A 115343-nucleotide genomic window follows, 5' to 3' on the forward strand; every position below is an offset into this window, starting at 1 on the left:
GCTCGGCGGCCGTGACCCGCTGCGCGGCGAGCGCAGCGCCGACATCGCGCTGCGCCTTAGCGCGCTTCGCGCGCTGGGGCGCGGCAACGCGCCCGCTGGCGGCGTCGACGAAGCCGCCGCCCGGCAAGCGCTCGCGGAAGCGCGCCAATGGCAGCGCGCGCTCGCGCAAACAGGGGCCGGCGATGCAGTCGCCGCCGGCCCAAGCAGCCCCGCCGCGGCGGCGGGGCGCGCGCCCTCGCCAGGGGCGCTGCTGGCCTACGCGTACCCGGATCGCGTAGGCCAAGGGCGCGGCGACGGCCGCTTTCTGCTCGCAAGCGGCAGGGGCGCATCGTTGCCGTCGATGCAGCCATTATCTCTTGCGCCGTACATTGCGGCGGCTGAGGTTGAAGATGCCGATGGCGAGAGCCGCATCGTTCTCGCTGCCGATATCGGCGAGCAAGAGCTGATCGCCTTTCATGGTGAAGCGATCACCGACGAGGTATCCGTCGTCTGGGACCGCACTTCGCAAGCGGTTCGCGCGCGGCGGCGGCTTATGTTCGGCGCGCTGCTGCTGAAGGAAGAGACGGTCGCGAAGCCGGATCCCGAGCGCATCACCGCCGCGTTGTTGGAAGGCATCGCCTTAGAAGGAACGGCTATGCTGCCATGGAGCCGACAAGCGGCACAGCTGAGAGACCGAATTCGCGTGATGCGCCGATTCGATTCTGATTTGCCTGACTTGTCAGAGGAAACGCTGATTGCAACACTTGAGAATTGGCTTGGCCCACATGTATCGGGCATTCGCAGCCGGGACGGCTTGCAAAAGCTTTCGATGATGCATGTGCTGGAAGCGATGCTCACTTGGCAAGACAAGCAGCGGCTTGATGAGCTGATGCCTACGCATATAACGGTGCCTAGCGGATCGCGCATTCCAGTTGACTATACGAACCCTGAACAACCTGTGCTTGCCGTTCGGCTGCAAGAGCTGTTTGGCTTGCAGGAAACGCCTAAGATTGCCAAAGGGCGATTGCCGCTCACGCTTCACTTGCTCTCTCCGGCACAGCGTCCCGTGCAGGTGACACAGGACTTGGCGAGCTTCTGGCGAGGCGCATACTTTGAGGTGAAGAAGGAGCTGAAAGTGCGGTATCCGAAGCATTACTGGCCGGAGGATCCGTTTGCCGCAGTTCCAACAAGCCGTGTGCGCCCGCGGCCATAATGAACGGAATCGATAAGCGCCTCAATCGCAAGAGAGGCGCTTATTCTATTTTGTATACAACGAAAGAACATTGAAGGAGTGGAAGCTATGACGATCATTATCGCGATTTATTATATCGTAATAAATGTCATTTTATGGGGCATGATGAGCCATGATAAGAAGCAGGCGAAACGCCGTGGAAGGCGCATTCCAGAGCGGCGTTTGCTTACATTCGGCATTATTGGCGGCGCGTTCGGCGGAGTGGCGGCGATGCGAACGTTCCGGCACAAAACGAAGCATCCCGCTTTCAGCGTTGGGTTTCCCGCGATGGCTATTCTGCACGTGGCGTTACTTTACTCGATTTATGGAACAGGCTTCTGGACGGCGCTTTCCCAGTAACGGGCGCAATATCGGCATTTCTGTTTCGATACTTCACGCTCTGGACAACCTTCTGGCGAACAAATAGAGTCCCGCGCATCTGTCTCTATTCGGCTAACGGACCTGAGAGCCGCTATTTGGTGAAAAAGAACGGGTTTGAGATTCTAACGGACTCAGGAGCCGTTATTTTCACCAAAACGGTCTCGAAATCGTTGAGTTGGCTAAAATAACGGCGCTGGTGTCCGTTACAGGCAGAATATCGCTGATTTCATAGCAATAACGCCCGTACAGTCCGTTAGCGTAAACCGATGCGGCATGCCCAGACGTGCGACCGAGCACCGCGCGCCGGGAGGTGCGCGCGGTGATGCGAAACGATGAATTTCCTTGATTTCACAACCGATTTCAGCTATGCTATTATTCCTTTTTGTTTAACATTGCATTGGAAACGGATAACAAACTCGGCTCAGGGGAGGTATACAGATGACCGTTCAAAGCGCGCAACAGGAAGAAGAACAACGGCTTGCCCGTTCATTAGAGGAAATCGATAGGCAATTGCGGGGGATTGGACCGCGCTATTTTGGAGACGATTACACGGAGCAATTGCTTGACCGCCAGCGCGAGGAGCGCCAGCAACGGCTGGAAGTTGCAGCGAAGGAGCCTTATTTCGGCCGAATTGACTACCAGTCGGAATCGGAGGCAGCGCCTAAGCCGCTCTATATAGGCAAAGCAGGCGTAGGGGGAGATGATAGCGCGGATCCGCTCGTCATCGATTGGCGCGCGCCCGTGGCGAGCTTATTTTACTCGTTCAGCGGCGGGGAAGCTCCCGTCACCTATGAATCGCCTGACGGTGAAGTAACAGGCGAGATCCATTTGAAGCGCAATCTGCTTGTTCGCCAGCGCGAGCTCGTCCGCGTCGTAGACAGCTACGTTCGGGGCATGGAGAATGTGAGCGCGAATGACGAGTTTCTGTTGTACCGGCTCGGCGAGTCCAAAGATAATAAGCTACGCGACATCGTCTCGACGATCCAAGAGGAACAGGATAACATCATTCGGGCGGAACGTAACCGGGCGCTGTTCATTCAAGGGGTGGCAGGTTCCGGGAAAACGACGGTTGCACTGCATCGCCTTGCGTATTTGCTTTATCGGTACGCAGGAAAGATCGCTGCGAACCGGATGATTATTTTTGCGCCAAATACGATGTTTCTCGATTACATATCGGGCGTATTGCCAGAGCTTGGTGTAGGCGACATCGCCCAAACGACGTTTGCGGACTGGTCGCTTGCGTTGCTCGAACACGAAGTGGCGCTCGTAAGCAGCGCAGACACACTTGAACATTGGTTCGAGCAGGAACGGACGGCAGCCGAACGCGAAGAAGCGCCTGGCCGCTGGAAGGGCCGTGCGGCGTTCCGAGCCTTGTTGGACGAGCGGCTTGAAGAGCTTGAGCGCAGCTTAATTCCAGACATGCCATTCGAGCCTCATCCGGGTTTGAAGTTGTCACCGAACCAAATCCGCGAATGGTTGAACACGGATTATGGCGACGATGAACCGCTCATGAAACGCAGGGAGCGGCTTGCAAGCCGTGTGAAGCGTTGGCTGGAATCGGAATGGAAAGAACGGCGGTTGACGGATAAACAGGCCAAGTCGAAGGCCAATGCGAAGCTAAATGCTTACATTAAGAAAATGCCCTCGTATTCCGCGCCTAAGCTGTATCGCTCCTTATTCGACGGAAAACAAGCCCATCCCGATGTGCCCAAAGCAATCGCGAAGCGAACGCTGCAGCAGTTAAAGCTTGGTGTCGTTGACCCGGAGGACTTGGCGCCGCTCGTATACTTGCATATTCGGATGTATGGGCTAGGCATGCCGTTATTTGACCATATCGTAATCGACGAAGCACAGGACTATTCCCCGATGCAGCTGGAGGCGCTCCGATTATGCCAGCGCATTCCGTCCTTTACGGTTCTCGGCGATTTGCAGCAAGGGATTCATGATTATGCCGGCATTCGGCGGTGGAGCGAACAGATGGATTTGTTTGATCCCGCAAGTGTTGGATACTATGAGCTTGATCGCAGCTACCGGTCTACGATGGAAATTATCGAGTTTGCGAACCGCGTGTTAGCTGGCATGGAGGGTGGCGTAAAACCAGCTACGCCTGTATTCCGTAGCGGTGAACCCGTCGTCGTTACTGCTTGCGATGCTGCCAAATGGGAATCCGAGTTGGCTGCAGCGGTATCCGCGTTAGTTCAGCAGGGCGTTTATCAGACGATTGCAGTCGTTGGGCGTACTGCAATGGAATGCGAAACAATTCATGCCATACTAACGGCCGCAGGCATGGAAGCATCGCTCGTACAAAGCAAACAGCCCGCTTATAAGGGTGGATTAACCGTCGTCCCGGTGTACTTGTCCAAAGGCCTGGAGTTTGACGCCGTTCTCATCGCCGATGCGAGCGCGCAAGCATACCGCGACGGTGACGCCAAACTGCTTTATGTCGGATGCACAAGGGCGCTGCATAAACTGGAGCTGCTCCACCGTGGCCCGTTGACGCCACTTATTAACGAGCCAGCTTAATCATTCTTGCAATCAACTCAAATAACGTGCAGGCGCGGACGGAAAGTCTGCCCTGCACGCTTTTTTATGAAGCGCCGGGCATCTTCCTTACGTATAGGTACACATGCCGATTGCGTACAGGGAACGAATTGAGGAGTGAATAAACCGATGAATAGTCAACATTCGGATCAGCGTGAGCACCTGCTGACAGCACTGCAAGAGATCGAGCGATGGGAACAAGAACAGCGGGATTTATCGTGGTTTGACAAAATCGGGAGGCTCCCGTTCAAGCTGCTGGACCGATTTACACCAAAGATTATTCAGCGCAAAATTGGACAGGCGCTAGATGAATTGGGCAACTATTTTCAAACCGGCGGATCGTATTTGATTTCCGAAGCGGCCATATTGCGTAAGTTAACGGATGCCAGCAAGCAAAATGAGACCGGCCAACGGGTGCATGCCGAGCCGCATGACGCGGTTCCCCTCGAATTAAAGGAGGTGGCAGACGTACAATCGCTGCCGCTTGCCATCATGGATCGAACAGCTAATGAACTTAGCGGTAGCCGGGCGAATATGGCAACTTGGCAAGGCGCGACGACAGGGATTGGCGGATGGATCACCTTATCGATTGACATACCGGCAGTGCTGGGGCTTTCGCTCAAAATCATTCAGGAGATCGCGATTTGTTATGGGTTTGATCCTAAAGATAAAGCAGAGCGCGTATTTGCAGTGAAAGTGTTGCAATTTACATCATCGGATATTATCGGCAAGCAGGCGATCCTCGAACAATTGGCAGGAGGGCAATCTGCTGAAAGTGAACGGCAGCTGGCGAGCGAACTGCAAGGCTGGCGAGAGGTGACGGCTGCATTTCGCGACAATTATGGGTGGAAAAAGCTGTTTCAGATGATTCCGATTGCAGGGATGGTGTTCGGGGCGTTTATGAATCGGGGCATGATGCAGGATGTGGCAGAGGCCGCCCGAATGATGTATCGTAAGAGAAGAATTTTGATGAAATTAAACGGAGGAGCAGCAGAGAAGTAGCTCCTCACGGAACAAGCGATATCCTTCCTTCAGGCATGCAGTGAAGAGCTGGGGTTGAGCGAGCAGGATATTGCGCGAAGAATCGCGCGTGTACGTGATGAAATTGAAACGGCTGGGACGTACACGCACACCGCTTATGAGCTGGCCCATGGCGCCAAGATGGCATGGCGCAATAGCAACCGTTGTATCGGGCGGCTATTCTGGCAATCCTTAACCGTGTTGATGCTCGCCAATCGGTCACGGAAGACGAGATGGCGGAGGCTGTGATGGAACATCTGCGCTTCGCAACGAATGAAGGCAGAATTCGTCCAGCCATTACTGTTTTTCCTCAGCAGCAAGCGGACAAGAAGGAGCTGTCGCTGCGGATATGGAACCATCAGCTCGTGCGTTATGCTGGTCATTCCTACAAGAAAGCTGGCGTTAGTATTGTAGACCATCATACCGCAGCAGAGCAGTTCGGTATATTCGAGAAGCAGGAGAGCGAAGCTGGAAGGAGCATAACAGGACGTTGGTCATGGCTAATTCCGCCAATGTCGCCTTCGACGACGCCGATCTGGCATCGCGGCTTTGACCGAACCGAGAAAAGCCCTTCCTTTAGTTATCAACAGGCGCCATATTAGTTGCAGCCTTTGCAAGCAGGGTCGGATGAATCGTCATTACATAGAGGAGTTGTTTGGGAATGGAGAAGCTATTTTTTATTGAAATCGGCATGGGTGCCGACTTGCATGGCCAAGATGTGACGAAAGCGGCGATCCGTGCAGTGCAAAACGCCATCCATCACAATTCGATGCCGGGACTGCGCTCCGTGCTGCCTGGAGGAAGCTTGGACCAGATGAAAGTGAACGTTAGGCTAGCTATCCCTTGCGACCGCGACAAGCTGGATATTGAACGCGTGAAGGCTGTTCTGCCCTATGGCGAAGTGACTGTAGAGGTCATTGACGGCGGAATGCTAACGACGAGCGGTGTTATTTTGCCGGATAAGCAGGATGTGAACGATCTCATTTATATCGTAAATGCTGCCGTTGAAGTTGGCTATTAAATCACGTCTTGGGTGCCGCATTTGAATCGGTCGTACGATCAAAGGTATACTGGTTCTATATGGATGAGGGAGAGATTGAAATACGATGGTTTTAAAATTGTCGATCGTCGCGTTGTTGATTATACTAACGGCCTTTTTCGTCGCTGCCGAGTTCGCACTCGTGAAGCTGCGGTCCAGCCGCGTAGAGCAGATGGTAGCTGAAGGCTACAAAAACGCGCTTGCGGTTCGAAAGGTCACAACACATCTCGATGATTATTTGTCTGCATGCCAGTTAGGCATTACGATTACCGCGCTCGGGCTTGGTTGGTTAGGTGAACCGACCGTTGAGCAGCTGCTTCACCCGCTGTTCCATGCTATTCATCTATCAGATGCCGTCAGCACGACGTTATCGTTCATCATCGCCTTCGTTGCTGTTACCTATTTGCATGTGGTGCTGGGCGAGCTTGCGCCGAAGTCGATTGCCATTCAGCAAGCGGAACGCATTAGCCAACTCACGTCGCCGATTCTTATTGGATTTCACAAAGCGATGTATCCCTTTATTTGGGTGCTGAATGGCTCGGCTCGGATGCTGATTCAGTTATTCGGCTTCCGGAACGTTTCCGAGCATGAAGAAGCGCATTCGGAAGAAGAAATTCGGCACATCATCTCTGAAAGCTATGAAAGCGGCAAGATTAATAAAACCGAATACGGTTATGTGAATCGGATATTCCGGTTCGATGATCTGCTAGCACGCGAGATTATGGTTCCGCGCACGGATATGATTTGCCTTTATGCGGACAAGTCACGCGAGGAGAATTTGGAGATCATCAAGCGGGAGCAGTATACGCGCTTTCCGGTTGCGCTCGGCAGTAAAGACAATCTAATTGGATTCATGAATACGAAGCAGTTTTTCCTCGCTTACGCTGATAATCCAAAATATGAGTTTAAAAAGCTGCTGCATCCGATCATGACTGTGCCGGAGGCGATGCCGATCAAAATTTTGCTCCGCAAGATGCAGACCGAGGGCGTTCATCTCGCGGCGTTGTTGGATGAATACGGCGGTACGTCGGGCATTATTACGATCGAGGATATTTTGGAGGAAATCGTCGGCGAGATTCGCGACGAATTCGATATGGATGAGCAGAAGGAAATTCAGACGCTGCAATCGAACCGTTATATCGTAGATGGCAAAGTGCTCATTCGTACGATTAACAAAATGCTCGGCACAGACTTATCTAGCGAAGATGTTGATACAATTGGGGGCTGGATGTGGTCGAACAATCCAGAGATTGTCGTTGGCGACCGCATTGCGTTTGAAGCCTATACGTTCACCGTGCTAGAGCAGGAAAACAATCGGATTCGCAAGATCGAAATTATGAAGCAAGAAATGCCCTTGCCAGTAAGCTAAGTGGACATAGTTCTGGCTTTAAAGCTCTGCCATGCAAATTGATTTGCGTGTTGCAGAGCTTTTTTATGCGGTGAATCGTTAGGAATAAGGGACTTCTACAAGACAGAATTGTCCACTTCGGTGTAAAATGGTTGAGTGCTATTCATTGAAGCTTGAAATGAAATATTATATGGGCTGCCGCTTCCTTGAAGCCGGGAGCGGGCTAGGAGGATGTAGAATGGATGATTTAGTAAAAGCGGTCATAATGGGCATCGTGGAAGGCTTAACCGAGTTTTTGCCAATTTCCTCGACGGGACATATGATCGTGACAGGAGAGCTGCTCAACTTCACGGGTGATCGTGCAAAGACGTTTGAGGTCGTCGTTCAGCTTGGAGCAGTATTGGCTGTATTGGTGCTATACTGGAAGCGATTTATGAATTTGCTCTCGTTTAACTTGAAGAAGCCGGGACTCAATATCTTACATATTATTATCGGCATGTTCCCAGCAAGCGTACTTGGATTAGTGTTGCATGGTTTTATCAAGGATTACTTATTTGGTCCAAAGACGGTTGTTGTCAGCCTTATCGTGGGTGGTTTATTGCTTATCGCAGCAGAGAAAATTCGCAGAAAGCCTTCTGCCGAGACTTTGGACGATATTACATATCGACAAGCATTAGGGATTGGCTGCTTCCAAATTCTTTCGTTATGGCCAGGCTTCTCACGCTCTGGCTCGACGATGGCTGGCGGCATGTTCTTCGGCGTTAAGAAAGAAGCGGCAGCAGAGTTTACGTTCTTGATGTCCGTGCCGATCATGCTCGGTGCCAGTGGCGTCGATCTGATCAAAAGCCGTGAGTTTCTTGAATGGAACGACACGGGACTGTTCCTGACAGGCCTGCTTGCATCCTTCGTCGTTGCGATGATTGCCATTGTCACCTTCTTGAACCTGCTTAAGCGGATCAGCTTAACTTGGTTCGCGTATTATCGTTTTGTTTTAGCTGCGGTTGTATTCTGGGTTGTGTTGTAGGTTACAGAAGCACTCCGCACATGCGGAACACCTCTTCATGCTTTGCGTGAAGAGGTGTTTTTTGTTGCGTGGATGTACGGCAACTTTTTCTGGCGCATTCACGTTAGTAGGTTAGGTATTAAATTGACATGAAAAACGAAAACGATGGTTGAAAGTAGGGTGCAAAATGCCAAAATCAATGTTGCGGTGGAATGGAATCGCTATTTTGTTCGTTTTGGGGCTTACGATGCTGTTAGCGCCGATGTTATTGCCGAGCCATGCTTATGCTTGCTCATGCGCTGTGTCACCTTCTGTAGCGTCCGAATTTGCTAAGAAGACAGCTATATTCACAGGCGAAGTGACGGATATCAAGATTCATAATAATAGCATGAAAGTTCAGTCTTCGATTGATCCAGTTGATGTGACGTTCAAGGTGCAACAAGTGTGGAAGGGTGAGAAGATCAGCGAGAAAACGGTAGTGAAGACGGTTCGTTCCGATGAAAGCTGCGGTTATCCATTCAAAGAAGCGCAAGCCTATCTCGTCTACGCATATGGAGATGGATCAAATCTTGAAGTAGGGCTGTGCAGTGGCACGAAGCTGTTGGCCGAGGCGGGCATTGATTTGAAAGAGCTTAATGTGCTACAGAAGCCAGTTGTGCCGATCGCTTCGCCAACAAATATGAAAGTGGATCATGTTACCGCCGATGAAGGGGCGAATGAACCAGCACGATATTTTGAACCAAGCGGGTTATGGGTGATTGCTGTTGTGATTGCTGTTGTGATTGTTGTTTTGTCAGGTGCTTTTGCGGTATGGCATTATCGGCGCCGCCGGTTCTAATCGAATTACATTATCCCCCATAATGTCATATATCTGATATAGTAGTGGTGCATAAAGCGATTAATAGCGTTAAGGAAGGAATAAAACGATGTCTGTATCTGCACAAGTTATACTTCCAAGGACATTGTATCACGGGACTAGCATTAGAAGAGGAAGTACGGAATTAATGCATTTTACAACTAAACTGCTTGATAAAAAATACTGGAAGCATGGCCGCGATTTTGGTTTAGGTTTCTATACGACGCACTTAATCGAGCAGCCTAAGCCATGGGCCATTAAATCATCGCGTAAGCGAGCGAGTGAAGAAGGCGTATCGGCGCATGATTACGTTCCCTGTATTCTTAACATTGCTTGGGATACAGGCGCCCTCAACGAAGCTGCCGTATTGTTGTTCTCAGATGCTTCTAGGGAGTGGGCTAGGTTCATACTCGATCACAGATTACAATCCGATGCTAATAAAGCGGATCCTTGTAACGAGCACCCTGATATTGTTGTAGGTTATATGGCTGACAACGATACGGGAGATTTAGTTTCCCGTTACTTATACGAGTCTGGATTTGAATTTGAACAGTTCTTCGAAGGTATTCAAATATCTGAAGAAGGAAATAAAATGACTATGGACGGATTAGGCAACCAATATGCCTTTTGTAATGAGGCGTTAGATGGTACATTAAAGGTAACAGGTTGTCATATCTTAGAGGGAGGAGAGTGGATATACTATGGAATCGACGATCCGCACCTTTCAGAACTTAAGCTACTTTGAAAAGCATATTGTTCAAATATTAAAAAGCTCGTATCTACACTCAGAAGACCAAGCCATTCATATTCTCAATGAGTATTCAAATATTCTTGCTGCATTAAAGGATGGCCATGAATCTGCAAACGCATTTGCTGAAATGTTCGATCATGCATATCGAAAAGGCACAAGCGGATTCAACTGGATGGATAACATTATTGATAGCCTTATGAGAGAAGTAGATGAAATTCATTCGTTTAAAGCTGACCTAGACAAAGCAGGTTCAAGGTTAATGTTTAGGTACGAGGGCAATGCAACGATTAACAATAAAAATTATTTTAGAATTTATGTAGGCGAGAGCCAGGAGACCCACACCTTACGATGGGGGACTCTATTTATTACGCCAGACCTTAAAGAGATCTTGATCGATGACCTTATCATTGAAGAACCTATGTCGTTAATGGAATGGCGGAAAAGAAAACAGAAACTGAATTGAACGTGAATTCTATTTCGAATGAAGTATCGTTTATAGTGCAAAAAAGGCATGTTAGAGGAGTACAGCTCCTCCTAACATGCCTTTCTATTTCCTATCGCAGCTTCTAATTAAAGCAGGAACATTGCGACAATCGTCGTCACAACTAATCCGATCAGCACGGGCTTCAGATTGCGCCGTGCAAGCTCGAATGGGCTGACGCCGCATATCGCGGCGGCAGGGATAAGTGCCCAAGGTACGAGCGTTCCGCCGCCGACCCAAATCGCTGCGATCTGGCCAAGTGATGTGAGTGTCGCGATACCATGGCCAAGCGCTGTGCCGAAGAGGTGAGCAATGGAGCCAGCGAGCGAAATTCCGGAGAAGCCCGAACCGTCGAGCCCAGTGATAGCGCCTACGGAGGTCAATGTTGCAGAGGCAACGGCTCCATTCATCGGAGCCTGATTCGCAAGCGCAAGGCCAAGATCGTTCACGATGCCTTGTGAGCCCTGCGGCAGCAGGTCGCCGAATACGGCTGTGAAGCCAGAATCCCCTAGGTAGAAAAACGCAGCAATCGGGATGACGGGACCGAATACCTTAAAGCCGAATACGAAGCCGTCGATGAGATAGCTGGTCGTTTTCTCAAGCCCTGCGTTACGATGAGCGAACAAAGACACAAGGATGAGAATAAGGATTGCCGTCCCGCCTACGAGCGCAGTCGCGTCGCCCCCTTGCAAATCCAGCATGAACATGGCAACCACGTCAGCAGCGAAGAGCAGGGGAATAAGAATAGCAAAGACGCGTTGAGCAGCAGCTGACATGTGAACGGAAGCTCCGCTGCTGGCAGATGGTTCAGATTGGAGCGCTGATGTACCGTTGCCGGACGTTGTTGCAACTAGGCCATCTCTCCATTTGCCGTTCCGCATATCCCGTCGCATAAACCAGAACGCGGCGATTGTCGTCACTAGACCCATAATAATAACGAGGGGGATGCTCGCTTCCATGACGTCGGATACGGGGATGCCAGCTGCATCTGCCGTCAGCTTCGGGGCGCCTTGTATAATATAATCGCCCGAAAGTGCGATTCCATGCCCGAACAAGTTCATTGCCATTGCGGCACCTAATGCGGGCAAACCGACCCGAACAGCGACCGGAAGCAGCACGGCACCGATTAATGCAACGGCTGGCGACGGCCAGAAAAACCATGATGTAACGAGCATAATGAGGCCAATGCCCCAATAGGCCAGCGCTGGTGAACGGAGAAACCGGGTAAAGGGAGCGATCATTCGTTCGTTAATGCCTGTCTCTATGAGCACACGGCTCATCGCGACGATAATTGAAATAATGAGGATCGTCCCTAGCAACTCTTTGATCGCATAGATGAAACTGTTAAATATGCCGCTAATGGAACCGCTTAAACTTTCGGTCGCAAGAAGACCGATGGCAAATACGCCAACAATACAGACGAGTGTCGTGTCCCGGTGCATCAGCATAAAGCCAATGATGCCGACGATGAACGCCAAGTAAACCCAGTGAAGCGCGCTTAACTCCATAACCATCCTTTTAGCCCTCCCGTGTTGTTACGGTGCTGTATCGTATGCAGTGCTCGAACTGGGCGTTCGTACCTTGGCCAAGTGAATTTTGACAAGAAAGTGAGCATGGAGCGGGTAGAAGGGCAAGATCGTGGAGTAATTAAAGCGAAATTAATTATTTCATGGTATTATTTATGCGATAACGGAGAAAGGCGAGCAGATAGACATTATGATCTTCATCACTATGCCGCCAGTGCTGCTAGATTTCTTGGCTATGATGCGACATACGAACTGCTTTCTGTGAATATCGATGATAGCGATCAAGATATGGTTTTCAAAATCTTGCAATCTTGGAAATTGCCCACTGTCCAAGCATTATAGCAACTTGTGCTGAATGGCATTGTCACCGACTGGAGGGAACGAAAAGTTTACCTCTTTCGCGGTTTGTGAAGTTTATTATGCCGATGATGATCAGCCCACGAAAAGGAAACTATATAAAGAGGAGTGACGAGCTAGTGGCAATAGAACCATTTATTTTCTTAGCATGTATCATCTGTTTTGTTGCCCCGATTCTATTACGAAGATTAATGCTTCTTATTCAGATAGCAGCTGGAATTATGCTTATTGCAGCCACTATGATAATACATGAAGAAGTGAAATTTAAAGTCATTTATTTGATAGCTTTCGTTTGGGTGTTCGGTTCGATCTGTGCACTGAGCTTAAATGGCCGGAGGACATAGGCATGATCAAACAAGCTGAGCAGTTATGGAAGCAAATAATCGCAAGAGGCTCCAACCAAAACGAAAACTTCATAGAAACATTAAATCTACAGCCAGGTGCAAAAGATGACGATTTCCAGTTACTCGAGAGTATTCTTCATATCACACTTCCTGAAGAGTTGAAAAGCTTTTACAGGGTGTATAATGGACAAATTTGGAATATCGGAACGAATTGTTTTATAAGAAATTTAACGCTTTCCTCAATTTCAGAAATCATAGAAAACTGGACTTTTCTGCAGGAAGAATTTGATCTAGATGATGATTTTGAGGCGGATTTTGGCATTGGAATTAAGCCTTTGCTTTGGAATGCCAAGTGGATTCCAATAGCGGCAAACGGTGGCGGGGATTATCTTTGTCTGGATACTGATCCATCAGAAGATGGAGCTGTCGGGCAAGTGCTTTATTTTTGGCATGATTGGGGCAATCGTACGGTTGAAGCAAAGAGTTTATTTGATTTTATTGAATTTTGTTTGAAAGAAGATTACGAATAAAATGCTATTCATTCATGCGAAGAAGAGTCGAGGATGATGATATGTATCCACTAAGTGAAGACTTTCAATATCACGATAGTTATTTTGTAGTAGGGAACCCTTGGTTCCCTATCATTGTTGGTTTACTGATTGTTGCTGGCGTAATAACGTTCAAACTAATAAGAAAAAAGAAGTAAATTACGAGTTACAGAGAAATGAACTGTCATTAAAGTAATGAGAACTACAGATGGCCAATTCAAAGTGCAGATCATACAACGTGCTAAGGATGGATGGTTTCAACCTGTCTTTTATAAATGGATCGAACATGACAATGAGATCCGTGAGATGTTGAATGAGGAAGGTTGTTGGGGGAGCGTGTATTCAAATGCCTCAATATCTGATACTGAGACGAATTGTTTGAAAGCCGCTCTTGAGCATTTATTTATTCTCTCGGGAGAACGGATTGAAGTGTAGATAACAGAGCAGATGCTATATTTATATGAATGACTAGTTAAGTTGATAAATCTTAGAATTGAAGCGAGGTCGCAAATGATGCAATTTTTATCGATACGAATGGCAATTGCAATCGTTGCTGTGCTTACTCTTATAATAGCAACTTACTACATTTTTCTTCGAGAAAAAGTAGGAAAACTGAATGACGTGAATCCGATTAGTATTGTGGAAAGGTATTCAAAAGCAAAACTGTATGCTGACACAGAGCAAGTGATCGCGTGTATAGTTCCCGAGAAGCGCTCAGAACCAATGTTAAAGCAGTTTGTTGGAGGAGTGTACAAGGACTCTCAATATAATATTAAGATTCTCAACGTGGAGCTTGATGGGGATAAAGGGAAAGTGACCTATCACGCAACTATGGAATGGGGGGAGCCCATAAATACAGCTGAAGAATTAAACGAGACGGTTTCCGTTGTCAAGGTTGATGGAAAATGGTACATCGATAGAGAAGAGGATTGGTTCTGATTATGATTATGTTGAGCTAATCAATCAATAAAAAACAGCGGCAGGATAAGGCTGATTCATTCAGCCCAGACCTGCCGCTCTTTTATTGTTACCTAGCTAATCAATCAATGCTGAGCGTTTCCGCAATGTGTTTGTTCAAACAGCTGTGAATCAAGCTTCGCCATAAACGGAGTCCATTCCTGTCCTGGCGAATAAAGCCGGAGCCGATGCATCGGTCTCGTACAAGCGGTGTAAAATAGTTTGCGCTCAGACTCATGCCCATACGTGCCTGCCGACGCATCATAGATCAGCACAGCATCGAATTCGACGCCTTTTGCGAGATACGCTGGGATGACGAGAAGGCCATGCTCGAATACTGGCGTTTGTTTTGTTACTAGCCGGAGCGGGCCAACATCGCCCAAAATCGGCTGAAGCCGATCATAAGCTATCGCAGCCTCTGCTGCGGATTTCGTAATGATGGCGATGGAGGTGTACCCACCACCAGACAGTACTTTCATATCTTCGGCGATTTGCTGATCGCGATTACTCTCAGAATCACATATAACAGCAACTGGCTTGCCGCCGGAGCGTTCGAATGGGATGATGCGGTCGCCGTCTGCAAGCATTGCGCGTGTAAAGTCGACGATTTCTTTCGTCGAACGGTAGCTGCGGGAGAGATGGAGCCATGCTGTATCGTCTGGCCCATACAACTCCTCAAGTGGCGATCCGCTATGTTCATGAAGATCGCTCGCTTGTGCGAAAATCGCTTGGTTAAAGTCACCGAGCACGGTCATGCGGGCGCGTGGGAACAGCCGTTTGACAAATTCGAACTGGAACGCGGAGTAATCCTGCGCTTCATCCATAAGAACATAACGAATGTTGCCGTTCATTTGGAAGCCTTCAATTAATTCTTTCAAATATAAGTACGGCGTTGCATCTTCACAGGCAAGCTGCCCCTCGTCAAGAAGGCGAACCGTCCGTTCACATACGGCTGGCCAAAATGCTGGCACTTCATCACTAAGCAGGCTAGCCATAATGCCGTTATCTTCGAACAGTTGGCGGTATAAGGCTTTCGTGTCGACGAAACGGAGCGCTTTAATTTTTTTGTAAATCGGCCTAAATGCTTCTCGAACGATCTGCTGCCTGAGCAAGTCCTCCTCCTGCTGGGCATCGTCGAACGCCGGATTTTTCGCCTGCTGGCGTTTGTGCAATCGCGTATATGCGTCCTGATATTGCTCTTGGTCGAGGTAGTCTAGCTCATCCTTGACCCATTCCGCTTTACGTTCAGCCCGTTCAAGCTGCCTGAGCTGGATAATAATCCATTCCTTTAATTCATCGATGCGGTAGGAGAGGGAGGCTGCTGATTTGCTATTATAAAATTGCGCCAAAATCGCTTCGCGCGAAAGCAGCGTACGTCCCCGGAATTTAACGCCACGGAATTTCATGTGATCCTTCAATAACATATCGCGATAGCCGCGCATGACATGCAGGTATCGAGCAGAGGCTTTGAATGTTATGCCGGCCATTCTAGCTTCGTATGCGGGATCATCATGCTGCGTCAGCATGTATTCGATTTGGTCGAAAGGGTCTTCCACATCGAAGGTTTGGGCGAGCCGGCGATTAATATATTCTTGGAATGTCGTTTGTTGAATGTTATCTTCCCCAAGCTCAGGAAGTACCGTTGCGACATAACTGTTGAACATCGGGTTAGGCGAGAACAACACCATTTGCTCAGCGGTTAGCCGTTCGCGATGTTTATAGAGCAAGTATGCTGCACGCTGCAGCGCAGCGGAAGTTTTGCCGCTGCCAGCCGCACCTTGCACGACAAGCAAGCGGGTATTGTCATTGCGAATGATCCGATTCTGTTCTTGCTGGATAGTCGCGACGATCGATTGCATCTGGGAGCCTGCACCTTTGCCAAGCACCTCTTGCAGCAAATCGTCGCCAATTGTCATGCCTGTATCGAACATCGTCTTAATGATAGCGTCGCGAATAACGAACTGGCGCTTAAGGTCAATCTGCCCTGTGATGTCGCCGCCAGGCGTTAGGAAGGAGGCAGGGCCGGGCGGGAAATCATAATACAAGCTGGCAATCGGTGTCCGCCAATCGTAGACGAGGAATGTTTCGCCGTCATCTGCGATGAAGGAGGCGACGCCGATATATAATTTCTCGGTGGAAGGCGTTCCGGTTTCGTGAAAGTCAATTCGCCCGAAGTACGGGGAAGGGAGAAGGCGCTTCATTCGTTTCAATTGATGCTGCATATGGCGATGGCTATGCTCACGCTCGGATAATACTTGTGCTTGCTGCTTCATGCTCATGAACGTTTCGAGAATATCGTCATCGTTGCTTAGGTTGACCGTGACATCGTCCCAGAAGTGGGTGCGAAAGTCGACGACCTCTGATTTTATTTCGCCAACGGCAGGCTCATACTCCGCGATGCGCTTATGCAGCGCTTCCGTTACGCGAGCGACGCGCGCTTGCTCGTTGTTCCATTCACTCGTCCATTCCGGCATCTCGTTACCCCCATTGACAAGACTGTAATTCTGATCTATAATATAGTATAGATCAATCTGTTTACACTTATATTCTTCAAATGTAAAGTCAGTTTTTCCATTGTACCATGCTCGTTATTTGCCCGCAATATTAAGATTACATATGTGATGCCGACAAGTGCTGCTTGTCGGCTTTTTTGCGCCTATTTTGCCCGTTCATATCGGCGAGCGATTCACTGGCAATTAGATGCAATTGTCCAAAAGCGGTTCAAAAATGAAAATGAGCTGTGTTACAATCAAACCCAGCAGCGAGCCGACCGCCGATACGCAACACAAGGAGGGGGAGCTCACAACATGAGAAACCGTATTTTTTCGAAATGGCTGCTCATAGCCGTTTGTTTTACACTTGCATTTACAATCGTCACGCCAGCAAACAAAGCGCATGCCGCGCTACGATATGGTTATAAAAGTGTCGATGTGCCTGATTTGCAATTTCGATTGAAAGTGCTTGGCTACTTCAAGCCAGCACAAGTTACAACCTACTACGGTATGATGACTCAAGATGCTGTAGAGCGATTCCAATCGGATTATGGATTGCCGTCCGATGGAGTCGCAGGTGCAAAAACGTGGTCGCTGCTGAAACGCGTATCGGTCAATAAAACGGAGCTCGATCTGCTCGCTCGCATTATTTATGCAGAAGCACGTGGAGAATCGTATAAAGGACAGGTCGCCGTAGGCGCCGTCGTTATGAACCGGCTTGCATCGTCTTCATTCCCGAATACGATCAAAGAAATTATTGTTCAACCTGGCGCATTCAGCGCGGTTGATGACGGACAATTCAACATGAGCCCAGATCAGGAAGCTTACCAAGCGGCATTGGACGCCGTTAAAGGCTGGGACCCGACAGGCAATGCGATTTATTACTTTAATCCTGTAACTGCAACATCCAAGTGGATTTGGTCACGTCCACAAACCGTTCAAATCGGCCGTCATATTTTCGCCAAATAAGATCAAAAAAAGTCTGGTGCTGTTACCGATTGTCGGTGACGGCGCCAGGCTTTTTTATTTCAACCATTGCGGATAATGCCATTCGCTCCGTTGATAATAAGCGGGATCGCTTGCTCTACATAAGCTTCGGCGGTCATGACGCAGCTGCTGTTGTTCCAGCTGTAGGCTGCACCATAGATCGCCCAGCTGAGCATTGTTGAAGCAGTCATTACCTGATGCGCCTCTAATTGCGGGTATTTGGCCTGCATGATGTCGAAGAAGAGCTGCTGGAGTTTTACTTTGATTTGGGATTCGATAATCGGGCCTAATGATTTGTAGCTTCGTTGGCAAAAGATGTTTAGTTCGCTATGGTATTCGCACAGAGCCAGAAACACTTTCGTCATCGTTTCTTCATTTAACTCTGCTTGCTCAATTAAGTTGCTCGCAATGTTGTTCATAATATGAGCCGTAATTGTAGACTCTAGAATGTCGTACTTATCTGTGAAGTGGGCGTAGAACGTTGCGCGATTTACTTCGGCCCGTACGGTTATGTCAGAAACGGTGATGTTATCGAAATCCCGTTCGCGGATGAGTGATTCAAAAGCGTCTTGGAGCAATTGGCGCGTACGTTTGACACGCGGGTCTTGTTCATTTCGAATCGTTGGCATGGGGGTGGCTCCTTAAGAAGAACAACACTTTTTCGTTTTTGTTGCGTACGCAACAGTTTAACGATATTGATGATTGTTTCATTTTATTTTTTATTATACCTTAATAAAGCAACATTTTTGTTTAAAAATATATTGGTTCACGGAAAAGGAGAGTTTATAACATGGCAACTGTACTTTTAATTAAAGCAAATGACCGTCCCGCAGAGCAAGCAGTCAGCGTACAAATGTATGATGCATTTGTTCAATCCTATAAAGAATCGCACCCAGCAGATACGGTTATCGAGCTTGACCTGTACGCAGAAAACCTGCCGTTCTATGGCAATGACGCCATTACGGGCATGTTCAAATCGGCTCAAGGCTTCGAGCTGACACCTGATGAGAAGCACGCTGCAGACACAGTTAACAAGTACCTGGACCAATTCCTTGCGGCTGATAAAGTCGCAATCGCATTCCCACTCTGGAACTTCACCGCTCCAGCACCACTTATCAACTACATCGGATACATTGCCCAAGCAGGCAAAACGTTCAAATATACAGCGGAAGGCCCTGTAGGCCTTCTCAACAACAAGCCAGTAGTTCTGCTGAGCGCACGCGGCGGCGTATACTCGGAAGGCCCAATGGCTGAGGTTGAAGCGGCAGTTCGTCCGGTTAAAGCAGCGCTTGGCCTGTTCGGCGCTCAAACGCAAGAAGTTATCATCGAAGGCCATAACCAATTCCGTGACCGTTCGGCTGAAATCATCGCTGATGGCCTAAAAAAAGTAGCAGAAACAGCAGCAGCTTTCTAATTTAAATACGTAACAGCACCAAGATTCAATCTAAACCTTCAGTACCGCAGATGTTGCGGAGCTGGAGGTTTTTTGATTACGGTGGAAACGCAATAGGGCGCAGTGGTATGATGGACAGGAGAAAAATGTCGATTTTCAGATGATTGGGGATATAAGACAAATGAACGTGAACGTGTTGGAAGCAGGAATGACCCATTCCCAAGAGGATGGCTACGTCGGCTTTGTTCGTTTTGAGGTTGAAGGGCATGTTCGTAAATACGAGATGGCGCTGCAGAGCAAGAGAGGCAAAGACTGGGGTTACAGCCTGCTGTTCCTCGACGGCTCTGGACCGGAAGAGCAAATCGAGCAAGTCGAAGAGCAGCTAGAGGAAGATGACGATCTTTACTTCCGTTTAATTGGTGTTGCTAGGGACGCACTACAAACGGAGCAGCCGTAACAGCAAGTTGAAATTGGACGCAAGGTAGGTATGAATCGGCCATGACTGAAATAAAGCATTATTTTTTTGATATGGATGATACGCTGTACGATCAATTGGAGCCATTCCGGTTATCACTTGTAAATGAAGGCATTTGGGCCGACAAGGAGCGTGCGGATTTTGAGGCGCTATATAAGCGAGTCCGCTACCATAGCGATGAGCTGTGGGACGATTATTGTGCCGGGAAGCTGACGCTAGAAGCAACGCGCAGGCTTCGGCTTCAGCTAGCGTTCGAGGAGCTGCAAATGCCGATCGACGATGCATATGCGGATGTGCTGCAAGCTGCTTATGAGCATGAGCAGCGGGCGATTCAGCCATATGAAGGCATCCTTCCGTTATTCCATGCGCTTCGCGCAAAGGGCTGCGATATCGGTGTCATTACGAACGGTCCAGTCAAACATCAAACGAACAAAATCAATGCACTCGGCATTGAACCGCATGTGAATGAAGGTTGGCTGTTTGTGTCAGACGCGGTTGGGATCGCAAAGCCGGATCCGCGAATTTTCCATGAGGTTAATCGGATGACGGGGACGCTGCCTGAAAACTGCCTATACATCGGCGACAACTGGCGCAATGACATCGTAGGCGCTTCTGATGCGGGTTGGCGTTGTGTTTGGCTTAACAATCGGGGCAGAGGACCGGAATCGGAACATCAGCCTACGCATGAATGCGCGGACATCGCATCATTAGCAGAGTGGATTCTGCAAGGCGCGCAGCCAGCGGCGGCACGTTAGTTGCGAAAGCGATTAGATCGATCATGAGCAGCTTGAACCTTCTAAAAGGAGGCAGGCTGTTCTTTTTATTTTGCTCAGCCTATTGCCAAAACTAATGCCATTCGTTTATATTTAAACTAACATAATTAGTTTTCGGAAAATAGGAGGTTGTTCAAATGAAAATGACTCGTATTGGCCAACTGGTCCAACTGGCGTTTATGCCTCGATTGTTTCCTGTAAATTGCTACTTGGTGGAAGAAGGAGACGGGTTGACGCTGATCGACGCCGCAATGCCGTTTAGCGCCAAGGGCATATTAGATGCAGCGATGCAATTAGGCAAACCCATTACTCGAATTGCATTGACCCATGCGCATGGCGACCATATTGGTGCATTAGATAAGCTGAAGGAGCAGTTGCCCGATGCAAAAGTCTATATTTCTGCTCGTGACGCACGCTTGCTTCGGGGAGACCGATCACTTGATGCAAATGAGCCTCAGATGGCGATTCGAGGCGGCATACCGAAGCCGAATGCGATTCAGACGAAACCAGACGTTGAGTTGAACGATGGTGATCGTGTTGGTTCATTGCAAGTTATCGCTACCCCAGGTCATACGCCAGGTTCGGTTTCTTACTTCGATACACGAAGCGGTGCGCTTATCGCTGGGGATGCGCTTCAGACGAGAGGCGGGCTTACGGTGTCAGGCAAAGTCCAGCCATTGTTCCCGTTCCCAGCTATGGCGACTTGGAGCAAAGAAAAGTCAGTAGAAAGCGCGCAGCGGATACATGATGTTCAACCGTCATTATTAGCAGTAGGCCATGGCAAAATGGTCAGTCAACCGGCGCAAGCGCTTGCGGATGCGATTAAAGCAGCAGCGCGCGCGTTACAATAAAGGAGTGTTCGCATATGTCTCCTAGAGTGGGGCTCGATCTTCAAACGATTACTCGCGCTGCTGCCGAAATTGCAGACGAAACTGGGCTAGCATCTGTCACTTTAGCTACGTTGGCGCAGCGGTTAAACGTACGTTCGCCATCCCTCTACAATCATGTCGAGGGGCTGCCAGGCGTAATTGAGCAGCTTACGCTAAATGGATTGCAGCAGCTTGGACAGCGATTAGAAGCTGCTGGAGCGGGCTTGTCGGGAGAAGAGGCTGTATTTTCGTTAGCTAAAGCTTATTCGGCGTTCGCACTTGCACATCCGGGATTGTACGAAGCAACGCAGATACCGCAGCGGTTCAAAACAGCAGAGATCGAGCAAGCGGCGGCTCGTGTCGTAACATTCGTTTATGAAGTGGTCAAACAGCTGCTTTCGCCGACAGCCGATCATGCGACGGTTATTCATGCGGTGCGAGGCTTCCGCAGCTTGCTTCATGGTTTCACTTCGCTTGTGAATGAAGGCGGATTAGAGATGCCGATTTCCAAGGAAGATAGCTTTGCTTATATGATTCGAGCTTATATTGCAGGCATTCGCCAATTGTAAGCAGCAGGAGATGAACCAATGTCCAACATGACGCGCATGCGGATGCATATGGCGGTATCTGAAGACCCTAATTTGCCACGCCGGTCTGTGCAAGAGGCAGGCGTAGACGGAGAGAAGCTCACCGTTATGGCTGCTAAGCTCCCCAGCTGGGGGATGAAAAGCATTGTGCTTGTGCAAGCTGGCGCTTTGGTATGGGAATGGCATGACACGGGAGAAGATCGGCCGTTATCGCTCTATTCTTGCACCAAGAGTGTCCTATCCATGCTGATGGGCATCGCGATTGGGCAAGGGCAACTTAAAGGGACAGATGAACGGGTAGCCGACTGGCTGGAGCCATTTGGCCGTAAAGGCGTTGACGAACGGTTGGCCGCAATTGAGCTATCCCACCTGCTAACGATGACCTCGGGCATCGACTGGCCGGATTTTGACAAGCCATACCGGGCGATGCGGACAAGCGCTGATTGGGTACAGTTCGTCGCGGACCGGTCGATTCATCAGCCGCCAGGGCGTGCATTTTGCTACAATAGCGGCGGTTCGCATTTGCTGTCGGCTGTTTTAACCAAAGCGACAGGACAAAGCGCATTAAGTTATGCATCCGAGCATTTGTTTAGCCCATTAGGCATTCAGCGGGCAGCATGGAGCTCGAATAGGGACATTAATGAGGGAGGCACGGGCTTGCATTTGTCCGCTCGGGATATGGCTAAGCTTGGCCTTCTTTATTTGCACGGGGGTACATGGGAAGGGAAAACGATCGTGCCCTCTGAATGGGTGCGGACTTCGACACGTGCCCACCATAAAGCGCTTGTTCACTATGAGCCGCATATTTATGGGCAATACGGCGACCACTGGTGGGTGTCGGACGGCGATGAGGAGAGTGGGCCCTTTTATTTTGCTTTTGGCTATGGCGGGCAATATTTGATCGTCGCGCCAGAGCTGGATGCCGTCGTTGTTATTCGCAAAGCGCCAACAGGCCGAAATCAAGCGATTGTGTCACGTGAGCTGTTTCATCAGTGGATTGTGCCAATCTTGCAGCGGCGAAGGGCAAAGCCCTGAAGACGTAGATTGCATTAAAATGTGGACAGCTTGCCGTGCCGGATCATCTCTCTTTACATATTCTGATAGTAAGCATATCGCTTATAGAATGGGTAGAGGTGATGAGAATGGCAGTAACCATTGATCCGGCTGCAAGAAACCTGATTATGGGCGGCGTTCGCTTCACGAAGGACGAGCTAGTTCAATATGTGCGTAAAGTGAATCCTTCGTTCAAGGAGGAGATTGCGAGCGCTTTTGTAACCGTTGGCGACCGATATGGCGTACGTGGTGATATCGCGTTATGCCAGTCGATCCATGAGACGAACTGGTTCCGATTCGGAGGGGACGTCAAGCCCGAGCAAAACAATTTTGCTGGCATAGGCGCAACTGGCGGTGTGCCTGGGAATACGTTCAAAACCGTTGAAGAAGGCGTAACGGCACAAATTCAACATTTGTACGCGTATGCCTCGACCGCTGCCCTCCCAGTTGGTGAGCAGGTAGTAGATCCGCGATTTACGCTCGTGAAGCGGGGCTCTGCGTTGAATTGGGAGGACTTGGCGGGCAAATGGGCCGTGCCTGGATACAATAAGGCGCAGTACGCTTCGCTTGATGCAGCGCTTAAGGCTGGCGACACCTACGGGCAAAACATTATCAAGCTATATCTTTCATTGATCGAAATGGCAACGTCGCACGGACCGCTCGTCGTACTGGATGCGGGACATGGCGGATCGGATCCGGGAGCGCAGGGCTACGGCATCGTGGAAAAAAATAAAGCGCTCAGCATTGCATTGAAAGTGCGTGACCAGTTGCTCTCACGCTTCAAAGTGCGAGTGAAAATGACGCGAGACACGGACGTATTCATCCCGCTATTGGAGCGGGCATCGCTGGCGAATGATTGGAAAGCGGATTATTTTGTCTCCTTGCACCATAATGCAGCAGGGGGCAAAGGCTTTGAAAGCTATGTGTACAAAGGGTCGAGAACACAAGAATCCGGAAAACGGCAAGATGCCGTACACTCGGCAATAATGACCTATCTGAGTTCAGTTGGCGTAAACGACCGTGGGAAAAAGGAAGCAAACTTTGCAGTGATTCGTGAGACGAAGATGCCAGGCATCCTGATTGAAAATCTGTTTGTCGACAACGCTTCCGACGCTATGCTATTGAACAATGCCGCTGTAATCGATAAGCTGGCCGCAGCGATTGCAACAGGTATCGGACAAGCGATGAGCCTTGTTGCCATGCCAGTTACGGACCCGCCGCCAGTTACCCCTCCAACACCGCCCACAACGCCTCCTAATGCAGGCTATCCTGAAGGAACGCCACAATGGAAAATCGACGCAGTTGAGTGGCTGTATGAACAAGGTCTGCTGACGGATGCTTCATGGAAAAAGAAAATTGACGAGCCGCTGCCACTTTGGGCGGAAGCCGCGATTATTAAGCGCTTGTTTAATCAGCTGAAAGAATAATGCCAGAGATAGAACGGACGGTTGGATTTGATGAAAAAACACAGGGGTGTCCCAAACGCCATGATGGCTGAGGGATACCCCTGTGTTTGCGATTGGCCAGAGCAACGCAAAGCTTCTCAAAGCCAGGCTTTACATGGATTCATTGTCCCAGCGGAGCAGTTCAAACAACCGGAAAAGAAGGCTGAGCACAATTGCCGCTACCGTTGCGAGCACCATGCCTTTCAGCTCAAAATTGCCGAACTTCAGCGTTGTGCCGCTAATGCCAAGGACAAGCACGAGCGTCGTTAGCGCAATGTTGCGGGGGTTGCCGTAGTCGACTTTTGTATCGACTAGCATACGAATGCCTGCAGCAGCGATAACGCCGAACAGCATAAGTGAAACGCCCCCGAGCACGGCATTCGGCACGGCGCCAATAATGGCGGAGAGCTTGCCTAAGAACGATAGAAGAATCGCAAGTACGGCTGCTCCCCCGATGACGAATACCGAATAGACGCGTGTCAAAGTCATGACTCCGATATTTTCGCCATAAGTTGTGTTTGGCGTCGAACCAACGAAGCCGGAAATAATCGTTGATATGCCGTTGCCCAGCAACGACCGATGAAGCCCGGGATCCTTCGTCAGATTACGCTCCACGATCTGCTCCGTCACGATCAAATGCCCGATATGCTCAGCGATGACGACAAATGCTGCCGGCAACAGCGTAACGATTGCTGCACCATCCCCTTCTGGTGCCGTGAAAGTAGGCGCAGCGATGAATGCAGCTTGTTGTACACTTGTGAAATCAGGAAGTCCCAGCGACCATGCAAGCAGGTACCCAACGACGAAGCCGATCAGAATCGGGATGATTTTCATAAACCCCCGGAATACAACAGATCCCAGCATAATAATGAGCAACGTAGAAACCGATACGGTGATCGTATTGGCATCTGGCTTCCAATCAGGGCTTCCGTCTGATATCCAACCAGCCATGCCAGCTGCAACGGGGATGAGCTCCAAGCCAATTATGGCAACGATTGCCCCCATCGCAGCTGGCGGAAACACGATGTCCAGCCAGCCTGTCCCTGTCCACTTAAGGAGCAGTGCGAACAAGGTAAACAGGGCACCCACCACAATAAAGCCGCCAAGCGCTTTCGGGTAGTTCAGCGCAGTGTCGCCGCTCAGCACGGCCATGACAGGGGAAATGAAAGCAAAGCTTGAGCCTAGATAAGCAGGTATTTTTCCTTGGCATATGATGAGATATAGTAAGGTGCCAACCCCATTCATGAATAGAATGGTGGACGGATCGACGCCGAACAACACCGGAACGAGAACAGTCGAGCCGAACATGGCGAACAAATGCTGAAAGCTGAGCGGTATGCTTTGCAGAAGCGGAGGGCGTTCGTTAATTTTTATGGTGTGCTGCATGGATTGGCCTCCTTTTTATATTCAGATTACCCAAAATAGGAATATTCCATCAAAAATCGACAAAGATCATGCGAAATGCACAACATTATGCGAGGTTTCGGCAAAATTATGATCGATATTATTGGAAATTGTTACTATAATGGATAAAAGCCATATATACTAGCGAGGAGAAACGGAAATGGAGAGTTTAACAAAAATCAAACTTAACGCCGATGCCATAACACAAATGGTGAGACGGGCGTTCGGCAGCAACACAGCCATAACCAATTGCCTAGAGCTAGGGGGCGGGTGGTTTAATACAGCTTATTCCATTGATTTGGACGACGGACGGGGAGTCGTATTGAAAGCGTCACCGCCCGAGGATGTTCGAACGCTACGTTATGAGAAGAATTTGATGGAGGCTGAAGTTAAAGCTTTGCGGCTAATTCAGGAAAGTGGAGGCGTACCTGTTCCAGTTGTATATGCTTATGATACTTCCCGGGAGATAGCGGATTGCCAGTTCTTCTTCCAAGAGAGAGTATCAGGCACGACCTACAATCTCGTACGCGAGCTGATGAGCGAGGAAGCGCAGTCTGCGATTGAGAAGCAGCTAGGGCAATATAATGCATGGTTAAACCAAATTGAAGGCCGCGCTTTTGGCTATTTGTCTGTTCCAGGATCCAGCCGTCCGACATGGCGCGATACATTCATTGGCATGGCAGAAGGCGTGCTGCAAGATGGCATCGATGCGAATGTGCAGCTGCCCGAGGGGCTTGCATACGATTCGATTCTCCAAGCTCTATACGAATGTTCTCAGCCTCTGCTTGCGGTGACGAAGCCTCAGCTCGTATTTTGGGATCTATGGGAAGGAAATGTCCTCGTGAACGAAGGGCAAATTACAGGCATTATCGATGCAGAACGCGCATTGTGGGGAGACCCATTAATGGAATATTATTTCGGCCATTTTTCCAAGAGTACAGCTTTTCTTGAAGGATATGGCGTACCTGCGCCATCGGCGGAACCGAATACACATATGCGAAGGCTGTTGTATGATCTATATCTGGCACTTGTGATGCGTGTGGAATGCGATTATCGCAATTATGATGATGATCATAAGAGCTGGATGGATATGAATCTGATAGAACGATTCCAAGCGCTGCAAGTGGGCAGAGGATAAAGGAGAGCAATGTCATGCCCAAATTAAATGCAAGCATTACCAACAAGCGCTATGGGAATGCGCAAACGATCGATGAAGTGCTGGAACAATTGGACGAAATCATCCGTGCCTCAATCGCAGGATCGTCCCGAATTGGCTATTTTGCAGCGTTATACCGAATGGTAACCGCTCAGGTGAAGATAGGAATCGCCGAAGGGCAGTTTGATGATGGGCCGCGGATGGAGCGATTGGATGTCCGGTTCGCGAACCGTTACTTGCAAGCGTACAGCGATTATTGCAATGGGCTGCCTTGCAGCGGCTGGTGGCGCGTCGCTTTCGAAGCAGCGGAGCGAAGCGATGCGATTGTCATGCAGCATTTGTTAGTTGGCATGAATGCACATATTAATTATGATCTCGGCATAACGGCTGCTCAGACTTGCACGGCGGAGCCGCTTGAGCGCTTGCATCATGATTTTAATACGATTAATAGCATTCTTGCCTCATTAACAAATGAAGTAAAGCGCGATATCGACACGATTTCCCCTTGGATTGGTTGGCTGGATCGGCTCGGCGGCCGAACAACAGATGCCATAATCCGATTTAGTATGGATAAGGCACGAAGCTATGCATGGGCATTTGCCACGGAGCTTTCTCATGTGGAGGGAGAGGCACAGGAGGAGTTGCTGCGCCACAAGGATTTGTTCATTACAAAGCTGGCGCTAGAGGTGTTGAAGCCTCCGGGCTGGCTGCTTCGTACGGTTCTGTGGCTCATTCGGTTGCGGGAAAGCAAGGATGTGGCTAGCAATATTCGGTTATTAAACGAAACGAAAGCAGCGGGCGCTGTTAAGCTAGTGCCACCAGCAGACGGTTCATTATCAATCTAAATGAAAGGGTTGTTTCAAAGTATGTTTGCCTGCCTGACGAGACTGCTCGTAGGATTCAGGAATGGCGAAACATATAGCGGTGCTAGGGATAAGGTTATCCCTGCACCGCTTTTTCTGTTTTTTGGTTTGTTTATTGTTGGCTCTTTAGGAGTTCCTTAAGGGCGGCGCCGCCATGGCCTTTGCTTTGTTGCTGCCGTGATTGCAAAATCTACAATGAGCTAGCGCCTTTCTCGCGCCAAAAGCGGCGGTCATTGCAGTCCGTGCAATGGAAACCGGCGATTATGGCTCAATTCCAGCTCATTATGCGACAAAGTAGGTTATCTAATTGTATAGAATGCAATGGCAGACCAGGATTACAATACCCGAGGCGTTGCCATTGTATGAAATGCTATGGCATGCGTTTGCGTACAGCATGTTATGTACACAGCAGGGGCATACGCCTGCCTTTTGAGCGAATAAAGGTGACGCGGCCAGGCTGCAGTTCCTTTATCTGCTGTGCATGTGGGAAAGGAAGGATTGCAGCAGAGCGATTTGTACAAAATAGATGAGGTGTGTATCGATTTGCCCAACAAGGGTTGCATTATCAACAAAGTAGTGTTACATTAATAAAGTAAGTTCCTTAATAGAAATGGAGGCTCTAACTAATATGGCTAACACTTTCCTTTCTGCAGTGAAAAAACGCCGTTCGTATTATGGCATCAGCAAAGAGCAAGTGATTTCCGAGCAACAAATTCAAGAGATTGTAGAAGAAGCGGTGAAGTACTCGCCATCTTCCTTTAACTCCCAAAGCGCTCGCGTAGTACTGTTATTTAATGAGCAGTCGGATAAATTTTGGGATTTGACAACAGAAGTGCTCCGCGGCATCGTTGGGGATGGGGACCAATTTGAATCGACTGCCCAGAAGATGGCTAGCTTCCGTAACGGTTCTGGTACTGTTTTATTTTTCGAGGATTCGGCTGTTGTAGAGGGGCTGCAGAAGCAATTTCCTTCTTATGCTGACAATTTCCCGATTTGGTCGGGCCATTCCTCTGGCATGCTGCAATTCGTCGTATGGACAGCATTAGAGCAAGAGGGTCTTGGCGCTTCGCTGCAGCACTATAATCCAATTGTAGACGCTGATGTGAAGAAAGAATGGAACGTACCTGATAACTGGAAGCTTGTTGCCCAAATGCCATTCGGCAAACCGGCGGCAGAACCTGGCGAGAAGCAGTTCCAACCGATCGAAGAGCGCGTGAAAGTGTTCAAATAATCGCCTGTCCTTGAATGGATGGCATAATCCTGGCTTGCCTTTACAGGGGGCCGGGATTATTTTTGCTGGCGAGAAATTTTTTTGTAAAAAGTGAAACAACTAAAAGCTCTCAATCGTTAATATGTATAGAACAGCGAGAACAACGCTAGCATATGATGAAGGAGCTAATCCCTATGAGAAAAATCGCAGTTAGTGTAGCGCTTATCGCGACTCTCATCTATTTGACCTCGAGCACCCATGTTCCTTCCCATGAAGTGAAGGCGCAGCCTGTGGTCTCGAATCCCGTGGATGCCGTGAAGCAGCAGACGGCTTATGTTGAACGTATGGACAAGCATGATGGGCAATGGACGTTGGCAATTGACCCAATTGACTGGTATGAAGGGGATGCGGCGACGAAGATTTTCCGCGAACGTGAGCCCGATCCTGAAGTAACGGAACCTCCAGACGGGTATTACATTGTTAACGATGATCGAACACAGCAAACGATTACGCTGGCGGATGACGCCACTGTACTGATGCAAATATATGATCATGGGAATACCGCTGATGAAGGTGCGACAATTGTGCCTAATGAACCGATTACGATTGAGAAGTATGCAGAGTTGGTCGGGTCGAATAATGAAGATGGCATCAACATCAAAGATTTCCCTTATCACCTAACGATTGAGAATGGGAAAGTTGTGAAGATCGTTCAGCAGTATGTGCCATAATATATAGGGAAATAAAAATCACGCTTATCATGTGCCTTTGACTGTATTTTTCAACTGATGAGGGTTATAATAGTCGGGTTAACGAACACATGAGGAGCATGAACGATGACTGAACCAGAAGAAAAACCCGACCTTATTCCGACTAAAATCTACAAATGTAAAAATCCGGAATGCAAAGCATGGGTTCGTGAAGAATTCGGCAGTGAAGGACAAGCTTGTCCGATGTGCAAAGGCCCAATGATGAGAAGCATGAGGCACTTGCCGAAAGTACAAAACAAGGTAAAACGCCAACCAAAAAAGAAAGACCCATACGCGTAAAATCAACAGTAGAAGCGACCCGATTCGGGTCGCTTCTGTTATTTTGCAGTCATGCCAACCATCTTCCCTATGCGGGGAGGCTATGCTATATTTAAATCATATTATATGGAGTTATCGATAACTCTGCTTCTATGTCATGACTACTATCGAGAGGATTAATCTACTATGAATAATGCGATCTTAATGTATAGCAAGCCCGCACAGGAATGGGTGGAAGCGTTTCCAATAGGGAATGGCAAGTTAGGCGCTATGGTATTCGGACGCCCATTGGACGAGCGTGTCCAATTGAATGAGGAGTCTATATGGCATGGCGGACCGCAGCAGCGCGACAACCTAGATGCCCTTCCTAATTTGCCGGAAATACGCCGTTTGCTTTTTGCAGGGCAACCAGATGAAGCAGAAAAGCTGGCTTTTCAGTCGATGGCTTCTAAGCCAGAGGACCTCGGGCCTTACCAAACGCTTGGTGAACTTGCCATCCATTTAGACGAGAGAGGCATGAGTGAGATAATCGGGTACTGGCGTGAGTTGGATCTTCAAACTGGCATTGTCTCTGTTCGATATGAGGCAGGTGGCGTAAAATGCTGTCGGGAGTCGTTTGTCAGCGGGCCCGATGGCGTCATTGTCTACCGAATGTCTGCTGATCGGCGGGGTGCGTTGTCGTTCACTGTTACGTTAAGCCGGGAGGAGGGCGAAGTATCGCCACTTGGTTCTGATACGCTTGTGCTGCAGGGGCAATGCGGACCCAATGGCGTTCATTATGGAGCGGTTCTCCGAATCGAATGTGAAGGTGGCGAACTTCATACAGCAGGCAATACGATTATTGTGTCGGAGGCTAATGTCGCAACAATCTATATCGCTGCTGCGACAACTTATCGTGAGGCAGATCCGATAACTGCTTCCCATGAAAAGCTAAATTCAGCAATAACTAAAGGCTATGAGGCCGTGCGCCAAGCCCATGTTGCGGAGCATGATAGCTTGTTTAGCCGTGTTTCGCTTGAACTGCGGAAAGCTGCCGATCAAGCGGCTGATCAGGGAAAGCTGCCAACTGATGAACGGCTGGAACGTTTCCGGAATGGCGAGCAAGATCCAGGCTTGATCGAGCTGTTTTTCCACTATGGCCGATATTTGCTGTTGTCGAGCTCAAGGCGTGGCAGTTTGCCAGCTAATTTGCAGGGGATCTGGAACGAGTCCATGACGCCGCCATGGGAATCGGATTACCATACGAATATTAACATCCAGATGAACTACTGGCCAGCCGAAGTAACCAATCTAGCCGAATGCCACGAGCCGCTATTCGATTTTATCGATCAGCTGCGGGTGAATGGGCGCCGTACGGCGCAAGTGATGTATGGCGCCCGAGGCTTTTGCGTCCATCATACGAGCAATTTGTGGGCAGATACGGCGATTACGTCCAGATGGCTGCCCGCTATGTTTTGGCCGATGGGCGGCGCTTGGCTAGTCTTGCATATGTGGGAACATTATTTATACGGGGGCGACCTCGTGTTCTTGCGTGATCGTGCATATCCTGCCATGCGGGAATCCGCTTTGTTCTTCTTGGATTTTATGGTACAAGATCCGCTAGGCAGGTGGGTAACAGCACCTTCGGTGTCGCCTGAGAACAGCTACCGGTTGCCTAATGGCAACGAAGGTGCGTTGTGCGCAGGGCCGTCGATGGACACGCAAATGATTCGGATGCTGTTCGAGGCTTGCTTGACATCAGTAGAGCACTTGGGTCTAGAGGATGAGATCGCGCCCGAGCTGCGCGAACGCTTGGCAGGCATGCCAGAACAAGGGATTGCGTCGAATGGCACGTTGATGGAATGGGCAGACGAGTATGAAGAGCCGGAGCCGGGGCATCGGCATATTTCACATTTGTTCGCGCTGCACCCCGCTGACCAGATCACGTTGGATGGCACGCCTGCGTTGGCTGTAGCGGCTCGTAAGACGTTGGAACGCCGGCTTGCACATGGCGGTGGGCATACAGGATGGAGCAGGGCGTGGATCATTCATTTCTGGGCACGTCTGCAAGACGGGGAAGAAGCATATGCTAACTTAGCAGGGCTATTAGAAAAGTCCGTCCATCCGAATTTATTCGGCGACCATCCGCCATTCCAAATCGATGCGAATTTTGGCGGAACTTCTGCCATCGCCGAAATGCTGCTGCAATCGCATGCTGGTCTCATACAGCTGCTTCCAGCTCTTCCGTCGGCATGGCCGGCAGGCCGCGTTACGGGACTGCGCGTACGAGGCTGTGCAGAGGTGGACATCGTTTGGGCTGAGGGGAAACTGGCTTCCGCAGAGATGCGGGTCAAGCGTGATGGTGTACTTCGTATTCGTAAGGATGCCGATTGGACGTTTAGCTGCAATCAGAATCCTGTTGCTAGCAACGATCGTTTCGTACAAATAATCGCCCATCCAGGCGATCGGATTCACATTGCCGCTACGAAATAAAAAAGTTACGTAAACTTGAAGATGAGGAACAGGGCGGCCGATGATTCGGGCCGTTTTGTTCGTTTTAAACCGAAATGCTCTGTATTTCATAACTTCCTGTTAGTTGAGATTGGCTTACAATTCCATTATAATCAATCGGAATTAAACGATCATTTGCCGAAGGGCTAGGGGAGGGATTAGGCGTGTCTTTATTCCGTAAATATCGGAGCCAATACGGCCGTTCGTTCTCGATTGCTGTCGTTTTTCTCATGTTTGAGGCGCTCGCTGACCTGCTGCAGCCAGCGATTCTTGCGATTATTATCGATAAAGGTGTACAAGCAGGCGACATGCATACCGTATATTGGTGCGGTGGCTTGATGCTTCTCGTAACTGCATTTGGCGCTGTATGCGCATTGTTGCGCAATCTGTTGTCGAGCCGAGTGTCACAGCGATTTGGCGCGGAGCTGCGATCGGACCTTTATCAGAAAGTGCAAAGCCTTCCCTATAACGAGATTGATAAGCTTGACCGCGCATCCCTCATTACAAGGCTGACGAATGATGTCACACAAATCCAAAATTTCGTAAACGGCCTGATGCGAATATTCGTGAAAGCGCCTCTCCTTGGCATTGGGGCTGTTATTATGGCAGTACGCCTTAACCCGCCATTGTCGGTCATCTTGATCGCTGTCGTTCCGATTGTGGCATTGCTCATCGCAATGAATCTTCGCATTGGATTTCCTCGTTTTGCACGCGTACAGCAAGTGTTGGACCGCATGAATGGGTATACACGGGATTTTCTTTCGGGCATTCGGGTAGTTAAAGCATTCAATCGCTATGACGATGAAGCGTTAAAATTCGAGCATTCCAACGAGGCGTACCGACAGGCAAATGAACAAGCGATGCGCGGGATGGCAATTTTCAATCCACTCATCGCGTTAACTGTTAATATCGGCATTATTCTGATCTTGTGGGTGGGCGGGCTTCGTATCGATCACGGCCAAATGCAAGCAGGGCATGTCGTTGCGTTTATCAATTATATGCAGCAAATTTTATTTTCCTTAATGACGATCTCCATGGTTTTCAACATGTTTGTGCGGGCGAAGTCATCTGCTGGCCGAGTAGCGGAAGTGCTGTCGAAGCCTGGCAGTCCGACTGGTGAGCAATTGCCCATGCCGGATCCATCGGGTAAAGTCTGCATTTCGTTTCAAAAAGTGTCCTTTTCCTATGAAGGATCAACGGGAGAGCCCGTTTTACATAACCTAACGTTCTCGGTGGCACGTGGGGAGACGGTTGGCATTATCGGTTCGACTGGTTCTGGCAAAAGCACGTTGGTTAGCTTGATTCCACGGTTCTATGATCCGACAAGTGGTACTGTATTCGTGCATGGCATGGATACGAAGCAAGCCGATCCGGCTTCGCTGCGTTGTCGAATGGCTACAGTTCCACAACAAGCGGTGTTGTTCTCCGGAACGATTAAGGACAATATTCGATGGGGCAATGAAGAGGCGACACCGGAGCAGATTAAGGAAGCAGCGGCTATTGCAGCAGCGCATGATTTTATAGCGGCTACGCCGCACGGGTATGACACCATTGTTGGCCAAGGCGGTGTCAATTTTTCAGGTGGGCAGAAGCAGCGGCTTTCGATTGCGCGAGCGCTGGTGCGGCAGCCGGAGATTTTAATCTTAGACGATTGTACAAGTGCACTCGACGTCGTGACAGAAGCGAAGATTAAAGCTGCTTTGAAAAAGCGTGCAGGCCATGTAACTTGCCTGTTAATTGCACAGCGAATGAGCTCTGTCATGGATGCCGACCGCATTATCGTTATGGATGAGGGGCGCATTGCGGGAATCGGAAAGCATGAAGAGCTGCTAAATAACTGCAGGGTATACCAGGAGATTTACCGCTCGCAATGGGGAAAGGAGAGCGATCAGCATGCCGCAGCAGCACAGCTCTAACCCGCAACGGCCGGACATTAATGTGCCTATAGGGCCACGGCCAGGAGGGGGCGGTTTCGCTAGCCGCCATCGTGGGCCAGGCTCCAAGCCGAAGCATTTGCTCGGTGCGCTTAAGCGGTTATGGGGTTTCATTGGAACGGAGCGCCGGAGGCTGTCCATTATTTTTGGGCTAGTTGTCGCCTCGGCAGGCATCGGGCTTGTCGCACCTTATTGGATCGGGCAAGCTGTGGATGCGATAGAAGGCGGAACGGGAAACGTTTCATTCTCCTTGCTTCGTATCGTGCTCCTTTCCCTTCTTGTCGCATACGTGGCAGATGCAGCGATTGGTTTCATTCAAGGCCGTTGGATGGCAGGCATAGCCCAGCGTATCGTGCTTCGTCTCCGAAGGGAGCTGTACCGGAAGCTGCAGACGCTGCCGCTCAGCTATTTTGACAGCCGCCGGCATGGCGATGTCATGAGCAGGCTGTCGAATGATATCGACAACGTAAGCAATACGATCTCACAATCGACGGTTCAGTTGATGTCAGGCGTATTGGGGATCATCGGTGCGCTAACCATGATGCTTGTACTAAGCCCGATTTTGACAGCAGCAAGCCTTATCACAGTACCGCTTGTGTATGGCCTGACTCGGATGATTGCAAGACGGACAAGCGAATTGTTTAAGGCACAGCAAGCACAGCTGGGGGCATTGAACGGCCATATTGAAGAAACGATTACGGGTGTACAGGTTGTTCAAGCATTTAACCAGGAACAACGGGCAATCGAAGAATTTAATGACATGAATAATAAACTATGTGAAATAAGTACAAATGCACAGGTTTGGTCAGGGTTGCTGATGCCGTTACTTAGTGTCATTAACAATGTCGGTTTTGCTGCTGTTGCGATAGTAGGGGGCATCTTAGGCGTCAAAGGCCACATATCCGTTGGCGTTATTGCTAGCTTCTTAACCTATTCCCGACAATTCGTGCGCCCGTTGAACGATATGGCAGCAACGTATAACACCCTGCAATCGGGCATTGCTGGTGCGGAGCGCGTTTTCGAGACGTTGGATGAGGATGGAGAAGCGCCGGATGAGCGCACTGCTGTGCCAATGGTTGCCCCTTTGGGGCGGATTGAATTCCAAAATGTCAGCTTCGGCTATAAGCCGGATGAGCTGATTCTGAAGCAGTTAAGCTTCGTGTCGGAGGCAGGCACCTCTACGGCGATCATCGGTCCAACAGGTGCGGGGAAAACGACGATTATCCAGTTATTGACGCGATTCTACGAGCCAACGGAAGGAACGATTACGATCGACGGAAAGCCGATTGCACACTATACGCGCGATAGCCTGCGCCGAAGTTTCGGCGTAGTGTTGCAGGATACGTATTTGTTTTCGGGGTCGATTCGAGACAATCTGAAGTACGGCCAACCGGATGCGACAGATGAGGAAATGGTACAGGCAGCAAAGTTAGCAAATGCGGATACATTCATTCAACGGCTGCCGAATCGATATGATACGATGTTATCTGAAAATGGCGGAAGCTTAAGCCAAGGCCAGCGCCAATTGCTTGCGATTGCACGGGCGATGCTTGCGAAGCCGAAATTGTTAATATTGGACGAGGCGACGAGCAACATTGATACACGGACGGAGCTGCATATTCAAGAAGCTTTGTCGAAGCTTATGCAAGGGCGAACTAGCTTCATTATTGCGCATCGGCTCAATACGATCAGGGACGCGGATTCGATTATGGTCATTGATCAAGGGAGCATCGTCGAGCGGGGCAGCCATGATGAGCTTATGTCGGCGCGAGGGGCATATTATGAGATGATGGCAAGCGTAAAGGCTACATCGATAGCAGGCAATAGTGAGGGGAATAGGGAGTAATCACTTGAAAGGTATGTTCGTAAAGCAAGTATAAGTAGACAACAAAGCCTGTTGGAGAACTCTCCAATAGGCTTTGTTGTCGCTATTCCAAAATCCCGCTATTGAGAATTTTAACTTTTACTGCTGGCTTAATCTGAAGCTGTGGATATTGCTCGCGCCAGTTGATTCCCTTATACAGGTTGGGATGAAACGCTGCAGTCTCATGCCCAAGCTGCAAGTAATCACAATTCACCTTCTGCAAGGTTGCAATGACGGCGGCTGTTTTCACCGCAATATCTGCTGCGATTTTAGTCTCAAGCTTCGCAAGTTTCTTGTTCGTGCGCTTTTGAACCGTAAGCCCTTCTTCGACTAATTTAACTTCAAGCTTTAATGAGATGCCAATCTTGCGAAGTTTGCTTCCATCATGGATGATATCGTAGTTCCGCTTGGCGTTTTGTACAAGAACTGAATAGTTTTTGCCGTCGGCCTTTCCGATGATCAGCTGCATTTTCCCAGGAGCTCCATCCATCAGATTAGCCAGCATCGTGTCTTCATCATTCAGATTGACACCGGTATACTTCCCGTCCCTAAATAAAGCAGTGCCTGCTAGGCGGGCGCCGCCTTCAAATGGCTCAAACCGGTTGAGCGCAAAGTCATTAATGAACTCCGTTCCTCCGAGTAGGTAATGGAGCATTTTTTTGGATGGGATTCTTCCCCGATCCTGTTCATCATCGATTAAGCTGACTAGAAAATTCGATACGGTCTGGTCTTTAATTTTCTTCTTGGCCAGCAGTTCCGATAGATTGCCGTCATACACCGCTAAGTAAGCGTACAAGGGATTAGAAATAAATTGGCTCGTAATATTTAGATAGTTTAACGGCTGGTCTTTGGCGAATTTGGGGCTTATTAGATATAGCCTGGTCTCCAGCACGGAAAGAATGCCGGGCAATTCCTTGTTCGCATTTGCAGAGGCGTCATATAAGTTAGCGCCCGTAGATAAAGGCCAGATGGGTCACCGCCCCCTTGTTGGGCATTCCGAAGCGACGAGATGACATAGTTGACGTTGAGCAGATTGCTGTCTCCTTCATAATCGATCCCGACCACATCGACAAAAAGCAGCTTCTTCAGCTGAAGTTGGTCCCAGCATCCACTTAGCAAAAAGCTGATGGCAAGCATCACAAACACTTTTTTCATGTTCCGCTCCTCACCGCACCTCGAATGCCGGAAATCATGAGCAGAATAGCCGGCAGAACGACGACCATAATGATGGAGGTGTAGTCCTGAAGCAAGGCAAATTGCAAGATGTAGTTACGTTTCGTTAAGAAAAAACTCCCGATGAAACAAACGCATACAATCGCCCATACCCATACATGCTGTTTGCCCAATCCCTGATTGCGCAGATGCAGGAATGCTTTTGCCGCTAAGAAGAAATAAACAAAGATCGTTGTCGAAACGATGCACACATAATAGATGAGAAATAGGATGTCAATGCTCTGCAAGATTTCAACCCGATAGTTCTTTAAGATGAATACGATCGGTTCCGGAATCACTTTGAGCTGTTCCAAGCCGAACTTCATCGTACAAATTAGGCAGACGGCAACATAGAACAAGATTGTGAAAACGTTAGCTAGCGTCATCGCAAGAAGCAGCTTCTTTTTGCTTTGCGCCTTTACAAAGGGATAGGCATAAAGCAACAGATCGTAGCCGACATATGCGCTAAATGCAGGAAAAACGCCTTTCATAACCGGAAGCCAGCCGTTAGGCAAAATCGGCAGCAGATTTCTCGCATCCAGGCCGTAAATTCCGCTGAAAATAATCAGCAAGAAACTGATGTAAACAAAGAACATGAACGATTGTGCAATGTATGACAGCTTTTTCAGCGTTGATGTTGCGGCATAGCCACACACGATTAGCAGCATAAGGATGATCACCCAGGTTAGCGTAAGCACAAATATCCATCTTTTTAAAATATCCGTATATAGCAAAATCAACAGAAGGCCAGAGAGGGCGTAATAGCATCCATATATCAAAATGACGGATGCGCCGGCCGGCCTGCCAGCAAGAAGCGGAAGGTAGGCGTAAAAATTCCGTAGCGAATATCGGCTGCCGAGCCACCAAATCAGCATGATCCCTGCTTGTGCAGCCAGCCCGCTAAGCAGAACAGACAGCCAAGTATCGTGGCCAGCGATACCTGCTTCCGCATGAGGCAGGGAAAGCACTTCGGTTCCGAGCTGCGTCATAACCACGAGCGACATTAGCTGCCTGGCGGTGATGTTTTCTTCCTTCTTCAACGTTTCCAGCTCCTTGGATTCCATAATCTTGTACGATTGCTCGGCGCTGTTTCTCTTGGCCGCGTACGCAGGCTCCAAATCGGCGCGCGAAATAACGTATCTTTCGCATCGCTCAAGGAGAACGGCGGCGAAAAGTAAGGGATACCCATTGTGTTCATTTGGCACAGATGGATACAAATTAACATAAAGAAGAAGACGAGTCCAAGCAGGCCGAACAAAGAAGATAAAATGAGCGCCGGATAGCAAAGCAAGCGGACAGCGCTGCTCATCTCGTACGATGGCATAATAAAGGAAGCCAGGCCCGTAAGTGCGGCTACGATAACCATTGTGTTGGAAACCAGATTTGACTGAACAACCACTGTTCCGATGACAATGCCGCCTACTACGCCGATCGTTTGGCCGACGGGACTCGCCAGCCGAATCGTCGCTTCTCTCAAAATCTCCAGCAGGAGTATCATCGAAAGCGCCTCGACGAATGGGGGAAACGTAACATTTTTCAGCGAGCTTTGCAGTGTGTTGACAAAATTAATCGGCAGCAGTTGTGGGTTGAAGGCATTGACCGATACATAAAAAGCAGGGAGGCCAATCGTAATAAAAAAGCAGCAAATACGTAAAAACCGAAAGACCGTGCCTAACAGCCAACTTGAATGGTAATCATCCGGGCTCTGGAAAAACGACCAGAACGTGACCGGCAAAATAATGACGTCTGGAGATCCGGCAGTGCTGATGATCGTCTTTCCCTCCATCAAATAAGCGCGCGCACGGTCCGGCCGTTCGGTAATAAGCAGTTGAGGAAATAAGCTGTATTTCTTTTCCCGAATTAGCTCTTCGATAAAGCCAGGTGCTTCGACATAATCGATGTCAATGCTTCCAAGCCTGTTGTGCAGCTTATCGATAATCGTTGGATTTGCGATCGATTTTATGTACATGACAGCTACTTTGGTTTGGGAGAGCCGCCCAATGGTATATGTTTTTACAACGAAATCAGTCGTGTTGATCAGTTTGCGCATGAGGTTTATATTGGTATCTACATTTTCAATGAACGCTTCGTTCGCGCCACGTAAAACTCGCTCATTGATCGGTATATTGATTGAGCGTTCTTTCTTTAGATCTACACCGAGAAGGCAAAGTTTGCTCTCTCCACGGCGGAACAGGACAGCTTTTCCGTACATGATTGCTTGTCCAGCTTCATCGAATTGATCGGTTTCGGCAAAGTCGAGTATGGATACGACCTCCCGAACCTCGTCCTTCGGGCGGAGAACCAATGGCCGCAGAATACATTCTTGAACGAGGGTGGAGTCAATTAACGTATCGAAATAAAACAACCGGAATTCCGTTTCTCCGATGTTAAGCGATTTGGATATAAAGTCGCTTTGTTCGGAGAAAAGCTGGTTAAAATATTGCTCTGTCGCTTCAATAGATAGGCATGGCTTCATTCGTTTCCCCTCCTGCAGTCCGATTTCCTTACTTTAACCTCAGAAATACATAAATATGTAAAGGGATTGGGAATGCCTGAAGGAGCGCTTCATAAAAAAAACAGCGGTGTACCAGGACCCTAAATAGGTTCTAGTATATCGCTGTTCCCATACATATGATCACTTAACCATCATCAATTAGACACTCGGCATCGGAGTAGGCGTCGGCTTGGCATAGCCTGTTTTATACTCGGCGTCGATGGTTGTACGAATTTCTTTCAACGATTTGCCCTCTTGCTTCATGAGCGTAACCTTGAGTGCAATCTCCATACATACGCCACAACGCGTGCCATGATCGTCCCAGACGACGGAACCATCCTCTTTTATTTCAGCGATAAAGCAGTTCAGGTTGCTTTTATGCCCAGCGCTATCACCGCAGCCGCAGTAGCAAGGAATCCAGCCTAACGTATCTGTGATGGTAGATGCCGCTTTATAGGCGAGATAGATTTGGTTCGGTTGGGAGGACAAGAAGGAAGGCAGCTCGCTCAGGGATGCTGTTGTTTCTTGCAAATCACCATTTGCCGTATGCGAGAGGTGGTCGTGGGCCTCACTTGCCGTTGCCGAATTGGCGGGTGAATGCGAGCTGCTGCTTCCGCAGCCTGCGAGAATGGAGCTGCATAAAGCACCGGCAATGATGATCGTTTTGGCTGATTTGGCCATGGGGAACTTGTACATATTGTTAGATCACTTCCTTAGTGATTAAGATAGTGGTTTAAGTACGAAGCATGCCATTCAAAAGCGGAACGACGGATTCAATCCAAACACTATCAGGGTCAGCCCATAACGTGCTCCAGCCAAGCTTATGGGCTTGAGCAAGGTTTGCACGTGAATCATCCACGAATAGAATCGGGCCAGGTCCAGCTAGTTGAGCAGCAGCTTTTTCATAGATTGGCATATTCGGCTTAAAGCTGCCGCTTTCGCTGGATACGGTCCAGCTAGTTATCGATTGCCGAATGTCCGCCAGCTTTGGCGATAGCCATTCCTCACGATGGTTGCTCAAAATATGAATATCCGCCATGCGGCTCCATGCCTGTAGCTGCTCTACAGCAGGGAGGCGTATGAGATGTTTCAGGATCAACTGGCGGCCATCCTCGGGAGTTAATTCGGGAATATGTTTAGCTGCCCATTGCCAGAATTGCAGCTCTGTAATCGCGCCGGACCATAAGCCATCACGGACTTCTTGTTTATAACTGGCCCGAAGCGTCTCATAGGGTACAATGCTAGTTTCCGCTAGCTCTGTCCAGAAGCCTGGCGATAAATTCGTGAGCAATACGCCGCCGACATCTAGTATGAGCTGCGGTTTGGGAAGGGTAGTTTTAGTTTCAGTCATGCGAGGCCTCCAACTGCGTTTGAATGTTCTGTTTTGGCAATTATATCATGGGTGGATAGAACGCTGTAGCCTTACATAGCTTTATCTTGCGGTTACCCCAACACTGCCATTTATGCCTTGAATCTTAGTTCTCATTTTCCACATCCTCCTAATGGGCTAATTTTACACAAACTAGATAATTTCCGGAACAATATTCTAGTAAAGTGGTCCCCTATGATGTAATTTCATAATTGGGTTTGTTTTTGGTGGGACAGACCTTATATAATCAGAGATGGCAATGTTTTTATCTAGAACCGTTTAGGAGGGCCTGACCAATTATGACACAATCCAATGATCACAAGCTTCTCGTCTTCGCCGGCTCATATGCAGAATCATCCGCTAGCGGCGTATATGTTTACCAATTCGACGAACAGCAAGAGCAGCTCACGCTGCTTAACGAATATGGCGGTTTGCAAAATCCGACATTCCTGAACATCGATGCTGCGAACAAGCGGCTATATGCGATTACGGAAGGGAAGTCGGCAGAAGGGGCAAAAACTGGCGAGGCTGCGGCATTCGCTATTAACCCAGTGGACGGAACGCTTTCGCTGCTGAATCGCGGCTTGACGGTTAATGGGCCGACCTGCCACATCCAACGTGATGCAAGCAGCGATTATTTAATCGTAACAAGCTATCATGGCGGAAAAGTAGGGCTGACAGCGCTAACGCCAGACGGCCAAATCGGGGAACAGCTCGATACGCAGCAGCATGAAGGTCGCGGGCAGCATCCAGAACGCCAAGACCGTCCGCATCCGCACTCGTCGATGTTTAGCCCAGATGGACGGTTCTTGTATGTTCAAGATCTTGGACTCGATCGGATCAAAATATATGAGATCGACCGCACTGCAAACGAATTGTCGCTGCTAGATGAGACCCAGTTGCATCCAGGCGCTGGACCGCGCCATTTGGCGTTCCATCCATCGATCCCGTATGCTTATGTCATTAACGAAGTCGATTCGTCGGTAACAGTGCTTGCATATGAGCCGGCATCCGGCGATTTGGCGCCAATCCAGACGATCTCGACTTTGCCGCCAGAAGGGTTCGATGGCGAAAATACGACAGCTGAAATTACGGTGTCCCCTGACGGGCGATTTGTATACGGCTCAAACCGCGGCCATGACAGCATCGTAGTTTATTCGGTTGATCAGGCGACCGGCAAATTGAGCGTAGTTGAAATTGTTTCAGTCGAAGGCGGCCATCCGCGCCACTTTGCATTGACGCCGAGCGGTTCGCATCTCATTGCTGCGAATCGTGATTCGAACAACTTGGTTATTTTCCGCATTAATCGCGATAACGGCCGCATCACGTATACAGGCAATAGCGCAACGGTTTCTAAGCCAGTATTCGTTCAGCCGGTCGCTTTCTAATCGTATGAGAAAAAAGGTTGGGCAGTGCGCTGGCGCATGCTCAACCTTTTTTTTGAAAATTATCGCACTATTACTTCGCCCGCTTAAAGCCTTCCTCTGTCAAATACTCCACCGATTCCTCCAGCGTCTCGAATGCACAATCAAGCGCATCGAGCGCCCAAATATACCACAGGTCAGCATCGTCTTCATAACGAAGCAACAGTACGTTGCCGTTCTTGTCTTTCCAGACTTGATCCTCAGCCTTATGCTCCGATGGATGCGCATTGCTCGCTTGGTTGTCCTCATCATTAGCAGGCTCACCCGTGCCTGTTAGCGAAGCAATCGATTGCTCCAGCAGGGAACGAAGCGAATGCTCGTCCAGATCCCGAATGTTGACGAGCCCTTTGGCATCTTTCTCTACACCCGCAAGCATGCCCGCATAAACATAGCCATTCCCGTTCGGATGCAGGTGATAAACGACATTTTTACGTTCAAAGGCGCTTTCCTCGTATTGAAAATTAATCCGTCCAAGGGAGACGTCCTTGCGCTCTAGCTGGGGAAACGATTGTATGATCTCAAGCTTCTGTTCGAACGTTAGCATGTTTAATCCTCCGCCAATCGGTATTAGAATTGCGAGTCATTATAGCATAGGGAGCACGGTTTCGTCCAAAAAAAGGAGTTGCGAACGCCCAGATGTCGAAATATGCTAGAAGCATACGGTATACTGGTTACGAACCGAAGAATAGGATGGAACCCCATGTTATATTACATGTTTGCCCTTATGACGGGCGCTATAGTCGCTTTGCTGCATAATTGGCGCAGCGCTTCGAACCGTTGGGCTGCTTGTTTTTTATTCGTCGCTGCGATTGGCGGAGGAACGGAGCTATTGAAGCAAATAGCCGGGAAGTGGCTTGCTGACGGGGTAGATTTCGTGAACCAAACCGTCACGCCATTTGCGCTGCTCGTTTTTTGCCTTGTGTTTACGGGCCGATTGGATCGCATGCGTGCACGTGGCCGAACGGCAACAAAGCTTATTTTGTTCGTGCCTGTCATTGTCATGGCAGCAATTACGCCGTTCTCGCCTGAACTTCAGATGAACTACTGGCTGATGCTCATTTGGACAGCACCGTATTATGTGGCTGCATGCTGGCTGCTGCTTCGATCCTATAGGAGAGAGCGTGAAGCTGCGCGTAGGCGAACGATGTTCATTACTGTCATTGTGATGGTTCCAACGGTGCTGGCTGTTCTGCTATTTATCGTAATAGGGCGTGCGCTCTATCCGCATATTGATTATTTCCAGTATGTATCGGTATTTTTCGCATACTCGATCATCGTCGCACTGCCCGGCGTTTTCTTCTACGGCGTCGTTGGCGTAAAGCTTCGATTCGAGCGGGATTCGATGGAATCGACGATGCAGGCGATTGGGTCTGGCGCAGCGCTGCTGCAGCATACGGTGAAGAACGAGATCGGCAAGATCGCCATTGGAGCGGAAAATTTAAAATCGCTCATGCCGGAAGCAAACGATGAAGCTGTGCACCAACTGGCGATGATCGAGCGGGCATCGGGCCAAATTATTGCGATGGCGGAGCGCTTGCATGAACGTATGCGCGTCATCACGCTCGTGCAACAGCCTTGCCACTGGGACGCGCTGTTGGATTCACTCGCAGCGGAGCTGAGTATGCAATGTGAAGCACAAGGCATTCAATTGCAAGTCCAATATGCGATTCGACCAATCGTAATATGCGATCCCGTTCATTTGCGCGAAGCAGTAGGCAATTTATTAACGAATGCAGTGGAAGCGATGCCGGATGGCGGGCGATTGGCACTGAAAGTTGAGTTGAACCGCCGCTATGTGCAGTTATCGATTCAGGATACGGGGAATGGCATTCCGATGGAGCAGCAGCGGCATGTCTTTGAACCGTTCTATAGCACGAAGAAACGCGGCAGCAATTATGGTCTAGGGCTGTCCTATGTGTATATGTTCATGCAACGCAGCGGCGGATCGGTCCAGCTTTTGAGCCATATAGGTGAAGGGACGACGGTAACGCTCCGATACCCTCGCACCGCACTCGTTCGTACAACTTAGCAGAGAGGGGGGCAGCTATGGCAGCGGAGGAAGCAACGAATCCCATTAAAATATTAGTCGTTGAGGATGATCCCGACTGGGTCCGATCGATTACGGTACTGCTTCACCAGCAGTCCGATATGTTAGTCGTAGGCGCTGCGTTAAGCGGAGAAGAAGCGGTTCAGCTTGCAGCAACGTTATCGTATGACATTGCGCTAATCGATTTTCATTTATCCGCTGAAGGGCTTAACGGAGTCCAGACGGCGATGGAGCTTAGCGACGCAAGCTCAGCGAAGTGCATTATGCTGACGTCCGAACGCGATGAGCGAAGGATGACGGATGCTTTTACAGCAGGGGCGTATGAATATGTAGATAAAACGAGATTCCGCGATCTGGCGCAGGTGATCCGTAATGTGCATCATCATCCGGAAGCGATGGACGCGCTGCATAAGGAGCTCAATCGGCTAAAGCGCGAAGAGCAGCTCAAGAGCTTAACGGCTGCGGAACGGGAAATTTTCGAGCGAATCGAGCAGGGCCAGACGCATGCAGAAATGGAGCAACAACTGGTCAAGGCAGAGAGCACGATTAAAAACCAGATTAACAAGTTGCTCAAAAAGCTTGGCGTAAAAAGCGGGCGTGAAGCGGTGGAGAAGGTGCGCCGCAATGGGATTGAGAAGCCGCGGCAATGAGCGATAAGGTGAACGGGGTACTACGTTACGTAGTACCTTTCTTGATTCCTGTACTATAGAAGTTCCACCTGCCTAATCGCCTGTTATTGCGTTACACTACCACTAATGAGGAAGAGGGGCGAGCAGCATGGCAAACGTCGTTGGAAAGCTAGTGGGCAAACGGATTTTGTTAGTCGATGGGGAATGTGCACTTTGCCACGGCATGACGAGATTCGCGGTGCGCCGGGATAAGCAGGCTAAATTTCGGTTTGCAGCCCTTCAATCGGAGGTTGGGCAGCTTCTCGCTGCACAAGCAGGGCTAGATCCCCATTCAATGGATTCGATGGTGCTGCTGGAAAACGGGCATGCCTATACGCGTTCAACGGCAGCCTTGCGTACTCTGCGCGGGCTGGATGGCGGGTGGCCGTTGGTTTATGCATTTATGATCGTGCCATCGCCTATCCGTAATTTTGTCTATAAAAGAATCGCAAGCTGGCGTTATCGGCTATTTGGGCGCGCTGAAGCATGCATGCTGCCGGGCATTGCGGGCAAGAACCGATTTATTGATGATATCGAATCACTGCATGAGTTTCAGCAAGCAGCAAGAGATTAAAATGTGCTGATTTGTGTCAAGCCCAGCTTTCTATTATGATGGAGTCTCTAACGCTATCATATTGGGAAGAGGGGATGACGTTTGCTATTAGCACTAGTTCTTCTCATTATTCTTGTCGTATTCTATGCTGCATTGATCTTGCCCACGCAGTGGCTCAAAATCGAGCACGTGCACTATTCCTCCGAGCTAGGCATTCGTATGCTTCAGATCAGCGATATTCATGTGGAGAAAGCGCGCATTACATCTGCGAAGCTACGGCGGGTGATCGATCAGCTGAAGCCAGATTATATCGTCGTGACAGGGGATTTTACACAGAAAGCAAAGCATTTGCCGAAAGTGAAACGTTATGCAGAGGCGATCGGCGGAGCAGGAATTCCCGTTTTTGCCGTACTTGGCAACCATGATCACCGGTTAGATCGCGACAATTTGAAAAGGCTGGTCGATTTGCTCAACGCCTCCGGCATTCAAGTGCTGCAAAACCGGTCCGTTCTTATCGATAACAAGTTCCGTTTGGTCGGAATTGATGATTATGGCTCGAAGAAGAGTAAAATTAAAGCGGCTTTTCAGAAGGTCGAGCCCCACATGCCGGCGGTCGTGTTGACGCATGATCCGAATGTGGTGCTCGAACTGCCTTACGCTTATCATTATTTGGTTGCCGGCCACTTCCACGGGATGCAGTTTAATGTGCCGTTCTTATTCCGTTATATTAACAAGGGGAGGCTCGCGGCGGCTGGCATTTACAAGGGCCTTCATCGATCGAAGCAAGGCCCCTATTATATTTCCAAAGGGGTCGGCCAAGCTGGTCCAAACGCTCGTTTTCTCGTTAGAAGTGAAGTGACGCTGCACGAGCTATAAAAGTTGTGTTTACGATGGCTGTGCGGCTTCATAAGCAGCTGCGATCGCTGCGATTCGCCCGTTCACATCCTCGCCTGTGTAGTGACCGCCATGATGGCATACCACATGCGCGATAGGGAACGCAGCGAACTCGCCGAGCGAGCGCATCGCTTGCCCATAATCTGTCGCCAGAAGCGGGTCAGATGCGCATAATTGCCCATTTTCAACGATTAGCGCATCGCCTGCGATCAAGGTTCGGCTTGCTTCGTGATAGAGGCTTATATGTCCTGGCGTGTGGCCCGGCGTATCGATGACGATGATTCCACCGCATAGCGGGAGGCGGTCGCCGCCTTTGATCAAGCGGTCCACAGGTGCGCTTGGCGGGTTTTCGAGCATCGCCTTAAACGCTTGTCGCCATTGCTCCGGCACTTCCGGCGGAATCATGGCATCTACGTTTGCCAGAGCATCATCCGTTATTTTGATCAGCCGCCGATCGCCTTGAATATAGGGCTTTTCTAATCCATGCGCCAGCACATCGACGGACCGATTCAAATGAGCCAAGAAAGCAGGCAATCCTCCGATATGATCGATATCCTGATGGGTAATGATAATGGCCTGGAGCTGCTGCTCATCAATGCCAGCTTCAGCGAACCCTTTAACTAAATCTTCTAATCGCCCCGGATACCCCGCATCGACAAGTACAGCTTCATGACCATTCCCAATCAATACCGGATGCACCGTGCTGGGCTGCCCCATAGCCATTGCCGTAACACTTAACAAATAGATATCCTCTGCAATTTTCAAAATTTTCAGCCTCCTAATCCCACATTGGTTGATATAAGCGTTCCTATCTTACTTCCAACATGAGTTCAGGTCAACACGAAAATATTATATTATACCACATAAAAATATTTTTGTCAATATACAATATTGCGACATTTCGCCGTTAAAATCGGGCTTTTTCTGTCGTCCATAAAGATAGTAATCGAATGAAAACGCTATTAAAATAGAAGAAGCAAGCGATGGTGCATGATAGCAGCGCAGTTATTGATCCAAGAAAGAAAAATTGGTATTGGAGGAGCAAACAAATGCCAGTATTGAAACCACTTCCGCGCACAACGCCTGAGAGCGTAGGCCTCCCTAACGAATCGGTTCATGCTTTCTTAGATGAGCTAGAGCAGAAAGCGTTAGCTATTCATAGCTTTATGATTATCCGTGACGGCAAAGTAGCGGCAGAGGGATGGTGGGAGCCATTCGGAGCGGATATTCCGCATTTTATATTCTCTATTACGAAAAGCTTCACGTCGACAGCTGTTGGCCTTGCTGTACAAGAGGGCTTGTTAACCGTAGAAGACAAGGTAGCTTCGTACTTCCCAGAAGAGATGCCGGAACAGCCATCTGAACGATTGCTCGCGATGCGCGTCCGAGATTTGCTCGCAATGGCGAGCGGACATAGCGGTGATCCGACGGAAGCCGCAATTCAAGAAGGGCGGGACTGGATAAGGGCATTTCTGCATGCGCCGCTTGATTATGCGCCAGGCGAACATTTTACATATAGCAGCGGCGCTACGCATATGCTTGGCCTCATCGTTGAGAAGGCAAGCGGGGAGCGTCTGGAGCAATATTTGGCGCCACGCATTTTTGAACCGTTGGGCATTCAAGTTGATTATTGGATGACGCTGCCTGAAGGGAATGTTGCTGGCGGCTGGGGGCTTTGCCTAAGGCTTGAAGATGTTGCTAAACTCGGGCTGCTCTATCTTCAAAGAGGAATTTGGGAAGGCGAACGATTGCTTGATGAGAACTGGATAGAAGCTTCGGCTGCTTTGCAAGTTCCAAACGGTACGGAGGAAAACTCCGATTGGTCGACCGGCTATGGTTATCAGCTGTGGCGTTGCCGTTTTGGCGCATACCGGTTTGCAGGCTTATTCACGCAGAAATGTGTCATTATTCCGCAATGCAACACGATTGTCGCACTGAATTGTGCGGAGTGGCGGGAGCAGGATGTGCTGAACGCGATATGGAACCATTTGCTGCCGGTGCTGTCTAACCCGGATCATCCTTTACTTCAGCAGCAGGAGAACGTTAGCCGTGCCTTGCAAGCCCGGTTATCTGGACTGAAGCTCGGTGAACCGCACAACTTATCTCACCAATCGCCAGCAGGGATTGAATGGCATGGACGTACGTTCCAGCTTTCGGCGAATTCGGCAAGGTGGGAATCTATCGCGCTTCACGAACAGCAAGGAAAGCTCATAGTTACGGTTGAACAAGAGGGGAGTCGCCTCCAACATGAATATGGATTAGGCGAGTGGGCGCATCAAGGTGATGGAATGGCGCATTTGGCGGGGCTTGCCGGATGGACCGACGAGGGAGTCCTCTCTTTGCTGCAATATGAAGTGCAAACGCCATTTAATCGCCAAGTGATGATCAAGTTTACTGGGGCACAAATTGAGCTGCGTATGAAGCGGAACCTTGCGTGGCCGACGGGAAATTGGTTTGATGAGGACGTAACGGTCGAGGGGCAAGCAAGATAATTCGGCAGCGCGTTATCGCTATCCACGGTTATGGCCAGCAAGGTAATGCCACAATAACGAGTGAGAAGGAAGGGGTGAACGATGACTATGATTACACAATTGTCTCCAAAGCTCGACCGCGCGTATATGCTCGATTGGTTGAATAAATTGCTGTTAACGCCGAGCCCGAGCGGATTTTGTATGGCGATCATGCAGTTGATTGAACAGGAGGCTGTGCGGTTAGGTTATCCTTTTGAACGTACGCCCAAAGGGAATGGCATCATTACGATACCGGGCAAAACGAGCAGCAATGCGATTGCGCTTACGGCTCATGTCGACACATTAGGCGCAATGGTCCGATCGATCAAAGGGGACGGTTCCATTCGGTTTTCGCCAATTGGCGGTTATGCGATGCAAACGGTTGAAGGCGAGTATTGCGTCATTCATACGCGGGATGGCCGCCAGTACGAAGGAACCGTTTTGTCGACTAAGCCTTCGGTTCACGTCCATGCAGATGCTCGTGAGTGGAAGCGTGAAGAAGCGAATATGGCCATTCGGATTGACGAAATCGTCGAATCGAAAGCGGACACGGAGAGGCTCGGAATCGCATCTGGCGATTTTATTTCGTGGGACCCGCGCGTTCGGATGCTTCCCAATGGCTGGGTTAAATCACGGCATTTGGACGACAAGGCAAGTGTGGCTGCCTTGCTCGGCATGCTCGAATGGCTGAAGAGGGAACAGCGAACACCTGAGCGAACGGTGCATATGATCCTATCGACTTATGAGGAAGTTGGCCATGGCAACGCTTATGTGCCGCCTAATATTACGGAGTTGATTGCGGTAGATATGGGGGCTATCGGCGATGACCTGTCAACGACGGAGCATGACGTATCGATCTGCGCCAAAGATTCCTCTGGGCCATATGATTATGGGATGACGACGAAGCTGATCGAATTGGCGAAGCGGGAAGCAATCCCGTACGCCGTCGACATTTATCCGTTCTACGGCTCGGATGCATCGGCAGCGCTGCGTGGCGGCAGCAACATTCGAGCAGCGCTTATCGGTCCGGGCGTACATGCCTCGCATGGCATGGAGAGGACGCATGCGGATGCAATTGTCAATACAGCGGCGCTGTTGCTCGCGTATATTTTGGAGGTGGGCGAATGAATGAACGATTGAAGCAGCTGATGGAAGAAACGGAGCGGCAGGGCTGGGAAGCTGCACTCGTAACGAATCCGAAGCATGTCTATTACTTGAGCGGCTTTCGCTGCGAGCCGCACGAACGGCTGCTTGCGTTGATTGTAACGGCTGACGGACGGACAGCGTTGCTAGTGCCAGAGCTTGACCGTGCTGGTGCAGAAGCCGCGCTCGCTGTAGATACCGTTCATTCGCATCGCGATACGGACAATGCTTATGCGGTTTTAGCGGAAGTGCTGGGCACGAATGCTACAGGGTTAATTGGCATCGAGAAGGAAAGCATGACAGTTACGCGATATGAACATCTGCTCGCTGCGCTCCCTTCGGCAAGCTTGACGGGGATGGATGCCTTCTTGACAGCGATACGCGCGGTCAAAAGCGAGGATGAGATTGCCCGTATCCGCCATGCCGTGAAGTTGATTGAGCAAGTGCTGAGCGATACGCTTCCGCTTGTTAAGCCCGGCGTGACCGAGCTGGAGCTGGCAGCCGATATTGATTTTCGGATGAGAAAGCTGGGAGCGGAGGGGCCCTCATTCGACACGACTGTATTAGCGGGCGAGAAATCGGCATTGCCGCATGGCACACCAGGGCTGCGCAAAGTGCAAGCCGGTGAACTGCTGCTATTCGACATGGGCGTGTACGCCGAAGGATATGTTTCGGATATTACACGAACATTTGCGGTAGGGGACATTTCCGACGAGCTTCATCGCATTTATAACACGGTACTTGAAGCGAACCGGCTTGGCATTGAAGCGCTTATTCCGGGTAAAGCGATGTCATCAGCGGATTGGGCAGCAAGGCAGCATATCGAGGGCCAAGGCTACGGCGAGCTGTTCACGCATCGGCTGGGGCATGGAATTGGATTAGATATTCATGAATACCCATCGTTGCATGGGGCAAATGAGGACTCGCTGCGCACGGGCATGGTCGTGACGGTGGAGCCGGGCATTTATTTGCCGGGTGTTGGCGGTGTCCGAATCGAGGATGATGTGTTAGTTACAGCGAAGGGACCGGAGTCGTTGACCACATTCCCGAAGTCGCTTACTGTCATCGGATAGACGAATTATAGATATATGATATAGAGATAAAGGGATGACCAGCAGCCACGACGGCTGTTGGTCATCCCTGTTTTTGTGCTGCGGCGGGTTGGCATCGTTTTTGATTTAGAGCGAATAACCTTATTTGCCAGCTTTACTTATGCTCTGCCAGCCAGCTGCTAAGAGCCGTGATCTCGGTATCAGACAGCTTGTCCTTGAACGCTGGCATGCCACCGCGCCCGTTTGCAATTGTCGTTTTGATTTCGTCCGATGACAGCTTGCCGCCAACTTTCTGCAGGTTTGGCCCTACGCCCCCAGCAAGGTCTGTTGCATGGCAGCCGATGCAGTTCGCTTGATAAACCTTTTCGGCATCTGCCGCAGTTGTTTCTCCGCCGCCGTTTTGCGTTGTATCTGGCGTACTGGGCGTCTCATCTTTATCGCTTTTCCCACATGCCGCCACTACAGCAAACATCAGCACAATAAGCGCTGTGATCGCCAGCTTTTTCGTCGTCATACTAGACCCTCCTAGAGATCAGCCTATGGAATGGCTTGAATGGATGCTTTTCTTTCGTAGGTTGTCCTGAAAAACATTCCTTATTCGGATGAATCCTTCATATTACGCATAAGGGAAAAGCGGCTGGATATCCTATACTCAACTGGCAAAACGCCGGTATTCCAGCAAGAGCAGGTGAGGGAGGCAATGATCAGTCACGACCACCGGCAAGAGGATTTAATTAAGCATCTGGCAGAACTTCGGCGCAGATTAATTTTGGTATTTAGCGTATTCGTGGTGACGCTTAGCGCCGGCTTATATTTGTCTCCGGGCATTTTGCGCTACTTGAAAGGCCAGCCAGCGGCAACAGGCGTGGAATGGAACGTTTTCTCGTACACGGATGGCTTATTCGTCTACTTGCGCTGTGCCTTTCTATTCGCAGTGCTCCTTACATTGCCGCTTGTTCTCTACCAAGCATGGGCATTCGCGAGGCCTGGCCTTACGGATACCGAAGCAAAAGGAACGCTCGCGTACATTCCTGCGTCATTCGCGCTGTTTCTGGGCGGCGTCTCGTTTAGTTACTTTGTCGTGTTTCCGATGATGCTTCGGTTCATGCAGCATATGAATCAAAGTGTAGGTGCGGTAGAGACGTATGGGATCGACAAATATTTTGCGTTTATGTTTAATGTGATTTTCCCGCTCGGCGTTGCTTTTGAGATGCCGTTAGTAATCTTGTTTTTAACACGACTTGGCTTGCTGACGCCAGAGAAACTGCGGGAATCGCGTAAATATGCGTATGTGGCACTTGCCGTTATTGGCTCCTGCATTTCGCCGCCAGACTTTGTGTCCCATCTGTCGGTGACGATTCCGCTCATCCTGCTTTATGAATCAGGCGTATTCGTATCGTCACGGGCATACGGCAAACGCAAACGCCAGCAAGCATTGATTCCAAACCCACAATAGCTGTTCCAACAGAAAGGAGATGTGCTCACATGTTCAACAATATTGGCGTATCTGGGCTCATTATTATATTTGCGATTGCGTTAATCGTGTTCGGTCCAGCCAAGCTGCCGCAGCTTGGGCGGGCGTTCGGCGATACGTTGCGCGAATTCCGCAATTCAACCAAAGGGATTGCAGATGACGACGTGATTGAGGTTAAAAAGGAAGAATCCAAGCTCCTGCCATAGCAAGCAAAAAGAGATTCTCCGCTCAACCTGCTCGGTTGGGAGGGGAATCTCTTTTTTTTGGGCGTTAGACAAGCAATCCGCCTTTGCTTCGGTACGTCATGATGCCTTCTGCTGTTCGATAAGCAAGTGCACCGACCGTTCCAGTTGGGTTGTATCCGGAATTATGCGGGAATGCGCTTGCGCCGACGACGAACACGTTGTCCATGTCCCACATCTGGCAATAGGAGTTAACAGCTGATGTGTCAGGCGATGCTCCGAGAATAACGCCACCGGTGTTATGCGTCGATTGATAAGTCGTAATCTCGTAAGGGCCAAGCTCTTTCAGCTGGCTAATCGATTTTGCGCCCATTTGCTTCACGATTTCTGCACTTTTGTTAGCTAAGAACACAGCAAGCTCGCGATCCTGCTCTTCGAAATCGAAGGTGATGCGGATGAGTGGGTCGCCGAAGGCATCCTTGAAGGTCGGGTCCAAATCGAGAAAATGATGCTTAAACGACATGGATGAGCCTTGTCCGCCGACAGCTAGCACGCGATTGGCGTAATTTAATGAGTTTTTCTTGAAATCCGCACCCCAAGATGGGGTTTCGGGCGGTACAGGATTGTTAGCAATTGGCCGTTGCCCGGTCTGTGATAGCGAGATCGTTCCGCCATGAATAAATTTGAGATCCGAGTGGTCAAAGTTATCGCCGTTATAATCATCAAGATTGACGCCAAGCGACCCCGCACCCGCGAAGTTGTTGAATTGCTCCTCATCGAAGAAGCCTGCGGCATTCCCTTTGATCACTTGATAAGCATAGTTTTTGCCGATAACGCCAGTTCCCGTAGCGGGGTTATACGGTTTTCCAATGCCCGACTGAAGGAGCAGCCGAACGTTATTAAACACATAGCTAGTTACGACTACAATGTCGGCGGGCTGTTCAATTTCTTCACCAGTCGTAACATCCGTGTAGAGGACGCCTGTTGCTTTGCCGCCTTTATGTAAAATGCGCCGAACATTCGAGTGCGTCCGAATTTCGAACTTGCCTGTTTTGTTGGCGACGGGAATGACCGTGACGACAGGATCTGCTTTGGCGCCATATTCGCAGCCGAACCGTTCGCAATATCCACAATATTGGCAAGCAGCACGGCTTACGCCATCAGGATTCGTATACGTCTGCGAAAGATTGGCAGATGGCATCATGTAAGGATGGAGACTGAGCTTGTTTGCCGCTTCGATAAATTTGTTAATTGCAGGAGTCTTGAGCATTGGCGGCGTTGGATAATCAGCGGAACGTTTGCCTCCCAGCGGATTAGGCTCACCTGAAATACCGGCTGTTTTCTCAAATTTGTCATAATACGGCTCAAGCTGGTCATACGTGATGCCCCAGTCTTGAATTGACATTTCGGCAGGAATCTTGTTTTTGCCATACCGTTCAATCGTTTTGCTGCGAATTTCAAAATCATAAGGGAGAAAACGGAACGTCTGGCCGTTCCAATGGACGCCAGAGCCGCCGAGGCCTTCGCCGAGGAGGAAGGAACCATATTGCCGCATCGGCAACGCACGTATTTTCTCGGTGCTGCGGAATGTGATCGTTTCTTTGGACAAGTCTTGCATGAGATCGTAGCGGGAACCATAGCGCAGTTCGTCGTGAACCATATAATAATCTTCCGTTTTCCGCTCGCGGCCCCTCTCAAGACCGACAACATTTAAGCCGCCTTTCGTTAGCTCAGCTGCAATGATACCGCCTGCCCAGCCAACGCCGACGATGACAACATCGGTTTTTGGCAATGTTTTGGCCATCGTGCTCGCTTACCTCCTTTATTAGTGGGATGACATATGCTCTTGCAGGCTTACAGGCTCCATCGCGACGAAAGGTTTCTCAATAATGGCTGCATAGCTGATCTGGTTGCCGGGGTAATTGCGCATGCGCCAGCCTTCCATGTTCGCATTGCCGCCATATAGCGGATCACTGTATGCGCCTTCCAGCGTATTCGCACGCAGCATTTTGAAGAAACCGCTCGGTGAAATCGTCGTAATCTGCGGCTCATCCGCTTCGAATGCTTTTAGCACGGTGTCCTGTTCCTCGGGCGCCAGCTCGACGAATTTTTTTTGCAGCTTGGTTTGGCTGTAGTTGTTCAGTTCCCGAATGCCAATCTCATAAATTTCCCGGCGCTTCAATCGGCCTTGGTAGCCCTGTACCTTTTCTCCTTGGAAGAAGGGAGGCGACATATATTCCCGGGAGTTAAAGCCATAATCGCCTGCAAGCTGATGATCGATGAAGAACGCAACCCCTAGCGCGCTTGCGCCTGCACCATTGTCGTCTGCTGGGTAGATCCGTTCCGTTGCAGCGTTTACAATTGCAAATTGCTCCGGCGTGAAGAACATGAGCGCCCGGTTAAAATTGCCTGGTGTCGCCGGTTTTGGCTCTGTTGTGCCAGTATCGGTGTTCTTCTCCGGTTCATTCGTATCTTTACGCCCAATCAGTGCGCCAATCGCGCCGCCAACTACGGCGCCGCCAAGTGCAAAGCCCGAATTGACGAGAAATTGGCGCCGGGAGGGCTCTTTGACTTCAGATGGCCGGCGTTTTCCATTATTGTCATTCATAACAGTCCACCTCCAGTAATTCTTATTCCGTGATAGTATTTTCCTCTGTGTTTCATTTATACATTAGCCCGCGCAGTGCCACTCTAGTCTTAAGACCCTATATTCTGTACACCAATGATCGGAGGAATTTAGCATGGCACATAGGTTTAAAATCGCTGCAAAAGCAACGGCAGCAGGATTAACGGCGGCTGTTGCATTAGCTGGATGTGGCGGGCATTATGAACGTGATGAGCTGCCGCAGCTAACGGCGAAGTCCGCTATCCCGCATGATCATGAGTTGCAACGCAACGTTCAGATGCAGCAGCATGATTCTTATCTCATCCCAAGCGCTGACCGAGACAAGCAGCTAACGACGAACAGTATCGGTAACACAACGTACGGACTAGGCACAAATGTGTACAGCAGAATCGGCAGTTCAGGCTTACACAGCGGCGGGTTTTCCTCGCATCTGGAGTCACGATTAAGCAGTGAGGGGGTTCAAGGGGTTAAAGTGTTCGTTGTTGATGATCTGGTCATCCTTGCTACGGACAAGTCAGTTTCCTCAGGCTCACATTATGATCCGCTTCAGCAGAAGGTATTAAGTGGAGGCGTCGGGCAAGGAAATGAACACAATAGCCGAGTCAGTTCGGTCGGTGAACCTACCGTGCGGTTAGCTTCGGCCTCTAACTTAGCGCAGGCTTCCACGGCTATCCAATCCATTCTTGGCGTGAAAACGAAAGTGTTGACGGTCGAGTCGGCCGAAGCTGTGAAGGTTATTAGCAAGCTTCATCGCGATACAACCGAAGGGGCAGCTCCAAGGGAGATTGCGAAGGGGATACGAACGCTGTTCGAATTGGCGGGCAAATAAGGAGCAGAGTGATGAGTTATTGTTAAAGAGCTTCCACTACCCATTTGTGGAGGCTTTTTATTGCAAGTATGTTAGTGGAGAATGCAACAAGTTTTACAGCACAACCATACGGATAAAAGTTGGAAGTTGACATGAAACCTTTAGGTGTCATATACTCCAATGTGAAACCAAAAGGTTTCCTAATTCATCTTGATAGGAGAACTTATCCATGGACCACAACCACACTGCAAATCAATTGCCTGATATCGTACAAACACTCGTATTGAAAGCGCCGATCGAGAAGGTATGGAACGCGGTAGCTACAGCTGAAGGGATCGGGGCATGGTTTATGCCGAACAATTTTGAGCCGATTCTCGGCTATGAATTTGAAATCAATGCGGGGCCATGGGGCAATTCCCCATGCAAGGTGACGGAGATCGATCCGCCAAATGGGCTTGCTTTTATGTGGGGCAAGGACTGGACGCTCCGCTTTGAGCTTGTGGCGCAAGGCGAACACACCCAGTTTACATTGACGCATAGCGGCTGGGGAACGGAAGGCGCTACCGAGTTTGGCGAGCCGCATTCTGTCGTGCGTGACCGCATGAATGGCGGCTGGGTCGGCATCGTACAGAAGCTTGCCAGCTACGTGCGAGAGTAATATGCCCCAAGGATCATCCTCAGCAAAGCCAGATGTTTTCCAAGCAATCGCGGACCCGACTAGGCGCCATTTGCTGCAGCTTCTCGGAGAGGAGGAATTGCCTGTCACGACGATCGCGGGACAATTTCCGATGACGAGGACGGCCGTTTCGAAGCATTTACGCATTTTGACGGATGCGGGGCTTCTGAAGGAACGTAAAGTCGGGCGCGAAACACGGTACAAGCTTGAGCCAGAGCCGTTGCTCGAATTAAAACGATGGTTAGCTTATTATGAGCGGTTCTGGGAAAACAAACTGCTGGCCCTTAAGCGATTTGTGGAACAAGACGACGAAGAAGGGCAATGACTGGCTCATAGGATTAGTTTTAACACCAGGATTATTGCGTCTAATCAGTTGCCTAATCATCCCTTCCCGTATTATGCTGTTGGTTACGAAGCAGCGAGTAGGGGAGAGATTGAATCATGAGCAACAGCGAAATGCAGTCCTATGAAGTGTCCATCAATTTGTATAAGGATTGGCTGGATACAGTCAAGGAAGTATTCCGCGGATCAGGCATGCTTGAAACGTTAACTTTGCCTGATGATGAAATTGCATTAGCTTATTTCCTTCAGACGGCTTCCGATGAAGCTGAAGCTGAGCAGCAAAGAATTGCGAATGAAGAGCGCCTGAACACGATCGAGCAGACGATTCGCACGCATCTGGGCGATGTAATCGTTCCGGATATACGCAAGCGCACAGGTTATGAAGGTCATACATTTGAATTTAATTGGGTGTTTAACCAAGGTGAACATATCGTCGAGCACCGCTCGTCTTATCGGATCCCGCTTGAAGGATAATGTAATGGTTTGCTGTAGGCGCGCCGAAGCTGCGTACACCTTACACCGTTGCCTAATTCCGCCGCTGCCGTTGCATTCTATACAATGGCAGCGGTTCAAGCAACACAATTACGTGAAGTCATTGCAGTTTATACAATGAGTTAGTCTACTTTATTGCATAATTAGGTCTATTGCGCCATATTACTTGGTTGTCATTGCACAGACTGCAATGGCGGCCTTTTTTGCGAGAACATCGGCATTTCTCGTTGTATGTTTTGCAATGAAGGCAGCATGCATAGCCGTAAATGTGTGTAATGCGAGCTATTGTGCTCGTATTGTGACGTGTGCGTCATGCTCACCTGTGAGCAAGCAATGTGTAGTTTGGTGCGCAGTTGTGCGTATGCTGTGCATGGTTGTCGCATGCACGCATTGGACTAAAAGCCAAAAATGGCGGTGCAGGGATAACCTCCCTGGCACCGCCATTTCTTGTTTTTTGCCGATTGCTCAAGATTGCCATTCGCCTATCCCTTCGGATTGCGAAGCTTAGCGTTGCCAATCGTCTGCGGGATTGCCATGTGGAGCAGACGGGATTTGATTCCGCCGATCCGCTGGGAGGCGTATATGCCGGTATGCAATGAACAAATCCATGCCACCATACAGCCAATGAACAGGTAGAGTGCACCTTCAGTGCCGAATAGCTCCAAGCCCATAACAAAGCATGCAAGCGGTGTGTTTGCAGCGCCGCTAAATACGCTTATTAGCCCAATCGCTGCCAGCAGCGGTACGGACACATGCATGAAACCAGCCAATGCGCTGCCTAGCAAAGATCCGATCGCGAATAATGGCGTAACCTCTCCGCCTTGGAAGCCTGCACCTAGTGTGACGGAGGTAAACAAGGTTTTCCAAGCAAACGCAATTGGAGACACTGCTTCATGAAACGATTGCGTGATCAACGGCAAGCCAAGCCCGATATAATCGCGGGTTCCAACGAGATAGACGAGTGCAATGACTGTTATCCCGCCTACGAAGCTTTTGGCAGGCGCGTAAGGAAGGAAACGAGCAAACCAAGCTTTTAAGAAATGTGTCAACTCGCTGAACACTAGGGCAGCAAGCCCAAACAAGACAGAAGCGCCAATCACTTTCGCCAGCAATGCAACGGATAAGGAGGGGACGATGCCAATCGAATAGTGGGCATGTGCCGTACCCCAAGCTCTCGTCACCTGATCAGCAACAATGCTTGTGATCAGGCAGGGGACAAGCGCTGAATACCGCCACCGGCGGCCGCGGACAATAAGCTCAATGCCGAATACAGCTCCTGCAAGCGGCGTTCCGAACACCGACCCGAACCCACTGCTGATTCCGCATAACAGAATAACACGGCGTTGTTGCGAGCTTAGCTTAAACCAACGCCCTGCCTGATCGGCTAAGCTTCCGCCAATTTGCACGGCTGTCCCTTCACGCCCAGCGGATCCCCCAAACAAATGTGTCATCCATGTTCCCAATAGTACGAGTGGCCCCATCCGCAGCGGGACACGCACCTCGGACTCTTCATAAGACTGCTCTAGAAGCAGGTTGTTCCCCTTAGCGGCAGCACCGCCATACTTCAAATATAGCCAACTGATAAGAGCGCCTCCAGCAGGCAACAGCCATAGCAGCCAAGGATGGCTTAGGCGCGCGTCCGTGACATGATCTAGGCCATATAGAAATAAGGAAGATGCTGACCCAACCATTCCGCCTGTAAGCAAACAGAGCAGTAGCCATTTCATGCCGATCCCGAGCTTGTTCACCGAAAAGTACTGACTCAATCTGAATCCCTCATCCCACATCAATAAGTGCGTTCGTATCAAATGGTCTCATTGTAATGGACGGCCTGCTTTTACGTCAATTCCATAAGCCTCCTGACATGAAGGCTGAAACAATGTAACAAAATAAATTGACGAACCAGATCGTTAGGAGTAATATAATTCGCATACCAACTATTCATGTAATAACTATTCGTGTAAGAACAATTAAGGGAGGAGGAGGTCCCATTATGGGGGAATTTCAGCGTGTGCATGATGTGTTTGCATCGTTTCGCGAAGTGAACAAAGCTTTTTACCATACGTTATCCAGTGCAGCACATGAATATGGCGTCACGCCCGTCCAATATTTAGTGTTGAAAACGTTGGATCAATGCCCTGATATCGGTTTATCCGAGCTTGCTGAATTAATTTACTCAACGAACAGCACATCGAGCGGGGTCATTGAGCGAATGGTGAAGGCGGGATGGGTTTCTCGTGAACGCTCAGAGACGGACCGAAGGTCTGTGAAGCTGTCGTTGACGGAAGAAGGGAAGGAGCTTTGGTCGAAAATGTATGAGACAAGGCTGAAGCGCCTTCTCCCACTGCAGCAGACCTCAGAAGAGGATCATGCAACGTTATTGCGGATTCATAAAGAAATTGTATCTATTCTAAATAAAGCAAAAGAGGGACAGAGCCATGAGTAATTCAGCAGGAGCAGCCTTTCGGAGAGGGCCAATCGTCGCCTCTCTGCTTATCGCGGCATTCGTTGCCATTCTAAGCCAAACGTTGTTAAACGTTGCGCTTCCAAGCATTATGGATGATTTAAACGTCAAAGCAAATACAGCGCAGTGGCTCTCGACAGGCTACATGCTTGTAAACGGCGTACTCATTCCAATTAGCGCGTATTTAATCGAACGGTTTTCCACTCGTAAGTTGTTTATAACCGCTGTCAGTTTGTTTACCGTCGGCACTTTAATAAGCGCATTAGCGACCTCATTTGAGATATTGTTGACCGGCCGTATTGTCCAAGCAGCAGGTGCAGGCATTCTGATGCCGCTCATGTCTATCGTATTCTTAACGATCTTCCCAATTGAGCAGCGGGGCAAAGCGATGGGCATGATGGGGCTTGCGATGATCTTCGCTCCAGCAGTTGGCCCGACGTTATCGGGTTGGGTCGTAGAGCATCATTCGTGGCGCGTCCTGTTCTACATCGTGCTTCCGATTTCGTTGTTTGGTTTGATTTATGGCGCGATTTCGATGAAAAATGTAACACGTAACGCAAAGTCAAACTTGGATATTCTCGGGGTTGTTCTTTCAACATTAGGCTTTGGCGGTTTGCTCTATGGCTTTAGCGACGCCGGCACGGATGGCTGGAACAGCACTACTGTTATTACAAGCTTGATCGTGGGCGGCTTATCGCTGATCTTGTTCGTATGGCGGGAATTGACGGTCGAAAAGCCTATTCTCGAGATGCGCGTTTTCAAATACAGCATGTATTCCTTAACGACAGTCATTAATGTCATCGTTACGATGGCCATGTTTTCTGGCATGATCTTGCTTCCGATTTACTTGCAGCAAATTCAAGGCTTCTCGCCATTGAAATCAGGGCTGCTTCTGTTGCCTGGCGCCATTCTGATGGGGATTATGTCGCCGATTACCGGCATTATTTTCGATAAAGTAGGCGCCCGGTGGCTGTCGGTTGTGGGCCTTATTATCACGGTGTTCACGACATATGAATTTAGCCAACTGACTTCGGATACGACATATAATCACATGCTCATCATGTATTCGCTTCGCATGTTCGGGATGTCGATGCTCATGATGCCTATCCAAACAGCCGGCATGAACCAGTTGCCGCAACGATTGAATGCGCATGGTTCCGGCATGTCGCAAACGCTGCGTAACGTCGCTGGCGCACTTGGCACAGCGTTCCTCGTTACGATCATGTCCAATAAGACGGCATCCCAAGTGAAGCATTTGGTTGCGGCGAATGGCATTGATCCTTCGGATAAAGAAAAAATGGCTGGTGTCGTGCACGAAGCAACAATTTATGGCATCAACCACTCGTTCGTCGTTGCAACGTGGATGTCAGTCGCTGCGCTCGTGCTTGCATTCTTCATTCGTAAAGTGAAGCCACATGAAGAACCGGCCAAGGATCCGCAGCCAACAGCGCAGAGCTAAGGCTAACGTTCTTTTCGCTTATTCATCCAACCTCCAATGCCGCCGTTAAAGGTATTGGAGGTTTTTGCGTTTCCCACAAGTACTGCCGCGTTGTCATATGCTATACTTTAGCTAATAAATGGGACAGGTGACTGGCAGAGAGAGCAGGTGGGGAAATTGATATTAGCGGTAGAAGAACGTGATCGGCTTGTTCAGTTGTTGAATGAGCAGCAAAAGAAATACATTTCGGAATCGTTAATTCGCGGGCGCAGAACGGTGTTTGCTAATGAGATGGCAAAGCAAAAGGGCTTTCACATCCCAGAGGATACGGATGCTGCGCAGATCGAGCTGCTGCTTAACGATTGGATATATACAGGGTATGTTGACGCTGGAATGGTTTCGCCTGATTTGCGCTGCGAATGCGGCAGGCCGCTTCGTTACCAGCACCGGGTTGAGCATAAGGAAACGGGCGAAGTGAAGCATTTTGGCATTGAGCATTTGAAAGAGCATCTGGCGATTGACAGTTCGGTTGTATCAGCGATTAAGAAAGGCTTTGAAGCGATTGATTATGAGCTGGACGAACTGTTAATCAAGCTAAATGGCGGGTGGAATCAAGATCCTGAGCTAGTGGTAACGGATCGATTGCCTGATGATGTTGCAGCACATCTTAGGCTAGGCCTTCCTCTATTGGAAAGGCAAGTGAATCGCCTGCGCCAAATTCGTACAGCCTCCCAGCCGAGCCGCCCTAAGCCTGCAATTGAACAGTCCCCGGCCGCTGCCAAAGTTACAATCTTCGATGAACCGTTGGATTTGTTTGCATGGCAGGAGCAAGTGGAGCAAGCAGAGGAACAGAAGGAATCACCTGCATGGGAGCTGCAATACGGTTTACAGGCGCCAACACGCCGTTATTTGCAAAGCGGGATGAAGAGCGCCCGAGTCATTTGCGAGCTGCTCATCACGGAACACGGTGCGAGCGATCTTAGGTTTCTAACAGGAAAACCTAGGCTTTATTTGAGCGTTTGCTCGTTTATCGAGTCGCTGGACGGCGTACAGCCGGAATATGTTGGCCAAGAGGACCGTTGCTATATTTTCCAGAAACCGCTAGACAATTGAATCTATTTGGAGGGCAAACCATGATCGAATCGATTCCATCTTTTATTTCCGATGCACATGTGACAGAAGATATTTTTGCAATTCAAGCAAAAGAAGATGATACGGCAGAGGTCATGGCGCTGCTCATCCAGACGGCCGAATGGTTTAAGCGCAATGGTTCAACACAGTGGAGCGGATTGCTGCAAGGCGAGGATTCGCATAACACGAAGGATGCTATCGTCCGGGGGCAAGTATATGGGTTTAGAAGCGGAAGCCGTGCGAACGCGCTTGCCGGCATTGTAATGTTGCTGCAGCAGCCAAGCGCATGGGACCGCGAGCTATGGGGCGAAGAGGGACACGAAGGAGCGGCCTATTTGCATCGGCTTGCGATCTCACGTGATTTTGGCGGCATGCGCCTAGGTGAGCATATCATGCAATGGGCGGAGCGCGGGGTTCGTTTCCCCGGACAAGATCGGATTCGGTTGGATTGCATTAATTCGAACCCTTTCTTGAACAGCTTTTATCGTAAAGCAGGCTATAGCTACATGGGAGAAGCGTTCATCGCCGTTACCTCACTAGGCTTCAGCAAATTCGAGAAAGTGGTATCACGATAATAGAAGAATGTAAATCATTTGTTCATATAAAGGTTGCGATTCATCGCGGCCTTTTTTGCATGCGCATATATTCCGATATTGTAAAATGTAGTATAATTCCAAATAGTTAGATCGCTATGGTATTTCGTGATTGCATTTACAACATTAGGTTAGGAGCGAATCACTTGGCCAATCGTGCGATTGCTTGTTTAACTATTGTTCGTCAAATGAATAGCGGGGACATACTTACGATACATGAAGCGTTGGGCCAAATCGGCAGGCAATTATCTGTGGAGGATGTTGCGTGCTGCTGGCGGGAAAACTTGTCCGGCGATCGGATCACGTTGCTCGCCTACCAAGGAGACCAGCTAGCCGGATGGTCGCATCTTCTTGCCACGTCAGCCTATCCAAGCTTTGCGGTGCAAGGCATTCCAGAAATTCAGGACCTCATTGTGTGGCCAACCATGCGGAGGCAGGGCATAGCGAAAGCGCTGATGGCTGAGATCGAATCGATCGCTTTTCGCAAATTTGGCATCGTCGGCCTAGGGGTTGGATTGTACGCGGATTATGGCATTGCGCAACGTTTATACGCAAAACGCGGTTATTTGCCTGATGGTCATGGGATTATGCACCGTAATGTTTCAGTAAAACCAGGGTTTGAATTGCAGGTAGATGATGATCTATTGCTTTACTTGACCAAGGAAATGCTGTAAACGAAAGGTACGGTGGTGAAGCGGCAGTCGTGGGATGCGAAAGCGCCCAAAGCTGCCGTTTCACGTAATAAGCTCAGCCAAACTTGGTTTGACAGGCTTAGTTGTCTGATATATAGTTGTTATAACAATTATTTTGGGTTGCAAAAAGGATGTGTGTTGATGTGCCAATAGATCACAAAGGCCTAGAACGGTCGATCGGTTTCATGACTGGCATGACGTATCGCAAGCTCTCGGCACTGCTGCAAAATCGGCTAAAGCCATTCGAGATTACACCGGAGCAATGGTCGATTTTATACCAGATTGACCGTGCAGATGGCTTAATACAGAAAGAGATTGCGGAACGGGCTGGCAAGGACAAGCCGACGACAACGAGAATATTGGACTTGCTTGAGGAGAAAGGGTTGATTTTCAAAAAAGCAGGCACGAAGGACCGGCGTTCCTTCCTCGTATACATCACGGATAAGGGCAGGCAGATGATGCAAGAAACGCTGCCTATTGAGAAGCAGGTAGTAGCAGAAGTGAGATCATGCATGACACCTGAAGAATATGACACCTTAATTCGATTAATCAGCAAAATATCCGACCAAATTGACAGCATGATTGAAGACAACTAGGAGAGATGAAGATGTCACATCAAGAATCCGCAACTAGATTATGGACGGTATCTTTTATCGCGCTTTCCGTAAGTTCATTTTTATTGTTTTTCAATTTACAAATGTTATTATCCTCGTTCCCAACCTACGTTAAATCGGAGTTCGGCGCTGGCGATCTCGGGGTGAGCCTCGTTACAAGCGTGTTCGCAGCATCAGCTATCATAACCCGTTTTGGAACAGCCGTGCTTATGCGTAAGCTTCCTCGTGCAATGATTTTGTACATCGGTGTCGCACTCGCCACCTTAACGACAGCATTATATGTCGCAGCTGGCTCTATTGGCTCTTTGCTTGCCATGCGGGCTGGCTACGGCGTCGGTTTCGGCATGGCGAGCACGATCATTCCTACGCTTGTATCGCAAATTATTCCAGCCGCTAGAATTGGAGAGGGCATTGGCTATTTCGGCTTGTCTTCAAGCCTTGCCATGTCGATGGGGCCGGCTATCGGGATGAACGTGATGAAGCACGCAGGTTTTGGCACGCTCGTTGCAGCAGGTGCTGCGACACTCCTGTTCATCGTGCCGTTGCTGCTCATCACACGAGCGATACCGCCACAACCCAAACTTCAGAACGCTGCTCCTGCGATCATCGCCCATCATGCAAAGCCTAGAAGCATTCCCATACCGCTCCTGTTTCCTGCACTGCTCAATACGTTGCTTTCCATCACGTATAGCGGCTTGTTGAGCTTTATTGCTTTGTTCGGGCAATCGGTTCATCTGGAGCAAGTTGGGCTGTTTTTCTTGTTCAACGTCATTACGATCCTAATTGTAAGGCCGATATCAGGCAAATTGTTCGATAGCCGCGGCCCCGCAACTGTCCTTATTCCTGCTGCAATTAGCGTTATTGCTAGCATGCTTGTGCTTGCCCATACAGTGTCCATGCCGATGCTTGTCCTATCTGCGTTGTTATATGGCCTTGGATTTGGCGCCATTCAGCCGACACTGCAAGCATGGATGATCCGTGTTATGCCGAAGGAGAAGCATGCAGCTGCGAATAGCATGTTCTATAACTCCACCGATTTTGGCGTTGCGATTGGGGCTCTTTTGCTTGGGGCGATTTCATCTGCAACCTCCTATAGTGTGATGTACCAATACGCTGGTGGCTTTATGGCGTTATTCCTCATTTTATTCGTTACCTATTTGCGGTATAATGGAGTGATGGAGTTTACGAACGATGTGGAGGCATAGCCCGATTGACAACTTATCCGTTTGAATTTGATCCCGGTACACCTTTCATGCAACAAGCAAGCGATTGGATTGCTGACGTATTTTATGAATTGCTTCCGGAAGCTGGCTTTGAGGTACGGGATGAGCAAATCTACATGGCATTCCAGCTCGAACGTGCGTATAACGAGAAAGCGACTATTTTCGCTGAAGCCGGTGTTGGGACAGGCAAAACGCTCGTCTATTTGCTCTATGCAATTACTTATGCACGATACACCCGCAAGCCGGCCATTATCGCCTGTGCGGACGAATCCTTAATCGAGCAGCTCGTGAAGCCGGAAGGCGACATTGCGAAGCTGGCACGGCATTTGAACTTAACGATCGATGCGCGCCTTGGCAAGTCACCCGATCAATATATCTGTTTGAATAAGCTAGATGAAGCTCGCGTTAATGCGGAGGAAGCAGTAGTATTCCGCGATATTTATGATAGCTTGCCTTCATTCGTTCATCGGCCGGACACGATGCAAGCTTTTCATCCTTATGGCAATCGCAAAGATTATCCTGAGTTGGCAGACGCGGAGTGGAACGAAATTGGCTGGGACGTATTCCAGGATTGCTTAGTATGCCATCAGCGCCATCGGTGCGGCCAAACGCTCTCGCGCGAGCATTATCGCAAGTCGGCGGACCTCATTATTTGTTCGCATGATTTCTATATGGAGCATGTATGGACGTATGATGCGAGAAAGCGCGAAGGGCAATTGCCTTTGCTGCCGGAGCATAGCTCGGTCGTCTTTGACGAAGGGCATTTGCTCGAAACTGCTGCACAACAAGCGTTGACGTACAAGCTGAAGCATTCCTTGTTCGAGAGCATCGTCACCCGATTGCTCGATGGTGAGGTGCGAGAGACGCTTGCGCTTGCTATCGAAGAAGCGATCTATGCGAGCGAATCGATGTTTAAACTGCTGGAGCAGCATAGTGTTGCCGTTCCGGCGTCGAATCGCAAAGAAATTGTTTTAAACGATTCGCTGATTCGCGAAATCAACCGTTTTAGCAGCCAGCTTGCGGTGATTGAAGAGGAGCTGGTATTTGAGAGCGGCTTATATACGATTGACGACTATCAGCTCAAAATCGTAGAAGAGCATCTCGAGATGATCCAGCTTGCGCTTTCTCTGTTCAAACAGCCGGAGATGCTCATTTCGTGGGTCATGGAGGACCAGGACGGCATTACGCTGGTCATCATGCCGCGTAAGGTGAAAGAGATTTTGCAAGAACGCGTATTTGCCCGGAAAATGCCCGTCATTTTCTCATCGGCGACGCTATCGGTTGATGGTTCATTCGATTATATTGCGCACAGCTTAGGCATTAAGGATTATCTGTCGTTTACTGTCGCGTCACCATATGATTATGCCGAGCAAATGAAAACGGCGCTTCATGCCGAATCCGAGAGCCATTCTGCTCAAAAGATGCAATCAGTGCTAGCCGGATTGCAGAAATCGGAGGGCGGTTCCCTTATTTTATTCCCATCCTTCGAGGAGCTAGAGCAATTCCGGCGCGATCTGGCGCAATATCCAGAGGCGAAGGAGATTCGGTTCTTGTTCGAGGGCTCTGCGGAAATTAGCCACCTGATCTCTACGTTCCAAAACGATGAACGAAGCGTTTTATGCGCGGTTACGCTATGGGAAGGTTTGGACATCCCAGGGCCGTCGCTTGCACATGTCATCATATGGGCGCTGCCATTCCCGCCAAACGACCCGGTCTTCGCTGCGAAGCGGAAGGATGCGTCTGATCCATTCCATGAGGTTGACATGCCGTATATGCTGCTGCGATTAAAGCAAGGTGTAGGCCGGTTAATTCGTACGCGAGAGGATCGTGGCGATGTGGCTATATATGGCGAGCAGCTTAATCGTCACGATGTACTGGAGCAAGTAGAGAAATTCCTGCCGCCTGGCGCAGAGAGGATGTCAGCATGCTAACGATTACGGAATATAGCGTAGAGTTTATTAAAGATCCGTTCGGCATTCTTGCCGGCAAACGATATGAGTTTATTCTCGATCTAGACGTGCCCGATGACGATGAGCTTTATCAAGAGCTAGGCGTGTACGCGCGTGTAATCTATAGCTTAGAAGAGAGTGCTTCCCGCATCGTTCGGTATGAGCTGCGCGAGCGTTCGACGGACCGTTATCTCGAGATCGAACTCGAGGATGAGGAGCTTGCGGTCCTTGCAGATTTTTGCCGAGAGCAGTTGGCATCCGGAGAGATTAACTAAGATAGCGTTAAATTAAACGAAATAAGTTGCCGTGGACGGCAGCAGTTCGATATAATAAAGGAACAAAAGCATACGCAAGAACTGGAGGAGCCTGTCATTTACGGGATACCTCTGTTCATGGAAGGGGAGACTGTATCTTACAGTCTCCCTTTTTGCGTTATACAGCATTCATTTATTTATAAGAAAGGCGTGATGGGATTGGCTATTTTCTTAACCCTCGTATTAGTTATTGCAGCAACTAAGCTGGCCGGAGACTTGGCTGTACGCATCGGGCAGCCTTCTGTGCTTGGCAAGCTGCTCGCAGGCATTCTGCTTGGCCCAGCAGTGCTTAATTGGATCGAACCTAGCGCATTGATCCATGATTTCTCAGAGATAGGCGTCGTATTGCTGATGTTCATAGCGGGGCTTGAGACGGATTTAGATCAACTCAAACGAAATTGGAAAGCCTCTTTCGCCGTTGCGATAGGCGGAATCGTACTGCCTTTCATCGGTGGCTATGGGGGCGCACAAGCAATGGGGCTGGCAAATGCCCATTCCATCTTTATTGGCTTGTTATTATGTGCTACATCCGTAAGCATTTCGGTCCAGACGTTGAAGGAAATGAACCAGCTTCATTCGCGGGAAGGCACAACGGTACTCGGTGCTGCAGTCGTTGATGATGTCATTGTCGTGCTGCTGCTGGCCATTATGATGAGCATGTTAGGCGGAGAGTCAGACGTCTCGTTGTCTATGGTGTTTATCAAAAAAGCTGTTTTCTTCATCGCCATCCTGCTGGCCGGTTGGTTTGCCGTTCCGTATGTGATGAAACGTTTGTCTGCAATCCATGTAACAGAAGCTGTCATGAGCCTTGCGCTTGTGTTCTGTTTGTTGTTCGCGTACTTCGCTGAGAAGATGGGCGTGGCAGGCATTATTGGCGCTTTCGCAGCAGGCATCAGCATAGCACAAACCCCTTTCAAGCATGAAGTTGAACAAAAGGTTGAGCCGATTGCCTATACGTTGTTCGTCCCCGTTTTTTTCGTTAGCATCGGCTTAAATATTACGTTTGCGGGCCTAGGCAGCCAGATTGTATTTCTCGTCCTCATCGCTCTGATCGCCATCGCTAGCAAATGGTTAGGAGGCGCGCTGGGCGCACGCATGACCGGATTTGGCAATCGGTCTTCGCTTGCCATCGGAGCAGGCATGATTTCCCGTGGAGAGGTGGCGCTTATTATTGCAACGACCGGGCTTGAAGCGAGCTTGCTTCCAGAGCAGTATTTTACATCGATCGTACTGGTAGTTATCATAACGACGCTTGTTACGCCACCGTTACTCAAAATGATGTTTCGTTCACAACCTAAACTCAAAAAAATAACAAATTAATACAAATTCACATCATATTGTATTGTTTTTTCCAAAAGAGGTTATTTTAAATACAGCTTAGCGATAAGCAAGTTCCTAACACGAAGGGAGATGTTTTAAATGGCAAATACTACTTATATGGTGGTTTGGCCTTAAAACTGAATAGCAGGCATATGTGAAAAATGCGGGGAAATTCCGTGTTATTTGGTATGCCATCCTAAGTAACCTTTCGTGAATATTGCTGTTTGCAGATACGATGAAGGTCGTATCTTTTTTGCGTCCTAATGCCGCGACAGCAGCTTCTTTTGAGGCTGCTTGACCGTGGCATTTTTGCGTCCAAAAAACAACATGAAGGAGCTAACAAAAAAGCATGATGGATCTGAAAAAAAATAGGTCGTCGCAACGAACTACGCTCCAAAAAATCTATGAAATGAAGAGCAGCTTTGTGTAGGTAATTTAAATTTCCATATGTATGCAACATATTGGCTTCAAATCCAGTCTATTACGTTCGAGTGCGAAGATGGAACGCTAGAGTGGGAGGTTATACATTGAAAAATCATTTTAAAAGAACTGCCCTTTATGCAGTAGCAATTAGCGCAGCAGTAATGTTGAACGGAATCGGAGAGGTTAAAGCACAGGCTGGGAGCGATCTCAATACGAGCTACACTGATGGTGCATGGTTTGGCACAGAGAATACCGTGCCACAAGCTAAGCCCAAATGGTCTGTTGATATTAGCTTGCCTACGAATGTCTCACAAGAGCGAGCAACTGCGGTAATCGCAAGCGGCAATGTCGTGTTCGTGAAGGAAGGAGCTCTAAAGGCTAAAAATGTAAAGACGGGGAAGGATGTTTGGACATTTGGCAAAGACCTTAACATTGGAGGGCTTCTAACTGATGGTCGCGTGATCTACGCTTACGGGGACAATGGGAAGCTCTATTGGGTTGACGGCGCAACCGGGAAAAACGGCAGATCCTATCAAGTATTTGATTCGAAGACCAAGAAGGTGGGACAAGAGATTTTTGGCATTAGCGTTGTGAACGGTTCATTATATGCTGCTTACGGCGAAGGCGTTGTATCCGTGAGCACTTTAACCGGCAAGGAAAATTGGCGCAATGAAACCATCCCTGCCTTTAGAGCACCTTATATAGTGAATGGTACGCTCTTGATAGATACCATCGAATCGGGAGCCATTATGTATGGCACTTCCTATGCGGTTGATCCTAATACGGGCAAGACCAAATGGAGCTTGCCAGGCAGCCACTCTGCACTGATACATGCAGACGGTGATAAGTTATATTACGAGGATCAATGGCCGAATATCGATGATCCACAAAAACGTATCGATGTATTCTCACTTCGTACTGGAGAAAAGCTGCAAACGTTAGAATACATGCCGATTCAGGAAGATGGATATTCTGGCACTCAGTCTTTTGGCAGTGTAAGGGCAGATGGCCAGGATCTTTATATTACATCCCCAAAAAAGGGTGTATACCGCTACAACTTGAACGCTGATCCCAAAGTTGTAAAGCCTGCTTTCATTCAAGATAATGGAACATTTATTGCTGGCCCATACAATGGCAAGCTGTTTTTCGTTGACCCTGACAATAGGGGGCTACATGCCCGCAAAACCGTCGATCAATCCTCTGTTTCCATTGAAGGTGTCAACAACCCGATTAGCCAGCTTAATCTGATTAATTCAGGCATCTATGTCGGCCAAACTGATGGAACGGTCTATGCGATAAACGTGACGACGGGCAAAGCTTTATTCCGCTACCAAACAACCGCTCGGGCATACGGCGCTTTCCAGACGGTTGGAGATACGCTGCTTGTACAAGCAGAAAACAAGCTTTATGTATTCGCTTTGCCTGCTGAATTAACGAAACCGCTCAAAGCTTCTGCGGAGCAAGCGAGCGGCTACAGTAAAGCACAAGCGAAGCTAACAATTGATGGCGTCGAGAAAACGTTCGAGCCAAGCATGATGACGGCTGCTAACCGGATGCTCGTACCATTCCGATTTCTAACGGAAGCTGTGGGAGCTAAGTTGACATTTAATAATGCAACGAAGCAAGCAACCGTTACGTACGGGGATCGTGTGTTCACCATCGCGGATGGCTCCCCTTATGCAGTTGTGGGAGGCGAACAAACGGCGCTTTCGTTAGCCCCTGTTACGTTGAATGGGAGCTTATATGTACCAGTCAAAGACATCGGCACGCTGTTAGGCATATCTGTAAGTTGGAATGCCAGTACGCGAACGGTTGAGGTCAAAACGAAAGCATAATGCATTTTAAGCGAGCAGGCATTGGCGGACAACGTCCCGAAAATTACAGTTGCAATTTGTGCTGACGGGTGTATAATTACGAGTAATTTCATATCGGAACTTTAAATTCGATGAAGAGAAAGAGTACGTGTTCGACTGATCCGACAGAGAGTTGGGATTGCTGAAAACCAACGTTCAGGCGATAACGGAAAGCCATCTCCGAGAAGCGGGCTGAATTACAGTAGGCTTAGCCGCTATTCCAGCGTTAACCGGAACACATATTGATGGATATGTGAGCAAAGTGCTGTTTGCCTATGGCGACGGAACTAGGGTGGTAACACGGGTGAAGACTCGTCCCTTTACAGGGACGGGTCTTTTTTGTTTTTTTACAAGAGGAGGAACGTAATGATGATTCAATCAATCACGCAGCCAACCAATCGCATGCTTACGGTGGAGGAGCGCCTGTCCACGCTCGTAAGGGAAATGAAGCCTTCGGGCATCCGCAAATTTTTTGATCTTGCTAACGGACAGAAGGATATGATTTCGCTTGGCATAGGGGAACCGGATTTCGTTACGCCCAAAGCTGTCCGTGAAGCTTGTATCGTCGCTCTGGAGAAAGGGCAGACGTCCTATACATCCAACGCGGGGATGCCGGAGCTACGCGAGGCCATAGCGGAATACGTTGCGACTAGCTGGAACGTGAAATACGATCCGGCGGATGAAGTGCTCGTCACGGTCGGGAGCAGTGAAGCCATTGATCTGGCGCTGCGTGCATTGATCGAAGCAGATGATGAAATTCTAATACCGGTTCCTTGTTACATCTCTTATTCGCCCATTACAGCAATCGGCTGCGGGAAGCCGGTACAGATTGAGACGTACGCAGAGCAGCAGTTCAAGCTGATGCCCGATGCGCTGCGTGCTGCGATTACTCCGAAGACGAAAGTGTTAATCGTGTCTTATCCAAACAATCCGACGGGCGGCATCATGACGTACGAGGATTGGCTGCCAATCGCCCAGATTGTAGAGGAGCATAATCTGATCGTCATTTCGGATGAAATCTATGCAGAGCTAACGTATGATAGCAAGCACACTAGCTTCGCATCGTTGCCGGGCATGAAGGAACGGACATTGCTTATTAACGGCTTCTCCAAAGCTTTCGCGATGACAGGATGGCGCGTAGGCTATGCTTGCGGGCCAGAACCATTGATCGCAGCAATGCTCAAAATCCACCAGTATACGGTCATGTGCGCACCGATTCTGGGCCAGATTGCAGCATTGGAGTCGCTACGAATCGGGATGGATGAGAAAGATAAGATGGTGGAGAGCTATGATGCGCGGAGAAAGCTAATTGTCGATGGTTTCCGCCAGATCGGGCTGCCCTGCCATGAACCGTTTGGATCGTTTTATGCGTTCCCATCGATTGCCCGTACCGGGCTAAGCTCTGAGCAGTTTGCCGAGCGGCTTCTGCTGGAAGGCAAGGTTGTGACGGTGCCGGGGCACATATTCGGCAAGGGAGGGGAAGGCTTTATTCGCTGCGCTTATGCGACTTCTGTTGCGCATATCGATGAAGCTTTAACCCGGATGGAGCGTTTCCTGAAGACGATCTAGCTGATGCGCTCAGATCGCATAGATGCTGTGCAAAAGGAGGCAAAAAGATGAGCCGAAGCCGAGATAATATAAGCGTTCCGTATGGTTATGAGCCGCCTGTGGATGCAAGCAAAGGGACGATCATTTACTACGATGCATTCGAAGATTCGACGGATGGGGAATTGGATGCTGCCGCAGATCTGGCGCAGCAAATGGCATTCCGCAAGCTTGTGCTATATCCGCTTCATGAAGCGACAGGCAAGCGCATGTTTGATGAGCCGCTTTCGCCATACTATAAACGGGTGGATCGGCTGCATGAATGGCGCCGCGAGCGTGATGATTCCTCAATCATTGTTGAGGGGCTGGAGGGCAAGCGCAAAAAATATACGCCTTTCGAAAGTGCTATGCGGCATATAGCTGAAACATACCCATCCCCGCACTTTGTGTATGTGACGCCAAAAATGGCGAATTTACTCGCTTCCTACGCGACATTCGAGGAATGGATTGTAAAAATCCGGCTCGTCTTGTCGGAAGAGCCATCGGCCGCAACGCTGCATCCGCGTTTGCAGAAATACGCCCACCGCTGGCGCGTTGCGGAAAATGGCGAAAAATGAAAGAACATTAAGATTCTCTCCTTATTTTGACTTTTCATAACCATAGAGCGTACAATGAGTTTACGCTTAATTATCGACGGCATGTCGATAAGCGGGGGAACCAGTCAATTGGGGCGAATCGGCGGCAATGCCGCGAAGGGTACCATCTTAACCCGAGCCCGTCAGCTAACCTCGTCAGCAGTGGATGGGTCTATGAACCGACATTAGATGACGCTCAGACCCTAACTTGTTAGGGTCTTTTTGTGCTCTTTTCGGGCCCTTCCGCATGAACAGCTTCCTCAGCAAAGGAATCCATTCAATAAGGGAGAGTGAACCGTATGGTGACGGAGATTTTGGAATTTAACGAAAAGTTCGTACAAGACAAGAAGTACCAGTCGTACGTGACGGACAAATACCCCGATAAAAAAGTCGCAATTCTCACTTGTATGGATACAAGGCTTGTCGAATTGTTGCCCAAAGCGTTAAACCTGCGCAATGGTGATGCCAAAATTATTAAAAACGCCGGCGCTGTGCTGACACAGCCGTTTGGAAGCGCCATGCGAAGCATACTGATCGCCATTCATGAGATGGATGTGCAAGAAGTGCTCGTCATTGGCCATCACGGCTGCGGCATGACAAATTTGAATACGGATGAGATGATCAAGAAGTTTCTCAGCAACGGCATCTCGCAAGAGGTGTTGGTCACGTTGGAAAACTCAGGCATTAAGATGGAGCGTTTCTTGAAAGGGTTCGAAACAGCCGAGGAGGGGGTCATGCATAGCGTGGATATGATCCGCCGCCATCCGCTTGTCCCTTCGCATATACCGGTTCATGGTTTTATAATGGATCCTACGACGGGCCGTTTGGAGCTTATTCATGAAGGCTACGCAGATCGGGGCATCAAGCAGGTACAAGCGAAAAACTACCCGGCTGTCCCATTTGACTAATAAGAGCAAGAGCTTGTTGCACGGCAAAAAAAGCAGTCTTAGAGAGGGGGTATCCCTTTCTGAGACTGCTTTTTCATATGTGAATGATTAGTACGGGCTAGGGGATAGTACGCATATGGAACATACAACTACACTATCTTCAGCCTCGATATGGCGAGATGCTTCCCAGCGCCGGTTGTTATTTAGTGCGGGATTAAGCTGGCTGTTCGACGCTATGGATGTTGGCATGCTGTCGTTCATTGTCGCTGCTCTCCGTGAAGAATGGCAGCTTGGCCCCCAGCAGATTGGCTTGCTTACTGCAACGAATTCCATCGGAATGGCGGCCGGGGCAGCTATAGCAGGGACACTTGCTGACCGCTATGGGCGCAGGGCGATCCTGTTATGGACACTCGTCATCTTTTCATTGGCAAGCGGCTTGTCTGCTTTAGCGGGTAGCTTCACGGTATTGCTTATTCTGCGTTTCGTTACGGGCTTCGGTCTAGGAGGTGAATTGCCTGTAGCCTCAACGCTTGTGTCTGAATCCGTACCCTTGCAATGGCGCGGCCGCGCCGTCGTGCTGCTGGAGAGCTTCTGGGCTGGCGGCTGGATTATCGCGGCGGTGATTGCTTACTTCGTATTGCCGGCATACGGCTGGCGGATCGGATTTCTCATAGGAAGCGTCCCGGTGCTTTATGCGCTTTATCTCCGCAGGACAATTCGTGAACCAGCGCGTTTCACTGAACATAACGCAAAATCGTTCACGTATCGAGCGCGCATCGCATCCGTGTGGTCCAAGCAGCATCGCCGTTCGACCGTCACGTTGTGGATACTTTGGTTCACAGTCGTTTTATCTTATTATGGCATGTTTCTTTGGCTGCCGACGGTAATGGTTTTGAAGGGCTTCAGTCTCGTCAAAAGCTTCGAATATGTGCTGATCATGACGTTAGCGCAATTGCCTGGCTATTTTACAGCGGCTTACTTGATTGAGAAGTTTGGCCGCAAGTTCGTGCTTGTCGCCTATTTGCTGCTTACGGCTGGTTGCGCTATTTGGTTCGGCCAAGCGGAGTCGACTGCTATGCTGCTTGCCGCAGGCATTGGTCTCTCGTTCTTCAACCTTGGCGCATGGGGCGCAATGTACGCCTACACGCCTGAGCTATATCCAACTGCGATACGCTCGACTGGCGTCGGCCTTGCCGCATCGTTCGGACGGATAGGCGGCGTGATCGGTCCCTATTTAGTCGGCATGCTAGTGGAGCAGCATACGAGCGTGCGAGCGATTTTCACCTTATTCTTCGTTACGATTGTTATTGGTGCGCTTGCTGTACTCGTGCTTGGTCAAGAGACGAAAGGGACTGATCCGGACGCGGACTTGATTTCTACTTAGGCGGTTCCAGGTCCAAGTCAGCTTCTGGCCCATACAGCCCAGAACGAACCATAAACCAACGGAAAATATGGGTACTAATGACTTTCAGTACGGCATAGCCGGGCACTGCTAAGATAATGCCGAGTACGCCGAACAGATTGCCTGCCGTCAAGATGACGAAGATAATCGTGACGGGATGGATGCGAAGCGTTTTGCCCATAATTTGCGGTGAAATAAACTTTCCTTCAATCAATTGGACAATCGTCCATACTGCGATCATTTTGAGCAGCATCGTCGGAGAAGTGACCGTTGCCACAATAAGTGCTGGCGTAATCGCAATAACAGGGCCCAAGTAAGGAACGACACTGGTACATGCTGCAGCAATGGCGAGAACGAGCGAATACTCCAGGCCAATGATCAAGTAACCGATGTAGAGCAGCGCCCCGATACAGATGCTAATGATGATTTGCCCGCGAATGTAGGAGCTAATTTGACGATTGGACTCATGCAATACGCGCCGTGTCTCGGGACGCAATGCAGTTGGGATGAACCACAAGATCACTTCCGAGAGCTTATGGCCATCCTTGAGCAAATAAAACAGGACGAAGGGCACAGTAACGATTGCCAAAATAAGTTCGGTAACTGCACCTAGCCATCCGCCAAGATGTTGCCATGTATTCGTCAGTACAGACGTAACACGGCGGGTCAGTTCATCGGTAAGATCCATTTGGTTAAGGCCAGTTGCCTGCTCCAGTTGGTTAAAGAAATCGCTGCCGATCCATTCGCGAAACTGCACTTCCATTTGATCGCTGTAGGATGGGAAGTTTGTAACCAAGCTCGTAATTTGCTGGCGAATGAGCGGGATGACGGCCAATATGACCAGCGCGATGACCGCGATAATTACAATATACACTAGCAGGATGGCATACACGCGCTTAAGCCGCAGCTTCACGAGCCAATCGACAATCGGCTTTAACAAGTAATAGACGACCCCTGTGAGCAGCAGCGGGAGCAGGACGGTTTTGGCTAACACGATGAACGGCGTAAAAATAAATGAAATGCGGCTAAGGACGAGTATATTGATGCCGATTAGGAGCAATACAAGCAAGCTAAGAACAAATCGATTGTTCAAGAACAAAAATCGGAATCGATTCGACCATGAACGGGTAGGCAAACTAATGTCCTCCTTCTTAATGATGAGTGATGAGCGTTGGATACAGGAATATACTAGTAGCTTATCCTTATGACGGATGTTTGAATCTCATGAAATAGAATGAACCATTCATGGACACGTTATAGGCAAGAGGAGGGATGCCAGATGGCGCGCAATAAAGAAAAGTCGTTTCAAGGCAAACAGCAAGCGATGAAGGTTAATGCCCGGGAAGCTGAGAACAATACGGCTGCATCAACAGCAGACAATCGCAACCAAAAAGGCCACATACCGAACAGCCCGTCTACCGGTTAGCAAAATGCAGAAAAGGACATTCCCGCTACGATGCCGGAATGTCCTTTTTGTATTCAAGATCGGCCGTGCGCGAAAGCGCCATCCGCTGCTCGCAATTAACCTGCCGTGACATGCTCTTCGCATTCGCTGGAGCAGAAGCCGTGATGTTCTTCAAGGCAGTCGTCGCATACGATGTGCTGCTTGTGGCAGCTATCGTCTACACAGTTAATGAACGTTTCAGCAGGGCTGTCGCAATGGTGGCAACGGCCTACGACGACTTGCTCATCAGTCCGGTTGATCGGAACCGATATCCGTTCGTCGAATACATAACATTTGCCATCGAACAGCCGGCCCTGTACTTCTGGATCTTTGCCGTAGGTGACGATGCCGCCGTCAAGCTGGTACACGTTTTTGAAGCCTTCGTCCATAAGCACGCCCGTAAGTTTCTCACAGCGAATGCCGCCGGTGCAATAGGTCAAAATCGGGCGGTCCTTAAACTCGCTCATGTTCTGGCGAATCCATTCCGGGAATTCCTTGAACGTTTCAACGTCCGGCTTAATCGCACCGCGGAAGTGCCCGAGGTCGAACTCGTAGTCGTTGCGTCCATCGAGTACGATAACATCGTCACGCTGCAAATATTCATGGAATTCCACAGGGGAGAGATGCTGGCCCGTGTACGTATTCGGGTCAAGCTCTTTCTCATAACGGAGCGTTACGAGCTCTTTTTTATAGCGAACGAACATTTTGCCAAATACATGCCCCTCCACTTCATCGATCTTAAACACCATCGTTGCGAATAGCGGATTTGCATGCATGTGCTTCATATATTGCTCAGTCTGTTCCACAGTACCGGAAACCGTGCCGTTAATTCCTTCCGATGCAATGAGAATGCGGCCTTTGAGGCCCAGTTCCTTACAGTAGGCGAGATGTTCAGCGGCGTAGAGCTCTGGCTCAGGAATGGTGACGTATTGGTAGTAGAGCAGAACTTGATAAGCAGACTTGTCAGACATGTTGTATCGTTCCTTTCCTATTTCCTGTATAAATGGAAGCGGCAGAGCGCTTAAAACTGTCTCTACCGCTTTATCTGTCATTTCAAACCTAATAGTATATCTTAATTGCTCGGCCGTCATCTGTCAAATACACCCGAATGGTTGGCCCATAGCAGCTTCATCCGGTACACTTGGTTTAGAAACTATTGGACGGGAGCTTATTATGAAAAGCCTTCTTGTCACGGGATACCGTGCTCACGAATTAAGCATATATGACCAGAAACATAAGGGCATCCCTTATATCAAAAAAGCGCTGGAATCTAAGCTCATTCCTTTAGTAGAGGAAGGCTTGGAATGGGTCATTACGTCGGGCCAATACGGCGTCGATTTATGGGCATGCGAGGTTGTGATCGAACTCAAGCGTACTTATCCGGGCCTGAAGCTGTCGATACTCGCGGCCTATCTCAACCCTGAGGAGAAGTGGAAGGAAGAGAAGCAAAACTATTATCGCGATATTTTGCGCGGGGTAGATTACTACGGGATCGTCAGCCAAAAGCCTTATGATGGCGTATGGCAGCTAACGGCACGCGATGATTTGTTGTTGCGCAAATCGGACGGCATTTTGTTGTTCTATGATGAGGACGCGGGGGAAGCAAGCCCCAAATTCATCAAGCAGCGTGCGTGGAAACGGCATGAGGATGACGGATACCGATTTATAACAATAACGGCTGAGGATGTTCAGTCGATTGCGGACGAGGAGAGCCGCGACCAGTTTGATTGACGGGTTGGGGCTAGTGGAATAGGAGGTTGGATAGATGAATACACATCATGAAATCGCATGGGCGACAGACTGGAAAGCTTATGCTGAAGTACATGCGGCGGCTTATCGGGAAGCTTATCGCGGCATCATGGATAGTGGCTACTTAGCTGCATATACGGCTGTTAATCGCGAGTCAGCGTATAAAGCGATGATTGAAGCTGGCGGCGAGAAGTCCGCGAGAGCGGCGATTTTGTCTGTGAATGGCCAGCCTGCGGGCTGCTTATTGATTGGCCCTTCGCATGATCCTGATTTAGGTGATTCGTATGGCGAGATTGAAGCAATCTATTTGCTCTCCGCCTGCAAAGGCCAAGGTTATGGAAAGCTGCTGCTCCGTTGGGGCATTGATCGGCTTATTGAGCAAGGCCATTCATTCCTATCGCTATGGGTATTAGAGGAAAACGAAGCTGCGCGTCGATTTTACGAGCGTGTTGGGTTCCAAGCAGATGGCGCAAGCCGAACGATCGAGCGAGGAAGAAAGCTGACACAGCTGCGATACATTCGTTCTAAATAAAACAAATTGACAGGCCTGTCGACGATCTGTTATCTTATTTGAAATTATAAAACGAAGAGGAGAGGGTAGAATTGGCACATTATTATATGGAACCATCCCGCACATTTAGCGAATTCCTTCTTATTCCTAACTTGACGCTGAAAAGCAGCACGCCTGCGAACGTATCGCTTAAGACCCCGATCACGAAGTTCAAAAAAGGCGAAGAGCCGGCTATCTCTCTGAATATACCGTTCTCATCGGCGGTCATGCAGTCTGTCTCGGACCATAACATGGCGACTGCACTGGCTAGATGCGGCGGTATTTCTTTTATTTTCGGTTCCCAATCGATCGAAGACCAAGCAGCGATGGTGCGCAAAGTAAAAGAATATAAAGCGGGCTTCGTCGTAAGCCGCTCGAACCTTAAACCTGAACAGACGCTGCAGGACGTGCTTGACCTCAAAGAAGAGAATGGCCATTCGACCGTTGCAATTACCGAGGACGGTACGTCGACAGGCAAGCTGCTCGGCATCGTCACTAGCCGCGACTATCGCCTTAGCCGGGATGGGCTGGACAAGCCTATTCATGAGTTTATGACACCTTTTGCATCGCTTATCTATGGCAAAGCGGGCATGTCACTTCCAGAGGCAAACAATCTGATTTGGGATAACAAGCTGAATTGTTTGCCGATCGTAGATGAGCAGCAGTATCTTCAACACCTCGTATTCCGTAAGGACTACGATTCGGATAAAGAAAATCCCCTTGGGCTGCTCGATGGGAACAAAAGTTATATCGTAGGCGCGGGCATTAATACGAAAGACTATTTGGAGCGCGTGCCAGCGCTGGTTGCAGCGGGCGTGGACGTTCTCGTTATCGACTCGTCGGACGGCTACAGCGAGTGGCAGTATGATACGGTTAAATGGGTGAAACAAAACTTCGACGTAAAAATCGGCGCAGGCAATGTTGTTGACCGTGAAGGTTTCTTATACTTGGTCGAATCCGGCGCAGACTTCGTGAAAGTTGGCATCGGCGGCGGCTCAATCTGTATTACACGTGAGCAAAAAGGGATCGGCAGGGGCCAAGCCTCTGCGATTATCGAGGTGGCGGAAGCGCGCCAGCAATATTTTGAGGAGACGGGCATTTATGTGCCAATTTGCTCCGATGGCGGCATCGTACATGATTACCACATCACGCTGGCGCTAGCAATGGGTGCGGACTTCGTCATGATGGGCCGTTATTTCGCACGGTTTGATGAGAGCCCGACGAAGAAGCTCAAGGTCGGCAATAATTTCGTAAAAGAGTTCTGGGGCGAAGGCTCCAACCGCGCTCGGAACTGGCAACGTTATGACACGGGCGGCAAGTCTGGCCTCGTATTCGAGGAAGGTGTCGATTCGTACGTGCCGTATGCAGGAACCTTGAAGGAAAACATGGACAAAACGATTAGCAAAATCAAATCTACGATGTGTAACTGCGGCTCGTTATCGATTGAAGAGCTGCAACGTACGGCACGGATCACGCTTGTCTCGGCGACAAGCTTGGTTGAAGGCGGAGCCCATGACGTTATGCTGAAGGACAGCACAATGTCTGGCGAATAAGCAATATTTTATGGCAAGCTGCCCATGTTGCGTTCATTTTAGAACCTCATGGGCGGCTTTTATTTGGTTATCGGCGTTACCGTATGGTATCATTATTGAAAACGCTCAAAGAAAGTGAACGTGAAGTACATATTTGGAGGGGTTTGTCATTACTAACGTCGTATCGAATGATGCTATGGCTATGCTGGAGAAAACAAGCCGGACCTTTTATATTCCGATCAGCCGGCTGGTGCCTGGCCTTAAGGAGGCAGTAACGTCGGGTTATCTCTGTATGCGAGCGATTGATGAGATCGAGGATCATGAAGAGATGGATGAGGCGCTCAAGAGCGAGTTGCTAAGCGGCATTCAGTATGCGCTGGAATCGGACAATCCGCTTGAGCAGACGGATAAGCTGCTAGCTCCTCACATGGATGTGCTGCCTGCTGTTACGATGCAATTGACTGATTGGCTCAAGCTTTGCCCTCCTACAGCTACTCCGATTGTGTACCGCTACACAGCGATGATGTCACAGCAGATGGCGGAGTGGGTGCATACGGGATGGAGCATTAAGACAGAAGAGGACCTCGACCGCTACACGTATAGCGTTGCTGGCATGGTAGGGGAGATGCTGTCGGAGATGTGGCAGTGGTTTGACGGAACGAATTCGGATATGAAGAAAGCGGTCGCGTTCGGCAGAGGGCTGCAAGCGGTTAATATTATGCGTAACCGGGATGAGGACCTTAAGCGTGGCGTTGATTTCTTCCCTGAAGGCTGGAGCTTCAAGGACATGCTGCAATATACGAAGCGTAACCTGAAGGTAGCGGACGACTATATCGCGGAGCTGAAGGATGGCCCGGCTACAACCTTCTGCAAAATCCCATTGGCGCTTGCACATGCAACGACGAAGCTGCTCTCGGCAGGCGGCAACAAGCTCACTCGCGCAGCTGTGTTGAAAATTGTAGGCCAATTTAACTAGTGTCGGCGGAATAGGGCATGTATTTGTGCCCTATATGCCTACCGGTGCGTTATCTGGCCGAATAGGGCATATTTTGGCATGCCATCGAGATTTCTTCGACTGCAAGAAGGCTGCAACAATGCAGCCTTCTTTTTTATTTCATCAAATCCATTTACATTTCTATAAATATAGATATAATAACGTTATGGATATTTTATCGATCATTAAGGCTTTATCCAACGAGAGCCGGTATAGCATCCTTCAGTATTTGAAACAGCCAGAAAAGCATTTCCCACTTCAAATTCATCTGCAAGAAGAAGATGATTTTGCTGGGGGAGTATGTGTAGGAGCGATTGCTGAGAAGGCAGGCTTAGCACAGTCCGTCGTATCGGGGTATCTTGTGAAGCTCCAACAGGCGGGGCTGCTGGAATGCCGCCGAATCGGGCAATGGACGTACTACAGGCGGAATGAAGCGGGCATTTTATCGTTTATCGAGCAATTTAAGGATGAACTATAACCGAGAGGACCTCTAATCAGGCAATGCCAACAGGAGCTTAGGCTCCCTTTCTTTACGGATTTACATCTATTTTTATATATATCTAGATAAATAGAAGAGTGGAGGAATTCTAATGACTAACCAACAACCATCCAATGCTGTATATGCTACGCAAGTCGCACCTTTATTCAAGCCGTTCTCGTTGGGCAAGCTTGAGTTGCGCAACCGTGTCGTGATGGCGCCTATGACACGATCATTCTCGCCTAATGGCGTGCCTGGATCTGACGTTGCAGCCTACTATCGCCGCCGTGCAGAGAATGGGGTTGGACTAATCGTCACAGAGGGTACGCTGATTGGGCATCCCGCAGCGACGGATGACCCGAACGTGCCGAATTTCCACGGCGAAGCGGCATTGAACGGCTGGGCAGAAGTTGTCAAGCAGGTGCATGAGGCTGGCGGCCGCATCATCCCGCAAATTTGGCATGTCGGAATGGTGCGTAAGGTCGGCAGCCAGCCGAACCCTGAAGCGCTTCCAATTGGCCCATCGGGGCTGGATTTACAAGGGAATAAGGTCACTGAACCGATGGCGAAAGATGAGATCGCGAAGGTCGTAGCTGCTTACGCACAAGCTGCTGCAGATGCAAAACGCATTGGCTTTGACGGTGTCGAGATTCATGGTGCGCATGGGTACCTCATTGACCAGTTTCTGTGGGAGGAGACAAACCAGCGCGATGACGAGTATGGCGGCAGCTTGGAGAAACGTGCTCGTTTTGCAGTAGAGGTTGTTGCTGCTGTCCGCGAAGCAGTCGGACCTGAATTCCCAATCGTGCTGCGCCTTTCCCAGTGGAAATCTTCGTCGTATACAGCTAAGCTTGCCAATACGCCAGAAGAGCTTGAGATCCTGCTGACGCTGCTTGTTAAAGCCGGAGTAGATATTTTCCACAGCTCGACTCGGCGCTTCTGGGAACCGGAATTTGAAGGTTCTGAGCTTAATTTTGCCGGCTGGGCGAAAAAACTGACAGGCAAACCAGTAATAACCGTCGGCTCGGTTGGCCTCGACGGCGATTTTACAAGCCTGTTCACAGAAGGAAAAGGGGCAGGAAATGCTAGCCTGGATGGACTGATTGACCGTCTAGAACGTGAAGAATTTGATCTTGTGGCTGTTGGCCGTGCATTGCTCGTTGATCCTGCGTGGGCAAACAAAATTCAAGCGGGACGCTTTGATGAGCTTATTCCATTCACACCGAAAGCGCTGAGCAGCCTCAGTTAATCGTTCGCACTCTTTACTATCACCTGTATGGGTTGCCTCTAGCCGCTAAGGCTTAGGGGCAACCTTTTTTTGATTAAGCCTTACCCAAACGCATTTTTTGGATTTCAGATTTCGCTGGAAATAAGTGAAAAGGCCAATATTGCGCATATGGTCGAGAAAATCGAAGATACTAAGAGAGAATGAGTTATGTAAGCGTTTCTTTCATGCTTTTCCTTGGACACAACCCTGATTTTTAAACCGAATTGTCGCTTTACAGTGTCTCCTCAGCAGGAGTATGATTCAATTCGTAGATTCCTGTATCGCTGAATTCTGCTAGAACAGAAACGGGGGAACCATCGAGACTAACGTTATCAGCTGATTGATTGCTGAATGAGTCTCAGGGGTGAATTGCTCGCAATATGAGCATAGGGCTACTTCAAAGCCCGAATCCGACAGCTAACCTCGTAAGCGTACTGAAGAGGAACTTAACGCTGCCTTCATTTTATTTGAGGAGCCGTGGGAAAGTTCTGCTTTCCTGCGGCTTCTTTGTTGTGTTCATTTTACTGGAGAGGTCTTGATGAAACGATGTACAGCAGGTTCAAACGGCTAGTCATTGGTCGCCCGATGAAAAGTTCAGAAATTGAAGGGGAAAAGCTTGGGAAGCTGAAGGCGCTGGCCGTCTTGTCGTCGGATGCCTTATCATCCGTCGCGTACGGTACCGAGCAAATTCTTATCGTATTAATGGCAGCGGGGTTTGCGGCGCTGTGGTACTCGATTCCGATCTCACTTGCAGTATTGGGTTTGCTGCTCATTTTGATTTTGTCCTATCGGCAAACGATTTTCGCCTATCCATCCGGGGGCGGCGCTTATATCGTCGCCAAAAACAACTTAGGCGTATCAACGGGCTTGCTTGCAGGGGGATCGCTGTTAGTCGATTACATTCTTACGGTAGCGGTTAGCTCGTCAGCAGGAACGGATGCTATAACATCGGCGTTTCCTTCGCTCCATGACCATCGGGTGCTCATTGCCATCACGATGATCTTGTTCCTTACGATTATGAACTTGCGCGGGGTAGGGGAATCTGCTTCTGTGTTAGCAATACCGGTGTATGTGTTTGTTGGCGCGATTTTCGTGCTAATCATCTCTGGGATCATTAAATATGCAACAGGCGGTGCGCATGCGCAAATCCCAGAGATGGGCTCCGCAGTATCGAATATTAGTTTGTTCCTGCTTCTCAAAGCGTTCAGTTCCGGCTGTTCGGCGCTTACCGGTGTGGAAGCAGTATCTAATGCCATTCCGAACTTTAAGAAGCCAGCGGAACGTAATGCTGCCGCAACGCTTATGTTGATGGGCGGAATACTTGGCGCGATGTTTATTGGAATTAGCTTGCTCGCTTATTGGTATGGCATTAAACCAAATCCGAAAGAAACGGTCGTCTCCCAAATTGCAGATGCGACATTCGGACGAGGCATCTTGTATTACGTGATTCAAGGCATTACCGCATTAATCTTATTCCTTGCAGCGAACACTGCATATTCGGCTTTCCCGCTTCTTGCATTTATGCTCGCGAAGGACAAATATATGCCGCATGCATTCAAAGTGCGCGGTGACCGCTTAGGCTTCTCGAACGGCATTATTTTCTTGGGCGTGTTGTCAGCTATCCTCGTAATTGTGTTTCATGGGGATACGGAAAGCTTAATTCCACTGTATGCAGTAGGCGTGTTCATCCCGTTCACGTTGTCCCAGCTTGGGATGATGGTACGATGGGTGAAGCTGAAGCCTAGCGGCTGGGTATTGAAATTTATCATCAATACAATTGGCATGCTGACGACGCTTTCCATTACGCTCATCTTTATTTTTACGAAGTTCAGCCAGGTGTGGATGGTGTTCATCTTCCTTCCGATCGTGATGTACCTGTTCTATAGCATTTATCGGCATTACATGAATACGGCGGAGCAGCTGCGCATTAACCCGCAAGAAGAGCGCCCGGTGCTCAAGGGAAGCACAATCGTCGTTCCTGTCGCTGGCATAACGCGAGTCGTGAATAATTCACTAAGCTACGCCAAGTCGCTCACCGATAACGTCGTTGCTGTTTACGTAGGATTTGATGATGAAGAGATCGAACGGATGGAGAAGAAGTGGGAAGAATGGAATCCTGGCGTTCGGCTGATTGTCCTGCGTTCAAGCTATAGAAGCATTATTCGTCCGATCGTTCGGTTCATTGAGACCGTCGAGTGGCGGGCTTCCGAAACCGACCATATTACTGTTCTAATCCCGCAATTTATTACGAAGCATTGGTGGCATTATATCCTTCATAACCAATCGGGGCTCATGCTTCGCGCTTACTTGATTAACCAGAAGAACGTCGTTATTACGACCGTGCCTTATCACCTCAAAAAATAACATGAAGAGGCCTTCTCATTCGCCATCTCGTATTGGTTGAAGGGATGGCCTCTTATCATTTGTTCATATCAATATGCTCATATCAATCGGCTGAGTATTGCTTCGATGGCCGCCGTAGCGCGAAACGGATGGCCTATGGCGCGCAACACATAAAGCGTTACACCAAGCACAGACAATGAAACGAAGACTGCCATTTCTTTCTTGGATGGCGATTGTCCAGCGTAATAAATGAAAGATATGGCGAGCAGCACTATACTAAATCCAAGCGCCAGCATTAGGTGCGCCTCTTGGGCGTAAGCAAGTATACGAGAATCAGCAGAAACGGAAGCATTACGCCAAAGATCGAATTATGAAGGAGCGTATAGTGTGTAATCCATTCGATATTTTCGATAAAATTCGGATGCATGTCGAGTGCCATAGCTGAGACGATCACGGAAAGCGGTATTGCGATTTTGCCGCGATCCGCCATTTTGAACAGGTGGGACATACCCAGTACGGCGCAATAAAAGTTCAAAGCAAGTTTAATGAACACGAATACAAGCCAACCGATGGAGATCACTGCTTCCAAGTGTTCAAGGAAGGGACTAATCTCGAGTTCCTGTGCCATTTTATATAGCGGATATGTATTATGGGAAGCACGCGACACGCCGAGTACGCCAATGATGATAAATGTAATAAACGACAAGAGGATAGCAGCTAGGATGGATCCATTCAAATAAGCGGATACTGCCTTCTGCTTCACAAACGGAAAGAGCATCATTAAGGTAAAGCCGTCCATGTAGGGAAATGCGATCATGGAACTTGACTTGAAAAATAACCCGTTCCAGTCGATCGGCATGACGGGTGTGAAATGGGACCAATCCCATGTCTTGATGGATAATAAAAAGAAGATGACAAAGGAAATGAGCAAAATCGGCATAAAAAATTCCGTCGTTCTGGCAATCGACGCGATTCCTTTAATCGTGGCATACACAGCTACCACGAGAAAGCACGCTCCGAATACTAACTCATTCGTATGCGTGAGCAATGTAATGCTCATGAAATCATTCAGATTATTAATGACCCACGCGCTGATGAGCAGCGATTGTAAAATGATTAATGATCCGGCAATTGTCCCCATGAATTTGCCTAGTAGGCTATGGCAGATTTGAATGAGATTCTGTTTGGGGAACTTAACTGTCAAATAGACCCATAGCAGGGAGCTTCCTATTCCGACAATGCCTGTCCAAAGAGGGATTAACCACCCATACTGCTTTGCGTTGCCGATCAGGGCGGGAGGAAGCAGGAAGAAGGAAGTGCTCATCGTGGAGAACAGGACGAGCAAATAAAACTGGCGAGTTGAAATAGTTGCTTGCTCCACGATTACTTTCCTCCCTTATACGGTGTCAGCAAAGTGCCTGTTTTGATGATAGACGAGTGAACCGTTACGGAGACGTCTGTTTCCATCCACGCGACGGGATTCGATTTCAATGTTGCCCATTTTGGGTTTATCCGCTTCGCAATTCGGTCTTGGATGCCTAGCAGATCCCACTGTTTCTCATTAGCGAGTTTAATCAATTTAATGGACTGGTCTTCCATTTTTTTATCGAACATCGCTTCTAACCGACGCAAGGTTTTGGAATCAAGCTTTTCCTCTTGGTCAATCGTGACGAGTTCTAAACTCGGCTTAATTCGAATGTCCAACTTGGGTTGCCCATGCTGCAGGAATAATTGATAATCCGTTTTTGGTTTGCCTATCATTTGAATCTGTGCAGATTCGCTTTCGTTCCATTTGAGATCTTGGAGTAGTGATTTGTTCGTTCCCAATAGAAAAAATAGCGTCGACAGTTGAGGTGCTTTCAGTTCGCCAATCGCATGCGCTTGTTTTATAATGGACGCCCCGACGTATTGGAAGTTTCCGCGATTCCCTTCGATTGTCTGAAACCTTTTGGTTGTCATGAAAGGCTCTTGGTCTGTTAGTTTAATCATGGAAATATAGGCAAGTTGTTCATTTTCGAAGTTTTCTAATAACGTTTTCAAATTGGACTTGTTATCAGATTGCCCCGTTACTTCATATTGCAGCTTTTGAATGCTCCTTAATTCCTTGCCCGGATTCGTCTCCATCGGTACATATGTGTTCATAATGTCCTTTATTGGGCTTTTTGTCACATAGATGGAAGTTGCCATGCGCCGCCTCGGATCGCTTTCTAAAAAATTCAACAAATCACCAATTCCATGCTTCGCAAGCCGTTCTGAAACGATGTAAGCTTGAAAGTGGTTAATAAACAGCTTTCGCGACAACGTCTGTGTCGCCAAGCGCGTAAACTCTGGCCATGACTTTCCTCTGAACTCAAACGTAAACAGTGGAGAACGAAAACTGCCGGTTTTCGATCCGGCAACGCCATTCGGATTTAACACCTGATAATAAGCTTGATAGGTTCCATCCTCATTCAAATCAACGCCAACCATATCAACAAGCGCTAAATCATTAAGCTCGTTATAATCTTTGCAGCCCTGCAGGGAGCAGATTGCAAAGAGCGTAAACATCAGCAGTAAACCGCGTGCCATTCGAGCCATTCGATTCATGAGTAATTACCTCTCATTTTTTCATTTTATACCATGGCGCTCGGAACAACGTGTCTTTGAATCGAGCCGGAATGACTGGGGCGATAGGGGAGAGGTAAGGCTCGCCTGTCGTTTTGATTGAAACAAGATGTACAACTAATAGCAGGGTGCCGCAGAATACGCCGAACAGCCCGAGGCAAACCGCCAAAAACATGTAAATAAACTGGACGATGCGTTGGCCCATTCCAAAACTAAAAGATGGGGAAACAAAATTAGCGATGGCTGTGATGCCGACAACAATCACCATTGCGGCCGACACTAATCCTGCTTCGACCGCAGCTTGGCCTAGCACGACAGCCCCTACGATGGAGATTGCTTGTCCCGTCACTGTGGGCATTCGAATCCCCGCTTCCCGCAGAAGTTCGAACATTACGAGCATAATTAACGCTTCGACCAAGGATGGAAAAGGAACGCCTTCCCGCTGTGCAGAGAGGTTAATTAACAGGGAGGAAGGAATGATTTCTTGCCTATAATTGGTCAAAGCGATATAGAGGCAAGGGGTGTACACCGAGATCAAAAACGATATAAAACGCAACCAACGAAAAATCGTCGCATACATGGATCGCTGATAGTAATCTTCTGCACTGACGAAAAACTGAAAAAATGTCACTGGTGCAATGAGGCAATAAGGCGTACCGTTGGTTAATATTGCAATTTTGCCTTCTGCCAAATGCGCGCTAACGACATCAGGGCGTTCGGTGTTAAGAAGGCGTGGAAAAGGGGTGATCTCGCGTTCCTCTATCCATTCTTCGATATTCGTACTTTCGAAAATCGCATCGGTTTGGATAGAAAGGAGCCGATCCCGGTACGTTTGAATTCTCGCTTCAGATGCTTTGCCTTTCATGTATATGAGAAATACTTTAGTTCTGGTAAGTTGTCCAATCTCAAAACTTTCGAATGTAAGTTCGGGCGATTTCACTCGATTCCTAATAAGGGACACGTTCGTTAAAATATCTTCATTAAAGCCTTCTGCAGGGCCCCTGACTGTCTTCTCAGACTTGGGTTCTCCAATTGTCCGATGCTTAAACTTGGCCACATCACAAATATAGGCTTCGTGATGGGATGCAAGAAGAATAATGCACTGGCCATCTGTTAGGCTAACAATAAGCTTTTCAGGCGTTGATTCCACGGTAAAGGGGACACCTGATAGCCGGTCACGCACTTTTGCTATTTTGTAATCAGAGCTCCAGTCATGTTCAAAATGAAGGTCCAGCAGTGGAAGCAACATGAATTTCTGTATTTGGTCTTTATCCGCTAACGTATCCAAGTAAGCACATACGACCATGACGTCGGCATCGATGTGAAACTGATGGCATTTGTAGTCAGGCTGCAATGCCATGTTTTGTTGTGATGCAAGCTGATACTTTTCAAGTAATGTCATTGCAGTCCCCCCTCGCCAATTGTTCTTAACATTCCCATTCATTTCCTCGTTATGCGTTGTGATGATGAAGAAACCCGCTGTCCTTGTAGGAAGCGGGATTCAATACAAGCGAGATGCCACATTAGTCTCGGCCTGCCAAATATAGCAATTTGGCAATGTGATGGGGCTCAGTCTTAGCTGTCGTCATATGGTCGCCGTGGCCTTTAATTAATCGGAACAGCCCTAAGCGGCTGGACATTCTCGGATGCCAGCTATAATCGGGGCCATATTGCGGCAAAACCGCATCTTCCGTCAAGTAAACATAGCTGCGCGGCATCGTCAGCGTATAGAACTTCGATAGATCAAGCTTCTCATATAAGGGACCTGCTGGTTCAGGTGAAATCCGGTCATACAAGTATTTTGCCTGCTCGAATGATGCGAGATTTACGAAAGTATCCCGAAAAAGCGGGAATGGCAGCATAATCGTATTATTGCCAGAGTTTTTTCGAATCTGGTCGAATGCCTGCTGGGCAGCTGGCGGCACTTCCTCGAAAGCACTTTCGCCATTGTTTAAGACAAAAGCGTTCCAGAACACAAGCCGTTTGATCCGGTCAGGGACGAGCTCAGCGGCCTTCTGCACGACTGTACCGCCAAAGCTGTGAGCGACCAGGACGACATCCCGCAATTGATGCTGGATGATATAGTCAGCGATCGCTTGGCTTTGCATAGCATGCGTCACGTTCTTGTTCAGGTCGCTGCCATGGCCAGGGTATTCCGGCGCATGGACGATATGTCCCATACGCTGCAAGTGCGCTGCTATTCCATCCCAGAAGCTCGCATCTGCCCATGCGCCATGCACAAGGACGAACGTGAGAGGATGAATATTGAAATGATGGAGATTCATCGTGTTAAAATCCTTTCCATTCGTGATAAGCTACCATATGCCTAATGCAGCCAAATGGGAAATAAAAGTTGCAGCTAAGGCTGTCCTTGTTGTAGGATGAGGGACAAGGAATAGGGTGAGGAGAGAATTGAGATGAAAATCAATGTGGAACCCGCTGTGGCACAGTGGTATATAGACGAAATGGGGCTCAAGCACGGCGATCAGCTGCATATTTTCGTCCGGCTAGGCGGTTGTGGCAGCGTGCAGCCTGGCATGTCGCTTGGCATAACAAAGGAGCCATCGGAGGCGCCCCGCTTGAAGCAGGTGAGCGAAGGCATCGAATTTTATATGCTGGAGGACCAGCTCTGGTATTTGGAAAATAAGAGCCTGTCTCTGCAGTTTAATGAGAAGGAAGAAGGCGTCGGATTTTACGTTTCTTAGTATAATAAGCACTCATTAGAGGCATGTAGGGGATATTTCCGTATATGCCTATTTTTATTGGGGAAAATAAATAGTTTACATAATATAAGTTATGTAAATAATTGAAGTTCGAGGCGCATGATGAAGTTATACGGACACGTCTTGCAATCATATAGATTGGGTAAGCGCGGGTATCGTCGAACCTTGTCCTATTGCATGAAGCAGCATGACTTACGACGGGCTTGAGGGGGGAGGAGGTTGCGATTCCAACTAGCCGAAGAAGTGGAGATGACGCGTTCGGTTCTACGGGAGTTTGCACGGGAGAAGGTTGCTTTAGGTGCGATTGCACGGGATGAGGCGCAGGCTTTGGATTTTACTATTTTTCGTCAAATGGGGGAGCTCGGCCTAACGGGGATCTTATTCCCTGAACGGTACGGAGGCGCAGGCGGTGACACGATTACCTATACGGCAGTACTGGAAGAGCTAGCTAAAGTATGTGCGTCAACTGCTGCAATTTTGGCGATGCATACGGCATATGCAGCGTGGCCGATTTATCAATTCGGGAATAGCCGTTTACGCGAGGAAATGCTCGTGCCTTTAGCACAAGGAACGCAGCTTGGCGGTGCAGGCTTAGCGAACGTATCCCAAAGAATGGAGGATGGGGCATTAGCTAAGCCGCTACTTGCAGATGAACGTGAGGGGCATATTCGATTGCAAGGCACGCATCCTTTGGTTTTGTTCGGCGGCCATGCTGATGTCTATGTTTTAGCTGCCCGTCTGGCTAGCACTGGAAAGACGAATGTGTTTGTGCTGCTTAATGGAACAGCTGGCCTGCAAGTCAATCCACCGATGTCGAAATTAGGCTTGCGGTCCATGCCGATGTCGGCTGTGGTATTGCAGGGCTGCGAGATTCCAATCGAGCAACGCTTAGGGAAATCAAGCCGTGGTCCAACTGGCGCAACCTCGAAGATGGCCTTGCTAGGGCAGTTAAGTGCCGCTGCCATATCAGTTGGCATCGCCCAAGGCGCATTAGAGGAAGCAGCCGCGTATGCGAAGGCTCGCAAACAGTTTGGCGTTACGATAAGCCGCCAGCAAGGGATCTTATTTAAGCTGGCTGATATGTCGGTTCGTACCGACGCTGCACGGCTGCTCGTTTATGACGCCGCATGGCGCTTGGATACGGGGTTAGAGGCAGTTCGAGCTTGCGCTATCGCTCGCCGTTATGCAGCGGAAGCCGCTGTAGCGGTTACGACAGAAGCGGTGCAGGTGCTGGGCGGTTATGGATACATGAGGGAATATCAGTTGGAACGGTACATGAGGGACGCTAAATGTATGGAATCAGAATTAGGGCTTGGTGGCATGGTTGTGAATGAGGATGCACGTATCTTGTCACAGTAGGAGGCGGCGCCATGCGGCGTTCAGTCATTGTTGGCGGTGCGCGGACAGCATTCGGCAAATTCGGCGGTGTGTTTGCGCAGGTAAGCGCAGCTGAATTAGGCGCTGCTGCTATACGTGGCGCGATAGCGAATAGCGGCGCAGATGCGGCGCGGATCGAGCATGCCATAATGGGCATGGTGCTCCAAGGGGGAGCTGGCCAGATCCCATCGCGGCAAGCAGCTAGGTTGGCCGGGCTTGGATGGAATGTCCCAACGGAAACGGTGAACAAAGTATGCGCTTCGGGCCTGAGAGCCATATCGCTTGCGGATTCCATGATTCGAAGCGGTGACGTCGGCATCGTAGCCGCTGGCGGAATGGAAAGCATGAGCAGCGCGCCTTTTGCAGTGCCAACCGCTCGCTGGGGAGCTCGAATGGGCAACGTGGCTTTAACGGATCTCATGCTGCATGACGGGCTCTTGTGCGCATTTGATCATGTACCTATGGCTGAGCATGGGAACCGAGCTGCGATCAAGCATGGGATCAGCCGAGAGGAACAGGATGATTGGGCACTCCGGAGCCATTCGTTGGCTGTTGCAGCTGGTTGGCAGGGCAAGTTCGCCGATGAGATCACCGCGTTCGAATCGGTTAAGGGAAAGGTTGTCTCCGATGAATGCCCGCGGCCAGACACTAGCAAACTTAAGCTGGCAAAGCTGCTCCCCATTCATGATGCGAACGGTACAGGCACGATTACAGCAGGCAATGCACCGGGCGTGAATGATGGAGCAGCAGCGGTTATCGTCATGTCACGGGAAGCTGCGATGCAGGAAGGGCTTGCTCCGCTAGCTGAGATTGTCGGCCACGCGGCGATTGGCGCAAAGCCGCATGAACTTGCTGAAGCGCCTGGCTTTGCCATTCGAAAGCTGCTGCAGCAGACTGGAATTGACTTAACTTCGATCGAGCTGTTTGAAGTGAATGAAGCTTTCGCAGCCGTCGTGCTGACCTGTGGGAGAATGCTTCAGTGGGATGAAGAACGGGTCAATGTCAAGGGCGGGGCAATCGCATTAGGCCATCCGATTGGCGCGAGCGGCGCCCGAATCGTATTGACGCTCATCCATGAGCTTAAGCGAAGGGGCGGGGGCTTGGGCATTGCCGCAATATGCAGCGGAGGCGGGCAAGGGGATGCAATGTTGCTTCGCGTGGATGGATGAATGCCACGAGATGAGGTGAACACAATGCCGGTTCAAGCCGTGTCGGTTATAGGCGCTGGACAGATGGGCAGCGGGATTGCCCAGACGCTGCTGCAGCACGGATTTGCCGTGACGCTGTATGACATTCAACAAGCTGCGGTGATGCGCGGATGCGCAACGATTGAAGCGGCATTCAACCGACAAGTGGAGAAAAGCCGTGTCACGCAGGCGCAGCGAGAGGAGTGGCTGGCGCGATTGGCCGCCGCCACGCGACTGGAAGATGTTGCTGGCAGCGATGTAGTAATCGAAGCTGCGCCTGAGCATTTGGAGACGAAAACCTCGTTGTTCCAGTCGCTTGATCGAATCTGCCAGCCGCAAACAATCCTTGCTTCTAACACTTCCTCCATCTCAATCACAACGATTGCATCTGTGACACAGCGGCCTAGCCAGGTGATCGGCATGCATTTTATGAATCCGGTACCGGTCATGCCGTTGGTTGAAATTATTCGTGGATTAGGAACGTCGGATGTGACTTGTGCAACGATTGCGGACCTAACACAGCAGCTCGGCAAAACGCCAGTCGAGGTGCGCGATTTCCCCGGCTTCGTATCGAATCGCCTGTTGATGCCGATGATCAACGAAGCGGTTTATGCCGTATATGAGGGCATCGCTTCCCCTGAGGCGGTCGATCAAGTGATGAAGCTGGGGATGAACCATCCGATGGGGCCATTAGCGCTAGCCGACCTGATCGGGCTAGATACATGCTTGGCAATCATGGAGACGCTTCATGCAGGCTTCGGCGATAGCAAGTACCGTCCTTGCCCGCTGCTTCGCCAATATGTGTCGGCTGGCTGGCATGGGCGCAAGAGCGGCAAAGGTTTCTATGTTTACAAAGGACGGAGGTAGGCCGCTCATAAGAAAGTGAGGTGCGGCAATGGAGCTCCGGTTCACAGATGGGCAAGAGGCGATTCGGCAAAAGGCGCGGCAGTTCGCCGTTGAGGAAATTACACCTCTCATTCCTCATATGGAGGAGGATGGCGACTCATCATTCCCGGCAGAGCTGGCCAAACGAATGGCGGAATTGGATTTAATGGGCATTCCAATTCCGAAGCAATGGGGCGGCGCGGGCAATGATTTTATCTCCTATATAGCAGCCATCAATGAAATATCGCGTGTGAGCGCGGCAGTCGGCGTTATTTTGTCCGTGCATACATCGGTTGGAACGCTCCCGATTTTATATTACGGCACAGAACAGCAGCGTATCGGCTATGTCAGCAAGCTTGCAAGCGGCCAATGGCTAGGCGCATTTGCGCTCACAGAGCCGCAAGCCGGTTCAGACGCTGCATCCATTCGTACGCGGGCGGTTAAATCTGGCAGCCAATACGTGCTGAATGGGACCAAAATGTTCATTACGAATGCAGGCGCAGCAGATCTGTACATCACGTTCGCCGTAACTGATCCTGCGCAAGGCCCGGGCGGCATTACTGCGTTTTTGCTAGAACGCGGGGCACAGGGGCTAACCATTGGCAAGAAGGAGAAAAAAATGGGGCTGCATGGCTCCAATACATGCGAGTTAACGTTCGAGGATGTGCACATTCCTGCTTCCCAGCGGCTAGGCGAAGAAGGGCAAGGGTTCGCGATTGCAAAAGGCTCGCTCGACGGCGGCCGGATCGGCATTGCTGCGCAGTCGCTTGGCATTGCAGAAGCAGCGCTGCAGCTGCTTCATTCCGGGCTGGCAATCCCGCCGCGCAACAAACAGGCGAATTCGCCGATTCGGGGACGCATTCGATCCAGCGCCGATGCCGTGAGAGTGGCAGCGCTCACCGCACAAGTTGAAGCGGCGCGGCTATTGGTTTATCGGGCTGCCTATATGCGCCAAGAAGGGCAGCCCTGTACGCGAGAGTCGTCGGCTGCGAAATTATTCGCGTCGGATACGGCGGTCGAAGTGGCTGGAGCAGCAGTACGATGGCTTGGGCGTGCAGGATATTCGAAGCTTGAGCCAGCGGAGCGCTTGTTCCGCGATGCGAAGGTGACGCAAATTTATGAGGGAACGAATGAAATTCATCGCATCGTTATCGGCAATCAACTGCTGAAGTAGGACGCCCGATGCGTTTGGGGTGGAGGGGAACGAATGCGACAAAGTGCTGGACAACGGCTGCGCCAAGCAGTCGAGGAGGAACGCCCGCTTCAAGTCGTTGGCGCGATTAATGCATATGCAGCAATTATTGCTGAGCATGCCGGATTTCGTGCGTTGTATATATCGGGAGCAGGCGTAGCGAATGCATCGTTTGGATTGCCGGATCTGGGCATTACGACTTTGAACGATTGTGTGGAAGAAGTGCGGAGATTAAGCAGTGTAACGGAGCTGCCTATTCTCGTGGATGCGGATACGGGGTTTGGCAGCTCATTTCAAATCGCCCGAACGATTCAGCAGATGGAACGTGCAGGCGCGGCGGGCGTTCATATCGAAGATCAAGTTGCGGCTAAGCGTTGTGGCCATCGCCCGAATAAAGCGATTGTCAGCCAAGCCGAGATGGTTGACCGTATCCGGTCAGCAGCCGACGCACGGCAGGATAGCCAATTTGTCATCATGGCCCGAACGGATGCACTCGCTGTAGAAGGGATCGATCATGCGATCGAACGGGCGTTAGCTTGCATCGAAGCAGGCGCCGATATGATTTTTCCTGAAGCGGTTACGAAGTTGGAGGATTATCGGGCATTCGTGGATGCCGTACAGGTTCCAGTGCTTGCGAACATTACGGAGTTCGGCTTAACGCCGCTGTTTACGGCAGAGGAGCTTGCTTCTGCAGGCGTTGGCTTAGCGCTTTATCCCTTATCTGCTTTTCGTGCGATGTCGGCTGCAGCTCTGCATGTTTATAAGGCGATTCGCGAAGAGGGGACCCAGCAGTCCGTTGTCGGCCAGATGCAGACAAGGTCCGAATTGTACGCATTCCTTCATTATCTCGATTATGAGCAGCGGCTCGATCGTTTGTTCGGCATGGAGAAGGGAGAGGAATAGATGGCGATCAAGAAGGCTGGAGGGTTGTCCGAAGTTGTAGCAGGCAAGACGGAGATTGCGACGGTTGGCAAAAAAGGGCGAAGCTTAACGTACCGTGGGTATACGATCGAGGATTTGGCTCAGTTTGCGTCCTTCGAAGAGACTGCATATTTGTTGCTGTATGGCAAGCTGCCTTGTGAGGCGGAGCTTGAAACCTATAAGGCAAAACTCACCAAGCTTCGGGGGTTGCCAGTTGGGTTACGCACTGTGCTTGAGCAGCTCCCGGCGCAAACGCATCCGATGGATGTGCTTCGAACCGGCGTTTCGGTGCTAGGCGCGTTCGAGCCCGAACGGGACCGGCAAGAAGTGCGTGACATTGCCGACCGGTTAATTGCCAGCGGCGCTTCCATGCTGCTGTACTGGAGCCATTATCATACGAAAGGCGTTCGAATCTCGACGGAGACGGACAACACGGGCATCGCAGGGCATTTTTTGCAGCTGCTGCACGGCCATAAGCCCAATGAGTTGCATGAAGAGGCGCTAGATATTTCCCTTACCTTGTATGCGGAGCATGAATTTAACGCATCTACTTTCGCCGCAAGGGTAACGGCTTCCACGATGTCAGATATTTACTCCGCTGTGACGACAGGGATAGGAACGTTGCGCGGGCCGCTGCACGGCGGAGCCAATGAGGCTGCAATGGAGCTTATTGATGCGTTCTCTAACCCCGATGAAGCTGAGATGGGCGTTCAGCAAATGCTGGTGCAAAAGAGGCTTATCATGGGCTTCGGCCATCGCGTCTACACGATATCCGACCCTCGCTCGGATATTATGAAAAGCATTTCCCGATCCTTGTCCCAGCAAGCGGACGATTGGAAGCTCTACCAAATCTCTGAGCGAATTGAGCAAGTGATGCAGCGCAAGAAAAAGCTGTTCCCGAATCTCGATTTCTATAGTGCGTCTGCTTACCGGCTGATGGGCATTCCGACCGCATTGTTTACGCCGATCTTCGTTATCGCTCGCATGAGCGGATGGATTGCCCATGTTATCGAGCAACGCGATAATAATCGGATTATCCGGCCGATCGCCGAGTATACGGGACCTGAGCAGCTGCCATGGGTTGCGATTGAAGGGCGCTCCTAATGTCTGGCGCGATCCCGAACATCCGGCCAGAACCGGATAAGCTGCTAATGGACATCGCAACTTATGTGGCGGAAGCTGCCATCGATAGCGATGAGGCATATTCTACAGCTCGGCATTGTTTAATGGATACGTTGGGCTGTGGATTGCTTGCGCTTCGGTATCCGGCTTGCACGAAACTATTAGGTCCCATTGTGCCAGGCACATTCGTGCCCAATGGCGCAAGGGTTCCTGGGACGCCGTATGAGCTGGATCCTGTTGCTGCAGCTTTCAATATTGGCTGCATGGTCCGCTGGCTGGACTACAATGACACGTGGCTGGCTGCGGAATGGGGGCATCCGTCGGATAATTTGGGCGGAATATTGGCAGCGGCTGATTATGCAAGCAGGCGGAATTTGGCTAGTGGCGGGCAACCGCTTACGATGCGTGACGTACTGGCTGCAATGATTCAAGCGCATGAGATTCAAGGGGTTCTTGCCCTTGAGAATAGCTTCAATCGTGTCGGCTTGGATCATGTCATTCTTGTGAAAGTCGCATCGGCTGCTGTCGTTACGCGGCTGTTAGGAGGCACGAAGGATGAGGTTGCGCAGGCCGTCTCCCATGCGTGGGTTGATGGCCATCCGCTGCGGACGTATCGCCATTCGCCGAATACGGGAACGCGCAAATCATGGGCGGCAGGCGATGCGACGAGCCGTGCTGTGAGGTTGGCACTTATGGTGCTTAAGGGAGAAATGGGGTATCCATCCGTCCTGACAGCACCAACCTGGGGGTTGAATGATGTGCTGCTGAAAGGCAAGCCGATTGTCTTAAATCAACCATTTGGCAGCTACGTCATGGAGCATATACTATTTAAAATCTCGTATCCTGCTGAATTTCATGGCCAAACGGCCGTCGAATGCGCCATTCGCCTTCACAAGGAAGCGGTCGCCAGGCTTGATGACATTGATCGCATTGAGATAACGACGCATGAGTCGGCACTGCGTATTATCGATAAGACAGGCCCGCTTCATAATCCGGCAGATCGGGATCATTGTTTACAGTACATGGTAGCCATCGGGTTGCTGCATGGAACGCTGGAAGCGGACCATTACGAGGATGCGGCTGCCGCTGATCCCCGAATTGATGAGCTGCGGAGTAAAATGGCTACAATAGAAGAAAGCCGTTTTTCACGTGATTATTTGGATGGCAACAAACGTTCGATTGCGAATGCGATTCAGATTTTGTTCAACGATGGCACTGCGACTGAGCGCGTCGAGATTGAATATCCAATCGGGCACCGGCGGAGGAGAGAGGAAGGCATTCCGCTGCTGGAACAAAAATTCGAATCGAACGTACGAACGCGGTTTGCCGATAAGCAGGCGAGGGCAATTTTGGAACTATGCAGCGATCAAGCGGCATTGGAGCGGTTGCCGGTGCCCCAGTTCATGGAGTTGTTTATTGTGTAGATCGAAAATAATACGGGCGTGCAAGCAAACTTCTGGAGTGCAATTGGGCACTCTTATTTTTTTGCCTAAAAAGTCCGTTGCTTATCTGAATTTATATAGCCATATTAGCGGGTTTTACCGATTGCTTAGTGCACAAGATGTAAAGGTAACATTGTTAGGCAAGTTTTTGATCCGTTATGAAATAACGAATATGGTGGACCTATGGTTCAATTTAATAAATGGAAAACTAGTGAAAATAACAGCGCTGCGAAACTATGCCGGCATGTTATTTGATAAAATTCGAATCGGGGTGCCGATCGATGACGTTTTAGAAATTGAACCGAGCCTTGTGTATGATGAATTCGAGGAAGTTTATTGCAGCCCTAAAGGCATTTACATCGAAACGGACCCTATAACTGATCGTGTTCTATGGATTTCGGTATTTGTAAAGGAGCTGGAGTGCCATGGCTTTGAGAACGGAAAATGGTAGATGACAGAGCAGAATGAACATATTCGATCATGCTATGAGCCTTGCGAGGCTCTTTTTTTTGTGACATGATAGGTTTTATTGGCAGGATGGAAGAAAGAGAGAATGGCCAGAAGAGGGGGAAGAAAGATGTCGATTAACTATTGTGTGACATGCGGAAGCCCGATGGCGACACGGATGTTAGATGGTGTAGAACGCCGGGTGTGCACGTCGGAAGCGTGCGGTGCCGTTCACTGGGGAAATTATAGCATTGGCGTAGGCGCTCTCGTCATTCGCGATGGGAAAATCCTGCTCGTTCGCCGTGCACAGGAGCCGGGCAAAGGCAATTGGACGAATCCGGGCGGTTATATTGAGCAGCTTGAGGATATCGGGACTACCGTTGTGCGGGAAGTGTTGGAGGAAACGGGCGTTACGTCGAGAGTGAAGAGCATTATCGCCCTTCGCGACCAGCCGCGCAGCATCCATAATGTGTACATCGGATTCGAGATGGAATATGTAGGAGGCGAGCCAACGCCTGATGGCGTTGAAGTGGATGCTGCGGCATTTTTTGCGTTGGATGAGCTGGAGCATATGCCTGTCGCAAGCTTTACGCAATGGCTTATAGATGTTGCTATACATAAGCAAGGTGCGGGGTTGCAGGAGGACATTTGGGTTGCCGGCGCTGCACAGGGCAATCAATATTACCGTTTGTAAACAGGCTGGCAGAGAGGGATGGAACACAGTTGGAGACTCGCAAAAATCGTCAAGCAGTACAAGGGAAGCAGCGGAAGCTTAATCTCATTGTTCTCGGAGGTGCAGCTGCAGTTGCGGCAATGATCTATCTCATTTGGGCCAATTTGGGTGGAAATGATCCAAGCGCCGATAAGCAGGCAGATACGAACCGTTCAAACGTCCAAACCACAGCATATGCAGGGGCATCGCCAAATAAGAAAGACTTTGCACTTCGTAATTATATTATTCCTGGCAGCGATACAGAAGCCATTAAAGATGAACAGATTAGCAATTTGGACGCAAGGCTTTTGGAGCTTGCCCGCAATGAGATTTATGCCCGCCATGGTTATGTGTTCAAGCGGGAAGATCTGAATGCGTACTTCCATACGAAGTCTTGGTACAAAGAGGATAGTGAGTATCGCCAAGAGGTTTCTGCCGTTGAAAAAGAAAATTTGGCGCAAATTCAACGTTATGAAGGCCTTGTGAAGGGTAATGGGTTGAAGCATGAGGCCGATTTCGACAGGCATATTCGCTCTTACCGGAGTCTAGATGAAGATAACGATGATTTTAAACAATTACGTTCATTAGTAGATCTAGACGGGGATGGAAACTTGGACCGCATGGAACTATTGATTCAAGAATCTCCAGTGGACGCGGACATTACCGAGTGGACGTTAAAAGTAAACGAGGCCACCCTGCAAGGGGATACTCCCGGAATGCTGCCGTATGTGCAAATCGTCGATTTGGATACGCGTGATCCTTATTTAGAATTCGCGTTTCAAGATTACGGCATGGCCGGCGATTACAGCACTCACTTCTATTATTACGATGGCCATACGATCCAACCGATGAGCGAATACGGTTTAGCTGGCTTTATGGCTGATGCTTCATTGATCGATGGGAAAGGGCATGTGAAGGGAGCCGAAGAAATTCGCACATTCCAAACTTGGTTCCGGGAAACTGCTTATGCACTGGATAAAAATCATCAGCTGCAACAGGTGAAGCAAGATTTTTACCCGATGGAGCCTGCCACTAAGCTCGTCTTGAAGCAGAATTTATCTTTGTTGGCTTCGCCCGATGACACCGTTTCTTCTGTTAAGCTTAAGAAGGGCGAAACGGTTTATTTCGCGGGTATCGATGATAATGACCGGGTTCGGCTGGATGATGCCCAAGGTGTTGTGGGGTGGTTGCGGTTAGACGAAAAACAAAATCAGTTGTACGGCACTAAAACTGATATTACTGACGTATTTGATGGAACGCTGCAGTACGATTAATCCGCATGGATACGGATAAAAAATAAGCGAGCGCAGGGACTCCCCCTACGCTCGCTTATTTTGTTATGCCTGCTTGTTACATGCGAACAATAACAGACCCGCTGCCGCTTGTTACGACGCGGTTTTGCTGTTGTTCGATCGATCGGAGCAATTGATTGTTTTCTTCCATAAGGCGAATGATCTGGTCCAATCGACTCTCAAGGCTGGCGAACATGTGCACCAACGGCTGCATATCCGGCGCCGAAGGAGCACGGTGGCCCAGTTCAGTGGGATGGTCATATCCGCTTGGATAAGCATTCGCCGGATAAGGCCTCCAATGTGGGTGCATCGGCAATACACCTCCTTGCACGTAAACGTGTCTGCTATATAGTACGCCGGGGCGGCATATGCGTACGCCTATTTTACTGGCCTCATTAGGGCAAAATAATACGTTTTGGACCATCCAATGAAGGGAAAGTTACCGCTTTATTTTCGTCCCAAATGGCCTTCGCGGCGCCTAGCACAACTAGACCACTTTCGGAAGTCCTGTGCATGATGTACATGTCTTGCCCCTCCAACCTCCGCAATAATAACCCACCAAATATAACTTCATTAAATTGATAGAAACAATTGCTCTCTCCGAGCGTAGCCACGCGATGCTCAATTATGATGGTCCGTGACCCGTCAGGTGACCGCAGCTCATCGTAATGCCAGTCCAATGCCATTGATCCGAAGTGGAGGATGCCAAGCGCTATGGCGATGAATGGGGATAATAGTAGCGTAGCAAGAAACGCTCTTCGGCTGACGAATGCGCCAACAATGGCGAGAATAGAAAAAGTAATAATCACTGGATAAAGCAAGCCCGTCTGCTTAAACACGGCTATATCATACCCGTTCAATCGGAGGATAAGCCAAGCGAAATCCACTGCTAACAACGCTAGAAATAGGGGGAGCATGAATGCTTTCCATCGTTTCATTCGAATCGGTTTCACCACCTAATGTTAGTTAACTCCGCTTACTTAGACGAACGGTTCATCCAATTGGTTTCTGTTAAGGGAAATTCCCCCACCTATTTGCCGTCCCTAATCGTTCTCCTGCCGAAAAAAGTTGCAACAAATTGAACTTTTTTTTGGCTTGCGCCGACGCGAAGCGACATTCGACATAGGCTTATTGTCTAGGTGCTTGATGACACCATCTGCCTATGTGACAGAACCTAACAGGACAATATAATCAACCATCTTGATTACAAATATCGATTCAATAGTCCGCTTGCGAAATCCCACACCTGCATTTCGGCCTCAGGATGGCCCTGATAAATCGTTTTCAACTCCCGCACAGTGCCCAGACCTATCATAAGTCGCAGTACGAACGATTGATGGATCTAGTTATATTTTACTACATTTACAATATATTAAAGATTCCATAAAGTGCATTGTTTTCGATTCCGGCTGTGTGATATACCTTTACTATCAATATTTGGGAGGTATGTAAAATGGAGTTGAGAATTGGCGCGGAGCTTATCGAATCGACGGTGTTCGCCAGCATCCGAAAAACGTTAAGCATGAAAGAGGGAACAGTTATCGATCCAAACGGGCTGCTAGAGCGTGATCTTGGCATGGACTCGATCGATATGCTGGATGTGTTGCACAGCATCGAGAAATCGTTGAAAATTTCGATCGAATTGCTTGATTTTGCTGCTTATTTTCGAGGCTCGCTCAGTGAAGAAGCTTTCCGGGATGAGAACGGGTTGTTAACGGAGGAAGGCCGAATGCAAGTACAGGCTGTGTTACCGCATGCCGCAGTGGAGGCTGGCATGCATATCCGTCATCTGTTTAAGGTGCTTCGTGTCACTGACTTCCTCACTTTTGTTCTTGTGAAAGCCGAGCAGCATGTTCATTCCGCAATCTCTTAATTTGCGTATTACGGGAATTGGGATTGATCTCGTATCGTGTGAGCGGATGGAGCGGTTTATTAAGGAGCATGAAGAGAGCTTAGAGACGTTTTTCTCAAATGAGGAGATTGCCTATTGCCGCAGCCATCGGAACGAAACGCCTTACTTCGCTGCCCGGTTTGCAGCGAAGGAGGCAGTGATGAAAGCAATAGGGATAGGCATTCTCGAGATCGGATCTATGCGTGATATCGAGATTGTTCACGAGCCTTCCGGCCAGCCAAGGCCTGTGCTTCGAGGAGGTGCATTACGGCGGCAGGAACAAGCCAAGATTGCACAAGTGCATGTAAGCATTAGCCATTGTGAACTTTATTCAATTGCACAAGCGATTGCGGTGGGCGAGTAAGGGCAGTTATAGCTTGCAATTAAGCAGCAACTTATTACATTTCGTTGGAGGATGGACATGTATGTCGAAGCAGCAGGTCGCCGTGACTGGTATGGGCATCGTCTCAGCAGTGGGGCAGGAGGTTGAATCGTTCTGGGAGTCGATTTCGGCTGGCGTAAGCGGGATTACAGCAGTGGACCATTTGTCCCTCGCGCATTGCAAGAGCAAGCTAGGCGCCCCGATTTATGACTTTGTGGATTCAGGCTTGCTCCTTGAGCACGGATATGATGATCGGGGCATTCGCTTAACGCTCGCCGCTCTGGAACAAGCCGTGGAACAGGCCCGCTATCACAATAGCGATATTGCACTGGATCGTGTCGGCGTCGTAATCGGTACTTGTGCGGGCGGATTACTAAGCGGCCAGAGATGGTTACGGGAGCAAGCTGATGGTAATGGGCAATTTAGCGATCCGAAGCTGCTTTCGATGTATTACTACAACACGGCTGCAGAGCTTGTCAGCCATGTGTTGGGCTCAGGTGGGCCGGTGATGACGATTTCGACTGCTTGCGCATCGAGCAATAATGCAATCGGAGTAGGCTGGGATTGGATTAGCGAAGGAAAAGCAGACATCGTGTTCGTTGGCGGCTACGATAGCCTTGTCGAAGCCGTATATAGCGGGTTTAATTCCGTTGATGCGTTGGACACGTGCCCATGCCGGCCCTATAGCGCGGATCGCGCGGGGCTTTCGCTTGGAGAAGGAGCAGGCTTTCTCGTACTGGAGAGCATGAGCAGTGCAGAGCGAAGAGGCGTTTCCATCCATGCAAATGTCGTGGGCTATGGCTTGGCAGCGGACGGCTATCATCCGACAGCCCCGCATCCAGAAGGCGCTGGTGCAGCACGGGCAATCGAGACGGCCTTGCAACACGCGGGCCTTGCGCCGCATCAGATTGATTACATTAACGGGCATGGAACGGGAACGCTGCAAAATGATGAGTCCGAAACGAATGCGATTCGGCGAATATTCAAGGACTACGCATCGCAAGTTCCGATCAGCAGCACGAAAGCGGCGACAGGGCATACACTCGGCGCTTCCGGCGTCATTGAAGGAATTGCGACCATATGTGCAATTCAACATGGTTTTATACCGCCGACGGTCGGCTTGTCGAATCCGGATGTGAAGCTGCCGCTTGATTTTGTGGGAGGCAGTGGGCGAAAGGCTGACATTCGATATGCGTTATCGCATTCGTTTGCTTTCGGTGGAAACAATGCCGTCGTAGCATTTAGCCATCCTGAAGAGTCAATGAATCGTTCGAAGAAGGCGCCACAGCCTGTCGTTATCTCGGGGATCGGCATGGTGACACATGCTGGCATTGGCAAGTCGAGCTACTTGGATGTTTTGCAAAATCGAAAAGCAGAACAAGCCATAGCGGAGAAGCATCTGCGCATCTCGGAAGAGGTTGAGCAGCTAGTCTCTCAATCGTTCGACCGCAAGGATATTCGGCGCATGGATCGCAATGCTTTATTTGCTCTATACAGCGTGCATGATGCGTTAACGGATGCAGGAATTGAACCTGCTGCATCCAACGATTCACGAATTGGCATCATGACGGGGCATGCCCATTCGGTTTTCGAGCATTTTGCTGAGCTGTACTCGCCCGTTCTTGAACCGGGCACGCGTGTTCGCCCGTCGGTGTTCCCGAATTCCGTCTATAATGGCGCGGCGGGATATATCGCAGCCCATTACCAGCTGCTAGGCCCAACGAGCACTGTGAACGGGGGTGAGGCTTCCGCTGCACTGGCGATTAGCCATGCGTATGATCGCTTGCGAAACGGGGATTGCGATATGATCGTCGTCGTTGGCTCTGACATTATTGGCGATGAGGCGCTGGATGCGTTCCGCAGCATCGGCCAACTTGCCGGTTTCACGAGTGAGGCGGCGGCAGCGATTGTGCTAGAAACAGAGAGCCATGCCAAGCAGCGTGGGGCGAGGACCTATGCCAGTCTGAACGGTTATGCGATTAAGTCAGACGCTGCCTTGCCAGGAGATAACCGGGCAGCTGGGGATGCGCAGCTGCGCGCGATGATCGAAGTGTTGGGAGCGGATCAACGTTTGCCTGATGCAATCTGGGGAGCGTCATCCGAGGAAGAATGGCAAGGCAAAGCCAGCGCAGGGCGGTTCAGCGATGGCAATATTTCGCCAGCCTATTCGACAATCGCCAGTGCGTTTGGCGAAACTTATGGCGCAGCAGCAGCGCTGAACCTTGCTGGCGCATTGCTGAATATGGAATTAAAAGCGGATTTCGATTCGAATGAAGCACACCGGAATGCGTCACGCGTTATCGTGAATGCCCGCAATAGCGGAGGAACGGCTGTAGCTATTTTGCTGGAAAAATCATAGAAAAAAGGGGATTCGGCATGAACGTTACACAAATTGTTGGAACTGGCGCCTATTTACCTGGTGAACCAGTTCAAGTGGAGCAGCTCGTAGGGGTTGTCGGCCATGTGGCCAAAGATTTGACAGAGGCGTTAGGCGCGCGAACGCGCTATTGGGCGGTTGATCCCATAACGGGAATCGCGAACGAATCGAACACGGATATGGCGGCGAAAGCTGCACGGCTTGCGATTCAGGATGCAGGAATAGCTGCGGATGACATTGATCTCATCATCAGTGTGACTGCAACGCCCGATTATTCGCTTCCTGCTAACGCACCCATTATTCAAGATAAACTAGGCATCGAGCATTGTGCCGTTATTGAACTGCGCGCTGGCTGCAATGGTGTCGTACAAGCGATTACGATTGCGAATCAATTTCTGTCTACGGGCTACTATCGCACCGTTCTCGTAATTGGCAGCGAGCTTACTTCTTCTTACTCAGTTCCTTCGTATGTGGAAGGGGATGAGAGCCTGACGAAAAACGATCTGCTCAATTTGGTCATGTTCGGTGACGGAGCAGGGGCGGTCGTGCTCCAGAGCAATCCGAATCAAGCTGCTCCTGGCATTATCGATACGTATCTCGCTTCTATTGGTGTTGGCATCGAGCCTGGATTCGTCCATCCAGCAGGAGGGTCGAAGCAGCCGATGAATGCACAGTCAGTAAGTGAAGGGTCACATCGCTGGTATCACGACTATAAAGCTGTATCGCGAATGGACGTGAAGATGGCGGTCGATGCGATGAACGGGATTTTAAACAAAACGGAAACAGCGGCAGAAGATGTGCAAATGATCATCGTGCCGCAAGCGAATTTCCGGCGCATACAAGAAGGAGCGCAGGTGGAGGATAACCCGTTATCGGCTTATTCCGAACGGTTCTTCATTAACGTAGATACGGTGGGCAATACGTCGGCAGCAGGCGTATTAATCGCACTAGACGAGGTAAACCGCAAGCAGTTATTGAAGCCAAATGACTTGTTTATGATCGTTGGCGCAGAGTCGTCCAAATGGCTGTGTGGGTCGATCTTACTGCGGTGGTCGCGGGGCGCATGATGAATGGCAACCCATCTCTTGTGCCTAGTGCCCGATCAGGCGCGAGGTTAACAGCGTCAACTTCGGTAATTATTGCAATGGCAATTGGCATCACGCTTGTCGGTGCGCTTGAATCGCTGTCCTGGTGGCCATTCGCGCCTTTCTTGTGGGTGCACTCAGTGCTTTGCATCGTGCTTGCACTTGCTGTTCGACCTTCGCCTAATGCTTGGCCCCATCAGCAGCCCTTGTGGAAGCCCAAACGTGCATTCTTCATTGGATTAGCTGTAGGCGTCAGTTGCATCGTGGGCTTCATAGCGATCTATTATGCCATCTTCCAAGGGCTGAATATCGCCTCGGCAAGCGATGCGAATCTATGGCATGTCATGCGCAATATATTCCAAGAGAGCGCGCTTCGGCATGGCAAGATAATGACACTCATTTGCGCCTTCTTGTTGCTTGGCGTGTGGGCGCCAATTGGCGAAGAGCTGTTCTATCGCAGGCTGCTCTATAATGGCTTACGGCAACGCTGGACATTTGGCTTATCTGCGGCCTGCTCCGCTTCATTTTTCGGGATACGACATGCCCTGCAGCTATTGTTCATCATGCCGGAGCATTCGTATCCGTGGTGGGCTGGCGTTGCCTATTTCATCTGGGCTGGCATGTTTGGATTATTATTTAGCTGGCTGTACGAGAAGACACGTCATCTAGCCGTGCCGGCAGCGCTGCATGCGCTTAATGTGCTTTGGTCGCCGATTGTCATTTATGTGATGCTCTATAAGTAGCTTGAAGTGCTTTGTTTGGAGAAAGGATGACTAACATGTCGGTTAAACCGAATCGATACCGCGTCACCGACCATCAGATCGAGCAGGACCTTGCTTGGTGCGAGTCTGCCTGGAAACCAAGAACCGTTGGGAGCAAGGTGGTGCAGGTCATCGATGTGGGAGCCGGAGAGCCGCTCGTTTTTATTCCGGTGTTCACAGGCTCTGAATTTATGTATGGCCCGCTAATTCGCCATCTGTCCCGCCGTTTCCGTACGCTGCTATACCGGCGTCGTGAAAGCATTACGGCACCGATCTCGCTTGCGGACAGGGTCGAGGAGCTGCGCGATCTGCTGGATGCGCACCAGCTTCGGTCGGTTCACTTGAGCGCCCACTCGGACGGAGCGATGGTCGCGATTGCTTTTGCCGCTCAATATCCGGATCGCGTACGTTCACTTTCGCTGTATTGTGTAGCGGATGTGTACCGTATTCCTCCACAGCCTTTCATGCAAGCGTACTTGAAACTGATGGAGAGATACCCGCTTGATAAGCTGGTGCCTGATTCGGTATTGAAACGGTTGCTTGCCTACTATGGCAGTTCCGATAGCGGATTTACTTGGAAGCAGATTGGGGCGCAAACGAGCAAAATTACGTCATTTGCTAAGTTTTTTAAATATTCGATGCTGCCGCTGCTGCTAGACTATGACGGGCAAAAATTAGCTCCGCGAGTAACCTGTCCCGTTACGCTCATTCATCATGGAAGCAAAGACCGCATCCTGCGTATGGAGCAGATGGAGGCGTTAGCGGAGCGGTTTCCGAATTGCGGAGAATTGCAGGTTATACCTGGCGGGGGGCATATGTTCCCTTATTGTGCGCCGGAAGAGGTGCTGCCTCTGTTGGATGGCTTTTATGACGGGTACTATCGCGTACGGGATGCCGTTCCCGCTATCGTGACGTTAAGTGATCCCCACATATGGGATTACGAGCATGTGGGGCGAAAAGCGGCAAATCTTGCCCATTTGGCCAAACAGCAATTGCCTGTTCCTCCAGCGTTTTGTATCACAGCGGCTGCCTTGGCAGGCGAATGGTCCGCTTCCTTCGAGCAGCAGCTTCGGTTCCATTATGATCAATTGCTCTCGCAAACGAGTGGAGCTGCAGTCGCAGTGCGCTCCTCCTCGGCATTGGAGGATATGGGGGAAGCAAGTTTTGCCGGCCAATATGAGACGGTGCTTAATGTAACGGGATGGGAACAGCTGCTTGAAGCGGTTCGCCATTGCTTAGCCTCGTATTGGACCGATAGGGCTGTCGCGTATCGCAAGCGTGCACAGGTTGAGAACGGACAGGTGCATATGGGCATTCTGGTCCAAACGATGGTGCAGCCCGTTGCGTCAGGCATTTTGTTTACGCGAGATCCAAGAGCAGCTTCGCATGTCCGGCATATGGTCGTGAACGCTGTTTGGGGGCTTGGAGAGGCGGGGGTGTCAGGCACGATTACCCCAGATGAGTACACACTAGATTCGGCATCGCACCGGGTCGTAGCTGCATCAATTGCAGAGAAATCGTTCAAGCTGGTTAGCGTCTTTGGCGGGGGAGTGGCGGAACAGCAGCTCCTCCCTGATGAAGCGAAGGCCCCTGTGCTTCAGCCCATGCAGTTAGCCCAATTAGCGAAAATCGGGCAGCAGTTGGAAGGCTACTGGAGTTGTCCACAAGACATCGAATGGGCGTATGATGGCAAGCAGATTTTGCTGCTGCAGGCCCGCCCGATTACAACTATGCAGAACAAATGGTCTTATGACCATAGGATCGATGGCTACCATATTCGCTGGGGGGCGGTTATGGAGTGGGGGAAGACGCCGATTAGCAGCATGACTGCATCGATTTTGCAAGGGATATCGTTCAACAAGGGGCTTGATCCAATCGGGGTATACCTGTCACCTCAGCTTTATCGGCTGTATGATGGCTACCTGTATTCGCCGGTACGGGTCAAACGGACTTGGCGTTGGATAAACACGCCGTTTCGGCTGTGGAAGTCATATCGCCAGCTCCACCAGTCATTTGGCCAGCAGGTGGACGCTTATCTCGCAAAGTTAAAGCCGATGCAGGTGCTGGACTTGCGCAAATGTTCAACGGAACAGCTTGTACATGCCATTCGGTCATTGTCGCGAACGGTCGGCGATGCTTTTGCAACCATTGTCATCCCTTACTTAGGCATATGCATGGTGAGTGAACTGTTGTTGGCCCGCTATTACCGTTGGCTGGCGAATGGCCGGGAGCCTGCTGGGCATATTGGCCTGCTGCAAGGGTTTATGAACAAATCGCTCGAAGCCGACTACGCGTATTGGCAGCTTGCAACCACAATCACACAGAGCGAATCGTTAATGGAAATCTTAGAGCATTCGGATGAACCGATAGAGAGGCTTGGCACGACGCCAGAAGGGCAGAAGTTTCTTGCATCGCTTACACAAGTGCTTCAAGAGCACGGGCATCGGCTTCAAGATCTCGACATTACATGTGCGACAGCTAAGGATGATCCTGCCGGTGTGGTGCAGTTATTAAGGACGCTTGCTAAGGCGTCCACATCGAATCCGATCGCCGAAATAGCTAAGCGAGCGGAGGAACGTGAACAGCTTCTCAACCATATGCGATTGGTTGCCCGCAATCATCCAATCAAAGGGCGATGGTTCGAAACAGCCTATCAGCTTGCTGCGAAATATACGGTTATTCGGGAGAATCGGCCGTTCTACCTGGGCCTTGGCTGGCAGCGGTTGCGTGAGCTGCTGATCGAGCTAGGCGAACGCTGCAAGCGGGAAGGGCGATTGCGCGAGGCAGAGCATATCTTCTCGGTTACGCTTGAAGAGCTATCAACGGCAGTCGCGTCTAGCGCTCTGTCTGATATCGCACAATCGAGAAGCGAGCAGTGGAATTTGCGCAGAACGATGGCGATAGCGGATGAAATTAATCCGCCGGGATGGCGCCGGTATGCTGCGGCAGCCGCTGCCCGCGCTCGGCAACGCAGTGTATCGGCCAATACGCATCATGCTGATTTAGTCGGAACGCCAGGCAGCCCCGGCATTACAACGGGCAAAGTACGCATCGTGAAAGAGCTTGCTGATTTCTCTGCCGTCCATGCCGGCGATGTGATCGTCACTACCTCTACGACGCCTGCTTGGACCGTGCTATTCGGGGTGGCATCGGCCATCATAACGGATGTCGGAGGCGCGTTGTCCCATGCAGCGATTGTCGCACGCGAATACCGGATTCCAGCGGTGCTTGGCACAGGCAATGCCACGTCAGTGCTCAAGAATGGGCAGCAGGTGCGAATTGACGGCTCGACTGGCCATATCTTTGTTTTGGCGGAGGAACGCGCACTGTGAACAAAATGCTTGTAACCGCGCTGCTGCTTGGCAGCATATTAAGTGCGCTGGAATTTACGGTAATCGCCTCCGTTGCGCCTGTTATCGTAGCAGATTTAGGCGAACCCGATTTGTTTGCCTGGGCAACGACAGGTTATATGATCGCTTCTACCGTATTCACGCTAATTTCTGGGAAGCTGTGCGATCGGCTGGGACGGAAACGGACCTTTCTCGCCGGTGTTGTTTTGTTTGGGCTTGGATCGATCGCTTGCGGCTTCGCAACGAACATGCCGATCTTTATCGTTTCTCGAATTGTGCAAGGATTAGGCGGGGGCTTGCTTGTACCGGCAAGCTCAACGATTGTAGGCGATGTGTACGAAGGCGAGAAGCGGGTCAAAATGCAGAGCGTGTTCGCGGCAGCTTGGGGTTTAAGCGCGATTGCAGGGCCATCACTAGGCAGCTATGTTGCTTTCCATTGGCAGTGGCGATGGCTCTTCTTCCTTAATGTGCCGATTGTGCTTCTCATCGTGTTGATCACCGCAGTTGCATTGCAAGAAAAGCAGTCCTCTGCGATCCATGGCCGTTTCGATTTCCGTGGCATGCTGCTCATGTGTGGCAGCCTAGCGGCATTCCTGCTCGTTTTTGAAACGGAAGGCTTCGTCCAAGTGATTAGCATCGTGTGTACGCTGCTGTTCGGGACAGCGCTATTCTTGTCTTTGCGCGCAGCACAGGACCCAATTGTCGATCTGAAGCTCATGGGAAGAAGGGACATTCGCAGAATCTATATGATTGCGGCGGTGATGGGCGCGAATACGTTCGTAGCGATAACGTTCTTGCCGTTCGTGGCCTTATGGGGCTTAGGCTTTCAAGCAAAGGAAGCAGGACAAGTTCTGCTTCCCTTAACGCTGGGGGCAGTTATTGCAACCATTAGTTGCGGGTATTTGCTAAGGGCATTATCTAGCCGCGCAATCATGTTCGCTGGTTTATTGGGCATGCTCATCGGTGATGCTTTAGTTGCGATGATGGCTAATTCCTGGCCAGATGGAGCATTGTATCTCGCTGCGGGCCTGATCGGGCTCGGTACCGGCTTTCTTATGCCTTTATTATCCGCTTATGTTCAGCACGGGGCAGAGTGGTCGGAGAAAGGCATGCTGACGGCATTTCTATCGTTTTTTCGGTCGATGGGCGGTTCGTTAGGCGTTATCATTGCTGCATTTTTGTTCAAACGATCACTTCCAGCATCTTTCCATTGGGATGGCGAGTTTACAGGCTTAACCCCAGAAGAAACTTTAACGGAGCAAGCCTCTCAATATTCGTTTGTGATGAACGGCGTGCACGATGTTTTTTGGTTATGTGGGCTTCTAGCGCTAGTTGGAGTAAGCTGTTTGCTTCAAGGAACGAAAGCGGCAATTTGGAAGCATCAGAAAGAGCAAGGAGCGTGAACAGAGGACAATGGACAAGATTGAATGTGATGTTCTAATCGTTGGGGGAGGCATTGCCGGAGCGACGTTAGCGCTAATGCTGGGCAGGCAAGGATATGCCGTTACAATTATTGAACGGCAGCGGGCGTTTCCTCGCATCTATAAAGGGGAGTTTCTGCAGCCGGTGTCCATCGAGATTTTGCACCAGATTGGCGTACTGCCGCAGGTGGAACAGCATTGTATGCAAGTGACGAAGATGAGCTACGGGATTGGAACGGATAAATGCATTACAGCCAACTACACTGAGCTCGACATTCCTTATCGATATGGGCTAAATGGCGACCATTACCTTATTCACGAGGAAGTGCTGCGAGCTGCAACAGAGTTGCCGAATGTGACATTCGTAACAGGTGTGAATGGCACGAAGCTCATCCGAGAGGGAGAACGCGTCGTTGGGCTAGAAGGGACACTTAATAAAGAACCGGCCATATTCCGCAGTAAAATACTTGTCGGAGCAGACGGCATCCGTTCCATCGTGCGAGAGCAGCTAGGCGTTCCATTCGAGCTTTATCCGTATGAGGACAAAAAGGCGAAAATTTGCGCGTTCACACTCACGCTGCCCTCCGCTCCGCCAGGAGAGGTCGAATTTCTGTTCGGCGATGGGATGGGCTGCGGCATTTTCCCGCTGCCTCAGCAGCGCGTTCGCATGTATCTGGCGTTGACGAAGGAGAAGTGGCGAGCCAATCAAGAGCGAGGGGCCGAAGGCATTCGAGCAATGGCCGCCGCATTTTATCCAAGATTCGAGGAACAGATTGGGCAGATTACAGACATGAAACAGGTCCAAATTATACCATCGTTTCACTTGCATACGAAGAAGTGGGCGACAGATGGGGCGGTGCTGCTCGGGGATGCATGCCATGCGGTAAGTCCTGCGCTAGGGCAAGGGATGAATCTAGCGATTCAAGGTGCAGAAGCATTAAGCCGCACACTCGTCCAGGCGCTGCAAGCAGGATCCGCGGA

General features: G+C 49.7%; 110 protein-coding genes, 1 pseudogene, 2 riboswitches and 1 other annotated feature (1 of these 114 running past the window's edge). Of the genes and pseudogenes, 86 read left to right on the forward strand and 25 right to left on the reverse strand.

Annotated features, from left to right (window positions below):
• The 11 genes and pseudogenes from GON22_RS07405 to GON22_RS07455 all read left to right on the forward strand — a co-directional run.
• The coding region (locus GON22_RS07405) for an ATP-dependent helicase C-terminal domain-containing protein (RefSeq protein ID WP_272898776.1) at window positions 1-1192 on the forward strand (1192 nt) is incomplete at its 5' end.
• 87 nt (window positions 1193-1279) lie between these two features.
• On the forward strand, window positions 1280-1570 hold the full coding sequence (locus tag GON22_RS07410; protein WP_160395479.1) for a DUF1294 domain-containing protein: 291 nt from the start codon (window positions 1280-1282) through the stop codon (window positions 1568-1570).
• A gap of 459 nt (window positions 1571-2029) precedes the next feature.
• On the forward strand, window positions 2030-4114 hold the full coding sequence (locus tag GON22_RS07415) for a HelD family protein (protein WP_160395480.1): 2085 nt from the start codon (window positions 2030-2032) through the stop codon (window positions 4112-4114).
• Between the two features lie 147 nt (window positions 4115-4261).
• Window positions 4262-5134, forward strand: coding sequence for an EcsC family protein (locus tag GON22_RS07420; protein ID WP_160395481.1), 873 nt, complete (start codon window positions 4262-4264; stop codon window positions 5132-5134).
• Between the two features lie 18 nt (window positions 5135-5152).
• Window positions 5153-5754 (forward strand): annotated as a pseudogene (locus GON22_RS07425) (nitric oxide synthase oxygenase).
• A gap of 59 nt (window positions 5755-5813) precedes the next feature.
• The gene (locus GON22_RS07430; RefSeq protein WP_160395482.1) at window positions 5814-6173 is read left to right on the forward strand and encodes a Lin0512 family protein; all 360 of its coding nucleotides are present in this window, start codon (window positions 5814-5816) and stop codon (window positions 6171-6173) included.
• Between the two features lie 85 nt (window positions 6174-6258).
• On the forward strand, window positions 6259-7560 hold the full coding sequence (locus tag GON22_RS07435; protein ID WP_160395483.1) for a hemolysin family protein: 1302 nt from the start codon (window positions 6259-6261) through the stop codon (window positions 7558-7560).
• Between the two features lie 217 nt (window positions 7561-7777).
• Window positions 7778-8563: an undecaprenyl-diphosphate phosphatase gene (gene bacA / locus GON22_RS07440; RefSeq protein ID WP_160395484.1), complete on the forward strand. Its 786-nt coding sequence runs from the start codon at window positions 7778-7780 to the stop codon at window positions 8561-8563.
• 166 nt (window positions 8564-8729) lie between these two features.
• Complete coding sequence (locus tag GON22_RS07445; protein ID WP_160395485.1) at window positions 8730-9380, forward strand: hypothetical protein; 651 nt, start codon at window positions 8730-8732, stop codon at window positions 9378-9380.
• A 166-nt stretch (window positions 9381-9546) separates the two neighbouring features.
• Complete coding sequence (locus GON22_RS07450; RefSeq protein ID WP_237179063.1) at window positions 9547-10143, forward strand: DUF3990 domain-containing protein; 597 nt, start codon at window positions 9547-9549, stop codon at window positions 10141-10143.
• Window positions 10100-10612, forward strand: a complete 513-nt coding sequence (locus GON22_RS07455) for a hypothetical protein (protein ID WP_160395487.1) — start codon at window positions 10100-10102, stop codon at window positions 10610-10612. Before GON22_RS07450 ends, GON22_RS07455 begins: the two co-directional genes overlap by 44 nt.
• 107 nt (window positions 10613-10719) lie before the next feature.
• On the opposite strand, the gene GON22_RS07460 is transcribed toward GON22_RS07455, so the two are convergent.
• The gene (locus tag GON22_RS07460; RefSeq protein ID WP_160395488.1) at window positions 10720-12144 is read right to left on the reverse strand and encodes a hypothetical protein; all 1425 of its coding nucleotides are present in this window, start codon (window positions 12142-12144) and stop codon (window positions 10720-10722) included.
• Window positions 12145-12243: 99 nt separating this feature from the next.
• Between GON22_RS07460 and GON22_RS07465 the strand changes: the two genes are divergently transcribed.
• The 3 genes from GON22_RS07465 (at window position 12244) to GON22_RS07475 (ending at window position 14344) form a co-directional block, all read left to right on the forward strand.
• Window positions 12244-12498 carry a hypothetical protein gene (locus GON22_RS07465; protein WP_160395489.1) on the forward strand — a complete coding sequence of 85 codons (255 nt, stop codon included), beginning with the start codon at window positions 12244-12246 and terminating at the stop codon, window positions 12496-12498.
• A gap of 361 nt (window positions 12499-12859) precedes the next feature.
• Complete coding sequence (locus GON22_RS07470) at window positions 12860-13387, forward strand: SMI1/KNR4 family protein (protein ID WP_160395490.1); 528 nt, start codon at window positions 12860-12862, stop codon at window positions 13385-13387.
• A 528-nt stretch (window positions 13388-13915) separates the two neighbouring features.
• Window positions 13916-14344: a hypothetical protein gene (locus tag GON22_RS07475; protein ID WP_160395491.1), complete on the forward strand. Its 429-nt coding sequence runs from the start codon at window positions 13916-13918 to the stop codon at window positions 14342-14344.
• Window positions 14345-14448: 104 nt separating this feature from the next.
• Here the strand turns inward: GON22_RS07475 and helD are convergent, their stop codons facing one another.
• Window positions 14449-16836: an RNA polymerase recycling motor HelD gene (helD, locus tag GON22_RS07480; RefSeq protein ID WP_160395492.1), complete on the reverse strand. Its 2388-nt coding sequence runs from the start codon at window positions 16834-16836 to the stop codon at window positions 14449-14451.
• Window positions 16837-17169: 333 nt separating this feature from the next.
• Between helD and GON22_RS07485 the strand changes: the two genes are divergently transcribed.
• On the forward strand, window positions 17170-17823 hold the full coding sequence (locus tag GON22_RS07485; protein ID WP_160395493.1) for a cell wall hydrolase: 654 nt from the start codon (window positions 17170-17172) through the stop codon (window positions 17821-17823).
• 59 nt (window positions 17824-17882) lie between these two features.
• On the opposite strand, the gene GON22_RS07490 is transcribed toward GON22_RS07485, so the two are convergent.
• On the reverse strand, window positions 17883-18470 hold the full coding sequence (locus tag GON22_RS07490) for a TetR/AcrR family transcriptional regulator (protein ID WP_160395494.1): 588 nt from the start codon (window positions 18468-18470) through the stop codon (window positions 17883-17885).
• 161 nt (window positions 18471-18631) lie between these two features.
• On the opposite strand from GON22_RS07490, the gene GON22_RS07495 reads away from it, so the two are divergent.
• From GON22_RS07495 to GON22_RS07525, 7 genes are all read left to right on the forward strand, one after another.
• On the forward strand, window positions 18632-19255 hold the full coding sequence (locus tag GON22_RS07495; protein WP_160395495.1) for an FMN-dependent NADH-azoreductase: 624 nt from the start codon (window positions 18632-18634) through the stop codon (window positions 19253-19255).
• A 160-nt stretch (window positions 19256-19415) separates the two neighbouring features.
• On the forward strand, window positions 19416-19691 hold the full coding sequence (locus tag GON22_RS07500; protein ID WP_160395496.1) for a hypothetical protein: 276 nt from the start codon (window positions 19416-19418) through the stop codon (window positions 19689-19691).
• Between the two features lie 41 nt (window positions 19692-19732).
• On the forward strand, window positions 19733-20464 hold the full coding sequence (locus GON22_RS07505; RefSeq protein ID WP_160395497.1) for an HAD family hydrolase: 732 nt from the start codon (window positions 19733-19735) through the stop codon (window positions 20462-20464).
• 155 nt (window positions 20465-20619) lie between these two features.
• On the forward strand, window positions 20620-21333 hold the full coding sequence (locus GON22_RS07510; RefSeq protein ID WP_160395498.1) for an MBL fold metallo-hydrolase: 714 nt from the start codon (window positions 20620-20622) through the stop codon (window positions 21331-21333).
• Window positions 21334-21347: 14 nt separating this feature from the next.
• Window positions 21348-21920, forward strand: coding sequence for a TetR/AcrR family transcriptional regulator (locus GON22_RS07515; protein WP_160395499.1), 573 nt, complete (start codon window positions 21348-21350; stop codon window positions 21918-21920).
• Window positions 21921-21938: 18 nt separating this feature from the next.
• The gene (locus GON22_RS07520; protein ID WP_160395500.1) at window positions 21939-22973 is read left to right on the forward strand and encodes a serine hydrolase domain-containing protein; all 1035 of its coding nucleotides are present in this window, start codon (window positions 21939-21941) and stop codon (window positions 22971-22973) included.
• Window positions 22974-23080: 107 nt separating this feature from the next.
• Window positions 23081-24418 carry an N-acetylmuramoyl-L-alanine amidase gene (locus GON22_RS07525; RefSeq protein ID WP_160395501.1) on the forward strand — a complete coding sequence of 446 codons (1338 nt, stop codon included), beginning with the start codon at window positions 23081-23083 and terminating at the stop codon, window positions 24416-24418.
• 129 nt (window positions 24419-24547) lie between these two features.
• Here GON22_RS07525 and uraA read toward each other — a convergent pair whose 3' ends face one another.
• Window positions 24548-25822, reverse strand: a complete 1275-nt coding sequence (gene uraA, locus GON22_RS07530; RefSeq protein WP_160395502.1) for a uracil permease — start codon at window positions 25820-25822, stop codon at window positions 24548-24550.
• A gap of 178 nt (window positions 25823-26000) precedes the next feature.
• Here uraA and GON22_RS07535 point away from each other — a divergent pair, with 178 nt between their 5' ends.
• The 8 genes from GON22_RS07535 to GON22_RS07570 all read left to right on the forward strand — a co-directional run bounded on the left by GON22_RS07535 (window position 26001) and on the right by GON22_RS07570 (window position 36367).
• The gene (locus GON22_RS07535) at window positions 26001-26978 is read left to right on the forward strand and encodes a phosphotransferase family protein (protein WP_160395503.1); all 978 of its coding nucleotides are present in this window, start codon (window positions 26001-26003) and stop codon (window positions 26976-26978) included.
• Window positions 26979-26992: 14 nt separating this feature from the next.
• Window positions 26993-27841, forward strand: a complete 849-nt coding sequence (locus tag GON22_RS07540) for a DUF5995 family protein (RefSeq protein ID WP_160395504.1) — start codon at window positions 26993-26995, stop codon at window positions 27839-27841.
• A gap of 646 nt (window positions 27842-28487) precedes the next feature.
• Window positions 28488-29090, forward strand: coding sequence for a nitroreductase family protein (locus GON22_RS07545; RefSeq protein WP_160395505.1), 603 nt, complete (start codon window positions 28488-28490; stop codon window positions 29088-29090).
• 173 nt (window positions 29091-29263) lie between these two features.
• The gene (locus GON22_RS07550) at window positions 29264-29800 is read left to right on the forward strand and encodes a hypothetical protein (RefSeq protein ID WP_160395506.1); all 537 of its coding nucleotides are present in this window, start codon (window positions 29264-29266) and stop codon (window positions 29798-29800) included.
• Between the two features lie 105 nt (window positions 29801-29905).
• A complete protein-coding gene (locus GON22_RS07555) occupies window positions 29906-30118 on the forward strand; it encodes a cold-inducible protein YdjO-related protein (protein ID WP_160395507.1) in 213 nt (70 codons plus the stop codon).
• A 165-nt stretch (window positions 30119-30283) separates the two neighbouring features.
• A complete protein-coding gene (locus GON22_RS07560) occupies window positions 30284-32569 on the forward strand; it encodes a glycoside hydrolase family 95 protein (protein WP_160395508.1) in 2286 nt (761 codons plus the stop codon).
• Window positions 32570-32751: 182 nt separating this feature from the next.
• The gene (locus GON22_RS07565) at window positions 32752-34503 is read left to right on the forward strand and encodes an ABC transporter transmembrane domain-containing protein (protein WP_160395509.1); all 1752 of its coding nucleotides are present in this window, start codon (window positions 32752-32754) and stop codon (window positions 34501-34503) included.
• Window positions 34481-36367, forward strand: a complete 1887-nt coding sequence (locus GON22_RS07570) for an ABC transporter ATP-binding protein (protein WP_160395510.1) — start codon at window positions 34481-34483, stop codon at window positions 36365-36367. Before GON22_RS07565 ends, GON22_RS07570 begins: the two co-directional genes overlap by 23 nt.
• Window positions 36368-36449: 82 nt before the next feature.
• Here GON22_RS07570 and GON22_RS07575 read toward each other — a convergent pair whose 3' ends face one another.
• From GON22_RS07575 to GON22_RS07595, 6 genes are all read right to left on the reverse strand, one after another.
• Entirely contained in the window at window positions 36450-37295 is an 846-nt protein-coding gene (locus GON22_RS07575; RefSeq protein WP_442954361.1) for a Ger(x)C family spore germination C-terminal domain-containing protein, read from the reverse strand.
• Window positions 37253-37540, reverse strand: a complete 288-nt coding sequence (locus tag GON22_RS25975; protein ID WP_237179064.1) for a hypothetical protein — start codon at window positions 37538-37540, stop codon at window positions 37253-37255. The genes GON22_RS07575 and GON22_RS25975 overlap by 43 nt, the downstream gene beginning before the upstream one ends.
• Window positions 37537-38637, reverse strand: coding sequence for a GerAB/ArcD/ProY family transporter (locus tag GON22_RS07580; RefSeq protein WP_160395511.1), 1101 nt, complete (start codon window positions 38635-38637; stop codon window positions 37537-37539). The genes GON22_RS25975 and GON22_RS07580 overlap by 4 nt, the downstream gene beginning before the upstream one ends.
• Window positions 38634-40073, reverse strand: a complete 1440-nt coding sequence (locus tag GON22_RS07585; RefSeq protein ID WP_160395512.1) for a spore germination protein — start codon at window positions 40071-40073, stop codon at window positions 38634-38636. Before GON22_RS07585 ends, GON22_RS07580 begins: the two co-directional genes overlap by 4 nt.
• 177 nt (window positions 40074-40250) lie before the next feature.
• Window positions 40251-40787 (reverse strand): PCYCGC domain-containing protein, encoded by a 537-nt coding sequence (locus GON22_RS07590; protein ID WP_237179065.1) that lies wholly within the window; start codon window positions 40785-40787, stop codon window positions 40251-40253.
• Window positions 40788-40824: 37 nt separating this feature from the next.
• On the reverse strand, window positions 40825-41442 hold the full coding sequence (locus GON22_RS07595; RefSeq protein WP_160395513.1) for an HAD family hydrolase: 618 nt from the start codon (window positions 41440-41442) through the stop codon (window positions 40825-40827).
• Between the two features lie 317 nt (window positions 41443-41759).
• On the opposite strand from GON22_RS07595, the gene GON22_RS07600 reads away from it, so the two are divergent.
• Complete coding sequence (locus GON22_RS07600; protein ID WP_160395514.1) at window positions 41760-42848, forward strand: lactonase family protein; 1089 nt, start codon at window positions 41760-41762, stop codon at window positions 42846-42848.
• Between the two features lie 70 nt (window positions 42849-42918).
• On the opposite strand, the gene GON22_RS07605 is transcribed toward GON22_RS07600, so the two are convergent.
• The gene (locus GON22_RS07605; protein ID WP_160395515.1) at window positions 42919-43428 is read right to left on the reverse strand and encodes a hypothetical protein; all 510 of its coding nucleotides are present in this window, start codon (window positions 43426-43428) and stop codon (window positions 42919-42921) included.
• A gap of 156 nt (window positions 43429-43584) precedes the next feature.
• Between GON22_RS07605 and GON22_RS07610 the strand changes: the two genes are divergently transcribed.
• From GON22_RS07610 to GON22_RS07625, 4 genes are all read left to right on the forward strand, one after another.
• On the forward strand, window positions 43585-44913 hold the full coding sequence (locus GON22_RS07610) for a sensor histidine kinase (protein WP_160395516.1): 1329 nt from the start codon (window positions 43585-43587) through the stop codon (window positions 44911-44913).
• Window positions 44914-44930: 17 nt separating this feature from the next.
• Window positions 44931-45581, forward strand: coding sequence for a response regulator (locus GON22_RS07615; RefSeq protein ID WP_160395517.1), 651 nt, complete (start codon window positions 44931-44933; stop codon window positions 45579-45581).
• A 127-nt stretch (window positions 45582-45708) separates the two neighbouring features.
• Entirely contained in the window at window positions 45709-46173 is a 465-nt protein-coding gene (locus tag GON22_RS07620) for a thiol-disulfide oxidoreductase DCC family protein (RefSeq protein WP_160395518.1), read from the forward strand.
• Between the two features lie 81 nt (window positions 46174-46254).
• Window positions 46255-47028 (forward strand): metallophosphoesterase, encoded by a 774-nt coding sequence (locus tag GON22_RS07625; protein ID WP_160395519.1) that lies wholly within the window; start codon window positions 46255-46257, stop codon window positions 47026-47028.
• 9 nt (window positions 47029-47037) lie between these two features.
• Here GON22_RS07625 and GON22_RS07630 read toward each other — a convergent pair whose 3' ends face one another.
• Window positions 47038-47811 carry an MBL fold metallo-hydrolase gene (locus GON22_RS07630; RefSeq protein ID WP_160395520.1) on the reverse strand — a complete coding sequence of 258 codons (774 nt, stop codon included), beginning with the start codon at window positions 47809-47811 and terminating at the stop codon, window positions 47038-47040.
• Between the two features lie 284 nt (window positions 47812-48095).
• Here GON22_RS07630 and GON22_RS07635 point away from each other — a divergent pair, with 284 nt between their 5' ends.
• The 3 genes from GON22_RS07635 (at window position 48096) to GON22_RS07645 (ending at window position 51772) form a co-directional block, all read left to right on the forward strand.
• Window positions 48096-49538: a serine hydrolase domain-containing protein gene (locus GON22_RS07635; protein WP_160395521.1), complete on the forward strand. Its 1443-nt coding sequence runs from the start codon at window positions 48096-48098 to the stop codon at window positions 49536-49538.
• 87 nt (window positions 49539-49625) lie between these two features.
• On the forward strand, window positions 49626-50684 hold the full coding sequence (locus tag GON22_RS07640; RefSeq protein WP_202113149.1) for a M42 family metallopeptidase: 1059 nt from the start codon (window positions 49626-49628) through the stop codon (window positions 50682-50684).
• Window positions 50681-51772, forward strand: a complete 1092-nt coding sequence (locus GON22_RS07645; protein WP_160395522.1) for a M24 family metallopeptidase — start codon at window positions 50681-50683, stop codon at window positions 51770-51772. Before GON22_RS07640 ends, GON22_RS07645 begins: the two co-directional genes overlap by 4 nt.
• A gap of 133 nt (window positions 51773-51905) precedes the next feature.
• On the opposite strand, the gene GON22_RS07650 is transcribed toward GON22_RS07645, so the two are convergent.
• A complete protein-coding gene (locus GON22_RS07650) occupies window positions 51906-52265 on the reverse strand; it encodes a c-type cytochrome (protein ID WP_160395523.1) in 360 nt (119 codons plus the stop codon).
• 186 nt (window positions 52266-52451) lie between these two features.
• Here GON22_RS07650 and tatC point away from each other — a divergent pair, with 186 nt between their 5' ends.
• Together tatC and GON22_RS07660 are read left to right on the forward strand one after the other, a co-directional pair.
• Window positions 52452-53207 carry a twin-arginine translocase subunit TatC gene (gene tatC / locus GON22_RS07655; protein ID WP_160395524.1) on the forward strand — a complete coding sequence of 252 codons (756 nt, stop codon included), beginning with the start codon at window positions 52452-52454 and terminating at the stop codon, window positions 53205-53207.
• A gap of 29 nt (window positions 53208-53236) precedes the next feature.
• Complete coding sequence (locus tag GON22_RS07660; protein WP_160395525.1) at window positions 53237-53431, forward strand: twin-arginine translocase TatA/TatE family subunit; 195 nt, start codon at window positions 53237-53239, stop codon at window positions 53429-53431.
• A 64-nt stretch (window positions 53432-53495) separates the two neighbouring features.
• Here GON22_RS07660 and GON22_RS07665 read toward each other — a convergent pair whose 3' ends face one another.
• Together GON22_RS07665 and GON22_RS07670 are read right to left on the reverse strand one after the other, a co-directional pair.
• Entirely contained in the window at window positions 53496-55211 is a 1716-nt protein-coding gene (locus GON22_RS07665; protein ID WP_160395526.1) for a GMC family oxidoreductase, read from the reverse strand.
• 21 nt (window positions 55212-55232) lie between these two features.
• Complete coding sequence (locus GON22_RS07670) at window positions 55233-56015, reverse strand: gluconate 2-dehydrogenase subunit 3 family protein (RefSeq protein WP_160395527.1); 783 nt, start codon at window positions 56013-56015, stop codon at window positions 55233-55235.
• Window positions 56016-56148: 133 nt separating this feature from the next.
• Between GON22_RS07670 and GON22_RS07675 the strand changes: the two genes are divergently transcribed.
• From GON22_RS07675 to GON22_RS07690, 4 genes are all read left to right on the forward strand, one after another.
• Window positions 56149-56862: a hypothetical protein gene (locus GON22_RS07675; RefSeq protein ID WP_160395528.1), complete on the forward strand. Its 714-nt coding sequence runs from the start codon at window positions 56149-56151 to the stop codon at window positions 56860-56862.
• Window positions 56863-57070: 208 nt separating this feature from the next.
• Window positions 57071-57499 (forward strand): SRPBCC family protein, encoded by a 429-nt coding sequence (locus GON22_RS07680; protein ID WP_160395529.1) that lies wholly within the window; start codon window positions 57071-57073, stop codon window positions 57497-57499.
• A gap of 1 nt (window position 57500) precedes the next feature.
• Window positions 57501-57842 carry an ArsR/SmtB family transcription factor gene (locus GON22_RS07685; protein WP_160395530.1) on the forward strand — a complete coding sequence of 114 codons (342 nt, stop codon included), beginning with the start codon at window positions 57501-57503 and terminating at the stop codon, window positions 57840-57842.
• Window positions 57843-57958: 116 nt separating this feature from the next.
• The gene (locus GON22_RS07690; RefSeq protein WP_160395531.1) at window positions 57959-58333 is read left to right on the forward strand and encodes a hypothetical protein; all 375 of its coding nucleotides are present in this window, start codon (window positions 57959-57961) and stop codon (window positions 58331-58333) included.
• A gap of 500 nt (window positions 58334-58833) precedes the next feature.
• Here the strand turns inward: GON22_RS07690 and GON22_RS07695 are convergent, their stop codons facing one another.
• Window positions 58834-60078 carry a voltage-gated chloride channel family protein gene (locus tag GON22_RS07695; protein WP_442954363.1) on the reverse strand — a complete coding sequence of 415 codons (1245 nt, stop codon included), beginning with the start codon at window positions 60076-60078 and terminating at the stop codon, window positions 58834-58836.
• Window positions 60079-60344: 266 nt separating this feature from the next.
• Here GON22_RS07695 and GON22_RS07700 point away from each other — a divergent pair, with 266 nt between their 5' ends.
• The 15 genes from GON22_RS07700 to GON22_RS07770 all read left to right on the forward strand — a co-directional run bounded on the left by GON22_RS07700 (window position 60345) and on the right by GON22_RS07770 (window position 76816).
• A complete protein-coding gene (locus GON22_RS07700) occupies window positions 60345-60797 on the forward strand; it encodes a MarR family winged helix-turn-helix transcriptional regulator (protein WP_160395532.1) in 453 nt (150 codons plus the stop codon).
• A complete protein-coding gene (locus GON22_RS07705; RefSeq protein ID WP_160395533.1) occupies window positions 60790-62274 on the forward strand; it encodes a DHA2 family efflux MFS transporter permease subunit in 1485 nt (494 codons plus the stop codon). The genes GON22_RS07700 and GON22_RS07705 overlap by 8 nt, the downstream gene beginning before the upstream one ends.
• A 147-nt stretch (window positions 62275-62421) precedes the next feature.
• Complete coding sequence (locus GON22_RS07710) at window positions 62422-63366, forward strand: DUF3895 domain-containing protein (protein ID WP_160395534.1); 945 nt, start codon at window positions 62422-62424, stop codon at window positions 63364-63366.
• 20 nt (window positions 63367-63386) lie between these two features.
• Window positions 63387-63959, forward strand: a complete 573-nt coding sequence (locus tag GON22_RS07715; protein ID WP_160395535.1) for a GNAT family N-acetyltransferase — start codon at window positions 63387-63389, stop codon at window positions 63957-63959.
• Window positions 63960-64123: 164 nt separating this feature from the next.
• Window positions 64124-64651, forward strand: a complete 528-nt coding sequence (locus GON22_RS07720) for a GNAT family N-acetyltransferase (RefSeq protein WP_160395536.1) — start codon at window positions 64124-64126, stop codon at window positions 64649-64651.
• A 161-nt stretch (window positions 64652-64812) separates the two neighbouring features.
• Complete coding sequence (locus GON22_RS07725; RefSeq protein WP_336604276.1) at window positions 64813-65265, forward strand: MarR family winged helix-turn-helix transcriptional regulator; 453 nt, start codon at window positions 64813-64815, stop codon at window positions 65263-65265.
• A gap of 11 nt (window positions 65266-65276) precedes the next feature.
• A complete protein-coding gene (locus GON22_RS07730) occupies window positions 65277-66488 on the forward strand; it encodes an MFS transporter (protein WP_160395538.1) in 1212 nt (403 codons plus the stop codon).
• A 5-nt stretch (window positions 66489-66493) separates the two neighbouring features.
• Window positions 66494-68437 carry an ATP-dependent DNA helicase gene (locus tag GON22_RS07735; protein WP_160395539.1) on the forward strand — a complete coding sequence of 648 codons (1944 nt, stop codon included), beginning with the start codon at window positions 66494-66496 and terminating at the stop codon, window positions 68435-68437.
• Complete coding sequence (locus tag GON22_RS07740; RefSeq protein ID WP_160395540.1) at window positions 68431-68730, forward strand: DUF6509 family protein; 300 nt, start codon at window positions 68431-68433, stop codon at window positions 68728-68730. Before GON22_RS07735 ends, GON22_RS07740 begins: the two co-directional genes overlap by 7 nt.
• 198 nt (window positions 68731-68928) lie before the next feature.
• Window positions 68929-70089: a cation:proton antiporter gene (locus GON22_RS07745; RefSeq protein WP_202113138.1), complete on the forward strand. Its 1161-nt coding sequence runs from the start codon at window positions 68929-68931 to the stop codon at window positions 70087-70089.
• Between the two features lie 527 nt (window positions 70090-70616).
• The gene (locus tag GON22_RS07750; protein ID WP_160395541.1) at window positions 70617-72347 is read left to right on the forward strand and encodes a stalk domain-containing protein; all 1731 of its coding nucleotides are present in this window, start codon (window positions 70617-70619) and stop codon (window positions 72345-72347) included.
• Between the two features lie 101 nt (window positions 72348-72448).
• Window positions 72449-72688, forward strand: a binding site (T-box leader).
• Between the two features lie 46 nt (window positions 72689-72734).
• Window positions 72735-73934 carry an aminotransferase class I/II-fold pyridoxal phosphate-dependent enzyme gene (locus GON22_RS07755; protein WP_442954364.1) on the forward strand — a complete coding sequence of 400 codons (1200 nt, stop codon included), beginning with the start codon at window positions 72735-72737 and terminating at the stop codon, window positions 73932-73934.
• 47 nt (window positions 73935-73981) lie between these two features.
• Window positions 73982-74527 (forward strand): hypothetical protein, encoded by a 546-nt coding sequence (locus GON22_RS07760; RefSeq protein ID WP_160395543.1) that lies wholly within the window; start codon window positions 73982-73984, stop codon window positions 74525-74527.
• A gap of 53 nt (window positions 74528-74580) precedes the next feature.
• Window positions 74581-74723: riboswitch (cyclic di-AMP (ydaO/yuaA leader) on the forward strand.
• Window positions 74724-74844: 121 nt separating this feature from the next.
• Window positions 74845-75453 carry a beta-class carbonic anhydrase gene (locus GON22_RS07765; RefSeq protein ID WP_160395544.1) on the forward strand — a complete coding sequence of 203 codons (609 nt, stop codon included), beginning with the start codon at window positions 74845-74847 and terminating at the stop codon, window positions 75451-75453.
• Between the two features lie 115 nt (window positions 75454-75568).
• Window positions 75569-76816, forward strand: a complete 1248-nt coding sequence (locus GON22_RS07770) for an MFS transporter (protein ID WP_160395545.1) — start codon at window positions 75569-75571, stop codon at window positions 76814-76816.
• Here GON22_RS07770 and GON22_RS07775 read toward each other — a convergent pair.
• Window positions 76809-77969: an AI-2E family transporter gene (locus GON22_RS07775; protein WP_202113139.1), complete on the reverse strand. Its 1161-nt coding sequence runs from the start codon at window positions 77967-77969 to the stop codon at window positions 76809-76811. The genes GON22_RS07770 and GON22_RS07775 overlap by 8 nt on opposite strands.
• Window positions 77970-78113: 144 nt before the next feature.
• Between GON22_RS07775 and GON22_RS25685 the strand changes: the two genes are divergently transcribed.
• On the forward strand, window positions 78114-78260 hold the full coding sequence (locus GON22_RS25685) for a hypothetical protein (protein ID WP_202113140.1): 147 nt from the start codon (window positions 78114-78116) through the stop codon (window positions 78258-78260).
• A gap of 95 nt (window positions 78261-78355) precedes the next feature.
• On the opposite strand, the gene trhO is transcribed toward GON22_RS25685, so the two are convergent.
• Window positions 78356-79249 (reverse strand): oxygen-dependent tRNA uridine(34) hydroxylase TrhO, encoded by an 894-nt coding sequence (trhO, locus tag GON22_RS07780; protein ID WP_160395546.1) that lies wholly within the window; start codon window positions 79247-79249, stop codon window positions 78356-78358.
• Between the two features lie 202 nt (window positions 79250-79451).
• On the opposite strand from trhO, the gene GON22_RS07785 reads away from it, so the two are divergent.
• The 7 genes from GON22_RS07785 (at window position 79452) to GON22_RS07815 (ending at window position 87212) form a co-directional block, all read left to right on the forward strand.
• Window positions 79452-80009 carry a DUF1273 domain-containing protein gene (locus GON22_RS07785; protein ID WP_160395547.1) on the forward strand — a complete coding sequence of 186 codons (558 nt, stop codon included), beginning with the start codon at window positions 79452-79454 and terminating at the stop codon, window positions 80007-80009.
• A gap of 34 nt (window positions 80010-80043) precedes the next feature.
• Window positions 80044-80559, forward strand: coding sequence for a GNAT family N-acetyltransferase (locus tag GON22_RS07790; RefSeq protein WP_160395548.1), 516 nt, complete (start codon window positions 80044-80046; stop codon window positions 80557-80559).
• Window positions 80560-80630: 71 nt separating this feature from the next.
• Window positions 80631-82130: an IMP dehydrogenase gene (locus GON22_RS07795; RefSeq protein ID WP_160395549.1), complete on the forward strand. Its 1500-nt coding sequence runs from the start codon at window positions 80631-80633 to the stop codon at window positions 82128-82130.
• Between the two features lie 133 nt (window positions 82131-82263).
• Window positions 82264-83085 carry a squalene/phytoene synthase family protein gene (locus GON22_RS07800; RefSeq protein ID WP_237179067.1) on the forward strand — a complete coding sequence of 274 codons (822 nt, stop codon included), beginning with the start codon at window positions 82264-82266 and terminating at the stop codon, window positions 83083-83085.
• Window positions 83086-83269: 184 nt separating this feature from the next.
• Entirely contained in the window at window positions 83270-83581 is a 312-nt protein-coding gene (locus GON22_RS07805; RefSeq protein WP_160395550.1) for an ArsR/SmtB family transcription factor, read from the forward strand.
• A gap of 112 nt (window positions 83582-83693) precedes the next feature.
• Window positions 83694-84830: an NADH:flavin oxidoreductase gene (locus GON22_RS07810; protein ID WP_160395551.1), complete on the forward strand. Its 1137-nt coding sequence runs from the start codon at window positions 83694-83696 to the stop codon at window positions 84828-84830.
• A 290-nt stretch (window positions 84831-85120) separates the two neighbouring features.
• Window positions 85121-85295: riboswitch (cyclic di-AMP (ydaO/yuaA leader) on the forward strand.
• Between the two features lie 99 nt (window positions 85296-85394).
• Entirely contained in the window at window positions 85395-87212 is a 1818-nt protein-coding gene (locus GON22_RS07815) for an APC family permease (RefSeq protein ID WP_160395552.1), read from the forward strand.
• A gap of 77 nt (window positions 87213-87289) precedes the next feature.
• On the opposite strand, the gene GON22_RS07820 is transcribed toward GON22_RS07815, so the two are convergent.
• From GON22_RS07820 to GON22_RS07840, 5 genes are all read right to left on the reverse strand, one after another.
• Complete coding sequence (locus GON22_RS07820; RefSeq protein ID WP_160395553.1) at window positions 87290-87487, reverse strand: hypothetical protein; 198 nt, start codon at window positions 87485-87487, stop codon at window positions 87290-87292.
• Window positions 87487-88572: an endospore germination permease gene (locus tag GON22_RS07825; RefSeq protein ID WP_160395554.1), complete on the reverse strand. Its 1086-nt coding sequence runs from the start codon at window positions 88570-88572 to the stop codon at window positions 87487-87489. Before GON22_RS07825 ends, GON22_RS07820 begins: the two co-directional genes overlap by 1 nt.
• Before the next feature lie 2 nt (window positions 88573-88574).
• Window positions 88575-89777, reverse strand: coding sequence for a Ger(x)C family spore germination protein (locus GON22_RS07830; protein WP_160395555.1), 1203 nt, complete (start codon window positions 89775-89777; stop codon window positions 88575-88577).
• Between the two features lie 13 nt (window positions 89778-89790).
• Window positions 89791-91197, reverse strand: coding sequence for a spore germination protein (locus GON22_RS07835; RefSeq protein ID WP_160395556.1), 1407 nt, complete (start codon window positions 91195-91197; stop codon window positions 89791-89793).
• A 121-nt stretch (window positions 91198-91318) separates the two neighbouring features.
• Window positions 91319-92080, reverse strand: a complete 762-nt coding sequence (locus GON22_RS07840; protein ID WP_160395557.1) for an alpha/beta hydrolase — start codon at window positions 92078-92080, stop codon at window positions 91319-91321.
• A 132-nt stretch (window positions 92081-92212) separates the two neighbouring features.
• Here GON22_RS07840 and GON22_RS07845 point away from each other — a divergent pair, with 132 nt between their 5' ends.
• The 11 genes from GON22_RS07845 to GON22_RS07895 all read left to right on the forward strand — a co-directional run bounded on the left by GON22_RS07845 (window position 92213) and on the right by GON22_RS07895 (window position 103077).
• Window positions 92213-92500 (forward strand): HesB/YadR/YfhF family protein, encoded by a 288-nt coding sequence (locus GON22_RS07845; protein ID WP_160395558.1) that lies wholly within the window; start codon window positions 92213-92215, stop codon window positions 92498-92500.
• Between the two features lie 237 nt (window positions 92501-92737).
• The gene (locus GON22_RS07850) at window positions 92738-93877 is read left to right on the forward strand and encodes an acyl-CoA dehydrogenase family protein (RefSeq protein WP_160395559.1); all 1140 of its coding nucleotides are present in this window, start codon (window positions 92738-92740) and stop codon (window positions 93875-93877) included.
• Between the two features lie 11 nt (window positions 93878-93888).
• Window positions 93889-95064 carry an acetyl-CoA C-acetyltransferase gene (locus GON22_RS07855; RefSeq protein WP_160395560.1) on the forward strand — a complete coding sequence of 392 codons (1176 nt, stop codon included), beginning with the start codon at window positions 93889-93891 and terminating at the stop codon, window positions 95062-95064.
• A 24-nt stretch (window positions 95065-95088) separates the two neighbouring features.
• Window positions 95089-95949: a 3-hydroxybutyryl-CoA dehydrogenase gene (locus GON22_RS07860; protein WP_160395640.1), complete on the forward strand. Its 861-nt coding sequence runs from the start codon at window positions 95089-95091 to the stop codon at window positions 95947-95949.
• A 28-nt stretch (window positions 95950-95977) separates the two neighbouring features.
• Window positions 95978-97141, forward strand: a complete 1164-nt coding sequence (locus tag GON22_RS07865; RefSeq protein WP_160395561.1) for an acyl-CoA dehydrogenase family protein — start codon at window positions 95978-95980, stop codon at window positions 97139-97141.
• 33 nt (window positions 97142-97174) lie between these two features.
• A complete protein-coding gene (gene prpB / locus GON22_RS07870) occupies window positions 97175-98062 on the forward strand; it encodes a methylisocitrate lyase (protein ID WP_160395562.1) in 888 nt (295 codons plus the stop codon).
• Window positions 98063-99184 carry a bifunctional 2-methylcitrate synthase/citrate synthase gene (gene prpC, locus GON22_RS07875; RefSeq protein WP_160395563.1) on the forward strand — a complete coding sequence of 374 codons (1122 nt, stop codon included), beginning with the start codon at window positions 98063-98065 and terminating at the stop codon, window positions 99182-99184.
• Window positions 99184-100626, forward strand: coding sequence for a bifunctional 2-methylcitrate dehydratase/aconitate hydratase (locus GON22_RS07880; RefSeq protein WP_160395564.1), 1443 nt, complete (start codon window positions 99184-99186; stop codon window positions 100624-100626). The genes prpC and GON22_RS07880 overlap by 1 nt, the downstream gene beginning before the upstream one ends.
• A 121-nt stretch (window positions 100627-100747) precedes the next feature.
• Window positions 100748-101095, forward strand: a complete 348-nt coding sequence (locus GON22_RS07885; RefSeq protein WP_237179068.1) for a hypothetical protein — start codon at window positions 100748-100750, stop codon at window positions 101093-101095.
• 126 nt (window positions 101096-101221) lie between these two features.
• Window positions 101222-101785 carry an NUDIX domain-containing protein gene (locus GON22_RS07890; RefSeq protein WP_160395566.1) on the forward strand — a complete coding sequence of 188 codons (564 nt, stop codon included), beginning with the start codon at window positions 101222-101224 and terminating at the stop codon, window positions 101783-101785.
• Window positions 101786-101814: 29 nt separating this feature from the next.
• On the forward strand, window positions 101815-103077 hold the full coding sequence (locus GON22_RS07895; RefSeq protein WP_160395567.1) for a YARHG domain-containing protein: 1263 nt from the start codon (window positions 101815-101817) through the stop codon (window positions 103075-103077).
• A gap of 76 nt (window positions 103078-103153) precedes the next feature.
• Here the strand turns inward: GON22_RS07895 and GON22_RS25690 are convergent, their stop codons facing one another.
• Both GON22_RS25690 and GON22_RS07900 read right to left on the reverse strand, forming a co-directional pair.
• Window positions 103154-103405 carry a hypothetical protein gene (locus GON22_RS25690; protein ID WP_202113142.1) on the reverse strand — a complete coding sequence of 84 codons (252 nt, stop codon included), beginning with the start codon at window positions 103403-103405 and terminating at the stop codon, window positions 103154-103156.
• Window positions 103406-103490: 85 nt separating this feature from the next.
• Window positions 103491-104033, reverse strand: coding sequence for a hypothetical protein (locus GON22_RS07900; RefSeq protein WP_160395568.1), 543 nt, complete (start codon window positions 104031-104033; stop codon window positions 103491-103493).
• A gap of 515 nt (window positions 104034-104548) precedes the next feature.
• Here GON22_RS07900 and GON22_RS07905 point away from each other — a divergent pair.
• The 8 genes from GON22_RS07905 to GON22_RS07940 form a co-directional block, all read left to right on the forward strand.
• Complete coding sequence (locus GON22_RS07905; RefSeq protein ID WP_160395569.1) at window positions 104549-104968, forward strand: acyl carrier protein; 420 nt, start codon at window positions 104549-104551, stop codon at window positions 104966-104968.
• Window positions 104946-105350, forward strand: coding sequence for a holo-ACP synthase (gene acpS / locus GON22_RS07910; protein WP_160395570.1), 405 nt, complete (start codon window positions 104946-104948; stop codon window positions 105348-105350). The genes GON22_RS07905 and acpS overlap by 23 nt, the downstream gene beginning before the upstream one ends.
• A gap of 61 nt (window positions 105351-105411) precedes the next feature.
• Complete coding sequence (locus GON22_RS07915; protein WP_160395571.1) at window positions 105412-107727, forward strand: beta-ketoacyl-[acyl-carrier-protein] synthase family protein; 2316 nt, start codon at window positions 105412-105414, stop codon at window positions 107725-107727.
• A 17-nt stretch (window positions 107728-107744) separates the two neighbouring features.
• A complete protein-coding gene (locus tag GON22_RS07920) occupies window positions 107745-108812 on the forward strand; it encodes a 3-oxoacyl-ACP synthase III family protein (protein WP_160395572.1) in 1068 nt (355 codons plus the stop codon).
• Window positions 108767-109573, forward strand: coding sequence for a CPBP family intramembrane glutamic endopeptidase (locus GON22_RS07925; RefSeq protein WP_160395573.1), 807 nt, complete (start codon window positions 108767-108769; stop codon window positions 109571-109573). Before GON22_RS07920 ends, GON22_RS07925 begins: the two co-directional genes overlap by 46 nt.
• Window positions 109574-109608: 35 nt before the next feature.
• Window positions 109609-112923, forward strand: coding sequence for an alpha/beta fold hydrolase (locus GON22_RS07930; protein WP_160395574.1), 3315 nt, complete (start codon window positions 109609-109611; stop codon window positions 112921-112923).
• 5 nt (window positions 112924-112928) lie between these two features.
• The gene (locus GON22_RS07935; protein WP_237179072.1) at window positions 112929-114344 is read left to right on the forward strand and encodes an MFS transporter; all 1416 of its coding nucleotides are present in this window, start codon (window positions 112929-112931) and stop codon (window positions 114342-114344) included.
• Window positions 114345-114354: 10 nt separating this feature from the next.
• On the forward strand, window positions 114355-115343 hold the 5' portion of the coding sequence (locus GON22_RS07940) for an FAD-dependent oxidoreductase (RefSeq protein WP_160395576.1). It continues 256 nt past the right edge of the window; the window shows 989 of its 1245 coding nt (coding positions 1-989); the start codon lies at window positions 114355-114357; its stop codon lies beyond the right edge, outside the window.

Source organism: Paenibacillus sp. MMS18-CY102, from assembly GCF_009789195.1.
GTDB lineage: Bacteria > Bacillota > Bacilli > Paenibacillales > Paenibacillaceae > Paenibacillus_T.

Bases quoted from the DNA above. Each gene is read 5' to 3' on its own strand.
- GON22_RS07525 (WP_160395501.1), top strand. From the start codon at position 23,081: ATGGCAGTAACCATTGATCCGGCTGCAAGAAACCTGATTATGGGCGGC.
- helD (WP_160395492.1), bottom strand. From the start codon at position 16,836: ATGCCGGAATGGACGAGTGAATGGAACAACGAGCAAGCGCGCGTCGCT.
- GON22_RS07605 (WP_160395515.1), bottom strand. From the start codon at position 43,428: ATGCTAACGTTCGAACAGAAGCTTGAGATCATACAATCGTTTCCCCAG.
- GON22_RS07680 (WP_160395529.1), top strand. From the start codon at position 57,071: ATGGACCACAACCACACTGCAAATCAATTGCCTGATATCGTACAAACA.
- GON22_RS07515 (WP_160395499.1), top strand. From the start codon at position 21,348: ATGTCTCCTAGAGTGGGGCTCGATCTTCAAACGATTACTCGCGCTGCT.
- GON22_RS07755 (WP_442954364.1), top strand. From the start codon at position 72,735: ATGATTCAATCAATCACGCAGCCAACCAATCGCATGCTTACGGTGGAG.
- GON22_RS07920 (WP_160395572.1), top strand. From the start codon at position 107,745: ATGAACGTTACACAAATTGTTGGAACTGGCGCCTATTTACCTGGTGAA.
- GON22_RS07790 (WP_160395548.1), top strand. From the start codon at position 80,044: ATGAATACACATCATGAAATCGCATGGGCGACAGACTGGAAAGCTTAT.
- GON22_RS07595 (WP_160395513.1), bottom strand. From the start codon at position 41,442: ATGACTGAAACTAAAACTACCCTTCCCAAACCGCAGCTCATACTAGAT.
- GON22_RS07695 (WP_442954363.1), bottom strand. From the start codon at position 60,078: ATGAAATGGCTACTGCTCTGTTTGCTTACAGGCGGAATGGTTGGGTCA.
- GON22_RS07470 (WP_160395490.1), top strand. From the start codon at position 12,860: ATGATCAAACAAGCTGAGCAGTTATGGAAGCAAATAATCGCAAGAGGC.
- GON22_RS07855 (WP_160395560.1), top strand. From the start codon at position 93,889: ATGCGGCGTTCAGTCATTGTTGGCGGTGCGCGGACAGCATTCGGCAAA.
- GON22_RS07560 (WP_160395508.1), top strand. From the start codon at position 30,284: ATGAATAATGCGATCTTAATGTATAGCAAGCCCGCACAGGAATGGGTG.
- GON22_RS07660 (WP_160395525.1), top strand. From the start codon at position 53,237: ATGTTCAACAATATTGGCGTATCTGGGCTCATTATTATATTTGCGATT.
- GON22_RS07765 (WP_160395544.1), top strand. From the start codon at position 74,845: ATGGTGACGGAGATTTTGGAATTTAACGAAAAGTTCGTACAAGACAAG.
- GON22_RS07450 (WP_237179063.1), top strand. From the start codon at position 9,547: ATGCATTTTACAACTAAACTGCTTGATAAAAAATACTGGAAGCATGGC.
- GON22_RS07600 (WP_160395514.1), top strand. From the start codon at position 41,760: ATGACACAATCCAATGATCACAAGCTTCTCGTCTTCGCCGGCTCATAT.
- GON22_RS07905 (WP_160395569.1), top strand. From the start codon at position 104,549: ATGGAGTTGAGAATTGGCGCGGAGCTTATCGAATCGACGGTGTTCGCC.
- GON22_RS07435 (WP_160395483.1), top strand. From the start codon at position 6,259: ATGGTTTTAAAATTGTCGATCGTCGCGTTGTTGATTATACTAACGGCC.
- GON22_RS07420 (WP_160395481.1), top strand. From the start codon at position 4,262: ATGAATAGTCAACATTCGGATCAGCGTGAGCACCTGCTGACAGCACTG.
- GON22_RS07705 (WP_160395533.1), top strand. From the start codon at position 60,790: ATGAGTAATTCAGCAGGAGCAGCCTTTCGGAGAGGGCCAATCGTCGCC.
- GON22_RS07650 (WP_160395523.1), bottom strand. From the start codon at position 52,265: ATGACGACGAAAAAGCTGGCGATCACAGCGCTTATTGTGCTGATGTTT.
- GON22_RS07510 (WP_160395498.1), top strand. From the start codon at position 20,620: ATGAAAATGACTCGTATTGGCCAACTGGTCCAACTGGCGTTTATGCCT.
- GON22_RS07900 (WP_160395568.1), bottom strand. From the start codon at position 104,033: ATGAAACGATGGAAAGCATTCATGCTCCCCCTATTTCTAGCGTTGTTA.
- GON22_RS07645 (WP_160395522.1), top strand. From the start codon at position 50,681: ATGAATGAACGATTGAAGCAGCTGATGGAAGAAACGGAGCGGCAGGGC.
- GON22_RS07615 (WP_160395517.1), top strand. From the start codon at position 44,931: ATGGCAGCGGAGGAAGCAACGAATCCCATTAAAATATTAGTCGTTGAG.
- GON22_RS07635 (WP_160395521.1), top strand. From the start codon at position 48,096: ATGCCAGTATTGAAACCACTTCCGCGCACAACGCCTGAGAGCGTAGGC.
- GON22_RS07410 (WP_160395479.1), top strand. From the start codon at position 1,280: ATGACGATCATTATCGCGATTTATTATATCGTAATAAATGTCATTTTA.
- GON22_RS07585 (WP_160395512.1), bottom strand. From the start codon at position 40,073: ATGAAGCCATGCCTATCTATTGAAGCGACAGAGCAATATTTTAACCAG.
- GON22_RS07465 (WP_160395489.1), top strand. From the start codon at position 12,244: ATGGAGCGGGTAGAAGGGCAAGATCGTGGAGTAATTAAAGCGAAATTA.
- GON22_RS07830 (WP_160395555.1), bottom strand. From the start codon at position 89,777: ATGAATCGAATGGCTCGAATGGCACGCGGTTTACTGCTGATGTTTACG.
- GON22_RS07455 (WP_160395487.1), top strand. From the start codon at position 10,100: ATGGAATCGACGATCCGCACCTTTCAGAACTTAAGCTACTTTGAAAAG.
- GON22_RS07930 (WP_160395574.1), top strand. From the start codon at position 109,609: ATGTCGGTTAAACCGAATCGATACCGCGTCACCGACCATCAGATCGAG.
- GON22_RS07550 (WP_160395506.1), top strand. From the start codon at position 29,264: ATGAGAAAAATCGCAGTTAGTGTAGCGCTTATCGCGACTCTCATCTAT.
- GON22_RS07675 (WP_160395528.1), top strand. From the start codon at position 56,149: ATGGCACATAGGTTTAAAATCGCTGCAAAAGCAACGGCAGCAGGATTA.
- GON22_RS07520 (WP_160395500.1), top strand. From the start codon at position 21,939: ATGTCCAACATGACGCGCATGCGGATGCATATGGCGGTATCTGAAGAC.
- GON22_RS07445 (WP_160395485.1), top strand. From the start codon at position 8,730: ATGCCAAAATCAATGTTGCGGTGGAATGGAATCGCTATTTTGTTCGTT.
- GON22_RS07610 (WP_160395516.1), top strand. From the start codon at position 43,585: ATGTTATATTACATGTTTGCCCTTATGACGGGCGCTATAGTCGCTTTG.
- GON22_RS07430 (WP_160395482.1), top strand. From the start codon at position 5,814: ATGGAGAAGCTATTTTTTATTGAAATCGGCATGGGTGCCGACTTGCAT.
- GON22_RS07880 (WP_160395564.1), top strand. From the start codon at position 99,184: ATGTCTGGCGCGATCCCGAACATCCGGCCAGAACCGGATAAGCTGCTA.
- GON22_RS07620 (WP_160395518.1), top strand. From the start codon at position 45,709: ATGGCAAACGTCGTTGGAAAGCTAGTGGGCAAACGGATTTTGTTAGTC.
- GON22_RS07640 (WP_202113149.1), top strand. From the start codon at position 49,626: ATGATTACACAATTGTCTCCAAAGCTCGACCGCGCGTATATGCTCGAT.
- GON22_RS07685 (WP_160395530.1), top strand. From the start codon at position 57,501: ATGCCCCAAGGATCATCCTCAGCAAAGCCAGATGTTTTCCAAGCAATC.
- GON22_RS07770 (WP_160395545.1), top strand. From the start codon at position 75,569: ATGGAACATACAACTACACTATCTTCAGCCTCGATATGGCGAGATGCT.
- GON22_RS07475 (WP_160395491.1), top strand. From the start codon at position 13,916: ATGATGCAATTTTTATCGATACGAATGGCAATTGCAATCGTTGCTGTG.
- trhO (WP_160395546.1), bottom strand. From the start codon at position 79,249: ATGTCTGACAAGTCTGCTTATCAAGTTCTGCTCTACTACCAATACGTC.
- GON22_RS07495 (WP_160395495.1), top strand. From the start codon at position 18,632: ATGGCAACTGTACTTTTAATTAAAGCAAATGACCGTCCCGCAGAGCAA.
- prpB (WP_160395562.1), top strand. From the start codon at position 97,175: ATGCGACAAAGTGCTGGACAACGGCTGCGCCAAGCAGTCGAGGAGGAA.
- GON22_RS07540 (WP_160395504.1), top strand. From the start codon at position 26,993: ATGCCCAAATTAAATGCAAGCATTACCAACAAGCGCTATGGGAATGCG.
- GON22_RS07545 (WP_160395505.1), top strand. From the start codon at position 28,488: ATGGCTAACACTTTCCTTTCTGCAGTGAAAAAACGCCGTTCGTATTAT.
- GON22_RS07415 (WP_160395480.1), top strand. From the start codon at position 2,030: ATGACCGTTCAAAGCGCGCAACAGGAAGAAGAACAACGGCTTGCCCGT.
- GON22_RS07890 (WP_160395566.1), top strand. From the start codon at position 101,222: ATGTCGATTAACTATTGTGTGACATGCGGAAGCCCGATGGCGACACGG.
- GON22_RS07590 (WP_237179065.1), bottom strand. From the start codon at position 40,787: ATGTACAAGTTCCCCATGGCCAAATCAGCCAAAACGATCATCATTGCC.
- prpC (WP_160395563.1), top strand. From the start codon at position 98,063: ATGGCGATCAAGAAGGCTGGAGGGTTGTCCGAAGTTGTAGCAGGCAAG.
- GON22_RS07460 (WP_160395488.1), bottom strand. From the start codon at position 12,144: ATGGTTATGGAGTTAAGCGCGCTTCACTGGGTTTACTTGGCGTTCATC.
- GON22_RS07865 (WP_160395561.1), top strand. From the start codon at position 95,978: ATGGAGCTCCGGTTCACAGATGGGCAAGAGGCGATTCGGCAAAAGGCG.
- GON22_RS07505 (WP_160395497.1), top strand. From the start codon at position 19,733: ATGACTGAAATAAAGCATTATTTTTTTGATATGGATGATACGCTGTAC.
- GON22_RS07570 (WP_160395510.1), top strand. From the start codon at position 34,481: ATGCCGCAGCAGCACAGCTCTAACCCGCAACGGCCGGACATTAATGTG.
- tatC (WP_160395524.1), top strand. From the start codon at position 52,452: ATGATCAGTCACGACCACCGGCAAGAGGATTTAATTAAGCATCTGGCA.
- GON22_RS25975 (WP_237179064.1), bottom strand. From the start codon at position 37,540: ATGAAAAAAGTGTTTGTGATGCTTGCCATCAGCTTTTTGCTAAGTGGA.
- uraA (WP_160395502.1), bottom strand. From the start codon at position 25,822: ATGCAGCACACCATAAAAATTAACGAACGCCCTCCGCTTCTGCAAAGC.
- GON22_RS07915 (WP_160395571.1), top strand. From the start codon at position 105,412: ATGTCGAAGCAGCAGGTCGCCGTGACTGGTATGGGCATCGTCTCAGCA.
- GON22_RS07785 (WP_160395547.1), top strand. From the start codon at position 79,452: ATGAAAAGCCTTCTTGTCACGGGATACCGTGCTCACGAATTAAGCATA.
- GON22_RS07700 (WP_160395532.1), top strand. From the start codon at position 60,345: ATGGGGGAATTTCAGCGTGTGCATGATGTGTTTGCATCGTTTCGCGAA.
- GON22_RS07740 (WP_160395540.1), top strand. From the start codon at position 68,431: ATGCTAACGATTACGGAATATAGCGTAGAGTTTATTAAAGATCCGTTC.
- GON22_RS07490 (WP_160395494.1), bottom strand. From the start codon at position 18,470: ATGCCAACGATTCGAAATGAACAAGACCCGCGTGTCAAACGTACGCGC.
- GON22_RS07715 (WP_160395535.1), top strand. From the start codon at position 63,387: ATGATCGAATCGATTCCATCTTTTATTTCCGATGCACATGTGACAGAA.
- GON22_RS07555 (WP_160395507.1), top strand. From the start codon at position 29,906: ATGACTGAACCAGAAGAAAAACCCGACCTTATTCCGACTAAAATCTAC.
- GON22_RS07840 (WP_160395557.1), bottom strand. From the start codon at position 92,080: ATGAATCTCCATCATTTCAATATTCATCCTCTCACGTTCGTCCTTGTG.
- GON22_RS07760 (WP_160395543.1), top strand. From the start codon at position 73,982: ATGAGCCGAAGCCGAGATAATATAAGCGTTCCGTATGGTTATGAGCCG.
- bacA (WP_160395484.1), top strand. From the start codon at position 7,778: ATGGATGATTTAGTAAAAGCGGTCATAATGGGCATCGTGGAAGGCTTA.
- GON22_RS07500 (WP_160395496.1), top strand. From the start codon at position 19,416: ATGAACGTGAACGTGTTGGAAGCAGGAATGACCCATTCCCAAGAGGAT.
- GON22_RS07690 (WP_160395531.1), top strand. From the start codon at position 57,959: ATGAGCAACAGCGAAATGCAGTCCTATGAAGTGTCCATCAATTTGTAT.
- GON22_RS07815 (WP_160395552.1), top strand. From the start codon at position 85,395: ATGTACAGCAGGTTCAAACGGCTAGTCATTGGTCGCCCGATGAAAAGT.
- GON22_RS07730 (WP_160395538.1), top strand. From the start codon at position 65,277: ATGTCACATCAAGAATCCGCAACTAGATTATGGACGGTATCTTTTATC.
- GON22_RS25685 (WP_202113140.1), top strand. From the start codon at position 78,114: ATGGCGCGCAATAAAGAAAAGTCGTTTCAAGGCAAACAGCAAGCGATG.
- GON22_RS07925 (WP_160395573.1), top strand. From the start codon at position 108,767: ATGGCTGTGTGGGTCGATCTTACTGCGGTGGTCGCGGGGCGCATGATG.
- GON22_RS07835 (WP_160395556.1), bottom strand. From the start codon at position 91,197: ATGACATTACTTGAAAAGTATCAGCTTGCATCACAACAAAACATGGCA.
- GON22_RS07535 (WP_160395503.1), top strand. From the start codon at position 26,001: ATGGAGAGTTTAACAAAAATCAAACTTAACGCCGATGCCATAACACAA.
- acpS (WP_160395570.1), top strand. From the start codon at position 104,946: ATGTTCATTCCGCAATCTCTTAATTTGCGTATTACGGGAATTGGGATT.
- GON22_RS07845 (WP_160395558.1), top strand. From the start codon at position 92,213: ATGAAAATCAATGTGGAACCCGCTGTGGCACAGTGGTATATAGACGAA.
- GON22_RS07665 (WP_160395526.1), bottom strand. From the start codon at position 55,211: ATGGCCAAAACATTGCCAAAAACCGATGTTGTCATCGTCGGCGTTGGC.
- GON22_RS25690 (WP_202113142.1), bottom strand. From the start codon at position 103,405: ATGCACCCACATTGGAGGCCTTATCCGGCGAATGCTTATCCAAGCGGA.
- GON22_RS07935 (WP_237179072.1), top strand. From the start codon at position 112,929: ATGCTTGTAACCGCGCTGCTGCTTGGCAGCATATTAAGTGCGCTGGAA.
- GON22_RS07860 (WP_160395640.1), top strand. From the start codon at position 95,089: ATGCCGGTTCAAGCCGTGTCGGTTATAGGCGCTGGACAGATGGGCAGC.
- GON22_RS07810 (WP_160395551.1), top strand. From the start codon at position 83,694: ATGACTAACCAACAACCATCCAATGCTGTATATGCTACGCAAGTCGCA.
- GON22_RS07670 (WP_160395527.1), bottom strand. From the start codon at position 56,015: ATGAATGACAATAATGGAAAACGCCGGCCATCTGAAGTCAAAGAGCCC.
- GON22_RS07820 (WP_160395553.1), bottom strand. From the start codon at position 87,487: ATGCTGGCGCTTGGATTTAGTATAGTGCTGCTCGCCATATCTTTCATT.
- GON22_RS07485 (WP_160395493.1), top strand. From the start codon at position 17,170: ATGAGAAACCGTATTTTTTCGAAATGGCTGCTCATAGCCGTTTGTTTT.
- GON22_RS07805 (WP_160395550.1), top strand. From the start codon at position 83,270: ATGGATATTTTATCGATCATTAAGGCTTTATCCAACGAGAGCCGGTAT.